Annotated in this window: 109 protein-coding genes, 2 tRNA genes and 1 riboswitch (1 of these 112 running past the window's edge); of the genes, 49 read left to right on the plus strand and 62 right to left on the minus strand. The window is 63.1% G+C overall.

All coding sequences use genetic code 11. The features are described from left to right. Positions 1–46: 46 nt before the first annotated feature. Positions 47–763, plus strand: coding sequence for a YdcF family protein (locus DEJ54_RS02365; RefSeq protein ID WP_113153148.1), 717 nt, complete (start codon positions 47–49; stop codon positions 761–763). Positions 764–964: 201 nt separating this feature from the next. Next, the gene (locus DEJ54_RS02370; RefSeq protein WP_113156031.1) at positions 965–1,756 is read left to right on the plus strand and encodes a 1-acyl-sn-glycerol-3-phosphate acyltransferase; all 792 of its coding nucleotides are present in this window, start codon (positions 965–967) and stop codon (positions 1,754–1,756) included. A gap of 28 nt (positions 1,757–1,784) precedes the next feature. Here DEJ54_RS02370 and DEJ54_RS02375 read toward each other — a convergent pair whose 3' ends face one another. After that, positions 1,785–2,321: a gamma-glutamylcyclotransferase gene (locus tag DEJ54_RS02375; protein ID WP_113153149.1), complete on the minus strand. Its 537-nt coding sequence runs from the start codon at positions 2,319–2,321 to the stop codon at positions 1,785–1,787. A 75-nt stretch (positions 2,322–2,396) separates the two neighbouring features. Between DEJ54_RS02375 and DEJ54_RS02380 the strand changes: the two genes are divergently transcribed. Beyond that, entirely contained in the window at positions 2,397–3,392 is a 996-nt protein-coding gene (locus DEJ54_RS02380; RefSeq protein WP_113153150.1) for a DUF2125 domain-containing protein, read from the plus strand. Positions 3,393–3,395: 3 nt separating this feature from the next. Here the strand turns inward: DEJ54_RS02380 and DEJ54_RS02385 are convergent, their stop codons facing one another. Together DEJ54_RS02385 and hisC are read right to left on the minus strand one after the other, a co-directional pair. Then, positions 3,396–4,331 carry a prephenate/arogenate dehydrogenase family protein gene (locus tag DEJ54_RS02385; RefSeq protein ID WP_113153151.1) on the minus strand — a complete coding sequence of 312 codons (936 nt, stop codon included), beginning with the start codon at positions 4,329–4,331 and terminating at the stop codon, positions 3,396–3,398. 3 nt (positions 4,332–4,334) lie between these two features. Beyond that, positions 4,335–5,435, minus strand: a complete 1,101-nt coding sequence (gene hisC, locus DEJ54_RS02390) for a histidinol-phosphate transaminase (RefSeq protein ID WP_113153152.1) — start codon at positions 5,433–5,435, stop codon at positions 4,335–4,337. A gap of 117 nt (positions 5,436–5,552) precedes the next feature. Beyond that, a riboswitch (SAM riboswitch) is annotated at positions 5,553–5,630 on the plus strand. A gap of 76 nt (positions 5,631–5,706) precedes the next feature. Between hisC and metA the strand changes: the two genes are divergently transcribed. Beyond that, complete coding sequence (gene metA / locus DEJ54_RS02395) at positions 5,707–6,642, plus strand: homoserine O-succinyltransferase (protein WP_113153153.1); 936 nt, start codon at positions 5,707–5,709, stop codon at positions 6,640–6,642. A gap of 5 nt (positions 6,643–6,647) precedes the next feature. On the opposite strand, the gene DEJ54_RS02400 is transcribed toward metA, so the two are convergent. Together DEJ54_RS02400 and DEJ54_RS02405 are read right to left on the minus strand one after the other, a co-directional pair. Further along, entirely contained in the window at positions 6,648–7,715 is a 1,068-nt protein-coding gene (locus DEJ54_RS02400; protein WP_113153154.1) for a nitronate monooxygenase family protein, read from the minus strand. A gap of 5 nt (positions 7,716–7,720) precedes the next feature. Beyond that, entirely contained in the window at positions 7,721–8,494 is a 774-nt protein-coding gene (locus DEJ54_RS02405) for a class I SAM-dependent methyltransferase (RefSeq protein ID WP_113153155.1), read from the minus strand. Between the two features lie 104 nt (positions 8,495–8,598). Between DEJ54_RS02405 and gloB the strand changes: the two genes are divergently transcribed. Next, positions 8,599–9,366 (plus strand): hydroxyacylglutathione hydrolase, encoded by a 768-nt coding sequence (gene gloB / locus DEJ54_RS02410; protein WP_113153156.1) that lies wholly within the window; start codon positions 8,599–8,601, stop codon positions 9,364–9,366. Positions 9,367–9,401: 35 nt separating this feature from the next. On the opposite strand, the gene DEJ54_RS02415 is transcribed toward gloB, so the two are convergent. Together DEJ54_RS02415 and DEJ54_RS02420 are read right to left on the minus strand one after the other, a co-directional pair. Continuing rightward, on the minus strand, positions 9,402–10,292 hold the full coding sequence (locus tag DEJ54_RS02415) for a DMT family transporter (RefSeq protein WP_113153157.1): 891 nt from the start codon (positions 10,290–10,292) through the stop codon (positions 9,402–9,404). A 27-nt stretch (positions 10,293–10,319) separates the two neighbouring features. Continuing rightward, positions 10,320–11,084, minus strand: coding sequence for a DUF3108 domain-containing protein (locus DEJ54_RS02420; protein WP_113153158.1), 765 nt, complete (start codon positions 11,082–11,084; stop codon positions 10,320–10,322). Between the two features lie 257 nt (positions 11,085–11,341). Here DEJ54_RS02420 and rpmB point away from each other — a divergent pair, with 257 nt between their 5' ends. Both rpmB and DEJ54_RS02430 read left to right on the plus strand, forming a co-directional pair. Further along, positions 11,342–11,641, plus strand: coding sequence for a 50S ribosomal protein L28 (gene rpmB, locus DEJ54_RS02425; protein WP_113153159.1), 300 nt, complete (start codon positions 11,342–11,344; stop codon positions 11,639–11,641). Positions 11,642–11,787: 146 nt separating this feature from the next. Beyond that, positions 11,788–12,420 (plus strand): queuosine precursor transporter, encoded by a 633-nt coding sequence (locus DEJ54_RS02430; RefSeq protein ID WP_113153160.1) that lies wholly within the window; start codon positions 11,788–11,790, stop codon positions 12,418–12,420. A 105-nt stretch (positions 12,421–12,525) separates the two neighbouring features. On the opposite strand, the gene DEJ54_RS02435 is transcribed toward DEJ54_RS02430, so the two are convergent. From DEJ54_RS02435 to DEJ54_RS02460, 6 genes are read right to left on the minus strand one after another with little or no spacing between them, the layout of a single operon-like run. Continuing rightward, on the minus strand, positions 12,526–12,990 hold the full coding sequence (locus DEJ54_RS02435) for a MarR family winged helix-turn-helix transcriptional regulator (RefSeq protein WP_371685956.1): 465 nt from the start codon (positions 12,988–12,990) through the stop codon (positions 12,526–12,528). Next, positions 12,987–13,571 (minus strand): amino acid synthesis family protein, encoded by a 585-nt coding sequence (locus tag DEJ54_RS02440; protein ID WP_113153161.1) that lies wholly within the window; start codon positions 13,569–13,571, stop codon positions 12,987–12,989. The genes DEJ54_RS02435 and DEJ54_RS02440 overlap by 4 nt, the downstream gene beginning before the upstream one ends. Further along, positions 13,564–14,481, minus strand: coding sequence for a UPF0280 family protein (locus tag DEJ54_RS02445; RefSeq protein ID WP_113153162.1), 918 nt, complete (start codon positions 14,479–14,481; stop codon positions 13,564–13,566). Before DEJ54_RS02445 ends, DEJ54_RS02440 begins: the two co-directional genes overlap by 8 nt. After that, the gene (locus DEJ54_RS02450; RefSeq protein ID WP_113153163.1) at positions 14,478–16,004 is read right to left on the minus strand and encodes a 6-hydroxynicotinate reductase; all 1,527 of its coding nucleotides are present in this window, start codon (positions 16,002–16,004) and stop codon (positions 14,478–14,480) included. The genes DEJ54_RS02445 and DEJ54_RS02450 overlap by 4 nt, the downstream gene beginning before the upstream one ends. Next, positions 16,001–18,748, minus strand: a complete 2,748-nt coding sequence (locus tag DEJ54_RS02455) for a molybdopterin-dependent oxidoreductase (protein ID WP_113153164.1) — start codon at positions 18,746–18,748, stop codon at positions 16,001–16,003. The genes DEJ54_RS02450 and DEJ54_RS02455 overlap by 4 nt, the downstream gene beginning before the upstream one ends. After that, positions 18,745–19,611, minus strand: a complete 867-nt coding sequence (locus DEJ54_RS02460; protein WP_113153165.1) for a xanthine dehydrogenase family protein subunit M — start codon at positions 19,609–19,611, stop codon at positions 18,745–18,747. The genes DEJ54_RS02455 and DEJ54_RS02460 overlap by 4 nt, the downstream gene beginning before the upstream one ends. A 166-nt stretch (positions 19,612–19,777) precedes the next feature. On the opposite strand from DEJ54_RS02460, the gene pncA reads away from it, so the two are divergent. Then, the gene (gene pncA / locus DEJ54_RS02465) at positions 19,778–20,377 is read left to right on the plus strand and encodes a bifunctional nicotinamidase/pyrazinamidase (RefSeq protein WP_113153166.1); all 600 of its coding nucleotides are present in this window, start codon (positions 19,778–19,780) and stop codon (positions 20,375–20,377) included. 178 nt (positions 20,378–20,555) lie between these two features. Here the strand turns inward: pncA and DEJ54_RS02470 are convergent, their stop codons facing one another. The 7 genes from DEJ54_RS02470 to DEJ54_RS02500 form a co-directional block, all read right to left on the minus strand. Further along, positions 20,556–21,263, minus strand: coding sequence for an ABC transporter ATP-binding protein (locus DEJ54_RS02470; RefSeq protein WP_113153167.1), 708 nt, complete (start codon positions 21,261–21,263; stop codon positions 20,556–20,558). Between the two features lies 1 nt (position 21,264). Beyond that, positions 21,265–22,005 carry an ABC transporter ATP-binding protein gene (locus DEJ54_RS02475; protein ID WP_113153168.1) on the minus strand — a complete coding sequence of 247 codons (741 nt, stop codon included), beginning with the start codon at positions 22,003–22,005 and terminating at the stop codon, positions 21,265–21,267. Next, on the minus strand, positions 21,993–22,958 hold the full coding sequence (locus DEJ54_RS02480; protein ID WP_113153169.1) for a branched-chain amino acid ABC transporter permease: 966 nt from the start codon (positions 22,956–22,958) through the stop codon (positions 21,993–21,995). Before DEJ54_RS02480 ends, DEJ54_RS02475 begins: the two co-directional genes overlap by 13 nt. After that, a complete protein-coding gene (locus DEJ54_RS02485) occupies positions 22,955–23,836 on the minus strand; it encodes a branched-chain amino acid ABC transporter permease (RefSeq protein ID WP_113153170.1) in 882 nt (293 codons plus the stop codon). The genes DEJ54_RS02480 and DEJ54_RS02485 overlap by 4 nt, the downstream gene beginning before the upstream one ends. 140 nt (positions 23,837–23,976) lie before the next feature. Further along, positions 23,977–25,281 carry an ABC transporter substrate-binding protein gene (locus tag DEJ54_RS02490; protein ID WP_113153171.1) on the minus strand — a complete coding sequence of 435 codons (1,305 nt, stop codon included), beginning with the start codon at positions 25,279–25,281 and terminating at the stop codon, positions 23,977–23,979. Between the two features lie 286 nt (positions 25,282–25,567). Further along, positions 25,568–26,980, minus strand: coding sequence for a hypothetical protein (locus DEJ54_RS02495; protein ID WP_113153172.1), 1,413 nt, complete (start codon positions 26,978–26,980; stop codon positions 25,568–25,570). Continuing rightward, positions 26,977–27,747, minus strand: coding sequence for a GntR family transcriptional regulator (locus DEJ54_RS02500; protein WP_113153173.1), 771 nt, complete (start codon positions 27,745–27,747; stop codon positions 26,977–26,979). The genes DEJ54_RS02495 and DEJ54_RS02500 overlap by 4 nt, the downstream gene beginning before the upstream one ends. A 259-nt stretch (positions 27,748–28,006) precedes the next feature. Here DEJ54_RS02500 and DEJ54_RS02505 point away from each other — a divergent pair, with 259 nt between their 5' ends. From DEJ54_RS02505 to DEJ54_RS02515, 3 genes are all read left to right on the plus strand, one after another. Further along, a complete protein-coding gene (locus tag DEJ54_RS02505; protein ID WP_113153174.1) occupies positions 28,007–28,993 on the plus strand; it encodes an ABC transporter substrate-binding protein in 987 nt (328 codons plus the stop codon). Positions 28,994–29,064: 71 nt separating this feature from the next. Then, positions 29,065–29,844, plus strand: a complete 780-nt coding sequence (locus DEJ54_RS02510) for an ABC transporter ATP-binding protein (protein ID WP_113153175.1) — start codon at positions 29,065–29,067, stop codon at positions 29,842–29,844. Between the two features lie 8 nt (positions 29,845–29,852). Next, complete coding sequence (locus DEJ54_RS02515) at positions 29,853–30,782, plus strand: ABC transporter permease (RefSeq protein ID WP_113156033.1); 930 nt, start codon at positions 29,853–29,855, stop codon at positions 30,780–30,782. A gap of 53 nt (positions 30,783–30,835) precedes the next feature. Here the strand turns inward: DEJ54_RS02515 and DEJ54_RS02520 are convergent, their stop codons facing one another. From DEJ54_RS02520 to DEJ54_RS02535, 4 genes are all read right to left on the minus strand, one after another. Beyond that, complete coding sequence (locus DEJ54_RS02520; RefSeq protein ID WP_162742205.1) at positions 30,836–31,048, minus strand: Trm112 family protein; 213 nt, start codon at positions 31,046–31,048, stop codon at positions 30,836–30,838. Positions 31,049–31,070: 22 nt separating this feature from the next. Next, positions 31,071–31,742 carry an LON peptidase substrate-binding domain-containing protein gene (locus DEJ54_RS02525; protein ID WP_113153176.1) on the minus strand — a complete coding sequence of 224 codons (672 nt, stop codon included), beginning with the start codon at positions 31,740–31,742 and terminating at the stop codon, positions 31,071–31,073. 66 nt (positions 31,743–31,808) lie between these two features. Then, the gene (gene trxA / locus DEJ54_RS02530; protein ID WP_113153177.1) at positions 31,809–32,861 is read right to left on the minus strand and encodes a thioredoxin; all 1,053 of its coding nucleotides are present in this window, start codon (positions 32,859–32,861) and stop codon (positions 31,809–31,811) included. A 91-nt stretch (positions 32,862–32,952) separates the two neighbouring features. Next, positions 32,953–33,450, minus strand: coding sequence for a prolyl-tRNA synthetase associated domain-containing protein (locus DEJ54_RS02535; protein WP_113153178.1), 498 nt, complete (start codon positions 33,448–33,450; stop codon positions 32,953–32,955). 215 nt (positions 33,451–33,665) lie between these two features. Between DEJ54_RS02535 and DEJ54_RS02540 the strand changes: the two genes are divergently transcribed. Together DEJ54_RS02540 and cls are read left to right on the plus strand one after the other, a co-directional pair. Next, positions 33,666–33,740 (plus strand) — tRNA-Gly (locus DEJ54_RS02540). A 220-nt stretch (positions 33,741–33,960) separates the two neighbouring features. Beyond that, the gene (gene cls / locus DEJ54_RS02545; RefSeq protein WP_113153179.1) at positions 33,961–35,379 is read left to right on the plus strand and encodes a cardiolipin synthase; all 1,419 of its coding nucleotides are present in this window, start codon (positions 33,961–33,963) and stop codon (positions 35,377–35,379) included. Between the two features lie 107 nt (positions 35,380–35,486). Here the strand turns inward: cls and DEJ54_RS02550 are convergent, their stop codons facing one another. From DEJ54_RS02550 to DEJ54_RS02580, 7 genes are all read right to left on the minus strand, one after another. Then, positions 35,487–36,695, minus strand: coding sequence for a phosphopentomutase (locus DEJ54_RS02550; protein WP_113153180.1), 1,209 nt, complete (start codon positions 36,693–36,695; stop codon positions 35,487–35,489). Positions 36,696–36,698: 3 nt separating this feature from the next. Continuing rightward, on the minus strand, positions 36,699–37,442 hold the full coding sequence (locus DEJ54_RS02555; protein ID WP_113153181.1) for an ABC transporter permease: 744 nt from the start codon (positions 37,440–37,442) through the stop codon (positions 36,699–36,701). 3 nt (positions 37,443–37,445) lie between these two features. Continuing rightward, positions 37,446–38,435, minus strand: coding sequence for an ABC transporter substrate-binding protein (locus DEJ54_RS02560; protein WP_113153182.1), 990 nt, complete (start codon positions 38,433–38,435; stop codon positions 37,446–37,448). A 9-nt stretch (positions 38,436–38,444) separates the two neighbouring features. Next, complete coding sequence (locus tag DEJ54_RS02565; RefSeq protein ID WP_113153183.1) at positions 38,445–39,233, minus strand: nucleoside phosphorylase; 789 nt, start codon at positions 39,231–39,233, stop codon at positions 38,445–38,447. Next, positions 39,223–39,987 carry an ABC transporter permease gene (locus tag DEJ54_RS02570; protein WP_224873445.1) on the minus strand — a complete coding sequence of 255 codons (765 nt, stop codon included), beginning with the start codon at positions 39,985–39,987 and terminating at the stop codon, positions 39,223–39,225. Before DEJ54_RS02570 ends, DEJ54_RS02565 begins: the two co-directional genes overlap by 11 nt. After that, positions 39,987–40,730: an ABC transporter ATP-binding protein gene (locus DEJ54_RS02575; RefSeq protein ID WP_113153184.1), complete on the minus strand. Its 744-nt coding sequence runs from the start codon at positions 40,728–40,730 to the stop codon at positions 39,987–39,989. Before DEJ54_RS02575 ends, DEJ54_RS02570 begins: the two co-directional genes overlap by 1 nt. A gap of 551 nt (positions 40,731–41,281) precedes the next feature. Next, the gene (locus DEJ54_RS02580) at positions 41,282–42,052 is read right to left on the minus strand and encodes an IclR family transcriptional regulator (RefSeq protein ID WP_113153185.1); all 771 of its coding nucleotides are present in this window, start codon (positions 42,050–42,052) and stop codon (positions 41,282–41,284) included. Between the two features lie 142 nt (positions 42,053–42,194). On the opposite strand from DEJ54_RS02580, the gene DEJ54_RS02585 reads away from it, so the two are divergent. From DEJ54_RS02585 to DEJ54_RS02620, 8 genes are all read left to right on the plus strand, one after another. Then, positions 42,195–43,757, plus strand: coding sequence for an ABC transporter substrate-binding protein (locus DEJ54_RS02585; protein WP_113153186.1), 1,563 nt, complete (start codon positions 42,195–42,197; stop codon positions 43,755–43,757). 67 nt (positions 43,758–43,824) lie between these two features. Then, entirely contained in the window at positions 43,825–44,766 is a 942-nt protein-coding gene (locus DEJ54_RS02590) for an ABC transporter permease (RefSeq protein ID WP_113153187.1), read from the plus strand. A gap of 115 nt (positions 44,767–44,881) precedes the next feature. Further along, positions 44,882–45,742 (plus strand): ABC transporter permease, encoded by an 861-nt coding sequence (locus tag DEJ54_RS02595; protein ID WP_113156036.1) that lies wholly within the window; start codon positions 44,882–44,884, stop codon positions 45,740–45,742. Positions 45,743–45,745: 3 nt separating this feature from the next. Next, positions 45,746–46,861 carry an amidohydrolase/deacetylase family metallohydrolase gene (locus tag DEJ54_RS02600; RefSeq protein ID WP_113153188.1) on the plus strand — a complete coding sequence of 372 codons (1,116 nt, stop codon included), beginning with the start codon at positions 45,746–45,748 and terminating at the stop codon, positions 46,859–46,861. Beyond that, complete coding sequence (locus DEJ54_RS02605; protein ID WP_113153189.1) at positions 46,858–47,856, plus strand: ABC transporter ATP-binding protein; 999 nt, start codon at positions 46,858–46,860, stop codon at positions 47,854–47,856. Before DEJ54_RS02600 ends, DEJ54_RS02605 begins: the two co-directional genes overlap by 4 nt. Then, positions 47,849–48,814: an ABC transporter ATP-binding protein gene (locus tag DEJ54_RS02610; protein ID WP_113153190.1), complete on the plus strand. Its 966-nt coding sequence runs from the start codon at positions 47,849–47,851 to the stop codon at positions 48,812–48,814. Before DEJ54_RS02605 ends, DEJ54_RS02610 begins: the two co-directional genes overlap by 8 nt. Then, complete coding sequence (locus tag DEJ54_RS02615) at positions 48,801–49,286, plus strand: RidA family protein (protein ID WP_113153191.1); 486 nt, start codon at positions 48,801–48,803, stop codon at positions 49,284–49,286. Before DEJ54_RS02610 ends, DEJ54_RS02615 begins: the two co-directional genes overlap by 14 nt. A gap of 13 nt (positions 49,287–49,299) precedes the next feature. Beyond that, positions 49,300–50,511, plus strand: coding sequence for an aminotransferase class V-fold PLP-dependent enzyme (locus DEJ54_RS02620; RefSeq protein ID WP_113153192.1), 1,212 nt, complete (start codon positions 49,300–49,302; stop codon positions 50,509–50,511). Positions 50,512–50,581: 70 nt separating this feature from the next. On the opposite strand, the gene DEJ54_RS02625 is transcribed toward DEJ54_RS02620, so the two are convergent. Further along, complete coding sequence (locus tag DEJ54_RS02625) at positions 50,582–51,997, minus strand: amidohydrolase (RefSeq protein WP_245447777.1); 1,416 nt, start codon at positions 51,995–51,997, stop codon at positions 50,582–50,584. Between the two features lie 352 nt (positions 51,998–52,349). Between DEJ54_RS02625 and DEJ54_RS02630 the strand changes: the two genes are divergently transcribed. The 5 genes from DEJ54_RS02630 (at position 52,350) to DEJ54_RS02650 (ending at position 56,510) form a co-directional block, all read left to right on the plus strand. Beyond that, entirely contained in the window at positions 52,350–53,345 is a 996-nt protein-coding gene (locus DEJ54_RS02630) for an AraC family transcriptional regulator (RefSeq protein WP_113153194.1), read from the plus strand. Positions 53,346–53,455: 110 nt separating this feature from the next. Further along, a complete protein-coding gene (locus DEJ54_RS02635; protein ID WP_113153195.1) occupies positions 53,456–54,118 on the plus strand; it encodes an outer membrane protein in 663 nt (220 codons plus the stop codon). 66 nt (positions 54,119–54,184) lie between these two features. After that, positions 54,185–54,988: an SDR family NAD(P)-dependent oxidoreductase gene (locus DEJ54_RS02640; protein WP_113153196.1), complete on the plus strand. Its 804-nt coding sequence runs from the start codon at positions 54,185–54,187 to the stop codon at positions 54,986–54,988. A gap of 18 nt (positions 54,989–55,006) precedes the next feature. After that, positions 55,007–55,306, plus strand: a complete 300-nt coding sequence (locus tag DEJ54_RS02645) for a hypothetical protein (RefSeq protein ID WP_113153197.1) — start codon at positions 55,007–55,009, stop codon at positions 55,304–55,306. A gap of 1 nt (position 55,307) precedes the next feature. After that, positions 55,308–56,510, plus strand: a complete 1,203-nt coding sequence (locus DEJ54_RS02650; protein ID WP_113153198.1) for a beta-ketoacyl synthase — start codon at positions 55,308–55,310, stop codon at positions 56,508–56,510. Positions 56,511–56,586: 76 nt separating this feature from the next. Here the strand turns inward: DEJ54_RS02650 and DEJ54_RS02655 are convergent, their stop codons facing one another. After that, positions 56,587–56,982 carry a VOC family protein gene (locus DEJ54_RS02655; RefSeq protein WP_113153199.1) on the minus strand — a complete coding sequence of 132 codons (396 nt, stop codon included), beginning with the start codon at positions 56,980–56,982 and terminating at the stop codon, positions 56,587–56,589. A 198-nt stretch (positions 56,983–57,180) separates the two neighbouring features. Between DEJ54_RS02655 and DEJ54_RS02660 the strand changes: the two genes are divergently transcribed. From DEJ54_RS02660 to DEJ54_RS02680, 5 genes are all read left to right on the plus strand, one after another. Next, complete coding sequence (locus DEJ54_RS02660) at positions 57,181–58,191, plus strand: TAXI family TRAP transporter solute-binding subunit (RefSeq protein WP_113153200.1); 1,011 nt, start codon at positions 57,181–57,183, stop codon at positions 58,189–58,191. Positions 58,192–58,307: 116 nt separating this feature from the next. Further along, positions 58,308–60,389, plus strand: a complete 2,082-nt coding sequence (locus DEJ54_RS02665; protein ID WP_113153201.1) for a TRAP transporter permease — start codon at positions 58,308–58,310, stop codon at positions 60,387–60,389. A 112-nt stretch (positions 60,390–60,501) separates the two neighbouring features. After that, positions 60,502–61,470 carry a helix-turn-helix domain-containing protein gene (locus DEJ54_RS02670; RefSeq protein ID WP_113153202.1) on the plus strand — a complete coding sequence of 323 codons (969 nt, stop codon included), beginning with the start codon at positions 60,502–60,504 and terminating at the stop codon, positions 61,468–61,470. A gap of 80 nt (positions 61,471–61,550) precedes the next feature. Next, positions 61,551–62,984, plus strand: coding sequence for an aldehyde dehydrogenase family protein (locus DEJ54_RS02675; protein WP_245447674.1), 1,434 nt, complete (start codon positions 61,551–61,553; stop codon positions 62,982–62,984). A gap of 27 nt (positions 62,985–63,011) precedes the next feature. Continuing rightward, positions 63,012–64,997 (plus strand): tyramine oxidase, encoded by a 1,986-nt coding sequence (locus tag DEJ54_RS02680; protein ID WP_113153203.1) that lies wholly within the window; start codon positions 63,012–63,014, stop codon positions 64,995–64,997. 133 nt (positions 64,998–65,130) lie between these two features. Here the strand turns inward: DEJ54_RS02680 and DEJ54_RS02685 are convergent, their stop codons facing one another. The 4 genes from DEJ54_RS02685 to DEJ54_RS02700 form a co-directional block, all read right to left on the minus strand. Continuing rightward, positions 65,131–65,613: a heme-binding protein gene (locus DEJ54_RS02685; RefSeq protein WP_090328370.1), complete on the minus strand. Its 483-nt coding sequence runs from the start codon at positions 65,611–65,613 to the stop codon at positions 65,131–65,133. 87 nt (positions 65,614–65,700) lie between these two features. Then, entirely contained in the window at positions 65,701–66,312 is a 612-nt protein-coding gene (locus DEJ54_RS02690; protein WP_113153204.1) for a response regulator transcription factor, read from the minus strand. After that, positions 66,309–67,808, minus strand: coding sequence for a sensor histidine kinase (locus DEJ54_RS02695; protein WP_204360848.1), 1,500 nt, complete (start codon positions 67,806–67,808; stop codon positions 66,309–66,311). Before DEJ54_RS02695 ends, DEJ54_RS02690 begins: the two co-directional genes overlap by 4 nt. A gap of 142 nt (positions 67,809–67,950) precedes the next feature. Then, positions 67,951–68,862: a LysR family transcriptional regulator gene (locus DEJ54_RS02700; RefSeq protein WP_113153205.1), complete on the minus strand. Its 912-nt coding sequence runs from the start codon at positions 68,860–68,862 to the stop codon at positions 67,951–67,953. Between the two features lie 326 nt (positions 68,863–69,188). Between DEJ54_RS02700 and DEJ54_RS02705 the strand changes: the two genes are divergently transcribed. From DEJ54_RS02705 to DEJ54_RS02715, 3 genes are all read left to right on the plus strand, one after another. Further along, a complete protein-coding gene (locus tag DEJ54_RS02705; protein WP_113153206.1) occupies positions 69,189–70,187 on the plus strand; it encodes a TRAP transporter substrate-binding protein in 999 nt (332 codons plus the stop codon). Positions 70,188–70,353: 166 nt separating this feature from the next. Continuing rightward, positions 70,354–70,899, plus strand: coding sequence for a TRAP transporter small permease (locus DEJ54_RS02710; RefSeq protein WP_113153207.1), 546 nt, complete (start codon positions 70,354–70,356; stop codon positions 70,897–70,899). 6 nt (positions 70,900–70,905) lie between these two features. After that, the gene (locus DEJ54_RS02715) at positions 70,906–72,189 is read left to right on the plus strand and encodes a TRAP transporter large permease (RefSeq protein WP_113153208.1); all 1,284 of its coding nucleotides are present in this window, start codon (positions 70,906–70,908) and stop codon (positions 72,187–72,189) included. Between the two features lie 68 nt (positions 72,190–72,257). Here DEJ54_RS02715 and DEJ54_RS02720 read toward each other — a convergent pair whose 3' ends face one another. Beyond that, entirely contained in the window at positions 72,258–73,136 is an 879-nt protein-coding gene (locus DEJ54_RS02720; RefSeq protein WP_245447676.1) for an SMP-30/gluconolactonase/LRE family protein, read from the minus strand. 217 nt (positions 73,137–73,353) lie between these two features. Here DEJ54_RS02720 and DEJ54_RS02725 point away from each other — a divergent pair, with 217 nt between their 5' ends. Further along, on the plus strand, positions 73,354–74,127 hold the full coding sequence (locus DEJ54_RS02725) for a MarR family transcriptional regulator (protein ID WP_371685957.1): 774 nt from the start codon (positions 73,354–73,356) through the stop codon (positions 74,125–74,127). A gap of 55 nt (positions 74,128–74,182) precedes the next feature. Here DEJ54_RS02725 and DEJ54_RS02730 read toward each other — a convergent pair whose 3' ends face one another. Further along, the gene (locus DEJ54_RS02730) at positions 74,183–75,001 is read right to left on the minus strand and encodes an IclR family transcriptional regulator (RefSeq protein WP_113153211.1); all 819 of its coding nucleotides are present in this window, start codon (positions 74,999–75,001) and stop codon (positions 74,183–74,185) included. 300 nt (positions 75,002–75,301) lie between these two features. Here DEJ54_RS02730 and DEJ54_RS02735 point away from each other — a divergent pair, with 300 nt between their 5' ends. After that, positions 75,302–76,006 (plus strand): MOSC domain-containing protein, encoded by a 705-nt coding sequence (locus DEJ54_RS02735; RefSeq protein ID WP_113153212.1) that lies wholly within the window; start codon positions 75,302–75,304, stop codon positions 76,004–76,006. Between the two features lie 105 nt (positions 76,007–76,111). On the opposite strand, the gene DEJ54_RS02740 is transcribed toward DEJ54_RS02735, so the two are convergent. Then, positions 76,112–76,187, minus strand: a tRNA-Thr gene (locus DEJ54_RS02740). Between the two features lie 790 nt (positions 76,188–76,977). Here DEJ54_RS02740 and DEJ54_RS02750 point away from each other — a divergent pair. Together DEJ54_RS02750 and DEJ54_RS02755 are read left to right on the plus strand one after the other, a co-directional pair. After that, entirely contained in the window at positions 76,978–77,466 is a 489-nt protein-coding gene (locus DEJ54_RS02750; RefSeq protein WP_113153214.1) for a (2Fe-2S)-binding protein, read from the plus strand. Positions 77,467–77,481: 15 nt separating this feature from the next. Then, the gene (locus DEJ54_RS02755) at positions 77,482–78,282 is read left to right on the plus strand and encodes a xanthine dehydrogenase family protein subunit M (RefSeq protein WP_113153215.1); all 801 of its coding nucleotides are present in this window, start codon (positions 77,482–77,484) and stop codon (positions 78,280–78,282) included. An 85-nt stretch (positions 78,283–78,367) separates the two neighbouring features. Here DEJ54_RS02755 and DEJ54_RS02760 read toward each other — a convergent pair whose 3' ends face one another. The 10 genes from DEJ54_RS02760 to hutI all read right to left on the minus strand — a co-directional run bounded on the left by DEJ54_RS02760 (position 78,368) and on the right by hutI (position 91,337). Then, positions 78,368–80,020 carry an alpha/beta-hydrolase family protein gene (locus DEJ54_RS02760; protein WP_113153216.1) on the minus strand — a complete coding sequence of 551 codons (1,653 nt, stop codon included), beginning with the start codon at positions 80,018–80,020 and terminating at the stop codon, positions 78,368–78,370. Between the two features lie 113 nt (positions 80,021–80,133). Next, entirely contained in the window at positions 80,134–81,129 is a 996-nt protein-coding gene (dgcN, locus tag DEJ54_RS02765; protein ID WP_113153217.1) for an N-acetyltransferase DgcN, read from the minus strand. 143 nt (positions 81,130–81,272) lie between these two features. Then, complete coding sequence (cqsA, locus tag DEJ54_RS02770) at positions 81,273–82,451, minus strand: alpha-hydroxyketone-type quorum-sensing autoinducer synthase (RefSeq protein WP_113153218.1); 1,179 nt, start codon at positions 82,449–82,451, stop codon at positions 81,273–81,275. Positions 82,452–82,709: 258 nt separating this feature from the next. After that, positions 82,710–84,260 (minus strand): TRAP transporter large permease subunit, encoded by a 1,551-nt coding sequence (locus DEJ54_RS02775; protein WP_113153219.1) that lies wholly within the window; start codon positions 84,258–84,260, stop codon positions 82,710–82,712. Then, positions 84,257–84,766 carry a TRAP transporter small permease subunit gene (locus DEJ54_RS02780; protein WP_113153220.1) on the minus strand — a complete coding sequence of 170 codons (510 nt, stop codon included), beginning with the start codon at positions 84,764–84,766 and terminating at the stop codon, positions 84,257–84,259. Before DEJ54_RS02780 ends, DEJ54_RS02775 begins: the two co-directional genes overlap by 4 nt. 55 nt (positions 84,767–84,821) lie before the next feature. Continuing rightward, positions 84,822–85,913: a TRAP transporter substrate-binding protein gene (locus DEJ54_RS02785; RefSeq protein WP_113153221.1), complete on the minus strand. Its 1,092-nt coding sequence runs from the start codon at positions 85,911–85,913 to the stop codon at positions 84,822–84,824. A 27-nt stretch (positions 85,914–85,940) separates the two neighbouring features. After that, complete coding sequence (hutU, locus tag DEJ54_RS02790; protein WP_113153222.1) at positions 85,941–87,614, minus strand: urocanate hydratase; 1,674 nt, start codon at positions 87,612–87,614, stop codon at positions 85,941–85,943. A gap of 3 nt (positions 87,615–87,617) precedes the next feature. After that, complete coding sequence (gene hutG / locus DEJ54_RS02795) at positions 87,618–88,421, minus strand: N-formylglutamate deformylase (RefSeq protein ID WP_113153223.1); 804 nt, start codon at positions 88,419–88,421, stop codon at positions 87,618–87,620. Between the two features lie 169 nt (positions 88,422–88,590). After that, the gene (gene hutH, locus DEJ54_RS02800) at positions 88,591–90,132 is read right to left on the minus strand and encodes a histidine ammonia-lyase (RefSeq protein WP_113153224.1); all 1,542 of its coding nucleotides are present in this window, start codon (positions 90,130–90,132) and stop codon (positions 88,591–88,593) included. Next, positions 90,129–91,337 (minus strand): imidazolonepropionase, encoded by a 1,209-nt coding sequence (gene hutI, locus DEJ54_RS02805; RefSeq protein ID WP_113153225.1) that lies wholly within the window; start codon positions 91,335–91,337, stop codon positions 90,129–90,131. Before hutI ends, hutH begins: the two co-directional genes overlap by 4 nt. A 123-nt stretch (positions 91,338–91,460) precedes the next feature. Between hutI and DEJ54_RS02810 the strand changes: the two genes are divergently transcribed. From DEJ54_RS02810 to rpe, 3 genes are all read left to right on the plus strand, one after another. Beyond that, positions 91,461–92,846 (plus strand): formimidoylglutamate deiminase, encoded by a 1,386-nt coding sequence (locus DEJ54_RS02810; protein WP_113153226.1) that lies wholly within the window; start codon positions 91,461–91,463, stop codon positions 92,844–92,846. Then, on the plus strand, positions 92,843–93,541 hold the full coding sequence (locus tag DEJ54_RS02815) for a GntR family transcriptional regulator (RefSeq protein ID WP_113153227.1): 699 nt from the start codon (positions 92,843–92,845) through the stop codon (positions 93,539–93,541). Before DEJ54_RS02810 ends, DEJ54_RS02815 begins: the two co-directional genes overlap by 4 nt. A gap of 76 nt (positions 93,542–93,617) precedes the next feature. After that, the gene (rpe, locus tag DEJ54_RS02820) at positions 93,618–94,289 is read left to right on the plus strand and encodes a ribulose-phosphate 3-epimerase (protein ID WP_113153228.1); all 672 of its coding nucleotides are present in this window, start codon (positions 93,618–93,620) and stop codon (positions 94,287–94,289) included. A gap of 186 nt (positions 94,290–94,475) precedes the next feature. On the opposite strand, the gene pal is transcribed toward rpe, so the two are convergent. The 9 genes from pal to ruvC all read right to left on the minus strand — a co-directional run bounded on the left by pal (position 94,476) and on the right by ruvC (position 101,785). Continuing rightward, complete coding sequence (gene pal / locus DEJ54_RS02825) at positions 94,476–94,979, minus strand: peptidoglycan-associated lipoprotein Pal (RefSeq protein ID WP_113153229.1); 504 nt, start codon at positions 94,977–94,979, stop codon at positions 94,476–94,478. Positions 94,980–95,161: 182 nt separating this feature from the next. Then, the gene (tolB, locus tag DEJ54_RS02830) at positions 95,162–96,475 is read right to left on the minus strand and encodes a Tol-Pal system beta propeller repeat protein TolB (RefSeq protein WP_113153230.1); all 1,314 of its coding nucleotides are present in this window, start codon (positions 96,473–96,475) and stop codon (positions 95,162–95,164) included. A 64-nt stretch (positions 96,476–96,539) separates the two neighbouring features. After that, positions 96,540–97,601, minus strand: a complete 1,062-nt coding sequence (locus DEJ54_RS02835) for a hypothetical protein (RefSeq protein ID WP_113153231.1) — start codon at positions 97,599–97,601, stop codon at positions 96,540–96,542. A 4-nt stretch (positions 97,602–97,605) separates the two neighbouring features. Beyond that, positions 97,606–98,061, minus strand: coding sequence for a protein TolR (gene tolR, locus DEJ54_RS02840; protein WP_113153232.1), 456 nt, complete (start codon positions 98,059–98,061; stop codon positions 97,606–97,608). Between the two features lie 9 nt (positions 98,062–98,070). Further along, entirely contained in the window at positions 98,071–98,784 is a 714-nt protein-coding gene (gene tolQ, locus DEJ54_RS02845) for a protein TolQ (RefSeq protein ID WP_113153233.1), read from the minus strand. A gap of 307 nt (positions 98,785–99,091) precedes the next feature. Then, positions 99,092–99,562: a tol-pal system-associated acyl-CoA thioesterase gene (gene ybgC, locus DEJ54_RS02850; protein ID WP_113153234.1), complete on the minus strand. Its 471-nt coding sequence runs from the start codon at positions 99,560–99,562 to the stop codon at positions 99,092–99,094. Then, positions 99,559–100,605, minus strand: a complete 1,047-nt coding sequence (ruvB, locus tag DEJ54_RS02855) for a Holliday junction branch migration DNA helicase RuvB (protein ID WP_113153235.1) — start codon at positions 100,603–100,605, stop codon at positions 99,559–99,561. The genes ybgC and ruvB overlap by 4 nt, the downstream gene beginning before the upstream one ends. A gap of 47 nt (positions 100,606–100,652) precedes the next feature. Further along, positions 100,653–101,273 carry a Holliday junction branch migration protein RuvA gene (gene ruvA, locus DEJ54_RS02860; RefSeq protein ID WP_113153236.1) on the minus strand — a complete coding sequence of 207 codons (621 nt, stop codon included), beginning with the start codon at positions 101,271–101,273 and terminating at the stop codon, positions 100,653–100,655. Then, on the minus strand, positions 101,270–101,785 hold the full coding sequence (gene ruvC / locus DEJ54_RS02865; protein WP_113153237.1) for a crossover junction endodeoxyribonuclease RuvC: 516 nt from the start codon (positions 101,783–101,785) through the stop codon (positions 101,270–101,272). Before ruvC ends, ruvA begins: the two co-directional genes overlap by 4 nt. 71 nt (positions 101,786–101,856) lie before the next feature. On the opposite strand from ruvC, the gene DEJ54_RS02870 reads away from it, so the two are divergent. Next, positions 101,857–102,675 (plus strand): sulfite exporter TauE/SafE family protein, encoded by an 819-nt coding sequence (locus DEJ54_RS02870; RefSeq protein WP_113153238.1) that lies wholly within the window; start codon positions 101,857–101,859, stop codon positions 102,673–102,675. Here DEJ54_RS02870 and DEJ54_RS02875 read toward each other — a convergent pair. From DEJ54_RS02875 to DEJ54_RS02885, 3 genes are all read right to left on the minus strand, one after another. Then, positions 102,641–103,174, minus strand: coding sequence for a DUF1465 family protein (locus DEJ54_RS02875; RefSeq protein ID WP_113153239.1), 534 nt, complete (start codon positions 103,172–103,174; stop codon positions 102,641–102,643). The genes DEJ54_RS02870 and DEJ54_RS02875 overlap by 35 nt on opposite strands. A 347-nt stretch (positions 103,175–103,521) precedes the next feature. Continuing rightward, the gene (locus tag DEJ54_RS02880) at positions 103,522–105,171 is read right to left on the minus strand and encodes an acyl-CoA synthetase (protein ID WP_113153240.1); all 1,650 of its coding nucleotides are present in this window, start codon (positions 105,169–105,171) and stop codon (positions 103,522–103,524) included. A gap of 43 nt (positions 105,172–105,214) precedes the next feature. Then, entirely contained in the window at positions 105,215–105,988 is a 774-nt protein-coding gene (locus tag DEJ54_RS02885) for a sulfite exporter TauE/SafE family protein (protein ID WP_113153241.1), read from the minus strand. Positions 105,989–106,181: 193 nt separating this feature from the next. Between DEJ54_RS02885 and DEJ54_RS02890 the strand changes: the two genes are divergently transcribed. The 7 genes from DEJ54_RS02890 to DEJ54_RS02920 all read left to right on the plus strand — a co-directional run. After that, a complete protein-coding gene (locus DEJ54_RS02890; RefSeq protein WP_113153242.1) occupies positions 106,182–106,829 on the plus strand; it encodes a thiamine phosphate synthase in 648 nt (215 codons plus the stop codon). Positions 106,830–106,831: 2 nt separating this feature from the next. Then, positions 106,832–107,884, plus strand: a complete 1,053-nt coding sequence (locus DEJ54_RS02895; protein ID WP_204360849.1) for a tetratricopeptide repeat protein — start codon at positions 106,832–106,834, stop codon at positions 107,882–107,884. Between the two features lie 269 nt (positions 107,885–108,153). Further along, entirely contained in the window at positions 108,154–108,717 is a 564-nt protein-coding gene (efp, locus tag DEJ54_RS02900) for an elongation factor P (RefSeq protein ID WP_113153243.1), read from the plus strand. 45 nt (positions 108,718–108,762) lie between these two features. Continuing rightward, on the plus strand, positions 108,763–109,566 hold the full coding sequence (locus tag DEJ54_RS02905; protein WP_113153244.1) for an inositol monophosphatase family protein: 804 nt from the start codon (positions 108,763–108,765) through the stop codon (positions 109,564–109,566). 204 nt (positions 109,567–109,770) lie between these two features. Further along, positions 109,771–110,781 carry a MotA/TolQ/ExbB proton channel family protein gene (locus DEJ54_RS02910; protein ID WP_113153245.1) on the plus strand — a complete coding sequence of 337 codons (1,011 nt, stop codon included), beginning with the start codon at positions 109,771–109,773 and terminating at the stop codon, positions 110,779–110,781. 1 nt (position 110,782) lies between these two features. Then, positions 110,783–111,814 carry a peptidoglycan -binding protein gene (locus DEJ54_RS02915; protein ID WP_113153246.1) on the plus strand — a complete coding sequence of 344 codons (1,032 nt, stop codon included), beginning with the start codon at positions 110,783–110,785 and terminating at the stop codon, positions 111,812–111,814. 102 nt (positions 111,815–111,916) lie between these two features. Next, positions 111,917–113,320, plus strand: partial view of a carboxypeptidase M32 gene (locus DEJ54_RS02920; RefSeq protein WP_113153247.1) — the 5' portion only. It continues 81 nt past the right edge of the window; the window shows 1,404 of its 1,485 coding nt (coding positions 1–1,404); its start codon is at positions 111,917–111,919; its stop codon lies beyond the right edge, outside the window.

The raw sequence follows: 113,320 nt of genomic DNA on the forward strand, positions 1-113,320 counted from the left end.
GCGTGTCGACTATCCATCGCCGCAATTTGCAGTTAACGATCACCGCATGACACAGGAGCCCCAGCATGGCCTGAAAGGCCAGGGTCACGTACCACGCCGCAGCCGGCGATCCGGCGCGCGTCGCGTGTTCAGGGTGCTTTTGCTGGTGTGCACCATCGGTGTGTTCGTTTTCATCGCAGGCTTCGGTTTATTTGCCGACCATATCGGCCATCTCTCCGTCCCCCGCGACATTGACGATGCAGACGGCATCGTCGTCCTCACCGGCGGCCAGTCGCGCATCGACGCCGCTGTCGAACTCCTGAAAAACGGCAAGGGAAAACGCCTTCTCATCAGCGGCGTCAACCCGATCGCCCGGGCAGACGATCTGCGGATCGCCACCGGCAGCGAGACAGAACTCTTCGAATGCTGCGTCGACATCGACCATGCCGCGCTCGACACGATCGGCAATGCCGAGGAAAGCGCCAAATGGGTGCAGGCCAACGCCTATGACAGCATCATCCTGGTGACCAACAACTACCACATGCCGCGCAGCCTTCTGGAAATGCGCCGCCTTTTGCCCGATGCGCAGGTGCATCCCTATCCTGTGGTCAACACGCCGCTCGACAATGGCGCATGGCTGGCAAAGCCGAACGCGCTGCGCGTGCTCGCCACGGAATACACGAAATATGTCGGTGCACTGGTGCGCGAGGTCGTCCCCCTTCCCCGCATGACATTCCTGAAAAAGACGGCAGAAACCGCAAAGGCCGATCTGCAGGGAAATTGAAATCCGGCCGCATTCCCCGCACCACACTCTGGCCACAGGCGCTTTGCCTCGCTCCCCGGTTGCTGTAAGAGCCTCACAAGAACCTAGAGCGTTTCCGCTTTTCGCTGAATCGTGAAAACGCTCTAATTCATTGTTTTCGTGCAATTCCGGACGGAAAACCGGTTCCCACTTTTCCTGGAATTGCTCAAACGGGCCATATTCATGCTCCTCATCCGATCAGCCGCCTTCAATGCCGTCTTCTACCTGAACCTCATCGTGCAGATGCTGTTCTGGACGCCCATCTTCTTCCTGCTGCGACGCAAGAAGGCGTGGTTCGTGCCGAAGTTCTGGGCTTCCTCAAGCCTGTGGCTGCAACAGGCAATGACCGGCGGGCGCTCGGAGATTTCGGGGCTGGAGAACCTCCCGGACGGTCCCTGCATCATCGCGCCCAAGCATCAGTCTTTCTGGGACACGATTGCCTTTCTGCCGCACATCCCCGATGCGCTCTACATCCTGAAGCGCGAACTGATGTGGATCCCCTTCTTCGGCTGGTACGTGGCCAAGATGCGCATGATCCCGATCAATCGCGGCAGCCGCACCAAGGCCCTCAAGCAGGCGGTAAAACAGGCCCATGAGCTGATGAAGGAAAATCGCCAGCTCATCATCTATCCCGAAGGCACGCGCCGTCCGCCGGGCGCGGAACCGGCCTATAAATACGGCATTGTCGAGCTCTACGCACAGCTTGGCGTCCCGGTGGTGCCGGTTGCGCATGCGGCCGGCCTGTTCTGGCCCCGGCGCAAGTTCCTGCGCCATCCGGGCGTCATTCGCGCGCGCTTCCTGCCGCCCATCGAACCCGGCCTGTCGCGCGAGGAGTTCCAGAGGCGCCTTGTCGGCGAAACGGAAGCGGCCTGCGATGAAATGCTGGTGGAAGCCGCCACATCGGCCAATCCGCCGCCGCTGCCGGAGACAGCCCGCAAACGCCTTCAGGAGCTGGGCGTCACCGCCGCCTCCTGAAGCCAGACCTGCCCCCAGGGTCAGGCCCCTAGATAGCGCCCTTGCCCGCATTGCCGATGCGGGCAGCCACCGCTTCAAGCCAGTGATCGCGAATGCCCAGCGCCTGCAGGTGCTCGACCGTGTTGCGCACATAGTCGACATTGGGCCCGGATTGCCCGACGGACGCGCTCACCTGCTGCGCCGCGTGGTCGATGTCCATGCTGCCGGCATATTGCCCGTGGGCGCGGTCGACCACATAGGTCAAAGCCTCAACCGCCAAGCCATCGTCAAGCCGAACGCCCACCCGGCGCTCCAGATAGACATTGGTGACCAGCTCGCGCTCGCGCAGATAGTCCACCACTTCGCGCTGCAATTCTCCCGGCACGCGAAAAGCGAGCCCAAGGCATGAACCGCCACGGTCCAGCCCGAGCACCAGCCCCGGCCGGTCCGGCGTGCCGCGATGCACATGCGAATGGATGCACAGCGCCCGGCGATAGCCGTGCAGTCTGGCCTTGCGGGTCTCGGTGTGGGCGAAACCCGGCCGCCACATCAGCGATCCGTAGCCAAAGACCCAAAAATCGTCCATATCGCCTGCCCAATGCTTGAAAGGGTGTTGCTGTGTCGTCATCACTGGTGGCGAACGGGTTAACCGGAGGACTTCATGCCGTCAAGAAAACGCACCAAACGCAATACCAGCCGCCGCTTCCTGCTGTTCGCGCTGTTCATTGTGCTGGCCATTCTCGTTTACACCGGCGGCTGGTTCTATGCTGCCGACACGCTGGAGCGCCGCACCATCACGGCCATCGAGGACATCAATCTCGGCCAGCAGAACGTCAATTGCGAGGAACCGACGGCCCGGGGTTATCCCTTCCGCATCGGCCTGTTCTGCCGCAGCGTTTCCTTCGAAAACGCCGAGACCGGCGTCTCCGTGAATGCCGGCGCGTTCCGTTCCGCAGCGCAGGTCTATCAGCCCATGCGCACCGTGGGTGAACTGGATTCGCCCGCGAAAATTACCGCCCCCCATTTCCCGCCGGTTGAAGCGAATTGGGACAATATGCGCCTCAGCGCGCGTCTCACCACCCGCCTGCCGGAGCGCGTTTCGAGCGAGGCCACCAATGTGGTCCTGACGCTGGACGACGACACACGTCAGCCCATCGCGCGCGCAGACAGCATTCAGACCCACACGCGCCAGAACGGCGCGAATGTGGATTTCGCCTTCATCGCGCAGAAGCTCTCGCTCGACCCGGCTCTCACCAGCGGCGCGACCATTCCGGCGCTTGATGGTGAAGTGCTTTTGTCGCTGGATGATGGCGTGGCGCTGTTGGCCAATGCACGAAACGGGCTGCGTGGACGCTCCGGCAATGTGCAGAACCTGCGCCTCAGCGTGGCCGGCACCGAGGCCGGGCTCAGCCTTCAGGGGCCGATACGGATTGCGGAGAACGGCCTGATTGACGCCGAGCTGCGCGTCACGGTCAACGAGCCGCAGACCATTGCGCGTCTTGCCGGCGATCTTTTCCCCGCACAGCGCGATCAGATCGCAGGCATCACGTCGGGGCTTGCCAATCTCGGCAAGGCGCCGACCCTGCCGGTCAATATCCGCCAGGGCCGTGTCTTTGTCGGTTTCATTCCGCTCGGGCGCGTGCCGCCCGTCAGATAAGCCTTACGGCTTTTCGGGATGGGCCAGCGCGTGACGTCCGAAGTCCGGAACGTCGATGTCCTGGCCCGCCTCAATGATGGAGCGGCGGATGGCGCGGGTGCGCGTGAACATCTCGAACAGCTTGTCGCCATCGCCCCAGCGGATCGCCCGCTGAAGTGCGGAAAGGTCTTCGGAAAACCGCGCCAGCATCTCCAGAATGGCATCACTGTTGTGCAGGCACACATCACGCCACATGGTCGGGTCTGACGCTGCCAGACGCGTGAAATCGCGGAAACCTGAGGCCGAGTATTTGATGACCTCGGATTTCGTCACCGCTTCCAGATCGTCCGCCGTACCGACAATGTTGTAAGCGATGATGTGCGGCAGGTGTGAAACGATGGCCAGCACCATGTCGTGGTGTTCCGGGTCCATGCTGTCGACCATCGCGCCACAGCCTTCCCAGAAGGCTGACAGACGCGCCAGCGCATCCGCATCCGTGTCCGGCAGCGGCGTCAGAATGCACCAGCGCCCCTCAAACAGATCGGCAAAACCGGCGGCAGGACCGGAATCCTCTGTACCCGCGATGGGATGGCCGGGAATGAAATGCACAGTGTCCGGCAGATGCGGCTGCATCTGCGCGACAACAGATGCCTTGGTGGAGCCAACGTCGGTCACGATCGCGCCCGGTTTCAGCGCCGGCGCAATCGCCTGCGCCACCGCACCCGAAGCGCCAACGGGCACCGAAATGATCACCAGATCGGCATCGCGCACCGCCTCGGCGGCGTCCTGCTCGTAGACATCGCCCAGTTCCAGCTCGCGGGCCTTTTCCAGCGTCTGTTCACTGCGCGTCGAGATGGCGACGGTCGACGCCAGACCGGCATGCCTGATGGCGCGTGCAAGCGACGAGCCAATCAGGCCGATGCCGATCAGCGCGACCTTGTTAAAAAGAGGGTCAGGCACGATTCAGCCTTCCATGAATTCCTTGAGAGCGGCGACGACGCCGCGGTTGGCCTCTTCCGGGCCGACGGTCAGGCGCAGGGCGTTGGGGAAACCATAAGGCACCACACGCCGCAGCACATAGCCGCGCGAACCAAGGAAGGCATCGGCCTCCGCAGCCGTCTTGCCGCCATTCTCCGGGAAGTGGATCAGCAGGAAGTTGCAGACACTGGGCGTCACACGCAGACCAAGCTTGCCAAGCTCTTCAACCAGCCAGGCGCTCCAGGTCTCGTTGTGCTCAAGCGCGCGCTGCAGATGCGCCTTGTCGCGGATCGCCGCAGCACCGGCCTCAATGGCCAGCGCGTTGACGTTGAAGGGGCCGCGCACGCGGTTCACCGCGTCCACCACGTGAGCCGGCGCATACATCCAGCCGATGCGCAGCGCCGCCATGCCGTGGATCTTCGAGAAGGTGCGCGTCATGACGACATTCTCGCTCGACGACACCAGCTCGATACCGGCTTCATAGTCGTTGCGGCGCACATATTCCGCATAGGCGGCGTCCAGCACCAGAAGCACATCCTTCGGCAGGCCGGCCTGCAGGCGGCGCACCTCTTCAACCGGAATGTAGGTGCCGGTCGGATTGTTCGGGTTGGCCAGGAAAACGATGCGCGTCTTCGGCGTCACCGCCGCAAGGATCGCATCCACGTCGGTGCGCTCATTGTCTTCCTTCACCACCACCGGCTTGCCGCCGGCGGCCAGGATCTGGATGCGGTAAACGAGGAAGCCATGCTCGGTGAAGATGCCTTCATCGCCGGGCTTGATGTAGGTCTGGGCCAGCAGGCCGAGCAGTTCGTCAGAACCATTGGAGCAGAGAATGTTGGCCGGGTTCAGGCCATATGTCTCGGCAATCGCCTCGCGCAGCGCCGTCGCCGAACCGTCCGGATAGAGCTCCAGATGTCCCATGGTTTTGGAGATCGCCTCAACGGCCGCTGGCGAAGGGCCAAGCGGGGACTCGTTGGAGGAGAGCTTCCACACCTTCATGGCGCCGGGCGCGCTTTCGCGACCGGGTACATAAGCGGCGATATCCATGACACCGGGCTTCGGTTCGGGACGGTCGGACGTGCTCATTGAATGGTCCTGCTCTAGGGAAACGGTTGATGGGAACGCCTGTCTCAGGCGAAAATCCGTCAGATGCTTTAGACCATGACGGCGATTGACGCAAAGAAAACGCCACCTTAAATAATGATCTCCATTCGTGGTGATTTGGCCGGTCGGCTTGCAGCCACGTAAAACAACTCGCTAAAAGGCCGTGCGATGCAAGAATATTGCTGAGACCGGCCGCGATTTCGCTGCCGGTCTTTTTGTTTGGAGCCCGGTCCTTTTTGTTTGGAGCAAAACAATGCCGATCAAGATCCCCGACCAGCTTCCCGCCCGCGACGTGCTCGTGCGTGAAGGTGTGTCCGTGATGGACGAGGAAACAGCGCTGCGGCAGGACGTCCGCCCGCTGCAGATCGGACTGCTCAACCTCATGCCGAACAAGATCCGCACCGAAACGCAGTTCGCCCGCCTCATCGGCGCTTCGCCGCTTCAGGTGGAGCTGACGCTTGTGCGCATCGGCAACCACCGCGCCAAGAACACGTCGGAAGACCACCTCATCTCCTTCTACCAGACCTGGGAAGAGGTGCGTGACCGCAAGTTCGACGGCTTCATCATCACGGGTGCGCCCATCGAGCTTCTGTCGTTCGAAGACGTCACCTACTGGAAGGAACTGGAGAAGATTTTCGACTGGACGCTGACCAACGTCCACTCCTCCTTCTTCATCTGCTGGGGCGCAATGGCCGCCGCATGGCACTTTCACCGCATTCCCAAATACACGCTGGAGAAGAAGGCGTTCGGCGTCTTCCGCCATCGCAACAACGCACCCGCCTCGCCCTTCCTCGCCGGTTTCTCCGACGATTTCGCCATTCCGGTGTCCCGCTGGACCGAAGTGCGCTCCGCCGACATTAAGCCGGAAACGGGCCTGCAGGTGCTGATGGAATCGGATGTCACGGGGCCATGCCTGCTGACGGAGGAGACGGGCAACCGGCTCTACATGTTCAACCACATCGAATATGATTCCACTTCGCTGAAGGAGGAATATGATCGCGACGTGGCTTCGGGAACCGAGGTCGCCGTGCCGCACGGCTATTACCCCGATGATGATCCGAGCCGCCCGCCCCTGAACCGCTGGCGCTCGCACGCGCATCTTCTGTTCGGCAACTGGATCAACCAGGTCTACCAGTCGACGCCCTACGATCTGGCGGAGATCGGCGCAGGGCATCAGGCTACGAAATGAAATTGCTAGCCGCGTAGAAGCGCGGCAGCGTCGCGGGCGAGCTTCACCGTGCGTTCGCCCGCCGGCATGGGCGCGGCCAAAGCCGCCGCCTGCCCTGCCCATAAGGGCGAAAAATCGCTCACCCCGGCCTTTTCCGCCGCAGCGCGCAGCGGGCCAATGGCAGCCGTCGCCAGCGGAAACTCCGGCGCATCATCGCTCATCGGTCCCACTTCGCTGACGAAGCGGTTCAAAAGCCCGCGGGCTGGCCTGCCGGTGAAAACATTGGTCAGGACCGTGCGGTCGTCCCGCGCCAGCGCCAGCGCATCGCGATGGCCCGCGCCGGTCAGCGCCTCGGGCGATTGCAGATAGGCCGTCCCCACCTGAACGGCGGAAGCGCCAAGCATGAAACAGGCCGCCACGGCGCGCCCGTCGCAGATGCCACCGGCTGCAATGACCGGAACGGAAACCGCGTCCACCACCTGCGGCACCAGCGCCAGCGTGCCGGGCTGCGTCGCAATCTCCGGCTCCAGAAAGACGCCGCGATGACCGCCGGCTTCCGCGCCCTGCGCGATGATGGCGTCGCAGCCGTTTTCTTCCAGATAGCGCGCCTCGGCCACGGTGGTCGCCGAAGCGATGATCTTCGCCCCCGCTTCGCGCACGCGCGCCATCAGCGCCTCATCCGGCAGGCCGAAGTGAAAGCTCACCACTTCCGGGCGCGTCTCCTCGACGATGACGCAGCTTTCCTCGTTGAAAGGATTGCGCCCGCCACCGGGCGGGGCCGCATCGGGGTCAATGCCGAATTCGGAATAAAAAGGCCGCAGGCGCTCGCGCCATGCCGCCTCGCGCGCGGGATCGGGTTCAGGCGGCACATGGCAGAAGAAGTTCAGATTGACCGGCCCGTCCGTCCCCTTTCGGATCGCCTCCATCTCGGCGCGTATCTTCTCCGGCGTCAGCATGGCGCAGGGCAGCGAGCCCAAACCGCCGGCGCTGCTCACGGCAATCGCAAGTGCCGATCCGGCAGATCCCGCCATGGGCGCCAGAAGGATCGGCAGTTCGATGCCGAAGAGTTCCGTAACGGATGTGCTCATTGCCATGATGGTTATCCCTTTCCCCCGTTTCGGCTCCCAGTGCGACGAAGGCCGCCAACCCGTGTTGCGCCCTGCGGCGAAAGCACCGGCACGAAAACGCGCCGCGATGCCCGCGCCGCCACCGGCAATCCCTGATAAAGGCGCTTCTCCGCCTCGACCACCAGAACGCCCGAGAAAATCGGCCAGAAACGCCGCCCGGCCTGCTCCAGTAGCTGATGCAGCCGCAGCACGAAGCGCCGCTCCGATGGCGGGAAGTGCAGCGCGTCCCCCCAGGCCGTGGCCGTGAAATTCGCCTCGCGCAGCGCCTCGGCAAGCTGGGCGCGCGAATAGGGCCGCCCGGTGCCGAACGGCGTGTGCTCGAAACGCGCCCACATGCCACGCCGATTCGGCACGGCAATGATCAACCGTCCGCCCGGGGCCAGCACACGCCAGATTTCCAGAAGAGCCTGCTGCGGGTTCTCCACATGCTCCAGCGCATGCACCATCAGCACGCGATCAACCGAGGCATCGGGCAGCGGCAGTTCCTCCTCGAACACCAGAGCGGTGGCGGAGGGTTTGCCCGAGGGCCACGGCACCGCGCCCTGCATGGCCGGCATGAAGGCGAAGGTGCGCTCCGCATCCGCGCCGAAACGGTCGAGCCAGGGCAGCGTGTAGCCAAGCCCGACAAACCGCTCGCTGGTGCTTTTCGACCAGATGGCGGAAAGCGCCATGGCGATGGAGCGCTCGGCCAGATGACCGAGCAGGGAGGAATAGAAGGCGCGAAGCGCGACAATGTCCGAAATCATGGCAGGGACGGTACCCCCCTTCCACGACACCGGCAAGAATTGTCGCACCCGGCGTGACAAGCCGCCGCCCCCGCCCTATCGTCCAGCCGACAACGGAGAGATTCATGGCCCTGGAAATCGAACAATTCATCTGTCGCAGCGACAATTTCGGCATTCTGGCCCATGACAGCGAAACCGGCGAAACGGCGCTGATCGATGCGCCGGAAGAGCGCGCCATCCTGTCAGCCGTGGAACGCACCGGCTGGCGTCCGACGATGATCCTGACAACCCACCATCACCCCGACCATGTGGAAGCCAATCTCGCGCTCAAGGAGCGTTTCGGCCTGACCATCATCGGCCCGGCGGCAGAAGCCGGGCGCATTCCCGGCATCGACAGCACGGTGAAGGAAGGCGACACGGTACGCGTCGGCAAGCAGGCGGTTCGGGTGATCGAAACGCCAGGGCACACGGCGGGGCACGTAAGCTATTACTTCGCCGATTCCGGCGTCGTGTTCACCGCCGACACGCTGTTTGCGCTTGGCTGCGGGCGGCTGTTCGAGTGCAAGCCGCCGGTCATGCTCGCCTCACTCCAGAAGCTTGCCGCCCTGCCGCTTGAGACAACCGTCTATTGCGGCCACGAATATACGGAAACCAATGCGCGCTTCGCCCTGACGGTGGACCCCACCAACCCGGTGCTCAAGGAGCGTGCAAAGGAGATTGCGCGTCTGCGCAGCGAGGGCAGGCCCACCCTGCCGACCACCATCGGCGCGGAGATGGCCACCAATCCATTCCTGCGCGCGCATGATCCGGTGATCCGCCGCAATCTCGGCATGGAAGACGCGAGCGAAGAGGAAGTCTTCGCCGAAATCAGGAAACGCAAGGACATTTCCTGACCTCACACCGCTGGTCCTGACCTCACGCCACGGGATCAGGCCGGCTCACCGGCCTTCTTCCGCGATGGTCTCAGGATCATGTTCTTTGCCGCGAGCACCGCGCCGAAGGTGATCAGCAGACAGGCGGCGATGATGCTGGTGGAGGGTTCCGCCGCGCCGGCTCCAATCAGGATCAGCGTCGAAAGAAGCGGCGCGGCATAGCTCGCCGCGCCCAGAACCTGAATGTTGCCGCGCTTGACCCCGTAATCCCAGGCGTAGAACGCAGCACCCACCGGCATCAGCCCGAGACCGAGCACGTTCAGCCATTCGCTCGTGGAGCCCGGCCAGACGGTTTCTTCGAGCAACACATGGCAGAGTGCGGAAAGGATCGCCGTCGCCGCACAGAACCAGGTCACGACACTCGTCGGCACGGCCTGAAACCGGCGCGACAGGAGCGAATAACCGGACCAGAAAAACGCGCAGGCCCCCGCCGCCGCATAGCCCAGCGCATAGCGGCTCTCGAAGGTGAAGCCGCCGCCCTTGGTGATGATGAGCGCGGTGCCCGCAAGCCCCAGAAGCGCGCCGGCAATGTGATGCCAACCGAGCCGCTCGCCCGGCATGAGCGCGGAGCCCAGCACGATGAGCAACGGCCAGAGATAAGCGATCAGGCTCGCCTCCACCGCCGGCGCATTGCGCAGGGCGGTGAAATAGAAAAAATGGTAGCCGAACAGGCCGGCAATGCCGATCAGCCAGACCACGGGCGGAATGGGCGCGGCAGGCGCAGAGGACGGCACGGCCACCCGCATGACGAGACCGATCAGCGCGGCCACCGAAAAGGCCAGCGCCGACAGAAGAAATGGCGGGACAGCGCCCGACCCGGCTGTGAAAAGCGCCAGAAGCGCCCACATGGCAACAGCGGTAAATCCGATCAGCGTGGCGCGCGCCAAAATTCCCTCCCGGCGCAGATGCGCCCCTCAATCAACCGGACGGCCCCGAATATGAACCGTGCCGACCTTGGTTCCAATCCGCGCTTCGACAGGCGTGTGATGGCCACGCGCCCCAAGCGGTCTGAAAGCAACCAATAGACGAGCCTTGTCGCGCAGGAAAGCGATGGTCGAGCGGCCCTTGCGATAACCCGAGACCGGGATGAACTTCGCCCTGCAGGTGATCAGGTCCGTGCCGATCCACTCTCCCCTGGCTGCCGGCGAGAAAACGATGTCTGCGCGCATTTCGCCATCGAACACCTTGAAGCGGCGGTTGCAGACGTCGGCTGCACTTGCCGCCGGCGACAGCAGGGCCGACAGCGGATCAAGCGCCCCGGCGAGATCCTTCTTCGACACGGCCACCCAGTCCTTGCCGCGTTTCTTGGGCTTCGGCGTTATCACCGTCTCCGTGATCTGCCCCTTGGAAAAACGGATCGTGGTCGTCTCACGCTTTTTGCCGCTCAGATAGGCAAGCTCATAGGAAGATGGCGTCACGGCATCACCGGAGAGCCGGCCTTTCGAAATCACCGTGCCATCCGTCTTGTCGAACAGGCGCGCAATGCCGGCGCTGGCGAACCGCCCCGAAACCTCGAAGCGGCTTTCATCCAGACGGCTCGTGAAATCGGCCTTTCCAATGGGGATGCCATAGAGAAACGCATCATAGCGAAGGCGATGCGTCTCGGTCTCCGCCAGAGCGGTTCCTGAAGCGGCGCAAAAGCCAATCGCAACAACAAGACAATATCCAGCAGGCCGCATCACGAGCGGTCTCCTCCAGCCAGGCCGGCGAACCGGCAGCGTCCCTCCCCCTTGCGTGAAGAGGAATATTAAGGCATTTCTTTGGAAAAGGGCCATGGAGATTGTCCGAACAGGGGCGCTGGGTGCTTGACCCGCTCGCCAAATATCTCTATGGAACGGCAACTTTTTCCATAAGGCCGCCAATGATCAACCGCGCGCCGCCAATTTAAGGTGCGGCAGTGGGGTATGGGCGGGCCAAGACGATGAAGGTTTGAAAAATGTCCCGCGCCTGCGAACTGACCGGCAAAGCCGTAATGACCGGCAACAATGTTAGCCACGCGAACAACAGGACGCGTCGTCGCTTTCTGCCCAACCTGTGCCACGTGACCCTGCAGTCCGAGGCTCTTGGCCAGAACGTGCGTCTGCGCGTTTCCGCCAGCGCCCTGCGCACGGTGGAGCACCGTGGTGGCCTCGACGCGTTCCTCGTGAAGGCGAAAGCGAATGAGCTTTCCCAGCGTGCACGTCTGCTGAAGAAGCAGGTCGAGAAGAAGATGTCCGAACAGGTTGCAGCTGCTTAAGGCTTCTGCGCCCCGGCACAGCCGGGGCACTGTTTGACAGGATGATCGGCTCGCCATGGGGCGTGCATTTCCGGGTTGAGGCTTCAAGCCTTTTCAGGATTTGTACCGCTGGCGAGCTTTCTGGTTCCATCACCCAGGATAAAAAAATGAATCGGCTTTATGCGATCTGGCCTTTCATGGCCTCCATGGCGATCATCGTGACCGCCTCGAACTTTCTCGTTCAGTTTCCGTTTCGCCATTTTGGCCTGGGTGAGCTTCTCACCTGGGGCGCTTTCACCTATCCGGTAGCGTTTCTCATCAACGATCTGACGAATCGCCGCTTTGGCCCCGGCGCCGCCCGGCGGGTGGTGCTTTCAGGCTTCGTGCTGGCAGTTATTCTCTCGATCTGGCTCGCCAGCCCGCGTATCGCCATTGCCTCGGGCGCAGCGTTCCTCTTTGCACAGCTTCTCGACGTCGCCGTGTTCGACCGGCTTCGCGGCAGCGCATGGTGGCGCGCACCGCTCATCTCGACGCTGATCGGCTCCATGCTCGACACGGTGCTGTTTTTCTCGCTGGCCTTTGCCGCACGGTTTGCCTTTCTCGACACGGCATTCGGCCTGGAAGACGCTTCTCTGGCCTTCCCGGTCTCGCTGTTCGGCACAGGCATTGAAGCGCCCCTGTGGCTTTCGCTGGCGCTGGGCGATTTCGCGGTAAAACTGCTGATCGGCTTCGCCATGCTCGCGCCTTATGGCGCACTGCTCACATTCCTGCGCGCAAAACCCGCCTATAACCGGGGTTAGAGCATCGGCCCGAAAATCGGAATCGATTTCCGGAAAGCACGATGCGTGTTTTCAAGAGGTTAGAGCGTCCTTTGTGCGTCCATTCGGACGCACGGCGCTCTGGCCTCAGCCTTCGGCAAGCTTTGCCAGAAGGCGCAGAAAAGTGGCGGTCTCGCGCGGGGTCAGCGGAGCCAGCGTCTCCTCGCTCACCTCCAGCGCATCGGGCAGGAGTGACTCGATGGTCTCCCTGCCCTTGTCGCTCAGGCTGACGACCAGACGACGCCGGTCACTGCCATGCGGCTCAAGCGCAACGAGATCGCGGGCCTTCAACCGGTCGATAACACCCTTGATGGTCGCGGCGTCCATCGCCACAAGCTGGCCAAGCTGATTCTGGGAGGTTGCGCCAACCTCGTGAAGCTTTGCCAGCGCAGCAAACTGCGGCGGCGTCAGATCGCTGATGCGCGCCGCAAAAATCGCCAGATGGCGCTGGTTGGCCTTGCGCAGGATGAAGCCAACCTGCTCGCCGAGCTCATAGACATCAGCCGTGTTGTTATCGGCCTGCATCCCGAGCCCGTCGCGCTCCACTGTCATCTGAGACCGTCCTCGCCTTTCACTTCGTCGGCCCTCAGGCCGCCCATGCGCGCATGGATACGCGGTCCACAGGCCATGGCAAGCACAAACAGGATTTCGTCGGGGCGCGGACCATCCGGCATCCCCACTTCCATCGCGTCGAAATGGCTGCGCACATAGGCCGCGTTGATGTGGCCGAGCGGAATATCGATGCGCGCGCCAAACCCGCCCACCTTCTTGGATGAGGGCACGATGGCCTTCGAATCGCCCAGCCGCTCACGCATGGCGTAACCACCCGGCACATGCCACAGCGCCCCGTGTTCCAACTCACCGGCCGTGCCGACAATGGCGCCCTTGCCGAAACCGTCGATCACCGCAATGTCACCGCCAAGCGCAGCGATGAGACGGTCGGACATCTCCAGCCCGAGCGGCTTCAAATCCTCCATCGCGCTCTCGACCTCTTCCACATAGCCGCCAGCGAAGGGATTCTTCACCAGCGCCAGAGCGGCAGCGCGGCGACGCGGCTTCATCGGGGTCGGGCCGCCCTCATGGAGAATTTCTTCGGTCACAAGCGCGATCTTGCGCAGGGTGAATTCAGGCATGATGGGCAATCCTGTTGTTGGAAAGGTTTCTGGGTCCGGTTGCGCCTTTGGCGGCGCGATCACGCATGCTGACAAGCGGGGCAGCGCCGCATTCGCGCACCGCACCGCACAGGAAAAGGGCCGCACTCTCGATGAGACCACGGTCGCGCATCGCCTCGGCCACCGCAAGACCGCGTTCAAGCGCCTGCGCAACCTCGGACCGCGAGAGCGCGCCAACAGCCTGCGTCACCAGACGGTCGCGCAGATCACTGTTGGGATCGATTTCACAGGCCGGAACGCGGGATATTGCCGGGTGCCCCGGCAGATCAACCGCATTGGCGATCAGCGTCGCCGCCACATCGGCAGAAGCAGCGGAACGCGCCAGCACCGTCACCGCATCTGCAATACCGAGCGAATGACTGCGCCCGCGCCACCCGCTCGTCGCCATGCCCCGCACGGGATCGCCTGAGCGGATTGTCACGCGGTCGGCGAAGCCGTTTCCAGTTCCGGCAATGGCCGCTTCGAGGCTTTCGCCTTCCCTGAGATAAAACGCGCTGTCGCCGCCATTGTTCACATAGGCGCGCGCCAGCGTCCGCCCCTCAACGAGAGCTGCAAGAACCTCATCGGCAACGCTCCCGGCCACCGCCGCCATGGGCGTGACGAAGGCAGGCGCATGGCGCTCTGTCGCCGCCTCCATGCGGCGCGCGGTGGTGGATGCAAAACTGCGCGGTTCTTCTCCGACAGGGCTGCGCAGAGCCGGCAGTTCCGCCACCAGTTCTTCAAGGATCGTATCGAACCGCACAACGGCCTGCCGATAGGCCGCACGGCATTCATCTTCCGCGCCGAACGCCTCGACAATCAGATCAATCGGGCCGTGGTTCAGGTGCAGACGACGCCCATCGGCCAACCAGTTGGCGGTCGGGCCGCTCATCGCTTCGGCTCCCGGCGCAACTGGTGTAGCGGCGGCCAGGGGTTCGATGCGGCAGCGCCCCGCGCCTCACGTTGATTGAAATACTCGCCGCCCTTTTCCAGCACGTCTTCCACGCTGCGGATCTCATCCGCATAGCCGCCGAGGCGAATGTAATCCTCCCGCCGGAGCGTGAACTCGATGGGCGCGACCAGCGCCGGGGTCGGCACATAGCCAAAAGCGTTTTCGGGCGTGCGCATCACATCCACCATGATGGTGATGCCACCGCCCGGCCACACATAGACCGGCGCGCCGCCAACCGTGACATAGGTTTTGAGCCCCTGAACCGAGCGCGTGAGATTGACCGGATTCTCCGTCACACCAGCGCGAAGACTGCCTCCCGCACCGCCCATGAACAGAACGGTGCAAAGCGCCGGCTCGCAGTTCTCCTCGATCAGCTCCACGGATTTGCGCAGGCGTTCGGGGAACGGCTTCTTGACGGGCTTCAGCGCCTCGTCGAGCTCGTAATAGGAAAACTGCTCGCCCGTGGTGGACACCATGAGCAGCGAAAGTCCGGGCCGTGCGCCCTTCTTCTCATTGAAGGGGCCAAGAATTTCCAGCGGATCGTCAATGGTCGTGCCGCCCCAGCCCAGCCCCGGCTCGGACACCTTGAAATAGCGCCCCGGTGTGGAGCGGCGGCCAATGATCTTGATGCCGGTGTCTTCCCAGCCGATCACCTTGCCCGCCTGATGCTCGGACACGACGCCGGTGATGTGGTCATCGACGACAACCACCTCGTCCACCAGCCCCTTCCATTGCGAGGCGAACATGCCAATGGTCGCCGACCCGCAGCCGACCCGCATGCGCTCCTCGCGCGTGCCGTCGATGACCGGCGGCTTTCCCGCCTGCACGACAATGCCTGCACCGCCGTCGATGGTCAGCTCCACCGGCTTCTTGTTGCACAGGTCCATCAGCGCCTGGCAGGTGACACGGCCTTCCGCCTTGGAGCCGCCCGTCAGGTGCTGCACCCCGCCGAGCGAGAGCATCTGGCTGCCATATTCAGCCGTGGTCACATGGCCGACCGCCTCGCCATCCGCGCGCACCGTCGCGGCTTCAGGGCCGAGATGCCGGTCGGTGTCGATCTTCACCTTCACGCCGCAATAGGAGAAAATCCCCTCCGTCACGACCGTGACGAGATCGACACCTTCCACCTCCTGCGACACGATGAAGGGGGCGGGCTTGTAGTCGGGATAAGTGGTGCCCGCGCCGACCGCGCTCACGAAGCGGCGCTTGGTGTTGACCAGTTCGCCATCCCACGGCGCTTCCCCCTCGAAGGGAACCACCGGGTCGCCTTCCTCGGCCGCGTGTTCGAGAATGGTCACCGGGTCGCAGCGCGTGATGCGCCCGTCGAAATTGCCATAGCGATCACAGGCGCCCGTGCGCCCTTCGGCGATGTAGCACATGACGGGGCATGCATCGCAGCGCAGCTTGTCGCCTGCCGGCTTTTTGGGCGGCGTCGCCTCGAAACGTTCGGTCAGCTCGTTCATTGTCCTGCCTCCCGCGCCCGGATCGCCGCCAGAATGCGGCTTGGCGTGGCCGGCACTTTCGTCACCTCCACACCCACCGCATGACGGATCGCATTGAGGATCGCCGGCGCGGTGGGGATCAGCACATGCTCGCCCAGCCCCTTCGCCCCGAACGGCCCTTCCGGGTCCGGCACTTCCACGAGAATGGTTTCGATGGGCGGCACGTCGCCAATGGTCGGGATCAGATAATCGTGCAGGTTTTCCGTGCGGCCCGGAACATATTCCTCCATCAGCGCCAGGCCGATGCCCTGCGCAATGCCGCCCTCGATCTGGCCTTCCACCAGAAGCGGGTTGATGGCGCGGCCCACATCGTGAGCGGCGACGATCCGCAGAAGCCGCACCGTACCGAGCGTGGTGTCGACCTCCAGCTCCACAAGCTGCGCGCCATAGCCATAAACGGCATAGGGAACGCCCTGCCCCTTCTCGTCCAGCGCCGTTGTGGGCGGATCGTAGGTTTCCTCCGCGCAGAACACATAGCCATCCGAACCCGCTTCAATCTCAGCGAGTTCAACACGCCGCCGCACCGCCCCCTCGCGAATGACAAGCGCCCCGTCTTCAAGGCCGATCACTGCCGCATCCGACACATTTGCGAAGCGCAAAATTTTCTCCCGCAGGGCACGGCCCGCCTTCTCCGCAGCCTTGCCCGTCACATAGGTCTGGCGCGAAGCAGACGTCTTCCCCGCATCCGGCGTGACGCCCGTATCCCCGCCCACGAGTTGGAACGCCGAAAGCGGCAAACCGCTGGCATCCGCGCAGATCTGCGTCACCACCGTGTTGGAGCCCTGTCCGATATCCACCGCGCCCTGATGCAGCATCACCGCACCGGACGCCGTGACCCCTACGCGGATCGTCGAGGGGTTCGGCAGCGCCGTGTTCCCGCAGCCATACCAGCAGGACGCAACGCCGATGCCGCGCCGCAGCCTCCCGTCGCCCGCATTGGCGCTATCGGCTTCCGCCTGCGCGCGCGCCCAGTGCGGTTTCAGCGCCTCGAGACAGTCGCGAATGCCAACGCCTGAAAGCGCCTGACCGCAAGTGGTGCGATCACCATCGACAAGCGCATTGTCGATACGGAACGCTAGCCGGTCGCGGCCAAGCTTCTCCGCCAGCCGGTCATAAAGCGTTTCCTGCATTATGGTCGCCTGCGGCACGCCAAAACCGCGAAACGCGCCCGACACCGGACCATTGGTGTGGATCGCCCGGCCCGTGGCGCGATAATTCGGCGTGCGATAGGGACCGGAGGCGTGAACCGGCACGCGGTTCGCCACGGTCGGCCCCCAGCTTGCATAGGCACCGGTGTTGAAATCCCCCTCGAACACCATGCCGGTAATCCGCCCCGCCGCATCCGCACCGATTGAGGCGCGCATGGCCGCCGGGTGCCGCTTGGTGGTGGAGCGCATGGAATCGCCACGTGTGTAGACCATCGCCGCCGGCCGGCCCGTTTTGAGCGTCACCAGCCCCACCAGCGGCTGTAGCGAGATGTCGAGCTTGGAGCCAAAACCGCCCCCTGCCGCCAGCGGCACGATGCGCACCTTTTCAGGCGGCAGGCCCAGAACCCTGGCGGTGTCGTCGCGGTCCATGTAAGGCGCCTGCGTGCAGGCCTTGATGACCAGCGTGTCGCCCTCCATCGCCGCAAACCCCGCCTCGGGCTCGATATAGGCATGCTCCACATAAGATGTCTCGATCTCGCCGGAGACAGAAACGAAAGCACCCGCCAGAGCCGCCTCGGGATCACCACTCTCCACAAAGCCCTGTGTGAGCTGATTGCCCGTGCGCCCCTCATGCAGATCGGGAAAGTCCGGACGCCGCGCCTCATCCGGCGTAAGCGCATGGGGCAGCGCCTTCCAGCTGACCGGAAACGCATCCATGTCCAGCGCCTCGATGGCCGCGCGTTCGCCGGCGATCAGCGCCACAGCCTCACCACGAAACCGCGCCCGCCCCCCGGCCAGCGCCGGCTGGTCGGCGAAAGGCGGAATGACGCCAAACCGGTTTTCGCCCGGAATGTCGGCTGCCGTGAAGACCGCGACAATGCCGGGATGCGCCGCGATGAACGCCTCCGTGTCGCCGATCTCGAAATCCGCATGCCAGTGCGGCGAGCGCACCACCGCCACCGAAAGCGCATCGGCCGGACGTTCATCCGCGCCGAACACCTCGGCGCCACTCACCTTGCGTTCGCCATCGAGCCTGATGGGCGACGCCCCGACGGCGCGGCCCTGCTCCACCATGGCCGCATCCGAAGCAACCGAACGGTTGGCGTTCATCACCGCATCGATGATCTTGCGATAGCCGGTGCAGCGGCACAAAACGCCGCCAAGCGCATCCTGAACCTCGGTTTCAGATGGCGCAGGGTTCTTTTCCAGAAGTGCTGCCGCGCTCACGAGAACGCCCGGCGTGCAGATGCCGCACTGGGCCGCACCATGGCGCAGGAAGGATTCCTGAAGCGCCGACAGGCTGCCATTGGAAAGCCCCTCCACCGTGCGCACGCGGCTGCCCGACAGCCCCGCCGCCGGCACGAGGCAGGCGCAGACCACCGCGCCATCCACCTCAACCGAACAGGCCCCGCAATCGCCCGCATCGCAGCCAACCTTGGTGCCGGTCAGCCCCAGCCCGTCACGCAGCACGGAAGAAAGCCGCTGGAGTGGAGAAACCTCCGCCACCACGGGCTCGCCATTCACCTCGAACGAAACGGAAAGTCGCTCTGCGCTCATGCCATGGCCCCTCTTTCCGCTGCAACGCCAAGCGCCCGCTCAAGTGCCTGCTCCAGCGCCCGCGCCGTGATTTCGCGCGCCGCTTCCAGCCGATAGGCGGCCGTGCCGCGCACATCGTCGATGGGCGACAGTTCGGACAGGTCGCACGACGCCACCGCAGAGCGGATATCGGCAACCCGCGCGCCTTTCAGCTGCGCCTCCAGGCCTGAGAGCCGCTGCGCCACCGCCGAGCAAGAACCGACACTGACCGCCGCTTCCGCGATCCGCCCGCCATCAATCACCACCCGCGCAGCGGCCATGGCGATGGAAATCACCAGATAGCGCCGCGCGCCCAGTTTCACGAAGCCCGAGTTCCCGCACGCCGAGGCCCTTGGCACACGGATCGCCGTAAGCAGTTCATTGGGCGCACGCGCCGTCTTGCGATTGCCGAGAATGAAGGCCGCAAGCGGCAGATACCGAACACCCTCCGCAGACCGCAGCTCCACCTCTGCATCGAGCGCCAGAAGCGGCGGCACACCATCGGCCGCCGGCGATGCGTTACACAGATTGCCGGCCACCGTGCCGGCATTCTGGATCTGCACCGAGCCGACTTCACGGGCGGCAAGCTTGAGCATGTCGAAGGCGGGCGGCAGCGGCGCATCGATCACCGCGCTCCAGCTCGTGCGCGCGCCGATGACGATGTGCGTCGCGGTTTCGTGAATGCCCTCAAGGGCCGACAAGCCGTTGATGTCGAGCACATCGCTCTTCAGCGGGCCTGCGCCGAGGGTGGGATAGAAATCCGTGCCACCGGCAAGAATCGTCCAGCGCCTTGAGCATAAGAGCCCCAGCGCTTCCTCCAGTTCGGTCGGTCTGGCATAGTCCATGCTGCGCCTGCCTGCCAATCGCGATGTCGTTCCCAAGCCCTTTTTGCTGCTCTGACGGCGGGGCTTAAATTCATTTGTATACGAATGATACGCTCCTCTGCACGCTTGTCAAAGGGGAACATTCGGTCCACCTTCCCGGCGATTTCATGCGAGAAGGAGACAGGGCATGGCCGACGAGGCGTTGATCGTGATCGATGTGCAGAACGATTTCTGCCCCGGCGGAGCACTCGCCGTGGCCGGAGGCGACGAGGTTGTACCGGTCATAAACGGGCTGATCGAGCGCTTCGACCACGTGGTTCTGACGCAGGACTGGCACCCGGCGGGCCATTCCAGCTTCGCCTCCTCGCATCCGGGCAAAGCCCCGTTTGAGATGGTCGAAATGCCCTATGGCACCCAGACGCTGTGGCCCGACCACTGCGTTCAGGGCACCGGGGGCGCAGCCTTCCATGACGGGCTTTCATGGGACAGGGCCGAACTTGTCATTCGCAAGGGCTTCCGCAAGTCGATCGACAGCTATTCGGCCTTTTTCGAGAATGATCACGAAACGCCGACCGGCCTGTCGGGCTATCTGCGCGAACGCGGCATCACCCGGGTAACGCTCGCCGGTCTGGCGACGGATTTCTGCGTCGCCTATTCAGCCATCGACGCCCGCCGTCAGGGTTTTGATGCCACCGTCATCCTCGAAGGCTGCCGCGCCATCGACCTTGGCGGCTCGCTGGCGGCGATGACCGAGAAGATGAAAGAGGCCGGCGTTACGCTGGTGTGAGACAGGGGGGCGGGTTAGGAGCCAAGTCAGGATGCCAAGCGCCCTCGCCCTTCGACAGGCTCAGGATGAGGGCTGTTGGAGCGCTGCGCCTGTCATCCACCCACATTGCGACAGCGCTAAAGTAGCCCTCATCCTGAGCTTGTCGAAGGGCGAGGGCACCCGGGACCAACGTCCCGCGTCACCCCACCCCCACATAACGGTGCACTATGTCCGGGTCTTCCCGCAGGCGCTCCACATCCACCGTCTCGCGGTTGCGGCCGTTCTCGATGAAGGCAACGCGATCTGCCACGGGCAGAACGGCATCAACCCGCTGCTCGACAAGGATGGTGGAAACGCCGCGCTCGCGCAGCCCCGCCACGGTCTCGCGAATGCGCGCGATCATCGAGGGCATGAGCCCCTCCGTCGGCTCATCCAGAAGCAGCACCTGCGGCTCAAGGCAGAGTGCGCGCGCCATGGCCAGCATTTGCTGCTCGCCGCCCGAAAGCGTTCCGGAGCGCTGCTTCAGCCGCTCGCGCAAAACCGGGAAGAGATCGAGCACGCTGTCACGCGTGGCAGCACCCTTGCCGCGTGTCATCAGCCCGATCTCGATGTTTTCGCCCACGGTCAGTTCCGAAAACAGCCGACGCCCCTGCGGCACATAGGCAACGCCGGCTTTCGGAACCTCGTGCGGCGCGAGGCTGTTCAACTCCACATCGCCAAGCAGAATGCGGCCCGCCGTTGCCGGCACCAGACCCATGATCGTCTTCAGCGCCGTAGTCTTGCCTGCGCCATTGCGGCCAAGCAGGCAAAGCACCTCGCCGGAGCGTAACTCCAGATCGAAACCGCGCAGCACCTGCACATGGCCATAGGCGCTGTCGACATTTTCCATTTTCAGGGCAGCCGTCATCTCAACCTCCGAGATAGGCTTGCTGGACGGCCTGGTTGGCGCGGATCTCGGCAGGCGCGCCCTGCGCAAGAATGCGCCCCTGCTCCATCACCGTGATGCGTTCGGCAAGCGCCATGACCACATCCATGTTGTGTTCAATCAGAAGCACCGTCGCCTCCTTGCCGATCTGGCGCACCAGCGCGATGAAATTCTCGATCTCGCTGTCGGAGAGACCCTGCGTGGGTTCATCGAGGATCAGGAGACGCGGCCGCAGCGCCAGCCCCATCGCCACTTCAAGCAGCCGCTGATGCCCGTAAGACAGATTGCCGGCCACCTTTTGCGCGTGCTCCGCAAGGCCCACCTTCTCCAGCGCGTCCATGCCGTGTTCGGTGAGCGCGCGCGCTGAAAGCCCCCGCGCGTGGTCATCGATCAACTGCCGCTGAACCGCCAGCGCCACATTGTCGAAGGCCGTCAGATTGGCGAACACGCTGGTGATCTGGAACGTGTAGGCGATGCCGGCGCGCACCCGCTTGTGGGCCGGCATCTGCGAAATGTCCTGCCCGTCGAAAACCACGCGTCCTTCCGTCGGCGCGACACGCCCGCAGATGAGGCTCACAAAGGTCGTCTTGCCGGCACCGTTCGGGCCGATAATGGCGTGGGTCTCTCCCTCGGGCAGCGCGAAGTCGACACCATCGACCGCGCGCAGGCCGCCGAAGGCGCGCGCAAGGCCCATGGTTTCAAGAAGCGGGCTCACGGCAGCCATGGCAACCACCTTTCACGCACCGTACCGGTGATGCCTTTGGGGAAGAACAGAATGACGCCGATCAGCACCAGACCGACCACCAGCAGATGCGCGGTGGTGTAGCTCGACGCGGTGTCGATGACATAGAACATGAACAGGGTGCCGATGAGCGGGCCGAGTGTCGTCGCGGCACCGCCGACCAGCACCCAGAGCAGCGGCAGAATGGAATACTGGATCGCCGCAAAACCAGACCCGACATAGCCGAACAGCACCGCATAGGCAGCGCCCGAGGCGGCGCAGAAAATGCCCGAAAGCACCATCGACATGAGCTTGTTGGCGAACACGTCATAACCCAGCATGCGCATGCGCTCCTCGTTCTCGCGAATGGCGATCAGCGAGCGGCCATAGGGCGCGCGCACCAGAAACAGGATCGCTCCCAGAACCAGCGTGAAAAGCGAAAGCGCCACGAGATAGCGGGTGGAGGGATCGGAGAGATCGAGCGCCCCGCCGGGAAATTCCAGAACGCGCGAGGCCTGCGGCAGAACGAGCCCTTCCTCGCCGCGCGTATAGGTCGTGAAGTAAAGGGTCATCAGATAGAAGACCTGCGCGAACATCAGCGTGACGATCATGAACGCGACGCCGGTTGTGCGCAGCGCCAGAAAGCCGACGACCAGCGCCAGCGCCGCACCGGCGGCAAGCCCCGTCCCGAAGGCCGGCCAGACGCTCCATTCCAGATGGTAGATCGTCAGCCCCGCCCCGTAGAGCCCGGCGGCGAAGAACATGGCGTGGCCGAGGCTGAGCAGTCCCGTGTAGCCAAAGGCCAGATTGTAGCCCATGGCGAAAACGGCCAGCACCAGAACGCGTGCAAACACGCCGCGATGATATTCCGGCAGCAGAAAGTTGAGCGCCAGAAGCAGGAGGACCACGCCGACATGAAGGGCAATGGTCTTTGCAGAAGGGGTCAGTCTGGTCATCGCGCGGCCTCTCCGAAAAGGCCCTGCGGGCGAAACACCAGGATCATCGCGACCGCCAGCGTCGCCAGCATCTTGGCGAGCGTCGGTGAGAAGAACATCGAGATGATGCCATCCGACAGGCCGATCAGCACCGCCGCCAGAACCGTGCCACGCAGCGAACCCAGACCGCCGATGATCACGACGATGAACGACAGAAGCAGCGGATCGTGGCCCATCAGGTAATGCGCCTGCTGGATGGGCACGATCAGCACGGCCGCCACGGCGGCAAGCCCTGCCCCCAGCGCAAACACGCCGGCATAGACGCGCCCGACCGGAATGCCGAAGGCCTGCGCCGTCTCACGGTCGAACTGGGTGGCGCGCATGACGAGGCCGATCTTCGTGCGCGTCAGCACGAACCATGTCGCCAGCATCATCAGGATGGAGAAGCCGATCACCGCAAGTTTGTAGGCGGAATAGCCAAACCAGGGCAGCTGCATGCGGTAATTGAACGGCGCTTCGACCGGCCGCGCCTCCGGCCCGTAAAAGGTCAGGGCGAGCTGCTGGATGATGTACATCAGGCCGATCGTGGCGACGATGGTCGCCTCCGGCTCATATTTGAGCCGGCTCAAAACCAGCCGCTCGGCAACAAAGGCGATGGCAGCCACCACAAGCGGGCTCAGCACCAGCGCCACGAGAAAGCCGATCGCCGGATGACCGCCGAACAGCGACGCGAACCACCAGGCGAGCACCGCGCCCAGCATGTAGAACTCGCCATGGGCGACGTTCACCACCCGCATGACGCCAAAGACCAGTGACAGGCCAAGCGCCATCAGCGCCAGCACAGCCGCCGTCACCAGCCCTTCAAGCGTGGCGAGAAGAAAATACGGACCGAAGGCCATTCACAAACGCACTTTCATGAAAGGAGCCGAAGACACGCCGCCGAACCGTCCCATGGGAAAAGCCGCAACGCTGACGTCCCCTCTCCCCGCATGCGGGGAGAGGGTAAGGGTGAGGGGCAAACACCGCCCGCCTTGATGTCTTAGAACGACATCGCCGTGTAGTCGGCCTCGGGCTCGTAAGCGCCATCCTCGATGGAGGTGCGGTGCACCACTTCGAGCTTGCCGTCCTTGACCTGGCTGATGCTCTGCTCGCCGAAGACCTGGTGGATCTTGCCGTTGAACAGCTTCTTGCCCTGCGGATGGTCCGGGCCGGCGTCCATCCCGGTCATCGCCTCGGTGGCCTCGATCATGGCGGCGCGGTCATCCGGCCCCTTGTAGTCGCAGGCTTCCATCGCGGCCTTGATGACGTTGAGCGTCTCCCAGCAGCCGAACATGTGAGCGGCGGTGGAGATGTCCTTGCCGTCGTTCACGCTCGCGCCATTGTCGTCGATGCCCACGGTCTCGCGATAGGCGGTGACATAGTCAGGCTGATCCGGCTGCGCGTAGCGCGGCATGCCTTCCCAGAAATGGCTGCCTTCAAGGAATTCCAGACCCGGGCTTGCGATATCGACGGCCTCGAGCGAATCGATGAAGCCGAAGAGCTGCGGCCCGCCGGAGCCGAAGAACTCGCCCATTTCCTTCACGAAGGTAAGCACGGCCGGGCCGACCATGACGTGATAGATCACGTCCGTGTCGCGCGGGATCTGCGGGAAATAGCGCGTGAACGAGGTCTCCGTCGGCGGGATCGGCACCTTGGCCACCACCTGCCCGCCCTGCGCCTCAATGGCCGGGGTGAAGAAGTCGCGGTGGTCATGTCCGAACGCATAGTCCGGATAGACCAGCGTGACCTTCTTGCCGAGATTGTCGGCGATCCACGGCGCCATGGAGCGGGCCTGCGATTTCACATCGGTGATGCCCGGCTGCACGCAGTAGCGGTTCAGCTTGCCGGATGCGACGTGATAGCCCTCGCTGACCACGTAATAGGGAATTTTCAGCTCGCCCGCCGCCGGAGCCGAACCGACGACCACGTGGCTGAACAGCGTTCCGTAAACCAGATCGACCTTGTGCTGGTTGGCGAATTTCTCGACCACCTCGGCGCCGCGCTTCGGGTCCGTGCCGTCATCCTCGATCACGATTTCGAGCGGCCGCCCGTTGATGCCGCCGGCATCGTTGATGCGCTTGGCCGCCGCCGCCGTGACGCGATCATACCAACGGCCATAGGCCGCGCCGATGCCCGTGCGGTGGCACTGGAAACCGATCTTGATGGGCTCGGAAGACTGCGCCTGCCCGTAACGCACGAAGCCGGGCGCGGCGATGAGACCGGCCGCAGCGCCGAGGCCCTTGAGCGCCGACCTGCGGCTGAGACCGCTGTTTAAATTAACCAGAGACTTGCGATTTTCACTCATGCCGGTTCCCCATTGTTGTGATCGTTTGACCGAGCATTTCCAACGGTTGGAAGCATTTTCCAGCGTTGGAAAAATCACTTGTGTACAAACTAAATCACCAATCCAATCCCTTGGCAACAGGACATGCCCCAAGGGAAACGCGCCTGTCTTTTAAAACATTTTAAGACGCAGCGGAATTGCAGACGGGGGACAAAGTGACGAAGAAACAAAGAGTTACCAAGAAGACCCGCCCGGCGGAAACAGCCGTAACGCAAATGCCGGGATCAAGAAATTTTAATCCGCTTTCTCAGCCCACGGTGGGTGCGGAGAGCAGCCAGAGGCCAAAAACGGTGTAACCGACCATCAGCGCGGCAAGCGGAATCTGGCTGATGGTCGCCACCCGCGCCAAGCCGAAATGCCGATAGGCGATCAGATGCGACAGGACAACGGCCAGCACATGCCCGCCGATAATCGCCACCGCCTGCGCGTTCCAGATCAGCCACGCAGACCGCGCGCCGAGCGTCGCGCCGGCCTGCACATGCATCCCCGCCGTGCCGAACAGGTTCCAGCCCTGCATCAACGGGTCGGAGAGCGCGGCAAGCGCATACTGGCTGTTGATGGTGAACCCCACCAGATAATGCGAGAAATGATAGGCGAGCGCGATGGGAATGATCGACCAGGCCAGAAGACCGCCCGTCTTCACGACATCCGCCTCCCCCACAAACCGGCAACCCAGCCAGACCGCGCCCATGAAGGCGGAAAACAGAAGCACGAACATCAGGGCGAGCCCCAGCGAGTTCGCCCCGACAACCGCCGAACGGCCGGGGAATTCCAGCGGGTTGATGCCGATGAGATCGAGCCAGAAGAATGTGTGCGTGAGCCCGTCGAAGGACACCGAACTTAAGGCCAGAAGCAGAAAGGCGATGCCGGAAAGCGGCAGCGCCGCTGCCTCTCCAAGCTTGTAGCCCGGCAGGCCGATCACCAGCCGCCGCCCCCTGTCGCCAGCCTCCAGCGCAAAGAAGGAAAGGCGCGAGAGCATGGTGAAAAACAGCGACAGAAACTCCACCCGGCCGCTCCAGCGCTCATGCCCGAACAGGACCATGCCCGCAAAGGTGAAGCCCCAGTAGAGCGAGACGGCAATCGCAAGCCTTTCAGGGTCGGAAGGCGCAAGATAGACAAGCTCGAACCAGGCAAAGCCGAACAGCGTCACGAAGGCCGGCCACATCCCCAGCCAGGCGGGCAGACGCCAGAACCCGTCTTTCGGAACACCCACACGCACCAGCATGCGCCAGGGCCCATACCAGGGGTTGATCCAGTCCCAGAGATTGCCAAGAACGCCCTGCACAATGGTCACGCCGACCCACAGAAGCGTCCAGATCACCAGCGGCAGCGGATTGGAAAGCGGATCGCGGCTGCCGTAAAACCCGGCAAACACAAGACCTGCAAGCGCAAGGAATGAGAGCGTGCTTAAAAGCGCACGCCCATCCAGCGGCATCGGAAACAGCGCAACCCTTCTTGCCGAAAGTCGCTCGAAACCATGCACCGGCAGAAAGACCAGAACCAGAAAGCTCAGCGCAACGGAGAGCATGCCGCCGAACAGATAATAGTCGGTCGGCAGAAGCAGAACATGGCCGCGCTCGGAGGCATGCGCCAGCGCTTCACCGGCGGCGGCGCACAACGCGGCCCCGGTCAGAAACGCACGCGATACAGGCGTTTTCATGCCTGTTTTCCGTGGTCTCCAGCCGTTGCTCCATCAAGATCGGCAAGCGTGAACACGTCGACGGTCAGCCCCACATGCTCTTTCATCAGCGCCAGCACCCCCTCGAGATTTCTGTCCAGGGCAAGCTCCATGAGTTGCGTGTGCTGGTCAAGGGACATGGCCGCATCGAGCGCGGCAATGGCCGCCTCATGGCCATCCTCCGCACCCGCCGCCGCGCGCAGCGTCGGCGTGACCGTCAGAAAGATGTGATGCCGGCAGAGCTGCCCCCAGATCTGGGTGTAGAAGTGCTTTAGCCAGGTGGCGTCCGCCGCAGAAAGCAGCGCTTCGTGAAAGGCCTGATGCCGCTCCACCCATTCATGCAAGGCGTCGTCGGAAAGCCCCTCGGCCGGTATCTGGCAGCGAGAAAGACGATAATGCGCCGTGACGACAGCAGCCTCCCAGTCGGCGTCGCCCTTGCGAATGGATTCCTCCAAAAGCGTGGTTTCCACCGCAAGCCGCGCCTTGGAGAGGTCTTCAAGCTCCGCGCGCGAAACGGGCGCAACGGCAAATCCGCGATTGCTCTCCGCCGTGACGAGACGCTCGGCCTCCAGCCGTGAAAGCGCCTCGCGCAGCGGCGTCCAGCCAAAGCCATAGGCATCGCGCAGCGCCGCAATCCGCAGCGGCTGCCCCGGCATCAGGCGCGTCGCGAGAATGTCGCGGCGCAGATGGTGATAGGCTGCCTCCGTCTTCGTCAAAGGCGCGTCATCGTCCACGACCGTATGATGCAAAATGGCTCCTCCTCAGAACAAAAGTATATATAATTCAAGGAGTGTTCAACGATTATATATAGCGTTTGACAGGCATAGCGCCCGCGATATGATGCCCTACGCATTCGGATGGGGAGGAGACGCATCCAGCATGCAAAGCCCATCCGACAGAGGTTGATGCGGGCAAACCGGCGACCTCTGATTTGATGTTTGACATGAGATATGGCGTGGAGGCCATCCTCATGTTTCAGGCCCCTCGGGCCGCCACGGGAGGAATGACATGACTGTAAAATCACGCTTATGGCTGCGCGGCGTTGTTGCCGCCGGCGCTATGGCTCTGGGCCTTGGCGCGGCAAGCGCCGAGCCGATCCGCATCGGCATCGCCAATTTCGGTGAGCATCCGCAGCTCAACACGGCGATCCAGGGCTTCAAAGACGCCATGGCCGCAGGCGGCTACGAGGAAGGCAAGGACGTTGTCTACTCCGAGAGCCACACCAATTTCGATGCATCGCTCGTGCCGCAGATGATCGCCAAGCTGCAGGCCGAAGGTCCGGTGCTGATGTACACCGTGACGACGCCGGTCTCGCAGATCGCCAAGAAGGCGCTTGCCGGTTCCGGCATTCCGATCGTCTTTTCCGCCGTCACCGATCCGGTGGCCGCCAAGCTCGTCCCCTCCTGGGAGGCCGGCGATGAAGGCATGACCGGCGCGACCGACCTGCAGGATGTCGCCGCCGTCATGGAGTTTGCCAAGAAGCTCGTTCCGGACGCAAAGCGCATCGGCCAGCCCTATAATCCGGGCGAGGCCAACGACGTGGCGCTGCTTGAAAAGGTTCAGGAAGCCGCTCCCGCCGCCGGCTTCGAGGTCGTGGCCGTGGGCGTCGACAATGTGAACGACATTCAGCAGCGCGTCGCGTCGCTGGCCGGCAAGGCCGACGTGATCTACACGCCCGCCTCCAACCTGTTGCAGCCGGCCATCGCCGCCGTTTCGGCTGCCGCCCGACAGGCCGGCATCCCGATCATCAATTCCGATGATGGCGCCGTTTCCGATGGCGTGGTTCCGGCAAGCTTTGCCGTGAACTACCAGCAGGTCGGTCTCAACGCCGGCAAGATCGCGCTGCAGATCCTCGACGGCACGGACCCCAAGTCGATCCCGCCGATGAACCCGGCCTATGAAGATCACTCGCCGCGCATCTCGAAAAAGGCCATGGCGGCCTTCGGCCTCGAGATCCCCGAAGAGCTCGCCGACTGCAACTGCATCGTCGACTGACACGGCAAGAGACCAGACGCGGCGTCTCCCCCCTTTTCCGGGACGCCGCGTCAGCTTTAAGGGAGGTGCCGGTGCTTGAAGTTCGTGCCGCACGCAAAGTGTTCTACCGGGGACAACCCGACGAAAAGATCGCCCTCAACGGGCTCGACCTCACCCTGAAAACTGGCGAATTCGGCGTCGTTATCGGCTCCAACGGAGCGGGCAAGAGCAGCATGCTCAATGCCATTTCCGGGTCGCTCTCGCTTGATTCAGGCCAGATCCTCATCAATGGCGATGACATCACGGCCCTGCCCGTGCACAAGCGCGCAACCCGCATTGCCCGCGTGTTTCAGGACCCCATGCTCGGCACCGCCGCAAGCATGACGGTGGCGGAAAACATGCTGCTTGCAGAGCTGCGCAGCAAGAAGCGCACGCTGCGCCACGGGCTCAACGCCAAGCGCCTTGCCGATTACCGCGACAGGCTCGCCATTCTGGGCCTCGGCCTTGAAGAGCGCCTCGAAACACGCGTCGATCTTCTGTCCGGCGGCCAGCGCCAGTCGCTGTCGCTCATCATGGCGGTGGGCGGCTCGCCCGACCTCCTGCTGCTCGACGAGCACACAGCCGCTCTCGACCCGCGCACCGCTGACATCGTGATGGAAGCGACCGTGCGCGCGGTGGACGCGCTGAAGCTCACCACGCTTATGGTGACGCACAACATGCAGCACGCCGTCGATTACGGCCATCGCGTCATCATGCTCAATGCCGGCCGCGTGCATCTGGAAATCGGCGGAGAAGAAAAGGCCAATGTGACCGTGGCCGACCTGATCGGCCATTTCGCCATCAAGACCGACAGCATGTTGCTCGCGAGCTGACCCCGATGATCGATTTTCTGCAAACCACTCTGACGAGCTTCGTCGCACTCATCCCCGTAACGCTCGCGCAAAGCCTGATCCTTGGCTTCGTCGTCGCCGGCATCATGATCCCCTTCCGCATGCTGAGCTTTCCGGATCTCACCAGCGAGGGCGCATTTCCGCTGGGCGGCTGCGTCTGCGGCCTGGCGCTTGCGTCCGGCCTCGGGCCGCTCACGGCCATCGGACTGGCTCTGCTCACCGGCTTCATCGCCGGCTGCTGCACCGCCTTCATCCATCTGCGTTTCCGCATCCACACGCTTCTGGCCGGCATCCTGGTGATGACCATGCTCTACAGCGTGAACCTGCGCATCATGGGGCGCTCGAACCTCTCGGTGTTCGGCACGGAAACCATCTTCGACTGGGTGCCGTTCGTACAGCCGGGCTTCCCGCTCGCCAAGATCATCGCCGTCGGCCTCATCACGCTGGTGATCTTCCTGGCGCTCAACTTCTTCTTCACGACGGAGAAGGGCACGGCAGTGCGCGTCGTGGGCGCAAACCCGGTGATGGCGGAAGCACAGGGCATCAATGTCTGGGCGGCAACCATTGGCGGCATCGGCCTCGCCGGCGCGTTCTCGGCCTTTAGCGGCGCGCTGATGGTGCAGTCGCAGGGCTTCGCCGATGTGAATATGGGCCTCGGCATCCTCATCAACGGCCTTGCGGCGCTGATGATCGGCGAGGCAATCGTCGGCAAGGCGACCGTGTGGCGGCAGCTCCTCGCACCCTTCGCGGGCGCGATGGTCTACTACCAGCTCGTCTCGCTGTGTCTGGCGGCAGGCATGCCCCCACCCGACCTGAAGCTTGCAACCGGCGCATTCGTGCTGCTGATGCTGGCCCTGCCCACGCTGCGCGCCGCGCGCAGCCGGCAGGCGGCGACACCGCGCGAAAGCTTCCGCGAGTAGAAAACTCCGGGCGCGGCCCCAGAGCATTTTACCGCTCTAATACGGTGGATGTTCTAATCGAGGGGCCGCGCCTCGGAAGGCAGCATGATCGGAATGCCGTCACGCACGGGATAGGCGAGCTTGGCGCTCTTCGAGACCAGTTCGCCATTCTCCCGGTCCCAGCGCAGCGGACCCTTGGTCAGCGGACAGACCAGAAGCTCAAGCAGCTTGCCATCCATCGGCGCGACCGCAGAGACCGCCTGACCGTCCCGTTTCTCATCATTCATCGTCTTTTCCCTCGAGAACCCATCACTGAAGCCGGTGCGTGGCGTCGCCCTCACCCTGTGCCAGAACAATCTCCGTAATGGCGATCAGCGTGTCGGCCCGCGTCTTCAGATCAGGCGCTTCAAGAAGCGCCTGCTTTTCCGCCGGACCATAAGGCACCATCATCGACAGGGCGTTGACGAGGCTCGCATCCTCGGCCTGATGAACACTGTCCCAGTCGGCCTCGAGATCATTGGCCTCCAGATAGGCGCGAAACGCCCGCAACAGCGCCACACGGTCCACCTCCGGCTCTTCCGGATCGTCATGCAGATCGCTTTCGAAGGGCAGGATTCGGCACTGGCGGAACGGCGTCTTGACGCTCAGTTCCTCAAGCAGCCGGAACCGGCAGATGCCGATCAGGGTGATCAGATAGCGCCCGTCTCCCGTCTCGGAAACGGAACCCAGCCGCCCGACACACCCCACATCGCAGAGCGCCGGCTCGCCATCGGGCCGCGTCGCGCCATCAAGGCGCGGCTGCACCATGCCGATGAGCCGCCCGCCGGACAGCGCATGGTCCGTCATGGCCAGGTAGCGCGGCTCGAAAATGTTGAGCGGTAATCGTCCACCCGGCAGAAGCAGGGCCGCCGACAATGGAAAAACGGGGATCACACTGTCGATATCGCGGCCGCTGCGATACGAAAAATTACCTGCCTTCACACGACGTCTCCCGATGTTTACCCGATATCTGGAGCAGCCTCGCCAATAGGCAAATAATCGGGCAGCTTATGAGAACAGAAGCGACGACAGCTTGCGCCGCGCCGAAAGCGTTGCCGGATCGGTTGCACCCCAGGCCTCGAAGAATTTGAGAAGCTGGGCGCGCGCGCCGTCTTCCTGCCACTCGCGATCCGCCCGCACGATGGCCAGCAGGCTTTCCGCCGCCGCCGCCCGGTCGTCCTTCGCATTCTGCAGAAGCGCCAGGTCGAAGCGGGCCTGATGGTCGTTCGGGTCGGCGGCAAGCCGCTGCTCCAGAGCGGCTGCGTCGCCCAGATCGGCCACCTGCTCGGCAAGCGCCATCTTGGCCTGCACGGCGGCGATCGGCGCTGCATCTTTCTGCTTTTCAGGAACCTGCGCAAGCACCTGTGCCGCCTGCTCCGTCTGACCCGCTTCGAAAAGCAGATCGGCAAGACCGCCAATGGCGTCCACATTCTCCGGCTCACGCTGAAGGATTGCAGAGTAGATCTGCGCCGCCATCTGCTGGTCGCCATTGGCGACAGCCTCTTTGGCGGCCTCGAGCGCGCCGGCGATCTCGTCATTGCCCGCGCCGGCGGTGAGCTTGTCGATGAACGCTTTCACCTGGCTTTCAGGCAATGCGCCCATGAACCCGTCAACCGGCTGCCCGTCCTTGAAGGCAAAGACGGCGGGGATGGACTGCACGCCGAGCTGGCCGGCAACCGCCGGGTGCTCGTCGATGTTCATCTTCACCAGCTTGACCTTGCCGCCCGCCGCGCGCACCGCATTTTCGATGATCGGGGTGAGCTGCTTGCAGGGGCCGCACCAGGGTGCCCAGAAATCCACCAGAACCGGCTGATTGCGCGATTCCTGGATCACGTCAGCCGTGAAAGCGGCCGTCGTCGTGTCCTTGATCAGATCGGCGGCTGCGAGCTGGGGCTCATCCGACAGCGTGAAGGTCTGCGCTGCCGGCTCGGGAGCGGATGCGGGCGCTGCGCCGCCGCCAAAATCCACATTGGTGGTGTAGTCCCCACCGGCTGCGCCATAGCCGCCAGACTTTCCGTAAGGGCCACCGGACTTCCCGTAAGGATTGTCACCGTTGTTCATAAAAGCCTCTTCCCTGCTTGCGGTCCGGCTCGCTGTTTGTGCAGCGCCCGGCCAGCCGATAGAAATCGTTTCGTCGCTCCAAATGTGGCGATCACTCGGTCACTTTCAAGACGAGCGGCTCATGCGCGACCGCTTCCAGAAAGCGCATCAGGTCGTCACGCCGGATGGATGTGGTCGCCTCATTGGTGAGCGGGTGCGCGTTGATGAGATCATTTTCCATCAAATCCGCGTCGAGCACCACCTTTACGCTGTGCTCTTCATCATTGATCACGCCAAAAACCGTCACCGACCCCGGCTCCACGCCGAGAAATTCCATCAGCCTGTCAGGCTTGCCGAAGGAAACGCGGCTGGCAGCGCCGATCTTGTGATGAATCGTCTTCAGATCGACCTGCGCATCCTCGTCGACGGTCACAAGAAAGAAATTATCCTTCTTGTCTTTCAGAAAGAGGTTCTTCGTGTGCCCGCCCTCAATCTCCCCGCGCAGCGACTGGGAATCTGCAACGGTGAAAAGCGGCGGGTGCCGATGGGTTTTCGCGTCGATTCCCAGCGTTTCGAGATATTCGAGCAGGTTTTCGGGAGTTTTCGGCACGGTTTCACCCCTTTTTAACAACGGCGTCTTCAGAGCGAACTAGCCGCTGAAAGCCAGTAAATGCAAGCCCTTGAGCGACATTGAAGGTTCCTCCACCGCCGACTTTTTTGCGCCTGCGAAGGCGTTTTTAAAAAAACGCAACATCACTGTCGATTTCCTGTTGCATCTGCGAGCGGGATCAGACTATAAGCCCATCGTCGGAAGCGACGAAGCGAGCGGGCGTAGCTCAGGGGTAGAGCACAACCTTGCCAAGGTTGGGGTCGTGAGTTCGAATCTCATCGCCCGCTCCAGTTTCCGAAACTCAAAAAGCCGCGGTCATCCGCGGCTTTTGTGTTTTCCGGATCAGGAAAATCGCGTTCCCGAAAATTCCCCTGTGAAACCGGCACTGGCCAAGCGCCCGCACGGCAGACGGCCAGACGCCTTGCAGCCAGCGCGAATTCATGCAACCCGACGCTTGTCCGGCAGCCGGCTTATGCCATGCTGACCGTGATTTAGCTGAAGGTTTCGAGAATGCTGGCTGTCCTTGTCCATATCACCATCGTCACCACTGCGACGCTCCACATCCTGCTGCGCCGCAACAGACAGCCGGAATCGCGCATGGCGTGGCTCGTCGTGGTCATGACGCTTCCATATCTCGGAGCCCTCGCCTATCTGCTGCTCGGCCAGACCAGCGTTGGCCGCAAACGCATCAAGAGGCTGACCAGCGCCTTCAACGACCTGCCGCGCGCCCCGACGCAGAACGCAGAAGCCCGGACACCGCTTTCAGCATGGGACGAGGCCCTGTTCCGGGTCGGGCGCTCCATCTCCGGCTATGAGCCGGTCAGCGGCAACCATGCAAAGCTGATGAAGGATTCGGATGCCGCGATTGATTCGATGGTGGCGGATATCGACGCGGCCCGCGATCACGTGCACCTCGTCTTCTACATCTGGCTGGATGACGGCAATGGCAACAAGATCGCCGATGCGCTGATGCGCGCCGCCGCGCGTGGCGTCACCTGCCGCGCCATGGTCGACGACATCGGCTCACGCGCCCTGGTGAAGGCGCCGCTCTGGCGCAAGCTCTCGGAGGCCGGCGTGCAAACGCGCACCGCCCTGCCTGTCGGCAATCCCTTCCTGCGCATTCTCGATGGCCGCATCGATCTGCGCAATCACCGCAAGGTGCTCGTCATCGACAACGCCATCACCTATTGCGGCAGCCAGAACTGCGCCGATCCCGCATTTCTGCCCAAGGCGAAATTCGCGCCATGGTTCGATGCCGTCATGCGCTTCACCGGGCCTGTGGTGCGCCAGAACCAGCACCTCTTCGCCAGCGACTGGATGGGCAATGGCGGCGACGACATCACCGAGATTCTGAAAGAGCCCGTGGAAGCGCCGAAAGGCGGCTTCTTCGCGCAGGTGGTGGCGACCGGCCCGACCTTCCGCGCCTCCGCCATGCCCGAAATGTTCGAGAGCCTGATTTATTCGGCGGCGCGCAGCGTGTTCATCACCACCCCCTATTATGTGCCGACACAGGCGCTTCAGGCCGCCATCTGCGCCGCCGGCAATCGCGGTATCGACGTCACCATCATCTTCCCCGCGCGCAATGACGATTTCGCCGTCGGCGCGACCTGCCGCAGCCATTATGAAAGCCTGCTGGAAGCGGGCGTCAAAGTGCATGAGTTCCAGCCCGGCCTTCTGCACACCAAGTCGCTGACCGTGGATGGAGACGTGACGCTGATCGGCTCGGCCAATATGGACCGGCGCAGCTTCGACCTGAATTACGAAAACAACATCCTGCTGCACGACCCGCAGACCACCGCCGCAATGCGCGCGCGGCAGGAGGAGTATCTCGCCCAGAGCCGGCCAATCACGCTCGAAGAGGTGCGCGGCTGGAGCATGCTCCAGCGGCTCAAGCAGAACGCACTCGCGATTGTGGGGCCGATACTCTAGAGCAATTCCAGGAAAAGTGGGGACCGGTTTTCCGTCCGGAATTGCGTAAAAACAATACTCTAGACCCGCCTGCATGCGGACTGGAGGTACGGCCCCGGCGCGGCGCATCAGTCCCCGTTGTCCGGATCGATCTGCAGATGCTCGGCGACAATCGCCGCAGCCTGCGTGAACGGCAGCACGCCGGCGCTTCCCTGCCATGGCCTCGCATCGCCGGCGAGAAGCAGCGGAACCCGCTCGCGCGTGTGGTCCGTGCCCGTCCAGGTCGGGTCATTGCCGTGATCGGCGGTCAGCATGAGCAGATCGCCGGGGCGCAGTTTCGGCAGAAGCCCGGCGAGGCGGCGATCAAACCACTCCAGCGCCCGCGCATATCCCGCCACATCGCGGCGATGGCCGTAATGACTGTCGAACTCGACGAAATTGGCAAAGACAAGATCGCCATCGGCGGCATTTCCGACCGTATCCAGAAGCCGGTCGAACAGCGCGTCGTCGCTCGGCCCCTTCAGCACGCGGGAAATGCCCTTGCCGGCGAAAATATCACCGATTTTGCCCACGGCATGCACGGTGCGGCCAGCGGCCACCACACGGTCGCAGATCGTGTCGCCGGGAGGCGGAATCGCGAAATCGCGCCGGTTGGCGGTGCGGGTGAAGCCGTTCTCCGCGTCCCCGACGAAGGGCCGCGCAATGATGCGGCCCACATTCATCGGATGGAAAATTCCGGCTGCCGCCTCACACAGACGTAACAGACGTTCGAGGCCGAATGTCTCCTCATGCGCGGCGATCTGCACCACGCTGTCAGCCGAGGTGTAGACGATCGGCGCGCCGGTCTCCATGTGCTCCGCGCCAAAACGCTCCAGCACATCCGAGCCCGAACCATGCGCATTGAAAAGCGTGCGCTCCAGCCCGCCCGCGCGCCGCAGCCGCGCCATCTCCTCTTCCGGAAAGGCCGGAACTTCGTGCGGGAAATAGTGCCAGTCCCTGGTGAGCGGCAGGCCTGCCAGCTCCCAGTGTCCGGTCTGGGTGTCCTTGCCGGCACTTTCTTCCTGAAGGGCCGCCCAGGAAGCATGGGCATCGGGTGCGGAAAGCCCCGGCGCGGACTGGCCACAGGCCAGTTCGAGCGCGGCTCCAAGGCCAAGCGCGGAAAGATTGGGCAGATGAAGCGCGCCGGAGCGCCCCTCTTCCGCCCGGCCTGCGGCGCAGGCTTCAGCGATGTGCAGAACCGTGTTGGAACCGGCATCGCCGAACCGCTCGGCATCCGGTGCGCCGCCTATGCCCACCGAATCCAGAACGCACAGGAAGACACGACCGTTCACAGACATTCGTCACCCTTCCGCGAAGCGCGCCTCCATGCGACGCCGCAACGCTTCGAATATTTCATAAAAGCTCCAGCCCATGAGGGAGAGGAGCAGCACCATGCCGATCACTGTGGCCGTGTCGGCGTTCTCCTGTCCAGAGGAAAGGAGGTAGCCCACGCCCTCATTGGCGCCCATCAGCTCGCCGATCACGGCAGCCGTCATGGCAAGCGTGGTCGCCACTGTCGCGCCGGCAAAGAGCGTCGGCAGCGCCGAAGGCAGCTCGATATGGAGGAAGCGCTGCAGGGGCGAGAGCTTCAGCACGCGCGCCAGATCCAGATAGGATTTGTTGACGAAGCGCAGGCCTGAAAGCATGCCCGTCATCACCGGGAAGAAGGTGACGATGGCGATCAGCACCACTTTGGGAGCCGGCCCAAGACCGAGCCAGAGCAGAAGCAATGGCGCGATGGCGATCTTGGGCGCGGTCTGCAGAAGCAGAATGAGCGGCGTAGACATCCGCTCGGCAACGGGAAAGCGGGCAAACAGCAATGCGGCCGCGACACCGGCCAGAGCGCCGAGCAGGAAGCCCCAGAAGATCTCGATCAACGTCACATAGACATGCCCCAGAAGATTGGCGTTCTTGTAGAGAAACACCATCCGCTCCATGACGGCTGCCGGGCTTGGCAACAGATAATCGGGCACATTGAAGAGGAACACACCGCCGCCCCAGAGGGCGACGATGAGAACCAGACCCGCGATCCCGCGCTTCAGCATGGCTTATTCGCCGATCGAGGAAGGATCGACCACGAAGTCGGCAGCCTTCGGCGCTTCGTCGACGACTTCATACTTCGCCAGAATGTCGGCATTGGCCTGCCAGGCGTCGAGATCGGCAGCGCCGAGGCCCTTTTCCCTGGTCAGGTCGCTCTGCCAGACGGAGGCGACGAAGCTGTTCTTGAATGCCGTGGAGAGAAGCTCCTTCTGGTCGGCCCAGGTCGGCGTGTACTTCTCGAAGGAGATTTCGAGAGCATCGTCCACGTGACCGTCGATCACCCACTCATAGGATGCGGTGACGGCATTGGTGAAGCGCTTCACGAGATCCGGGTTTTCCTCGAGCAGGCGGCTGGAGGTGACAACGACATTGCCGAAGGACGGCAGGAAATCGTTGGACAGGATCATCGTGACATCAACGCCGGCGCCTTCCAGATTGTACTTGCGCAGCTCGGAGAACACGATGGCGTCGACCTGGTCGCTCTGCAGCGCCTGAACGATTGCACCCGTGGAAACAACTTCAAGCTTGATGTCGTCGAGCGAGAGGCCCGCATCCTGGAGGCCGACCTGAAGCTGCAGGTAGTTGGGCGAGCCGAGCGAGGTGACGGCGACCGTCTTGCCCTTCAGGTCCGCATAGGTTTCGATGCCGGTTTCAGCCTTTGCCAGCAATGCGCCAATGCCGCGCTGGTAGGTGGTGTGAACCACTTTCACCGGCAGGCCGTTGGCCGCAGCCGCCACAACGGCGTCGCCGTTCGGGAAGCCGAAATCCACATTGCCGGCGGCAATGTTGGTCAGGATGTCGGACGCGCCGGCATAGATGAACTCGACCTCGATGTCCTGATCGGCAAAGAAGCCGTTTTCAACACCGGCATAAAGCGGCGAATAGAAAGGCACTGCAGCGCCGTCGATCTGCATGACCACCTTGTCGGCAGCAAGTGCAGCAACACCCGAAGCAATAAGGGCAAGCGTGGCTACGCCGGTTTTCAGCATCACATTCATTGTTCTCTCCTATTGGGACGCATCATGCGCGAGAGCCCGGCCCGCAATGCGGAGCAGGTTTCGCTGCGTGTTTTCATAATCGACAAGCCAATTGTCGGTGGCGCGATTGCCGTGCACACCCAAGAGGCAGGCCGCCCTGAGGCCAAGAGCCCGGCCAACGGCCAGGATCACCTGCGATTCCATTTCCACTCCGATGGCCCCTTCGGCAAGGAAACGGTCCAGATATCCAGCGTCCGGGCTGTCGACCGCATCAAGCCTGAGCGGCCGGTCCTGCCCGAGGTAATAACTGTCGGTCGAGGCGATCATGCCCCGGTGCGCGCCAAGCCCCAGCGCCGCAGCACTTTCTTCCAGCGCAGACGCGAGTGCGGGATCGGCCTCCGGCGTGTAACCGTGTTCGGCATAGAGCGCTGCAACGCCGGTCAGGCCGGTCGCCGTGTGCGGCACGATGTAATCGCCCGTGGGAATTTCCGGCACCAGCGCGGAGCACCCGCCGATGCGGATGAGACGCTTTGCGCCCAGCATGGCGAGCTCAACCATGGCGATCTCGGTCGACGGACCGCCAATGCCGCTGGAACAGATGGTCAGACGCCGGCCTTCAAACGTTCCCGTTACAAGCGCAAACTCGCGCTTGCGGCCGAAATCCTGCACATCGGTGAGCATGTCGCGCAGCAGCGCAACACGGTCGGGATCACCCGGCACCAGAACGTCCCCGGCCACATCGCCCGGCCCACAGGGAAGATGCGGCGGGCGACCGCCGGAAAACGGCAGCCGCGCGGTGGGTTTTGAACTATCGGCCATCCTGCACCTTCCATGACAAGAGACGCCCCTCGATCACACCGAGAAGCCCGTGAAGGGCGATGCCCAGAAGCGAAGTCAGAAGCACCGCGCCGAACAGCAGCGGCGTCTTGTAGGTGGCGGAGGCGAAGGTCATCAGATAGCCGAGGCCGTCGCTGCCGGAGATCCACTCAGCAAGGATCGCGCCGACGAGCGCCTGCACCGCGCCGATCTTGAGACCGACGAAGATGCCCGGAAGCGCCGCCATCAGATCGATGCGCCAGAACAGGGAGAACGGGTTCAGCTTCAGAAGCTTCGCAAGGTCGTGCATGCGGCTGTCGATGCTGCGGAAGCCGGCAAGCGCGCCCATCAGAACCGGGAAGAAAACCAGCGAGACGATGAGCACGATCTTGGCCGTGAGGCCAAGGCCGAACCAGACGACGAACAGCGGCGCGAGCGCGATCTTCGGCGCGGTCTGGAAGACGACCAGAGGGCCATCCAGAAAGGTCGAAAGCCGGGGCATCTTGTAGAGCAGGTAGGCGACGGCGATGCCCGCCACGCTGCCAATGCCGAGCCCCAGAAGAATGTTGCGCACGGTGAACCAGAGATGCGGCCACAGTTCGCCGCTCAGAAGCGAATCCCAGAGCGTCGAAACCGTGCTTTGCGGCGACGGCAGGAGGTATTTGGGAATGCCCATCGGCCCGCTGGCGTACCACCAGGCCACGGTCAGCAGCGCCAGCGCCACACCATATTCGAAAACGGGACGAAAGCGGCTCATCATTCCGTTTCCCGCATGTCCTGGCGCAGTTCCGCGACCAGCTGATGATAAGCGGGATCAAGCTTGGTGGCCTCGCCGCGCGGATGCGGCAGATCCACCGTGTAGGTCTTCTTCAGTCGACCGGGACGCGGCGACATAACCATGACCTCGCTGCCGAGATAAGCCGCCTCTTCAACGCTGTGCGTGACCAGAAGAATGGTCTTGCCCGTGCGCTGCCAGATGCGCAGCAATTCGTCGTTCAGCGTTTCGCGGGTCAGAAGGTCCACGGCGGAGAACGGCTCGTCCATCAGAAGGATCGGCGGATCGTCTGACAGCGCCCGGGCAATGGCCGCACGCTGGCGCATGCCGCCGGAAAGCTGTTTGGGCAGCGCGTCCTCAAAGCCGGAGAGCCCCACCAGTTCGATCAGTTCACTGACGATCCGGTTGCCCTCGTCGCGGCGCACACCGGCGGTGTCGAGCGGAAAGCGGATGTTGTCGCGAACGGTCTTCCACGGCAGCAGAACGGCGTCCTGAAACACGAAACCGACCGGGCGTTTGGCCGAACCCGTATCGAGTTCGATCGTGCCGCCGGAAGCGTCTTCCAGCCCCGCGATCAGACGAAGGAAAGTGGACTTGCCACAGCCGGACGGCCCGACGATGGAGACAAATGCACCCTTTTCAATCCGGTGATCGAGAGGCGCCAGGGCGAGGATGCTTCCACCATCAAGATCGAAGCTCTTCGTCAGACCAGAGGTTGTTATCAATCTGAGACCTTTCAGAGGTAACTGAACCGATTAGACGCATAAAAATGCGACGTTTCAACGCATATTCTCAAAATTTAGACACCTTGTCCAGCGACGCCAGGAAGGCAGCGCCTGTCGTGAATGCGACGCGTATCATCACAGGATTTTCCAAAGCGTTTTGGGAGGTCATGACAAGCGAGAAAAATTCTCAAAAGAATTCAGCGCATTAAAAGTAGAACGCCACAACAGAAACAGACACACCAGAATATTCATCGAGCATTACATGACGCCGACTAATTTCTGCAACACGCATAGAAGAGCGACACGCACCAGAGACTGGAGGGGAAATTCTAATTATTGATACAAGTCGTTTTCTGCTCCGTCTCCCGGCGCTCCAATCCGGCCATCGAGAAAATTTCAGCCCATATCACAACAAGCCCGGGGATGCGCGAAAACGCGTGACCCGGCTAACAGTTCGACGGGTGATTAGCGGATAATTGCGCGGCTCGTCAGACGCTGCTGCGGCAATCAACAATCAATTTTGCTGCGAAACGATTATTCGACCGCTCAGCCTAGCTGGCGCGCCGCCCCAGGGCCGTCTCGATGTTGCGGGCCGACTGGCGTACGGCGTCTGACAGGCGCTGCGTTTCGGCGCGCGCCTTGGTCTCCGGCAGCACGATGGAGATCGTCGCCACACAGGCCCCGGTCTCATCACAGATCGGCGCGGCAATGCAGGCGACGGCATATTCTGACGCGCTCATCTGCACCGCGAGCCGCTCGCTAAATTCGCGCCCGGCCTGTTCGGCAAGCAGAACCGCATCGGTCTCGGCGCGTCCGGTGGTGGAGGGCCGCGCGATTTCACTGAAGATGCGCACGCGCTCGGCCTCGTCGAGATGGCCCAGCAGCAAACGGCCCGACGCCGTCCAGTTAAGCGGCACACGCGTGCCCACATCGGACGCGACATTGAAGTGATCCTCACCGCGCGACATGCCGATCACCGTCATCATGTCATCGTCGCGCGCGCAGATCTGAATGGTTTCGCCCAGCTCTTCCGCCAGCGCTTCCATCTCGCGCTTGGCTTCCTTGAACACATCCATGCGTGAACGATAGGTGAGGCCGTAGCGCATCAGCCGCGGGCCGAGCCAGACGGAATTCTCCCCGCTGCGCGACAGCATGGAGCGCTCCAGAAGTTCATCGACAATTTTGTAGATGGTCGAGGCCGGCGCACCGGTGGAGCGCGCCAGATCATAGGTGCTCATCGGCTGCTGGCGTTCGGTCAGAATGTCCAGAATCTGAAGCGTCCGGTCGATGGCTCCAACCCGCTTTCTCGCTTCACCGCTCATCTGACGCTCCCGCTGCCGTTTCCATTAAGCCGCCTTAGCACGCACCCGCACCCAACGGGCAGCGGGCGCACGCAGACTTGACGGATGTTTAGCACGCATATACCGTTATTGTAAAATATAATACATAATAATGGAGGAGAAAATGGCATTGAAGATCATTGGGAAGTTCACCGGAAAATCACGCCTTCTAAGCGCCCCTCTGGCCGCCCTTCTGGCCGGAAGCGCTCTCTCGCTTGCCGCAGGCCCGGCATTTGCCGAGGGCAAGACGCTGGACGTCGCGATCATCGGTGAGGCCGACACGTTCGACCCGATGATGTCGACCAAGGACGTGGTCTCCATCGTCACCCAGCATTTCGTCGAGACGCTCTACACGTTCGATGGCGGCTGGAACATTGCGCCGCTTCTGGCGACCGAGCTGCCGGAAATCAGCGATGACGGCCTCACCTACAAGATCGGCATCCGCGAAGGCGTCACCTTCCATGACGGCTCCAGCATGGATGCAAAGGACGTCGTGGCGTCTCTCGACCGCTGGCTGAAAGTGGCCACACGCGGCAAGGGCGTGGCCGACAAGGTGGCTTCGGTCGAAGCGACCGGCGATTACGAAGTCACCATCACGATGAAGGAGCCCTATTCGCCCCTCCTGTCGCTGCTGGCCTTCTCCAATTCCGCGGCCGCGGTCTATCCGGAAGAGATCATCGCCGACACGATTGAAACCGTGGTTGGCACCGGCCCCTACAAGATCGCCGAGCACATGCCGGACCAGCATCTCCAGCTCGTGCGCTTTGAAGATTACGCCTCGCGCGACGAAGCGCCGGACGGCGCTGCCGGCAAGCGCGAACAGCTGGCCGATGAAATCCGCTTCATTCCGGTTCCCGATCCGAACACCCGCGTCGAAGGGCTTCTGTCCGGCCAGTTCGACTTCGCCGACGGCCTGCCGGCTGAAAGCTACAAGCGCCTTGAAGAGAACGAAACGGCCGACCCGCTGCTTCTCAAGCCGTTCGGCTGGCCGATCTTCGCCGTCAACCACAAGGATGGCCTCCTGACGGACAAGAACATCCGTCTGGCTGTTCAGGCGGCGCTGCCCATCGATGACATGCTGTTTGCCGCCTTTGGCGACGACAATTTCTTCATCACCGACGGGCCGCTTTACCCGGAAGGCTGGGCCTGGCGCACGGAAGCAGGGGCCGAACTGTTCAACCAGAACGACCAGGCCAGGGCCGGTGAGCTGCTCAAGGAAGCCGGCTATGACGGCACCCCGCTGCGCATCCTCACCTCGCGCCAGTATGAGTTCCACTTCAAGATGGCCGAAGTGGCCAAGATGGCGCTGGAATCGGCAGGCTTCAAAGTCCAGATGGACGTGGTCGACTGGGCAACGCTCGGCCAGCGCCGCGACGATCCGGCCGTATGGGATATCTACATCACCCATTCGCCGTTCCTGCCCGAGCCGGCGCTCACCTCGCTCTATGACAAGTCGTCCCGCCTTGGCTGGTCGAACCCGGAGAAGGACAAGATCCTCGACGCGTTCACCAGCGAGACCGACATTGCAAAGCGCAAGGAGCTCTTCGCCGAACTGCAGAAGCAGGTCTTCGAGGATGTAGGCTTCATCAAGATCGGCGCATTCAACGCGCTTCAGGGCACCCGCAAGGGTCTTGAAGGTGTGCCGGCTTCTCCGTGGCCCTTCTTCTGGAACGCACAGGTCCAGTAACGGCCACTCTTCAGGGGCCGCTTCGCTCCCGGCGGCCCCTTTTTCGATCTGAGTTCGGAGAACGCGTATGACGCGCTATATCCTCAAGCGCATCCTGGGAATGTTCATCGTCATCTTTCTGGTGCTGACGATTGCCTTCCTGATCGTTCGTCTTGCGCCGGGTGATCCCGCCGCCCTGATGCTGGGGCCGGAGGCAACGCCTGAAGAAACAGCCGCGCTGCGCACCGAACTCGGCCTCGACCGCCCGATCGTGGTTCAATATTTCACCTTCGTCGTGAACGCGGCCCAGGGCGACCTCGGCACCTCGCTGTTCTTCCGCCAGCCGGTCACGCAGGTGCTGGCGGCGCGGGCCGAGCCCACCATCTTCCTCGCGCTTTTCTCTCTCGTATTCGCGCTGGTCATCGCAACACCCATCGGCATCTACGCGGCCTATCGGCGGGGCTCGTTTCTCGACCAGAGCGCCATCAGCACGGCCATGCTCGCCGCCTCCATTCCCAGTTTCTGGACCGGCCTCATGTTCCAGCGCTATCTGGCCACCGATCTCGGCCTCTTTCCCGCATCGGGCTATGGCGGGCCGGACGCCAGCTTCATCGAGCGGATGGGCTATCTGATCCTGCCCTCCATCGTGCTCGGCATCGTCAATTCCGCGCTCATCCTGCGCTTCACCCGCGCGTCCATGCTCGACATTCTGGGCGAGGACTATATCCGCACCGCCCGCTCCAAGGGCATGGGCGAACCGCGCGTCGTGCTGCGCCACGCGCTGAAGAATGCGGCCATTCCCATCATCACGGTCATCGGCCTCACCTTCGCGCTTCTGGTTTCCGGCGCGGTGGTCACCGAGCGCGTCTTCAACATTCCCGGCATGGGAAACCTGGTGGTCAGCGCGGTCCTGCGCCGCGACTACCCCGTCATTCAGGGCGCGCTCATCGTCGTCGCGTCGCTCTATGTGCTCATCAACCTTGTCACGGACCTGCTCTATCTGACCGTCGACAAGCGTGTTCGGTACTAGCGCATCGGCCCGGAAACCGGAAACGATTTCCGGAAAGAACGGTGCGTAGATTCAATAGGTTAGAGCGTCCTTTATGCGTCCGAATGGACGCATGGCGCTCTGGGGAGAAGGCATCATGGCCGCTGCATCCGCTGTCGCAGATCAACCAAAATTCTTCACCGCCCTCTTCTCAAGGCGCGCCGTTCTCATCGCACTCGTCATCTTCGTCGTGCTTGTTCTTCTGTGCGTCTTCGCCCCGCTCATCGCGCCCGCAGATCCGGCGAAAATGTCGGTGCGCGCACGCCTCACCGCGCCCGGCGCGGATTACCTTCTGGGCGCCGACGCATTCGGCCGCGATGTGTTCTCACGCCTTCTCTATGCGGGCCGCGTGTCGCTCTCCATCGGGCTTGGCGTTGCCGCTGTCTCTTCGGCCATCGGCATCGTGATCGGCCTGATGGCCGGCTTCTTCCGCCGGCTGGACGCTCCAATGTCGCGCCTCGTCGATGCGATGATGGCCTTCCCGGACATTCTTCTGGCCATCGCACTGGTCTCGATCCTCGGCGGTTCCATCGTCAATGTGGTGATCGCGCTCTCCATCGTCTACGCGCCGCGCATTGCGCGCATCGTGCGCGCCTCAACGCTGGTGATCCGCGAACTGCCCTATGTGGAGGCGGCGGTCTCGCTCGGCTCCTCTACCTTCTTCATCATGACCACCCATGTGCTGCGCAACATCCTGTCGCCCATCATCGTGCAGGCAACCTTCACCTTCGCCTACGCCATGCTGGCGGAGGCCGGGCTTTCCTTCCTCGGCGTCGGCATCGATCCGTCAACGCCGAGCTGGGGCACGATGATCAATGAGGGCCGGCAATATATCGATCAGGCGGCATTCCTGATCTTCTTCCCGGGCATCGCGATCTCCATCGCAGTGCTCTCCCTGCAATTGATCGGCGATGGACTGCGCGACGCGCTCGACCCCCGTTTGAGCAAGGATCTTTAAGACATGGCGCTCAGGCTTACCAATTTCCGTCCTGTCGGTCTCGACAACGCACCGGCTGAAATCTTCGTCGGCGATGACGGGCTCGTGGCCGGCACGCCGATCACCGGCGCGGAAACCATCGACTGCAAAGGCGCATATCTTTCGCCCGGCTGGTGCGATCTGCATGTGCATGTCTGGCACGGCGGCACGGATATTTCCGTGCGCGCTTCCGAGGCCGGCCGCAAGACCGGCGTTACCGCCATGGCAGATGCGGGCTCATCCGGCGAAGCCGCATTTCATGGCCTGCGCGAATATGTGATCGAGCAGCAGCAGGAGACGGTTCGCGCCTTTCTCAACATCGGCTCCATCGGGCTTGTCGCCTGCAACCGCGTGCCGGAGCTGATCGACCTGCGCTCCATCGATGTGGACCGCACGCTGGCCGTCGCCGAAGCGAACCGCGATGTCATCTGCGGCATCAAGGTGCGGGCAAGCGGCGTCATTTCCGGCGCATGGGGCATCACACCGGCAAAGATCGCCAAGCGGGTCGCGGAAATTCTCGATCTGCCGCTCATGGTTCATATCGGCGAACCCCCGCCGCTGATCGACGAAGTGTTCGACATTCTCACCCCCGGCGACATCGTCACCCACTGCTTCAACGGCAAGAAGGCCGGCTCGATCCGCGACACCAAGGCGCTGTTAGCGCAGGCGCAGCAACTGGCGGGGAGCGGCGTGCGCATGGATATCGGCCATGGCGTCGCCTCGTTCAGCTTCGACACCGCGCGCGAGGCCATCGCCAACGGGCTGAAACCCTGGTCGATCTCCACCGATCTGCATCTGCGCAATGTGAACGGGCCGGTCTATGACCTCGCCACCACCATGTCGAAACTGCTGGCCGTCGGCCTTTCCTTCGACGAGGTCATCGCCGGCGTGACCGAACGCCCCCGCTCCGTTCTGGGCCTTGGCGCATCGGGCGGCGCGACACCGGGTCAGAAAGCCGATTTCACGGTCTTCGATGTGGATGCCGCAAACATCGACGCCGTCGACAGTCTCGGCGGGCATCTGACACTCGAAAAACGGTTCGAGCCGCGCCTCACGGTCATCGGCGCATCGGCCATGCCGGCCGCAAGGAGGAGCGCATGAACGAACCCGTTCTCGACGTCCGCAATCTGCGGGTCGCCTTCCGCGCCCGCCGCTCTTCGGTGACGGCGCTGCGCGATGTCAGCTTCACGCTGCACCCGGGCCGCACGCTGGCGCTGGTGGGCGAAAGCGGCTCGGGGAAATCCGTCTCCTCGCTCGCCATTATGGGGCTTCTGCCGCCCAATGGCGCGGTGACGGGTGGCGCGATCCACTATCGTGCGGTGGACAGCAGCGTCTCGGACCTCACGAAAGCATCGAAAAGCGAGATGCGCGCACGACGCGGCGCGGAGATCGCCATGATCTTTCAGGAGCCCATGTCCTCGCTCAATCCGCTGTTCACCATCGGCGACCAGATCGGCGAAATGCTGCTCCTGCACACGGATCTCGACGCCAGGCAGCGCCGCCAGCGGGTTCTGGAAATGCTGGAGCTGGTGGAAATTCCCGCCGCCGCATCCCGCATCGACAATTATCCGCACGAGCTTTCCGGCGGCATGCGCCAGCGCGTGATGATCGCGCTGGCCATGGTCTGCAACCCCGCCCTGCTGATCGCCGACGAGCCGACCACGGCGCTCGACGTGACCATTCAGGCGCAGATCCTCGATCTGATGCGCCGCCTGCAAAAAGAACTCGGCATGTCGATCCTGTTCATCACCCACGACATGGGCGTGGTGGCGGAAATGGCCGACGATGTGGCGGTCATGTATGCCGGCGCCATCGTCGAGCAGGCGGGCGCTTCGGAACTGTTCGCCCGGCCGAGCCACCCTTACACGCGCGGTCTGCTGCACTCGATCCCGATGCCCGGCAGGCCGGAGGGCGAGCGTCTCGTGCCCATTCCCGGAACCGTTCCGCCATTACACGCCATGCCGGAAGGCTGCGCCTTCGCGCCGCGCTGCGGTCTGGCGGATGAAGCCTGTCGCAAGCCGGTTTCGCTCAGCGATTTTGCGCCCAACCACCGTGTTGCCTGTTTCCACGCCGGACGGGAGGTGACCCATGTCTGAACCGCTTCTGCAGATCCGCAATCTGTCCAAGCGTTTCGTCACGCCGCGCGGCACCATCCATGCCGTGAGCGATGCGAGCTTTGACATACCGCGCGGTTCCATCACCGGTCTGGTGGGCGAAAGCGGCTCCGGCAAGACCACGCTTGGCCGCACGCTGCTTCGCCTTGTCGAACCGACAGAAGGCCAGACCATCTTCGACGGGCAGGATCTCAACACGCTCAGCGCCTCTGAGCTGCGCGATGCGCGCCGGCGCATGCAGATCATCTATCAGGACCCGGTTTCCTCGCTCAATCCACGCCTGCGCGTTGCCGACATCATCACCGAGGGCCTGCGCGCCCATGGCATCGGCAACCGCGCTTCACGGCGCGACAAGGCTGCCGCACTTCTGGAAGAGGTCGGCCTTCAGGCCGATCACATGAACAAGTTTCCGCACGAATTCTCCGGTGGCCAGCGCCAGCGCATCGGCATTGCCCGCGCCCTTGCGCTGGAGCCGGAATTCATCGTCGCGGATGAAAGCGTTTCGGCGCTCGACGTCTCCATTCAGGCGCAGGTGCTGAACCTGCTGCTCGACCTGCGCGAGCGCCGCAACCTCACCATGCTCTTCATCGCGCACGATCTTTCGGTAGTGGAATATCTCTGCGACCAGATCATCGTCATGTATCTGGGACGGCTGGTGGAGAAAGGCCCCTCACGGCCGCTCTACAGCGATCCCCGCCACCCCTATACACGCGCGCTTCTTTCGGCGATCCCCGTGCCCGACCCGGCGCGCGATCACAGCCGCACCATCCTTCGCGGCGACATTCCAAGCCCGCTCGATCCGCCATCGGGCTGCGTCTTCCGCACACGGTGTCCGCATGCAGCCGACATCTGTGCCGAAGGCGTTCCCGCACCCGTCGAAACCGGCCCCGGCCACCACTCCTTTTGCAAGCGAACAGAAGAACTCTATGCCACAGCCTGATCTCAAAGAACCCGCTTCCGCACGGCTTGCGGCACTCGGCATCGAGCTGCCGCCCGCCGCTCCCTCGCCCATCGGCGCATTCTGCAACGTGCGCCAGACAGGCCGCCTCGCCTATGTTTCCGGCCAGGGCCCCGTTCTGCCGGACGGCACATTGCTGCGCGGCAAGGTGGGTGCAGACGTGGACGCAGACACCGCCCGCGAACACGCGCAGCTCGTGGCGCTCAACATTCTCGCCACGCTGCGCGATCATCTGGGCGGGCTTGAGCGCATCAGCGGCGTCGTCAAGCTTCTGGGGCTCGTCAACGCGACGCCGGATTTCGAGCGGCACCCGCATGTCATCGATGGCGCTTCCACCCTGTTCGCCGACATTTTTGGAGAAAACGGCATTCACGCCCGCTCCGCATTCGGCGTAGGCTCGCTGCCAAACAACATCACCGTGGAAATCGAAGCGGTCTTCGAGCTGTACGAGTAGGGGACTTTTGAAAATGGCAGGCGAGACAGACGGCATGTGGTCCTGGCACGACACTCACAATTGCTCCCGACTGATCAATGTATCGGGAACCATGACAAGCCTGGGCGGCTCGATCACCAGCCCCGCCGTGCAGGGAGAGACGGCGGCCATCATGGGCGAATTCGTCAACATGCATGAGTTGCAGGCGCATGCCAGCCGCGCCATCTGCGACCTGACGGGCGCGGAGGCCGGCTGCGTGACGGCATCGGCGAGTGCGGGCATCTCGCTTGCAATTGCCGCCAGCATGACCGGCCTGAACCCGGGCCGCGTGGAGGCTCTGCCAAAAGATCCCGGCGAGAAGAACGAAGTCGTCGTCCAGCTCGGCCATCTGTGCGGCTATGGCGCACCCGTCTCGCAGGCCGTGGACCTGACCGGCGCAACCGTGCGGCCCGTCGGCCAGTCGACCCATGTGATGGACTACCAGCTTGAAAGCGCGCTTAATGAAAAGACGGCGGCAGCCCTCTACGTGGTGTCGCACCATGTGGTCCATTACGGGCAGATCCCGTTCGCCCGCTTTGCGGAAATCTGCCACCGCGCCAATGTTCCCGTCATCGTAGACGCCGCTTCGGAATACGACCTCACCGGGTTCATCGATCAGGGTGCGGATATCGTGATCTATTCCGGCCACAAATTCCTCGGCGGCCCCACATCCGGCCTCATTGCGGGCCGGCGCGATCTGGTGCGCGCCGCCTATCTTCAGAACATGGGCATCGGGCGCGGCATGAAGGTCGGCAAGGAAAGCATCGCCGGCGCCATCGCCGCTCTGAGGCAATGGCAGAAGCGCGATCACGAGGGCATCCGCCGGCAGGAGCGCGCCGCGCTGGAGCTCTGGCAGAAAACGCTCTCCGCATTCTCCGGCATCGACCCGGTGATCGTGCCGGACCCAACGGGCAACCCGCTGGAGCGTCTTCAGGTCAATGTCGATGCGCGAAAGCTTGGCGCGAGCGCAGCGACAGTCGCCCGCGCGCTGGGCGAGCAGGAACCGCGTCTCATCGTGCGCAATCACGAGGTGGAGCTTGGTTATTTCCAGCTCGATCCGTGCAATCTGAAGCCGGGACAGGCCGAAATCGCCGCAGAAATTCTGGCAAAGGTCTGCGCGGAGGCCGGAAAGCTGGAAGAACGGGCCGACGATTATCACGCGGCCCGCAATGGCGGCGTCGATCCCTATCTCAACTGGCTCTCCTGAGCCGGTCTTTCAGGTTGCCCGGCGCGTCGGCCCCACAAGAGGGGGTGGGGCCGACGCATTGGTCCGGCAATCAGTTGGACAGACGGTAATCCAGCGGCGGCTCGCGGTCGCCGATCAGGGCCGAATAGCTGAATTCTTCGCCACGCGCGTTTTCGAACTCGACCTTCGCGGCCTCGATCACGTCGGGAGACTGGAACAGTTCAGCCGCCGCCGTCGCCAGCGTTTCGGCGGCAAGGCGCGTGCCCTTGTGGCCGATGGACATGCCACCCGCCGCAACGGCCTGCCAGCTATGCGTGGCCGTTCCCGGCACCCAGGTCGCCGTTCCAAGGCCTACGGTCGGCGAAACCCAGCTCACATCGCCCACATCGGTGGAATAATAGCCCTGACCGCCGAAGGAATAGTCCTGCACATCCGCCACCGAGCTCAGGGCCGGCTTCTTGCGCAGCGTGGTCTGGAGCTTCGTGGCGAAGTCGGTTTCCTCCGCGTCCCACGCGATCGGAGCGGCAGCGCGCAGATTGCGATCCATCAGCTTGCCGAGCACGTCATTGGGGAGAACCGAGTAGACGCCGCCGACACGCTCGACGGAGAACTCCGTGCCCGTTCCAAGCGCTGCGCCTTCGGCAGCCTTCTGAATGCGCTCGAACACGTCGGCCACGACGGCCGGATCGGGATGGCGCACATAGAGATAGCTTTCCGCCGAATTCGGAACCACGTTCGGGGCCGCGCCGCCATTGGTGATCACATAGTGGATGCGGGTTTCCTGCGGCACGTGCTCGCGCATCATGTTGATCATGTGATGCATGGCCTCGACACCGTCGAGTGCGGAACGACCCCGCTCGGGATACATGGCCGCATGGGCGGACTCGCCCTCGAAACGGATCTTGGCGCTGACATTGGCGAGCGAACGGCCCTGCCCTGCGCGGTTGGTGCTGGAGGGATGCCAGTGCAGCGTCACGTCGACATCGTCAAACAGGCCGCCGCGCACCATATAGACCTTGCCCGAACCGCCTTCCTCAGCCGGTGTGCCGTAGAGCCGGACCTGGCCTTCGACACCGTTTTCCTTGAGCCATTTGGAAACGGCAATGGCGGCCGCAACCGAGCCCGCGCCGAACAGGTGATGGCCGCAGGCATGCCCGCTTTCAACGCCCTCGGCCGCTTCCTCGTGCGGCACCGCCGCCTGCGACATGCCCGGCAGTGCATCCATCTCCGCCAGAATGGCGATCACCGGACCGCTCTTCGACCCGCTGCGGGCGATGAAAGCCGTCGGAATGCCACCGACATTGCGCTCCACTTCGAAGCCGGCTTCTTCCAGCTCCGCGATCAGCAGACCGGAGGTCTCCTCCTCAAGATATCCCAGCTCGGGATTGGCCCACATCCGGGTCGCGATCTCGTTCATGCGCGGGCTGTAGTCCTGCACCAGCCCGGCCAGTTCCGCACGCTGTTCCTCCGTAAGCGGCGCAGCCAGAGCCTGCGGCGCACTCGCCATAGCCAAGGCCGCAGCCAACGCATACGTAACCGACAATCTCATTGCATCCTCGTAGTTTTATTAATTGGCAAAGCAAGCTAGCAGCGGATCGGAACCATAAGGAAGCACAATTTGTATTTTTCGACAGACGATCTTCAAAAACGGCGGCGTCTCTATTTTCAACAAGGGCCAGAATCCCTGAAAAACCATGTCTTCTTCAAACGTTTTCTGTAAACGCGTAAACAGAAAGACAGTTCAAAAAACCCCGGAAACCATGCGAAATCCGCGACCTTGACACCCGCCCCTCCTCCACCTTTCCTAGGGGAGACAAGGTAGTCGGCTTCAGGCAACACTACCGACAGGGGGAGCGCGCATGACAGGGGAGCAGGAAACCGGCGACCAACCACCCGGCAGCGCCTTTGCGAGCGTCTCCACCCTCGACCAGAGACCCGACCAGCGCTTCGAGTTCTGGCGCAGCCTGTTTCCCCTCATCGAACTCGATATTTCGGACAAGAGCCGCATTCGCCAGTTCAAGGCCAGGCTGATGCGTTATCAGGCGCCGGACGGATGCGTTTTCGGCTTCGGCGCGAATGACAACACCCATGCCCGTTTCGCCAGGCCGGAAAGCGATTTCGTGCTGCTCAACCTCACGCTTTCGGGCCGCGCCGAGCTTGAACTCTCCGGCGACCGCCGACATGTGGTCGATGCCGCGTCGGGACTTCTCGCGCTGGACGGCACAAGACCCTTTCGGACGAAGAGCTACGGACACGCAACGCTCTGGATGACGCTGCCGCGCGACATGGTTGCCGCCATTGCCGGAGAAGAAACGGGCGTCCTGAAAGACGGCCTCGCCTTTCTTCCGCAAAACGGCCTGTCGCGCATTCTTGAAGCCCATTTGCAGATGATCGCCCGCGAGGGTGACGGCATGGACAGGCGCTCTGCCGAACTGGCGCTGAAAGTCGCCACCGATCTTGCGCTCGGCGCCCTCTCCCGGACACGCGACGCACTGGACGCGGAACCGGACAGGCCCCATGACAGCGCGATCTTCACCGCTGCGCTGCGCCACATCCGCGCCAGAACCAGCCAGCTCGACCTCACCGCAGCCGCAATCGCCGACGCGATTGGTTGCTCACGGGCCCGCCTTTACCGCGTCTTCGCGGCCAATGGGCGGGCCGTTGGCGACGCCATCAGAAACGCCCGCATCGAGCTTGCATCGACACAGCTCGTCAATCGCCCCGACACGCCGGTAAAGCAGATCGCCCATGGCTGCGGCTATGCCGACGCCGCCGCCTTCGCCCGCGCGTTTCGCGCCACCACTGGCCTCACCCCCTCGGATTTCCGGGAGCGCCATCAGGAAACCGACAGATAAGCCGGTTCATTTGTGTCGTTTGAGACCCTGCGCACAGCCGTGAGACACCCTGCATGGCCCTTTTTTGATAAGGCTCCGGAAAATGTTCAAGGGGGTTCCCGGGGGGTTACATGAAACGACTGACCATCGCGACTGCGCTTTTTCTCGCCGCCGGCGCAACCAGTGCCCACGCCGCCGACACCTTTCCCTCGGCGGGTGAAGCGCCAGCCGAGAAGTGGCAGGGTTTCTATGCCGGCGCATGGCTGGGCTATCACTGGGGCAATATCGAGAACACGTATTGCAACGGCATTTGCGGCGACGATCTGGACCTGAGCGGTGCGGTTGGCGGTGTGGAAGTCGGCTATAATTTTGCCGTCGACCAGAACTGGGTGCTCGGCGTCTTCGCCAATGTCCCGCTTCTCAAGCCGCAGGAAGACGCAGACGTGCCGATCTTCGGCACCTATGACGTCGATCCGCGCTGGGCCGCCTATACCGGCGTGAAGATCGGCCGCGCCTATGGCCAGTGGATGCCCTATGGCCTGGTCGGCCTCGGCGTCGCGCGGGTCAAGGTCACAGACCCCGTGGGCACGTCTTCCAGCGCAACGCATCTCAGCGGCGTTGTGGGCGCGGGCGTCGAATACATGTTTGCCGACAACTGGTCGCTCGACGGTCGTTTCGTCTACAGCTTCTCCAATGAGAAGGATTACGATTTCTGCACCGGCGGGTTTTCCTGCCCCTCGGGCTACAAAGAAAACGCGCCCAACGTCACGATTGGCCTGAACTATCAGTTCTGAACAGGCTTCGACGCGCGCAATGCCCACACAGGAACCACACGCATACCCAAGCCGGCCCGCAGCACAATGAAGCCGGACAAGAAGACGAGCTTCGCCGACCTCGACGGCAAATTTGCCGTCGTCACCGGCGGCACGCGCGGCATCGGAGCCATTGTGGTCGAACGCATGCTTGAGGCGGGGGCCAGCGTGCTGTTCACCGGCACCGATGCCGACCGCGGCCGGCAGGCGCAGGAGCGCATGGGCGGAACCTTTCTGCGCGCCGACGCCGCTTCCCCGGACCATGCCGACCACATCGCCAAAGCGGTGCGCGAGCGCTTCGAGAGGCTGGACATCCTCGTCAACAATGCAGGCAGCCTGGGCAGCCCGCAGGGCGTCGAAGACACCACGCCCGAGGCGCTTGATCAGACACTCGCCGTCCATCTGCGCGCGCCATGGCTCACCATGTCCGCGCTTGCGTCGCTGATGCGCCCGGCCGGCGGCAGCATCGTCAACATGGCCTCCATCGCCGGGCACCGTGTCGGCGCATCATCCGTCGCCTATTCGGTCAGCAAGGCCGCGCTCCAGCACCTCACGCGCTGCGCAGCGGCGGAATTCGGCAAGGATGGCATCCGCGTGAACTCGATCTCGCCGGGCTTCGTGTCGACGGACATTCACGCCGCCGCCATTCCCGGAAGCGAGGCGCGCGGCGCGCGCTTCGTGCAGGGGCTCGGCAAGGTGTTCGTCTCCCGTCAGGCGCTGCCGCATCTCGGCCAGCCCGGCGACATCGCAGAGATCGTGCTTTTCCTGGCTTCCGATGCATCCGCCTTCATCACGGGCTCCGACATCGTGGCCGATGGCGGCGTGATCTGGGGCAGAGACAGTCTTGGCTGAGACGACCCGCGAGGCACCATGAGCAAACCACCGCACACAGGCACCGCCATCAGGGCCGAACTGACACGGATCATCGCCCGCGAGGGCGAGATCGCGCCGGAGCGCCTCATTCCCGAAGCCACACTCGACACGATCGGCATCGCCTCGCACGATCTCGTTCTCGTGCTGATGAGCATCGAGGAAACCTTCGACCTCTATGTCGCCGTCGACAGCGATTTCGCCGATGTCGAAACGCTCGACCAGCTGCTTGGCCTCCTCACCAGCCGGATCATGGAGCATCAGGCGCAGGCGGAGCCCGCCGCAAGCGAAGCCTGCTGACATGACAAGGCAGGTTGCCATCACCGGCATGGGCGCCGTCACGGCGGCGGGCATTGGTGCGGACACGCTGTGGAACGCGGCAGCGGCCGGGCGCTCCGCCGTTCGCACCGTCGATCTGCCGGGGCGGGAAAAGGCGCGCGTCAACATCGCTGCGGCGCTGGATGAGGCGACGGACGCGCGCATCGCGGAACACACCAACACGACCACGGACCGCTTTGCAGCCATGGCGCTTCTGGCGGCACGGGAAGCGTTCGGTCAGGCGAACCTGCCGGGCGAAGCCTTCGGCCAGCGCTGCGGCATTGTGCTGGGCACTGGTGCTGGCGGCGCTGTCAGCACGGATCGCAACGCCCGCGCATTCTATGTGAAGGATGTGGACGCCGAGCCGATGAGCGTGCCCAAGGTCATGCCCAATGCCGCCGCCTCGCTTCTTTCGATGAAATACGGCATGACCGGCCCCGCACTGACCATCTCCACCGCCTGCGCCTCGTCGACCCAGGCCATCGGCCTCGGCTTCGAGCTAGTCCGTTCCGGTGCGCTGGACCGGGTCATCGTCGGTGGATCGGAGGCCATGCTCACGCCCGCCGTTTTCCGCGCTTGGGAAATGCTGCACGTTCTCACACCCGTCGCTTCCCGCCCCTTTTCCCGTCGCCGCGACGGCATGGTGCTGGGCGAAGGCGCAGCCATTCTCGTGCTTGAGGCTGAAGAAAGCGCGCGGGCGCGCGGCGCTGAAACTCTCGCCCTGCTCGCCGGATATGGAACCACCAGCGATGCGCGCGACATGCTGCGCCCCGATGCCGATGGCGCGGCCCGCGCGATGCAGCTGGCGCTGCAATCGGCCAACCTTGCGCCCGACGCCATCGGTTATGTGAACGCCCATGGAACGGGCACGGTCTACAATGATCTTGCGGAAGCCGAGGCGCTGCGCACCGTGTTTGGCGCACGCCTTCCCGACCTGCCGGTCTCATCCACCAAACCCGTTCACGGGCACTGCATCGGTGCGGCTGGCGCAATCGAGCTGATCGTCACCGTCGCTGCCCTGCGCGAACAGATCGCGCCGCCCACGATCAACTGGCTCGGGGCCGACCCGAAAATTCCGCTCGATCCCGTGCCCAATGAACGCCGGCCGGCGGCGATGGACGCTGCGCTCTGCAACTCCTTCGCCTTCGGTGGCATCAATGCAAGCCTCGTCGTGCGACGGGCCTGAAACGTTCCATTTCCCTGATCTCGAGAAACTCCGGACGCAAAACCGGTTGCCGGTTCTGCCGGAACTTCTTTGGCAGTTAATGGAAGCGGCCGTGCTTCTGCAGCACTTCGATCTTGTAGCCGTCCGGGTCCTGCACGAAGAAGAAGCGCGCCAGAAGCGTGCCCTCGCGCTCGAAGGCGACAATGTCGCGCGGCGCAAGACCGGCCGCCCTGAAACGGGCGTGCTCGGCATCGAGATCATCGACGACAACCGCCAGATGCCCATAACCATTGCCCAGATCATAGGGCTCGGTCTGGTCCTTGTTGATGGTGAGCTCGACCTCGAAGCCGATCTCCGCATTGCTCAGATAGACCAGCGTGAAGCTGTCGAAATCGAGACGGTCCGCAATCTCGAGGCCGAACGCTTCCTTGTAGAAAGCGACCGATTTTGCCTCGTCCAGAACGCGGATCATGGTGTGAATGCACTTGGCCAAGATGCCTCCAATAGCGTTTCAAGCGGCGCTGGCTAATCTGCCGGGCGCCTGATTTTCCGTTGTCGAGGCACCCGAATAACAGAGTTGAGGCATAAATGTGATGGTATCTTGCCACCATCTCACTTGAAAGATTGATGCTGACCGGCAGGAATGCTAGCTCACGTTACGTTACTTGTTTTTATCTCTTGGGAGGTTTCCGTGAACAGACGGCGTTTTGCGATTATTGGAGCAGTCTTGTGCGGCATCGCCGCGAGCGGTGTGGCGCTTGCCCAGCAGCCGCAGTTTTTCCGCATCGGCACCGGCGGCACGGCCGGCACCTACTATCCGATCGGCGGCCTCATCGCCAACGCCATCTCCAATCCGCCCGGCTCGCGCCCCTGTGAGGAAGGCGGCTCGTGCGGTGTTCCCGGCCTGATCGCCACCGCCCTTTCGGCCAATGGTTCGGTTGCCAATGTGAACGCCATTGCCGGCGGTTCGCTGGAATCCGGTTTCTCGCAGTCGGATGTCGCCACCTGGGCGCACAGCGGCACGGGCATCTGGGAAGAGCGTGATCCGGTCGAAAAACTGCGCGCCATCGCCAATCTCTATCCCGAGACGATCCACCTGGTCGCCAGCGCGTCCAGCGGCATCGACAGCGTCGATGACCTGGCCGGCAAGCGCGTCTCCCTCGACGAGCCGGGCTCCGGCACGCTGGTTGACGCCCGCATCATTCTCGATGCCTACGGCCTTACCGAGAAGGACGTTGAAGCCCATTACCTGAAGCCCGACCAGGCTGCCGAGCGCATGCGCGACGGCGCAATGGACGCCTTCTTCTTCGTTGGCGGTTTCCCGGCCGGCGCCATTGCCGAGCTCGCCAGCCAGCACGACATCACGCTCGTCTCCATCTCCGGCGAAGAAGCAGCCAAGGTGACGGGCGAGCATGGCTTCTTTGCCGCCAACACGGTTCCCGCCGGCACCTATGAGGGCGTGGGTGAAGACGTCACCACGCTTTCCGTCGGCGCACAGTGGATCACCAGCGCAGACCAGCCCGAAGAGATGGTCTACGAGATCACCAAGGCGCTGTGGAACGACAACAGCCGCAAGCTTCTGGATGCCGGCCACCTGAAGGGCCGCCAGATCACGCTCGACACCGCGCTTGACGGCGTCGGCATCCCGCTGCATCCGGGCGCCGAGAAGTTCTACCGCGAAGCGGGTGTGCTGGGCGACTAAGCCCTGCCGGCAAGCATCGCCAACGCAAACGGACTCGGCCTGTCACCACGGGCCGGGTCCGTCTTTTCAGGCGTCGACGCGCGCACCAAACGTGATTTCCAGAGAGGCTTTGCAGGATGGCCCATCCATCTGAATCCGAACGCGCGGAAGCGCTGACCGAAGAGCAGATGAAGGCGCTCGAAGAGCGCTATGATCCGGAAGTCCGTTTCAGACCCCTGCCCGAACTGCTCGGCTGGATCGCCGGCGGCGCGCTGTTCGTCCTCTCCTGCTATCACTATTACACGGCCGGTTTCGGCATTCCGCAGGCGACCACGCATCGCGGCGTGCATCTGGCCTTCACGCTGGCGCTGATCTTCGTTTTCTTCGCCGCCTGGAACCAGCCGCGCGAGCCGCGTAAGGGCCTGCTTTTCCCGCTCGGCATGCCGGTCATCGACTGGGTTCTCGCCATTGCGGGCGCGGTGGCGGCGCTCTATGTGCCGTGGATCTTCAACGATCTCGCCTTCCGTGTCGGCGATCCCCTGCCCATCGACGTGTTCATGGGCACGGTGCTTATCGTCGTGTTGCTTGAGGCCACGCGCCGCGCCATGGGCTGGCCGCTGCCCGTCATCGCCCTGCTCTTCATCGCCTATGCCTATTTCGGTCAGTCCATGCCAGGCATTCTGGCGCATCCGGGCGCGAGCTGGAGCAACATCGTCAACCATCTCTACCTGACGAGCCAGGGCATTTACGGAACCGCGCTGGGTGTCATCTCCACCTATGTGTTCCACTTCGTGCTGTTTGGCGTTCTTGCGACGCGCATCGGCCTCGGCCAGCTCTTCATCGACCTCGCCTCGGCCCTTGCCGGACGCTATTCCGGCGGCCCGGCCAAGGTGTCTGTGCTTTCTTCCGCCATGCTCGGCTCGATCTCCGGCTCGTCCATCGCCAACACGGTGACCACCGGCTCGCTGACGATCCCGGCGATGATCCGCATCGGCTATCCGCGCCATTTCGCAGCCGCCGTGGAAGCGGCAAGCTCCACCGGCGGTCAGATCACCCCGCCGGTCATGGGCGCCGTCGCCTTCCTGATGATCGAATATCTGGGCGTTCCGCTCACCACCATTCTGACCGCTGCCCTCGTGCCCGCCTTCATGCACTTCTTCGGCGTTCTGGTGCAGGTGCATCTGGAAGCCCGCCGTCGCGGCCTGCGCGGCCTCACCAGGGATGAGCTGCCCGTCGCCTGGACCGTCTTCAAGGCAGGCTGGCTCACCACGCTGCCGCTCTTCGTGCTGGTGGCCATTCTCCTGTCGGGCAAGACGCCCTATCTCGCCGCCTTCTGGGGCATCACGGCCTGTCTTCTGGTGCTCGTCATCCAGAATTTCATCCGCCACGACATCAAGACCGCGATCCGCGAAAGCGTGCGCGAAACGTGGGACGGGTTCGTTGTCGGCGCGAAATACTCGCTCTCCGTCACGGCGGCGGCAGCCCTTGTCGGCGTCATCATCGGCGTGGTCACGCTCACCGGCGTCGGCTTCAAGATCGCCTATATGGTCACATCCGTTGCCGCCGGCTGGGCGCAGAGCGTGGCCGACAGTCTCGCCTTCCTGCCGTTCGAGCTCTTCAGCGTGAGCACCCTCACCCTGCTCTTCACCCTGATCATGACCGCAATTGTCTGCGTTCTGATGGGCTGCGGCATCCCCACCACGGCGAACTATCTGATCATGATCGCCGTCGCGGCCCCCATTCTGAGCCTGCTCGGCGTCGAGCCCATCGTGGCGCATTTCTTCGTGTTCTATTTCGGCGTTCTGGCAGACATCACGCCGCCGGTGGCGCTGGCGGCCTATGCGGCGGCCGGCATCGCCGGGGCCAACGCCTTCAAGGCCGGCAACACCGCCTTCCGGCTAGGCATGGGCAAGGCGCTGGTGCCGTTCGTCTTCGTCTTCTCGCCCTCCATGCTGCTCGTCACCGACAGCTTCACCTGGAACGAGTTCTTCCTGGCGACCATCGGTGCGATGCTCGGCATCTGGATGCTGTCGGCGGCGTTCTCAAGCTGGCTGTTTGCGCCGCTGCGCGTCTATGAGCGGCTGTTGCTCGCGCTCTCCGCCATCCTGTTCGTCGCGCCCGATCTCTACGCCACGCTGGCCGGCGCCATCATCGCCGCGCCGGTTTTCGTCCGCCAGTTCTCGGTGCGCAAGGCAGACACCGTCACGGCGGAAAACTGAGGACGGCAGGGGCGGTGCAGACCCCATCTTGCCGAGCCGCTGAAAGCTGACTACGCTTCCCCCGCCGCTTCCTGCCCGCAATGCGATGGCAGGCGACGGCGGGAGGAGAAACATGCCGTCTGACGAGACGAACAGCCTGGCGCCGCTGGACGCCTTCCAGGCTGGCGTACGCAATGTTTGCGGGCAGTTCCTGGTTTCGCCGCCGGACGGCGCACGGGACATGCGCGGCATCATCACACTGAAACAGCGTCAGGCGCTGGCAGTTGCCGTGGTGCGCAACAGTGCGGCCCGGATCAACCGCGACTGGCGCTGCATCAGGCAGGATTCCGCCGAGCACCTGTTTCTGGTTCTGCAGAAGGCGGGCCATTCGGTGATGCGCCAGGGCGATGCCGATGTACGGCTTGCGCCCGGCGACTTCATCATGATCGATTCCGCCTATCCCTCACGCTTCCTCTATGGCGACAGCGGCAGCCTGCAATATTCCGTGCATCTCAACCGCGCCGAATTCGCCCATCGCTTCGGCACCTGCGCGCTGGGCGGCTGTCCGATCCCCGGCTCCACCGATATCGGCATGGCGCTGCGCGCCACCATCGACCGCATCGTCGATGGCGAGGGAGCTGCCGCGCAGCAGCACTTCATCGGCGAGGCCTTCTTCAACCTTATGGGGGCCTATCTCTGCGGCATGGAGGCAGGCGACCTGCCCTCCTCTGAGACGAGCAACGAACTGCTCATGGCCAAGGCGCGCGCCTATATCCGGCAGCGTTTCCGCGATCCCGAGTGCACGCCGGCAGACGTCGCAGCCGCCATGGGCGTCAGCCTGCGCGCCCTGCAGCGCCGGTTTCAGGCGGACGGCTCCTCCCTGTCGGAATGTCTCATCGGCGCGCGGCTCGATTATGTGTGCCAGCGGCTGATGGCGCAGGAGGCGGCGGGAACCTCGGACCGCATCTCGACGATCGCTTTCGACGCCGGCTTCAACGACCTGTCCTATTTCAACCGCCAGTTCCGCGCCCGCTACCGGGTGCCGCCCGGCGAATACCGCCTTCATGCGGCGACGCCATCGGCCAAAAGCGTGACGCAATAGTCCAAGACCGGTGGCCGGCCCGCTTCCACTATGCCCGATTGATGCCGCCTGAAAGGCGGCGCTATCGGAGGAGGAAGACGATGGCAGACACCGCGACAGCCACAGGCGCAGATGCGTTCCAGAACATCATCAATGGCCGCCCCGCGCCAACCGCGGGGAGCCAGCCCGTGCTTGATCCGGCAACCGGAACACCGGTCGGCCAGATGCCGCTTGGCACGGTTGAAGATCTCGACGCGGCGGTGGACGCCGCCCGCGCAGCCTTTCCCGCATGGGCGGCCACCAGCGATGCGGACCGTCAGGCAGCATGCCTGAAGATCGCAGACCGACTCGAACAGGCGATCCCGGAGCTTGCGCCCCTTCTGACGGCTGAGCAGGGCAAGCCCATTGGCGGTTTCGGCTCGCAGTGGGAAATCGGGGCTGCCGCCGCATGGACCCGGCACACGGCAGGCCTCGAACTGCCGGTCTCCGTCCTGCAGGACAACAATGAGGGCCGCGTGGAGGTGCACCGCAAGCCCATCGGCGTGGTTGGCTCCATCACACCGTGGAACTTCCCCGTGCTGATCGCCGCCTGGCACATCATTCCCGCCGTGCGCGCCGGCAATTGCGTGGTCATCAAGCCCTCGCCCAACACACCGCTCGCCACGATCCGCTTCGTCGAGATCATCAATCAGGTGCTGCCGGCCGGCGTGGTCAACATCGTGTGTGGCGCAGATGAAATCGGCGCGGCCATGTCCGCCCATCCCGGCATCGACAAGATGGTGTTCACCGGCTCCACCGGCACAGGCCGCAAAATCATGGCCTCGGCCGCCGAAACGGTGAAGCGCCTGACGCTTGAACTCGGCGGCAATGATGCAGCCATCGTGCTGCCCGATGTCGATCCGCAGGCGGTTGCCGAAGGCCTCTTCTGGGGCGCGTTCCTTAACAACGGCCAGACCTGCGCCTGTATCAAGCGGCTCTATGTGCATGACAGCATTTATGCCGCCGTCTGCGATGCGCTCTCGGCGCTGGCCGCCGCCATTCCCATGGGCGACGGACGGCAGGATGGCGTCGCGCTCGGCCCGGTGCAGAACGCCATGCAGTTCGAGCGCGTGAAAGAGCTGGTCGAGGAGGCAAGGGCTTCCGGCGCGCGCATTCTCACTGGCGGCGCGCCCTCCGGCGGGCCGGGCTATTTCTATCCCGCCACCATCGTCGCCGATGCCGAACACGGCATGCGCCTTGTCGATGAAGAGCAGTTCGGCCCGGTCCTGCCGGTCATCCGCTACACGGATGTGGAGGCCGTGATTGCGCGGGCCAACGACAATCCGAACGGGCTTGGCGGCTCCGTCTGGTCGCAGGACACCGAACGCGCCAAGGCGCTGGCGCTGCAACTCGAATGCGGCACCGCGTGGATCAACAAGCACGGCATGATCCAGCCCAACGCCCCCTTTGGCGGCATCAAGCAATCCGGCGTCGGCGTGCAGTTCGCCGAGGCAGGGCTGATGGAGAACACCGTCGGCCAGACCCTGATCATGTAACGGCACGGTTCAAGAGGAGGAGACACGATGAAGAGACACTTATCCGCCACCTGCGCGGCCATGGCGCTCACCGCCTTATGCGGCGGCGCTCTGGCTCACCCGCTGGACGGCCTGTCGAAAGAGGAGATCGCCGAGGTCGTCACCATCATGAAATCCGATGACCGGATTTCCGGCGAAGCCCGCTTTCCGCTGATCGAGCTGAAAGAACCGGAAAAGGCCGAAGTGCTTCCCTGGAAAGAAGGCGATGAAGGCCCCCGCGCCGCCACCGTCCATGTCATCTCGGGCGACGAGACCTACAAGGCCGAGGTCAATCTCGTTTCCGGAGAAATCAGTGATTTCGGCGCCATTGGCGGCCAGCACATGGTGCTTCTGGAAGAATTCATCGGGGCCATGGATCTGGCCCTTTCCGACGAAAACTTCGTCGCCGCCCTCGCAAAGCGCGATCTGGAGCCCGGCGACGTGTTCTGCCTGCCGCTCACGGCCGGCTCGTTCGACATGGAGGCGGAAGCCGGTCAGCGCCTGATGAAGGTGCCCTGCTACGTCAATCCGACCGGCTCCAACTTCTATGCCAAGCCCATCGAAGGGCTCTATGCCGTGGTCGATCTCGCCGGCAAATCCGTGGTCGAGGTGATCGACAATGGCGTCGTGCCGGTGCCGCAGGATGCCTGGGGTTACATGGAAGATGAGGTCGAGGCGCGCACGGGCGCGCTGCGCCCCGAAAGCAATCCCGCCACGCTTCGCCAGGAAGGCGATCCCAATTTCACCATCGACGGCAGCATGGTGAACTGGGACATCTGGCGCTTCCGCTGGCGCGTCGACAAGCGCCCCGGCGTGGTTCTGTCCAACATCGAGGTCAATGACCGCGACGACTGGCGCTCTGTGCTCTATCAGGCCCATCTGTCGGAAGTCTTCGTGCCCTATATGGACCCGGACGAAGGCTGGTACTGGCGCACCTATATGGACAGCGGCGAATATGGTTTCGGCATCTTCCTGAGCCCGCTGCGCGCGGGCGTGGACTGCCCCGCCTATGCGCGCTTCCTGCCCGCCACCGTGCATGACGATCTGGGCAACCCGATCGAAATCCCGGATGCGTTATGCATCTTCGAACGCAATATCGGCGACCCCGCCTGGCGGCATTACGAGATCTTCGCCCAGAGCGAGGAACAGTCCGTGCCGGCGGAAGGCCGCCCGGCAAGCGAGCTGGTGGTGCGTTCCGCCTCACAGGTGGGCAATTACGACTATCTCATCGACTATGTGTTCGAGCAGAACGGGCGCATCCGCGTGATGGTCGGCGCAACCGGCCTTGATGCGGTGAAGGGCGTTGCCTCTACCTCCATGGAGGACGCAACCGCCGAACAGGAAACCCGCTACGGCACGCTGATCGTGCCCAATCTGGTCGCGCCCAATCACGACCACTTCTTCAACTTCCGGCTCGATTTCGACATTGACGGTCAGGACAATGTCTTCATGCGCACCGGCCTCGTGAAGGGCGACATGCCCGATGGCGTGCCGCGCCGCTCCATGTGGGTGACCGAGGCGACAATGCCGAAGACCGAAATGGAAGCGCGCTATCGCGTGAACCCGGCAACGCCGGCCATGTATCACATCATGAACATGGGCCGGAAAATCGGCGTCGGCCATGCGCCGGGCTACATGATCCTGCCGCAGAACAGCGTCGCCTACAGCCCGCTGGATACGGAGAACGATCCGCCCGCAAAGCGCAACGCCTATATCGACTACACGTTCTGGAACACGCCCTACGCGGCAAACGAACGCTATGCCGGCGGCGAATACGCCTTCCAGAGCGACGGGTCGGACACGCTGGCCGAGTGGGTGAAGCAGGACCGCAGCATAGACAACACCGACATCGTTACCTGGTACACGATGGGGTTCCATCACGTACCACAGATGGAGGACTGGCCGGTCATGTCGACCATGTGGAAGGGCATCACGCTGAAGCCCTACAACTTCTTCCCGCACAATCCGGCGCTCACCGTGCGACTGCCCGAATAGGCCAGAGCATCGGACCGAAAAGTGGTGTCCGGTTTTCGGATCATTCCGATGCTCCATCAATAAATCAGATCGCAGAAACGAAGAGAGGCGCGACCGAAAGGCCGCGCCTCCTTTGTTCAACCCGTAGGGGTGATTATTCGGCGCCGATTGCGTCGAGACCGGCGCGGGCGCAGGTGGCGTCAATGTCGCCCGAAGGCGCGCCGCCGACACCGATGCCCGCCACCAGAGCGCCACCGATGCGCACCGGCAGACCACCGGCCTGGATCACCAGACGGGAATCCATGTCGCGCAGGCCGTCATTCTGCGGGTTCTCACCGATGAAGTTGGCCAGACCAGCCGTGTCGCGGCCAAGGCTTGCGGAGGTGAAGGCCTTGCCGACGCTGCTGCCGGTCGTGTGCGGGCCGGAATTGTCGGCTTTCACGAGAACCTTGGTTGCGCCGCTGCGCTCCACCACGGCAACGCTCACCGCGTAACCTTCAGCCGCACAGGCGTCGAGTGCAGCCTGAGCAGCCTTCTGCGCCATGTCGAGCGGCAGGTAGGGAGCGGTGGGCAGGTCCTGAGCCGAAACGGCGGTCGCGGCCAGAAGCGAGGCGGAAAGAACAATCGAACGGATCATCGGGAACTCCTTGGGTTTGGATGATCCGTTTCTAGCAATCTGCCCCGCTCCACCGCATCGGTAGCGCTGGCGGGGGGCTCCGTAGTTCTACGGATGCCTGTTCGCCTGCAGCCAGAGCCGCGTCATTTCCGCCGCCGATGTCGTGCCGAGCTTTGCGCCGATGGAAGCGCGATGGCTTTCCACCGTGCGTGGCGAAACGGCCATGGAAGCGGCAATCTCCTTGGTGGTGAAGCCGCCGGCAATGCGCTCCAGAACCTCGCTTTCACGGCCCGTCAGGCTCGCCAGAAGATCCGCCGTTTCGGCGTGTTCGGCCGCTTCCCGCTCAGAGCGGTCCAGCATGTCCTGCGCCTTCTGGATGGCGTCGATCAGATCCTGCTCATCGACGGGCTTGCTCAGAAAATCCACCGCGCCATTGCGGAAAGCCCGGCGGCAGGCCTCGATATCACCATGGCCGCTGATCACCACGGTCGGCCAGTCTATGCCCTGCGCGATCAGGCGCTCCTGAAGCTTCAGGCCCGAGATCACGGGCATGCGAATGTCGAAGATGAGGCAGCCGGGCGGCAGCTTGCCGAGCGCGGCCAGAAAACTTTCGGGGTCGGGAAACGATTTCACGTCGACGTCGACCGTGCTCAAAAGCAGCACCAGAGCGCGACGCACGGCTTCGTCGTCATCCACCAGATAGACCGGCCTGCCACTCATGCCGAAACCCTCCCGTCATCGTGCTTGATCTCGTGCCGTTGGCTCGCCAGAGGGAGGCGCACCTGAAAGCGGGCGCCTCCTTGCGAGGGCAATAGCTCGATCTCGCCATTCATGCGCTCGACGATGCGTTGCGAGAGCGAGAGGCCAAGCCCGGTGCCCTGCTCCTTGCCGGTCACGAAAGGCTCGAACACCTGCCCCGCCAGCGCTTCATCCACGCCCGGCCCATTGTCATACACGTCCAGAATGGCGAGCCCCGCCTCGCGGCAGCTTGTGACGCTCACCTGCCCGTCCTGCGTTTCTTCCAGCGCCTCAAAGGCGTTGCGCACGAGATTGAAAATCACCTGTTCGAGCTCCGTCCGGTCGGCGCGCACGGCCAGCGCCTCATCGGCAAGGTCCAGCTTCAGCTTCACCGAACGCTTGCGCGCCTCGGGCGCAAGGAGCGCCTCAACGCCGCCGATGGCCGCATTCAGGTCGGTCATGCCGGTCTCACCGCGCGGCGGACGGATCCACTGGCGCAGATGCGAGAGAATGTCCGCGCCGCGCCGTGCCTGCGCGACAAGTTCGTCCAGCACGGACGCCACGGCCTGCGTATCGCCCTTGCCAAGCAGGCGGCGGCCCGCCTGCGCCTGGGTCAGAATGGCGGTGAGCGGCTGGGTCAGCTCATGGGCGATGCCGCTTGCCATCTCGCCCAGCGAATTGACCCGCGACGCATGGGCCAGCCGCGTCTCGCGCGCGCTGAGCTTCGCTGCACGTTCCGCCTGCATGCGCCCGGCCCATTGCTGCCACAGCGCCAGACCGGCCAGGAACAGCACCGTCATCACGATCAGCGCCGGAACGATTTTCGACATGGGGAACAGCGCCGCCATGTGCTGGGTGACTGCCGTGCGCAGCACAAGCGGCTGCGAGGCGCTGCCCAGCGTTCTCTCGAAAGCGGGTGGCCCGACGATTTCATCGCCAATCAGAAGCGCGCCATCGGGAAAGACGAGCGACTGGCTTGCCGAAGCGGTCTGCCAAAAGTCGCGATCACTATCCAGAAGTCCCTGCGCGTCGATCTCAAGACCCAGACCATAGATCGCCGCATCGCTGTTCGGGCTGCGCTTGACCAGAAGATAGTGCCCCGGCACACCGCCGGGCATTGGACCCAGAACCAGCGACCCATCGGTTGCCTGAACCGCTGCGCGGATCGCCGCATCGACCGCCGGATCGGCTGAGGCGCGGGTCGTCACGCCTTTGCCGTCCTCATCCACGGGCACGAGATCGACAGCCTCAATGCGTGGATAGAACCGGCGGAGCGCATTGGCCACGTCGAGAAAGAGATCGAACCCGCTTTCACCGCCGGCAAGCGCCACCGCCGAGAGCGCCGTCATATGCGCGTCGTGCTGGCCGGCCCGCTGCGAGGCAAGGCGATGCAGCGCCGCACTCTCATCATCGAGTTCCGAGAGCAGCCGCCAGCGCTCATTGGCGGCAATCGCGGCAATGGTTGCGAGCGCCAGCACGAACCACGCGGCGACAAACCAGACCGGCCGGCCGAAGCCCCGAAAGCCCCCAGGGCCCCCAGGGCCCCCAGGGCCCATGCGATTGTCGGAAGAATTCTGTTTCATGCGCGCGATCTTGAGGAAGGGCGGGGCTTTTGCAAGCTCATTGTGCCGGAAACATCTCGGCCACGATTTCCGCCAGATGCTGCAGCGCCGCGCCGGCCCCGGCCTCACGCCACGCAAAACCGATTTCGATTTCCGGCTGCACGCCGGCAAGCCGGAAATAGGCAACACCCGGTCGCACCATCCGCCGCATCGTGCTCGGCACGAAGGCGACGCCAAGCCCGCCGGAGACCAGATTGATGATGGTCTGCATCTGCATGGCCTGCTGCCCCGGAAGCGGCGCAGCCCCCCGCTCCGCATAATAGCGGGTCACGAGATCGTGCAGCACCGGCGCGCCATGCCGGGGAAAGAGAATGACCGGAAGGTCGCGCAGGGCTGCAAAGTCCAGCTTGCCGCCACGGGGCCGCACACGGCCGGAGATCACCCATTCCTCCGGCACGGCAACCACCAGCCTGTCCTTCTCCACCGGGCGGTAGCGCAGCGGCGAATGCAGCGCGCCGCGCGGCGGGGTGATGACGATGCCGGCATCCAGCGTTCCGTCGAGCAGTTCGGCGATCTGCACATCGCTCGTCGCCTCGCTCAGAACCAGTTCCACCTCGGGAAACCGCGCCTTGAAGCGGCTGACCAGCTCCGGCAGGAAACTGTAGCTGACGAAACTGATGAAGGAGAGCCGCACCGTGCCGATTTCGCCGCGCGACAGACGCTGCGCCACCTGCGGCAAATCGCCGGCCTCCTGCAGCACACGCCGCGCATGCGGCAGCCACTCGCGCGCCACGGGCGTCAGCGCCACGCTGCGTCTCGTGCGCTCGAACAGCGGCAGGCCGAGCTCCGCCTCCAGCGCCTGAATGCTCTGGCTGAGAGGTGGCTGGGTCATACCGAGCCGTTCTGCGGCACGACCGAAATGCAGTTCCTCGGCAACGCTGACAAAGTGCCGTATCTGGCGGATGTCCATGCGCTTCTCATCTGCAAAGCAACTTAATTTAATACGATATATATATTTCTCATATCACACAAACACCCATAGCCTCTGCCCGGATGGTGGCGCATCGCCTGAAACGGCGCTTGAGGACGGGTCCCGGAATAGCGCCGCCGGCGCTCGGTCCGGCCGTGCTGCGGCGCGGATAATCGCAAGGGGGACCTGGCCAGTTCCGCAAATCCCGCCGCCCCGGCGAACAGTGTCAGATTGAATAATTGGGGACCGAATGGGTTTGACACGCCCGATCCTTTGGGCGAATGGGAGAAAACAATCGCAATGAAATTCCATAAAGGGAGAGAGTGATGAAACTTTTCGCAAGAAATCTTGCGTCTGCGGCAGCGTTCGCTGCGGCACTGGGCATTTTGGCTGGCGCGCAGTCCGCGCAGGCTCAGCAGGAAATCAAGCTCGGCTACGCGCTTGCGCCGAACTCGCATTACGGCGTCGCCGCCGACAAATGGCAGGAAGAAGTCGAAGCCAAGACCGATGGCCGCTATACCTTCCGTCACTTCCCCTCCTCCGGCCTCGGCGGTGAGCGCGAAGTGATCGAAGGCCTGCAGATCGGCACGATCGAAGCCACCATCGTCTCCTCCGGCACGCTCAGCAACTTCGTGCCCGAGACCGGCGTGTTCGACATCCCCTTCCTGTTCCGTGATCTCAACCACGCACGCGACGTGCTCGACGGCGAGATCGGCCAGAACATCCTGGCCAAGTTCGATGATGTCGGCCTGGTTGCGCTTGCATGGGGCGAGCAGGGCTTCCGCCACATCACCAACAACCGCAACACGATCGGCAAGCCCGAAGACGTCGCCGGCCTGAAGCTGCGCACGATGGAAAACCCGATCCACATCACCGCCTTCGAGACGCTCGGCGCTGCGCCGACCCCGATGGCATGGCCGGAAGTCATCAGCTCCCTGCAGCAGGGCACGATCGACGGCCAGGAGAACCCGCTCTCCGTCATCACGTCGACCAACCTCTCCGAGGTCCAGAAGTATCTGACGCTCTCCGGTCACGTCTATTCGCCGGCCATGCTGCTCGTCTCCAAGCAGCTCTGGGAAGGCATGTCTGACGAAGACAAGCAGGCGTTCCAGACCGGTGCGACCGAAGCCGCAAAGGCGATGCGCGCCTTTGTCGACAATGTCGAGACCTCCGGCGTCGCACAGCTCAAGGAAGAAGGCATGGATGTCGGCGAACTCACCGCCGAGCAGAAGGCCGCTTTCCAGCAGGCCGTCCAGCCTGCCTACGAGCAGTACTACGAACAGTATGACAAGGCGCTGATCGACCAGATCATCGCGACGAAATAAGCGCTTCGCGCCATCACGTCCGGACGGCGGCCCCGTGGTCGCCGTCCGAATTCTGTTTCAGAATGTAATTTTTCGGGCCAGACGGTTCCCACCGCTCGTGGGGATGGGCTAAACAAAGCCCGTTCAACGGGCTGCGGCGCAACCGGCCGCCAGGCGGGGAAGATCGGTGAAAACGTTCGAGCGATATTTTGTTGCCCTCAACAAGTGGGCGCTGGTGCTGCTTCTCGGCGCCATGGCGGTCATCGTCTTCGCCAATGTTTCGCTGCGCTACCTGACGAATTTCTCGATCACATGGTCCGAGGAAGTCGCCCGCTACCTGATGATCTGGATGACCTTCATCGGCGCCGGCCTTGCCCTGCGCACCGGTGGCCATGTGGCAATCAGCAATTTTCAGGAAATGCTCGGCAAAAATGGCCAGCGCGCAGTGCGCATCCTCATCCTGCTTCTGCTTCTGGCCTTCTTCTCGCTCATGATCTGGATGGGCCTGAACTACATGGAGCGCGCCCGTTTTCAGCTCACGCCGGCAACCCGCGTTTCCTTCCGTTACATCTACGCCGCGATGCCGATCGGCTTCAGCCTGCTCATCGTGCATCTGCTTCTGGTGGCGCGCTCCTTCGTGATGGAAAACCGGTTTGTCGACATCGAGACCGACACCCCATCCGCCGCGCTCGCCGAGAGCGGTGACACCCATATCGCAGCCAACCGGGACTAGACGGCCGTGGCGCTGATCCTCTTTGCATCCTTCTTCCTTCTTCTCATCATCGGCATGCCGGTGGCCTTCGCGCTGGCACTTGCCGTCTGGGCCGCGATCAGCCTCGGCAGCACCTATCCGCAGATCGTCATCGTCAAGGAGATGTTCTCGGGGCTGGACAGTTTCCCGCTCATGGCGGTGCCGTTCTTCATTCTGGCGGCAGAGCTGATGTCGAGCGGCGCGATGACGCAGATCCTGCTGCGCTTCGCCTCGCAGTTTGTCGGCCATCTCCGTGGCGGGCTGGGCTACGCCAATGTGGTGTCGTCCACCATGTTCGCCGGCATTTCCGGCTCCGCGCTCGCCGATGCCGCCGGCCCCGGCGCAATGATGATCCGCATGATGGAGAAGGACGGGTACGACAAGTCCTATGCCAGCGCCCTCACGGCGTCGGCCTCGGTGGTCGGCCCCATCATCCCGCCATCGATCATCATGATCCTCTACGCCATGCAGGACGAGCGGGTTTCCGTGATCGCCCTGTTCATGGCGGGCCTCATTCCCGGCGTCGTGATCTCGCTCGCGATGGCCGCGACCAACTGGTATGTCTGCCGCAAGCGTGGCTTCAAGAGCAGCGCCCCGCGCCCCTCCGCGCGCGAGATGCTGCGCACCAGCTTTCAGGCACTGCCCGCAATCTTCCTGATCGTGCTGATCATCGGCGGCATTCGCAGCGGCATGTTCACCCCCACCGAAGCCTCGGTTGTGGCAGTGTTCTACGCCCTTCTGTGCGGCATGTTCGTCTACCGCTCGCTGCGGATACGCGACCTGCCGGACATCATCTATCGCTCCGCGCTCGTCACCGTCGCCATTCTGCTCATCCTGGCAGCGGCCCGCGCTTTCGCCTGGATCATCATCATTGAGGGCATCCCGCAGAGCATCGCGGCCACCATCGTGGCATGGGACCTCAGCCCCATCGTGTTCCTGCTGGCGGTCAACGTTCTGCTCCTGGCTTTCGGCCTGTTCATGGACCCGCTTCCAGGCGTCATGATCCTCGTGCCGATCCTCAGCCCCATCGCCTATTCGCTGGGCATCGACCCCATCCACTTCGCCATCGTGGTGATCGTCAACCTGACCCTGGGGCTTCTGACGCCCCCGGTCGGGGCGTTGCTGTTCGTCGTGTCGTCAGCGGTGAAGATCCGGGTCAGCGACATGATCCGCGAGATGCCGCCCTTCCTGATCGTGCATCTGATCGTGTTGCTGTCGCTCACCTTCATCCCGGCGCTCTCGACCTGGCTGCCGAGCCTCAGCGGCTACTAAAGCAATTCCAGGAAAAGCGGGAATTCTCTAACTTCAGCCCCCGCTGGCGTCAGCCGGTCAGACCAGCGTCAGCCGATCAGAACGTCGGGTTCAAACTTGCCCGTCGGCACACCAAGATCGACAAGAAACACGCCCCCGGCCGCATCAGCGCCGGGGCTTTCAGGATCGATGTTCACTAAGGCCGATGTCACGAGAAGGCGCTCCGCCTCAGGCCCGACAAAGGCCGGGCAGGTGGTCAGTGCGGCCGGCAGCGCGATCTTGCGAAGAAATGCGCCATCTGGCGCGTAGACCTGCACCCCGTGCCCGCCCCAGCACGCCACCCAGAGATTGCCCTGCGCATCCACCACCGCGCCATCGGGCATGCTGTCCTCGAACGGTGCGCCGAATGGCATTGGCGCGCCAATGGGCAGACCGGTCCCGGCGTCGAGCGCGACCTGCATGATCTGGCGGGTCGGCGTATCCGTGAAATAACCCAGGCGGCCATCCGGCGAAAAGCAGATCGCGTTGCTGACCGTGATGCCTGAAAAGAGGCGGCGCAGCGCGCCCTTGCGATACCAGTAGATCGAGCCTGCACCCTCTTTCTCGTCCTTGCCCATCGTGCCGATCCAGAAGGCCCCCGACGGATGCACGCGGGCATCGTTCGAGCGGGTCTGCGGCTGATCTGCCTCCAGCGGCATGTGCAGGCTGAGACTGCCATCGGCGATGCTGCGCAGGTAAAGACCGCTCTCCGTCACCAGCAATTGCCGCTCGCTGTCGATCCGCGCAAGCGCGCTGGAGAGTTCGGGCAAGCCATGCTGGCGCGTTACGCCGCCTGTAAAGCAATGCTCAAACAACACCCTGCCGGGTATGTCGAACCACCAGACCGTATCCGTGTGCCGGTCATAAGTCGGCCCCTCGCCCAGCGTGCAGCGGAAACCTTCAAGCCGCTCCCAAACCGTTCCGGTCAAATGCCCCTCCTTTGCCCATCTGCCCCTCAGCGCAGACATAGCGCTGCCTCTACATCGCCTTCAAGCGGAATGCACCGGAAGGAGTCCTGACCCAGCCTTGATCACATTTTGGAGAGAATGCCGCCTGGCACACCGTCAGAAGCCCTCAACATATTGATATACCGGCGATCTTTCACTTAAAAAGGCGTGGGGGCCCTACATCAAGGCGAAGCATACGGTGAAAGCACGGATAGAAGACGGGAATAGCAGCACGGTCGCATTGCAGAATGGTTTGGAATTGGTTCGTCGTCTGTCCGACGAAGGCCCGATGACCAGTGAGGAATTGGCACAGAGCCTTTCCCTGAGAAGCGACACGACCGCCAAACTTCTGAAAACGCTGGAAATGCACGGTTTTGTCGAACCCGCGCGGTTCGCCAAACGCTTCCAGCCAGGCAGAATGGCTGGAACCCTTTCAGAGAAATTTCTTGGCGATACGCCCGTCACCGACATCGCCCGCCCCGTTCTTCAGGCGCTTGCCGACCAGCATGACGGAATCGGAACGCTCGTGGTGGCGGACCGGGACGAAGCCCTTCTTCTGGTCACCTGCAGCGGCCCGACCCGCCAGAATGCCCATGAATGCCATGTGGGCTCGACATACTCCCTGCCATTCACGGCGGGCGGACACGCCCTGCTCTTCACCATGCACAATGCAGCAGACGAACCGATTGCAGAGCGCGGCTACAACGAGGTCGAAACCAGGGCGCTTGAAGAGAGCTTTGCGTTCTTCTGCGCGTCCGGGTGCTTCCGGACGCCGCTTCCCGAATGCGATCTGCTGTTGCTCGGCGCGCCGCTCCATCTCAGCAATGCCGTTCTGGCGCTGGAACTCGCAATTCCAGATGGATCGGGTGCCAGCCGGGACACGACAGCGGCGGTCAAGGATCTTCTGTCAGCCGTCGAGCTGATCCAGCGCAAATGCTCCACGCTTGGCGTGCGCTATCTGGAAGATTCCTGAAACGGCATCCGTTTCTGCGTCAGGCGGTCACGCCTGACGTCAGCAGGGCCTCGCCTCAGACGGCGTGCTGGTGAAACTGGGTGTTCTGGGCGCGGGTCGATAACGCCGCAGACAGATGCACGAGTTCCTGCCCCAGCTCCCTGAGACGCGATGGTGGCGTATGGGCGCGCGGCGCACCGCAGGCGATAGACATCGCGTTCAGCTGGCCCGAAGGTCGCAGTGGCACCGCCACGCCATGCACATCTTCATGCCAGTTGCCCAGCGACAGCGCAAAGCCCTGCTCCTCTATCTCCGAGAGCCCCTGCTCGACATGCTGCGCCAGGTGCGACCAGTCCCCACCGTGATGCCGCTCTAAAGCAGCCATCAGGTGTCTAAGCTGTGTTTCTTCAAGACAGGAAATCAGCGCGTGGCCGATGGGCGAGGCGGCAAGCGGAATGCGCGAGCCGGCCTCCAGGCGTAACGTCACCAGCGTGGCGCTGCTGTGGCACACTTCCAGATGCAGCGCGTCGGTGCCATCGATCACGGCAAGAGCGGTGTGAACCCGGAAATTGTCGGCTATCTCCTGCAGATAGGGGCGCGTCAGCTCGACGATCTGCGCTTCGCTGCGCGCACCATATCCAAGCCGCACAACCCCTGGAGCCAGGCGAAAGCGACGACGGCTGGCGCTGTAGTGCAAAAGCCCCATCAATGCGAGCGATTTGGTCAATCGCGCAACGGTAGCAGCCGGCAGATGCGTGCGCTCGACAATGTCGGAATTGCTCATCCAGACGGGCGCTTCGGCAAAAACGGAGAGAAGGCGCAGTCCCCGGGACAGCGCGGTTGAAACAGGCGGCGTCTTGCGCCCTTGCCGCTTGAGTATACCCGCGCCTGCCATTCTCCCCCCTTGGTGTGATGTTGAACCCTTCGGAAAAAGGGAACCAAAACTAGCAACACTGAGGCTCCACAGGCAACGATAAACGTGCGTTTATCGCAAACATTCTACGGCAAACTGCAATTTCAAAACCGGGTTTAGTTCTGAAACACTGCGTCAACACGCTAGGGTCAGGACCCTAGTTCACATGAAACCCTAAACTGGCTCACAACGCCGGCCTCTTCCGCCTCTATGTACTGACCGGGCCTGAAGCACATCTTTTCGATCCGATGCTCCAGAACGCCAAACTCAGGAGGCAACCACGTGCCCCACGCGACAAACACCCCACTGAAAGCCCTCCTGATCGGCGAAATCGCGCCGCTTGGAGAGAAGCAGGCGCCAAGCGGGATCGACAAGAAGCCCGTCGAAAGGGCTCTTTTCCTCAGCCACACCGGCTTCATCGGCGACAATCAGGCAGACACCAAACATCATGGCGGCCCCGAAAAGGCCGTTCACCACTATCCCCGCGATCACTATGACGCCTGGCGGGAAGAGATCGGTGACAACACCCTTCTCGACAGCCCCGGCGCGTTTGGCGAAAATCTCTCAACCCTTGGCCTCAATGAAGAGACCGTGGCGCTGGGCGATGTGTTTCGCCTCGGCAACGCCATTCTTGAAGTATCCCAGGGGCGGCAGCCATGCTGGAAGCTGAACAGCCGTTTCGGCGTCAGGGACATGGCGCTCAGGGTACAGAAAAGCGGCCGCACCGGCTGGTATTACCGGGTCTTGCAGGAAGGCCGGGTAGCGCCGGGCGACGCGCTTGAACGGATCGAACGCCCCCTGCCCGAATGGCCGCTGAAACGGCTCTGGCAGACACTCTACGTCAAGACGCTCGACCGCAGCGAGCTGGAAGAGATGGCGGCGCTGGAGAAGCTGCCCGATGGCTGGCGGCGCTATGCGCAGCGACGCCTTGAATCCGGCAAGGTCGAGAGCTGGAACCGCCGCCTGCAGGGCGATAAAGCCGACTGAGGAACAGGGCCGACTGAAGAACACGAACACGCGCGCTCCGACAGCACGCGGGGGCGCACTCAAGCCCGGGTGGTCATCTTCCAGAGTGGAGAGAGGGAGAGAGAGTGGTGCCGCTTGTCAGACTCGAACTGACGACCTCCGCATTACGAATGCGATGCTCTACCAACTGAGCTAAAGCGGCCCTTTCGCCATGGTCGGACCCCCGCCATGACCAGCTTGCTTCGCCATCCGCTCTGTACGATTGCGGCGCGAAGCACTTTCCCAGTGCACATACCCGCCTCTGCGAGCTTTCGCAACCCAATTGTCGAGCCAGAACGCCGTTTGGAGAGGGACATTTCTGTCCGCAATCGCCAAGGCAGCAAGCGGCGTCCTGATAGCGGCAATCTCCCAGGAGATCAAGCGGAAATGGCACCGCCAGAGCAACCTAAAACAAGCCAATTAGATTCGATAATTAACAAACAATAATTAAGCAAATCATTTTAAATATAAATACAAATTACTTGATAAACAAATAGATATGATTTTTAAGTTGCGCATTGGAGGAATATACTATGAAAAATTTTGCACCAATTATAATTGCCGCAGCGGTGTTTCTGCCCGTGAATGCCCACGCCGACGCAAATGCGTATCAGTGCAGGACCAACAATTACCTCACGCATGTGAGAACCGACACACCATGGCGCGCCCATGTGGTGACCTACATCCACCTGACCGACAGGAAAAAGGTCCCGTCAGGCGGCGCAACCATCAACAAGATCAGGTGCAGACTACACCCGACGAGGACGGTGACCGAAAGCGGCAAACCCCCTACACAAATCCGTGGAAACGGCGGGGAGCACAGCCAGTAGAAAGCACCCGTGGCAGCGGCGTCCGGCCCCTTCTTTCACACGGCAGGCATGGACACCGCTGCTGCATTCGCTAAGTTGGCGATCATCACAATAGCCACCGAAAATTCCAGTAGGCAGGTACCCATGACGAATGTGACAATGACGGTGAACGGACAGAAGGTCTCGGGCAGCGTCGAAGGTCGAACCCTGCTCGTTCAGTTCCTGCGCGATACGCTGGGGCTGACCGGCACCCATGTGGGCTGCGACACCTCGCAATGCGGCGCCTGCACGATCCATCTGGACGGAAAATCAGTCAAGGCATGCTCCCTTCTCGCCGTGCAGGCCGAAGGCGCGGAGATCACCACCATCGAAGGACTTGCCGAAGGCGATGTGCTGCATCCGGTGCAGGCCGCGTTCAAGGAGCATCACGGCCTTCAGTGCGGCTTCTGCACGCCCGGCATGATCATGGCCGCCACGGACATGATTCGCCGCCACCCGGAAGGGCTCGACGAGGAAACCGTGCGCGAAGAGCTTGAAGGCAATATCTGCCGCTGCACCGGCTACCACAACATCGTCAAGGCCATCATGGCCGCTTCCGAAGCGGTCAAGACCGGTTCCACGAAAGCCGCCTGAGCGAGGAGAGCGACCATGTATGACGTCAATTATCACCGCGCCGGCTCCCTCGAAGAAGCCCTCAAGCTGTTCAAGGCGGCGGAAGACGGCAAGTGCATCGCCGGCGGCCAGACCCTCATCCCGGCCATGAAGACGCGGCTCGCCGCTCCGTCCGACCTCGTGGACCTGCGCCATATCGCCGACCTGAAGGCGATTTCCGTTGCCGGCAAGACCGTCACCATCGGTGCGGGCGTCACCCATGCCGAGGTCGCCGCCAGCGCCGACATCGCAGCCGCCTGCCCGGCGCTCTGCCATCTGGCCGGTCTCATCGGCGATCCGCAGGTGCGCAATATGGGCACGATTGGCGGCTCGCTCGCCAACAATGATCCGGCGGCGGACTACCCCGCCGCCATGCTGGCGCTTGCCGCCACCATCATCACCAGCACCCGCGAAATCGCTGCCGAAGACTTCTTCACCGGCCTGTTTGAGACGGCGCTGGAAGAAGACGAGATCATCACCGCCGTGCGCTTCGACGCGCCGGAAAAGGCCGGCTACGCCAAGTTCCCGAACCCCGCTTCGCGCTATGCGATGGCCGGTGTCTTCGTTGCCGTGGATGGCGGCGCAGTCCGTCTGGCCGTAACGGGGGCCGGCGATGACGGCGTTTTCCGCAGCGCCGAACTCGAAGCCGCACTCGCCGCCGAGTTCAGCGCATCGGCGCTCGAGGCCGTGTCCGTCCCTGCGGATGATCTCATGACCGACATCCACGCATCGGCCGAATACCGCGCCGGCCTGGTCGTTGCCATGGCCAAGCGCGCCGTTGCAATGGCCACGAGCTGATCCTCCAGCGCACGCGATAAAGCGCGGGCCTGTCCGCAGGCCCGCAGCTGGAGCGCTCCCGCTTTTCCTGGAAGTGCTCTAACGCCTACTTCTTCAGCTTTTCCTTGAGACGCTCGATCTCCGCCGGCGACCAGCCTTCCGGCTGGGTCACGGCCACCCACGCATCGATATAATGCTGCGGAGCATAGAGATGCCCGTATCCGATGGGCGCCGTGGTCGCCATCGCCATGTCCAGCGCAAGTTGCAGGAAGGTGACGATCGGATACCAGCGCAGGTCCGGCGAAACGTCAGGCCCGCGCTCCCCCACCAGCCATGCCGGTCGCCGATACCAGGCCAGCGGATCGAAGAAGACGACCGGGTCGCTCGCATATTGCAGATAGACGATCCGCAGCGGACCCCACTTTGCGCCAGGAATGTCGAGCGAATTCTTCTGCGCCGTGAAGCGCACCACGGATCCATCCCCCAGACGCGGCAGCCAGGCCGGCGTGCCGGGGTTGCGGTCGCGGGTGAAGTTGCTCCACAGGCGGCTGTTGAAGGGCGGCCCGGCCCAAAGCGCACCCTGGAAGGGATCCGCCAGAATGTTGTAGATCTCGGTCGACTGCTCCGAGCTCAGTGCGCCAAGGCTCAGACCGTAGAGATAAAGCTCCGGCCGGTCGTCTTTCGGCAGTGTGGTCCAGTGCCCATAGACCTTGCGGAACAGCGCATGCGCAGCTTCCGCCCCGTAGCTCGGCTCGATCAGCAGCGAAAGCCAGCTCGTGAGGTAAGAATATTGCTGCGCGACCATCACCGTGTCGCCGCCATGCAAATATTCCAGTGTCACGCTCGCTTCCGGGTCGATCCAGCCAGTGCCGGTGGGCGCCACCACCGCCATGACCTTGCGCTCGAACGCACCGATGCGCTTCAGCTCTTCCAGCGCCAGCTCGGCGCGCTCATCTGCAGTCTCCGCCGAACGCAGCCCCACGTAAACGCGCATCGGTTCCAGCGCATCACGGCCGGTAAACGCGGCAATCGCTTCCCTGCTGTCACCGCCGACGACGAACTGACGTCCCGTACGCCCCAGCGAATCCCATGGGATCAACGATCCCGGCCCGCCCGTGCGCAGCCCGCTTTCAGGCTGCTCGATACCGTCCTCAAACAGCGCATCGAGCTCCGCATAGGCGGAATCGGCAACCCGCAGCGCATAGCGCAGCAGCACGCGGTCGACCAGCGACGCCAGCACGAGACCGACAATGACAATGCCGATCACATTGGCCACGCGGCGCGGCACATAAGGCTTCAGCCGGCCTGAAATGAAGGTGAAAGCACGCCCGATGCCGCGCCCCATCACGACAAACAGAAGGAACAGAACCAGCGCGATGCCGCCCACCTTGAAGGGATGCGCGGTATCAACCGGCTCAAGCTGCATCAGCGCACGAATGGAATTCTGCCATTCGGCCGCTTTCCAGAGGAAGAAGATGGCGACAGCCACGCACAGCGCGGCCATGGCGAATTTGCCATAAATGCGCGGACGGCGCGGCGGCTCCGGCAGTTCCAGATAGCGCCACAGCCAGACGCAGAAAACGCCCAGCCCATAGCCAACCGCTGCCGAAACGCCAGACAGAACACCCTGCAGCAGAAAGTCCCGCGGCAGCAGGGTGGGCGTAAGCGATGCTGCGAAAAGCAGTGTTCCAAGGCAAAGCCCCAGAACGGAGAATGAATGCCAGACGCGCACGTCGCCCTGCTCCAAGGTATCGGTCATGTCTGCCCCACTGTCTCACCAATCCCGTGCATGGCATCGGGATGGCCACAGTGAAGCGTCATGGCAGGCAAGGCAACAGCCCTGTCTGCCACGTCGTTAAAGATCGGTCAGGATCAGTCCAGCGCGTCGACCAGACGGCCAGCACCCTGGCGGAACGGATCGATGGTCGGCAGCCCCATGCGGCTCTCGATTTCCTCGAGGCAGGCTTTCGCCTCCGCATCGTTGAGGGCAGCGGTGTTGACCGAGATGCCCACCACCTTGACGTCCGGATTGACCACGCGCGCGGTTTCCAGAGACAGGTCGCGCAGCGCCTCGAGCGTGGGCAGCTGATAGTGCGGCAGGCCGCGCATGTGGGTGCGGGTCGGCTCGTGGCACAGCACCAGCGCGTCCGGCTGACCGCCATGGATCAGCGCCATCGTCACGCCGGAGAAGGAGGGATGGAACAGGCTGCCCTGCCCTTCGATCAGATCCCAGTGATCGGCGTCATTGTCAGGCGTGATGTGCTCCACGGAACCGGCCATGAAATCGGCAACGACCGCGTCGAGCGGCACCCCGGAACCGGTGATCAGAATACCGGTCTGGCCGGTTGCGCGGAACGAGGCCTTCATCTCGCGCTTGTGCATCTCGCGCTCCATGGCGAGCGCGGTGTACATCTTGCCGACAGAGCAGTCGGTGCCCACGGCCAGGCAGCGCTTGCCCGCGCGCCTCTTGCCATCGGCAATCGGGTATTCTTCCTGCGGCACACGCACGTCATAAAGATGCGTGCCGGCCTTTTCGGCCGCCGCCACAAGGGCGGGCTGCGCCGTCAGGCGATTGTGCAGACCGGAGGCGATATCCATGCCCGCTTCGGCAGCTTCCACCAGCGTCGCGACCCAGCTCTGCGAGATCACACCGCCCCGGTTGGCAGCGCCCACAACCAGCGTCTGCGCACCGGCTTCCCGGGCTTCCGCAATGGTCATGTCCTTGAGACCCAGATCAGCCCTGCATCCCTCAAGGCGCAACTGCCCCACGCAAAACTCGGGTCGCCAGTCCTTGATGCCTTGCGCGACCTTTGCGGTCAGCGCGTCCGGCGCATCTCCAAGAAACAGCAGATAGGGCGTTTTCAGCATCGGTGGGTCGCTCCCTTATAATTGGTTTATCGGCTCATCAATGATGAAAGCCCCGCTTGTCAAGCTGTGGTTCGGCAACCAGAGCCCTCTGGATCAACCGCCGCCACAACGATTGAGCCAGAGCGCGCCGCACCTGAAAGCGCCTATGCCATCACTTCTTTCAGCAACTTCAACGCGTCTGCACAGCGTGTCGTCAGCGTGTCGAGTTCCTCATCCGTCAGTCCCGAATGAACCGATAATCGCACCAGGCAGTGGTTGCGCGGCGTCGCCGGCGGGCAGAAAACCGCGCCGAACACACCCGATCCCTGCAGTGCATCACGCATTTTCAGCGTGTCCGGCTCATTGCCGCTCTCAATCGCGATGATCTGCTCCGTGCCGCCGCCCACATCGAAGCCAAGCTCGTCCAGCCGCCAGCGCACGATGTCCGACACCTCGCGCAGGCGCTCGCGTCGATCATCAGCCCTGCGGATCAGCGCCAGCGCTTCCAGGAACCAGACATACTCATGCTCCAGCAGTCCGGAGCTGAAGATCGCGGGGTTGGACTCCATGCGAAAATACTCCTTGAAGCGGCGTGAGCAGACAATCAGTCCGGCGCGGCCGGCAAACGTCTTGGCCAGAGAGGCCGTGCGAAAGTCGATCCGGTCTGCCAGTCCCAGCGCCACGGCAAGCCCCGCACCACCGGGACCGTGCGTGCCAAGCGAATGGGATTCATCGACAACGAGAACACAGCCCGTGCGCGTTGCGACATCCACGATTGCGGCCAGCGGGCAGAGGCTTCCGTCCGTACTGTAAACCGTGTCGACCACCAGCACACCAGGCCCATACCGCCGGATCAGGCGCTCGGCATGGTCCGGGCTGTTGTGGCGAAAGGGAATGCCCCGCGCGCCCGCTGCTTTCACCCCTTCCCAAAGGGACGCATGCGCGTTCATGTCCAGATAGACCGGAACCGAAGGGCTGGCGATGGACTGAAGCAGCCCCACATTTGCGGTGAAGCCCGACTGGCAGATGATCGCCTCTTCGCCCTGCATGTAATCGGCGAACGCCGCCTCCAGCTGCTGCATCGGGCTGCCCTTCATGGTGAAGACGCTCGACATCAGCAGATCGGTCTTGCTGTTCAGAAGGGCCTCGGCCTGCGCTTCTCTCAGCGCCGGCTCGTTCTGGATGCAAAGATAGTCATTGCTCATGAGCTGGCGGTCGCCACTGCCCGGCTCACGCCCCCTCAGGAGATGGCCCCCGCTCCATAATCGTTCCACGCGCTGGATATGGAACGCGTCTTCGCGTTCACGCAGCTGTTCTTTGGGACACGCAGCGAGCTCGGCCATAAGCAAATTCTCCAAAACAGTTTCGCGAGCCCCGGTCGCGCCATGAAATCGCAACGCCGTGCAGCACCCCCCATTCTGAAAGGCTTATAAGCAACAATATTAGGGCTTCACCTACAAAAACAGTATCAGCATATGTATATGACGAAGGGATTTCAATTCTGAATAAAATAGAATTGTAACCGACACTTTACATAAATTCTCTACTTATACGCGCAGCATTAATACAATCATTGAGATAAATAAAAGGAGATATTCGCGTCAAAATATCTGCGCCGGAAGCCATGTGGAAATCGACGGCAGAAGCCAGATAACGCCCATTCCCACGAGCTGCAGAATGATGAAGGGAATGACGCCGCGATAGATCTGTCCCGTCGTGATTTCCTTTGGCGCAGCCGCGCGCAGATAGAACAGCGAGAACCCGAAGGGCGGCGTCAGGAATGACGTCTGCAGGTTGATCGCGATCAGGATCGCGAGCCAGAGCGGGTCATGTCCCATCAGGATCAGAATGGGCGCGACCAGTGGCAGGACGATCACCGAGATTTCCACGAAATCGAGGAAAAAGCCGAGAACGAAGATCATCGCCATCACGAAGATGAGCGCCCCCTGCGGACCGCCGGGCATGGAGTGCAGGATGTCCTCAACCCGCGCATCACCACCCAGCCCACGGAACACGAGCGAGAACACGCTGGCCGTGAGAATGGTGGCGAAGATCATTGCCGTCACCGTCATCGTGTTGGTGACAATCGGCGTGAGAATGCCGCGCTGTCGCGCCTTGCCGATGGAAATGACGATGGCGAGGATGCCGAGCGCCAGAAGCCCGGTTGTCAGCCCCGCGATGACCCATTCGAAAAGGCCCGCATCGCTGCGCTGCAGACGCACCGGAAAGATACCGGCCAGCACCGCGACCGCACCCAGCGCCGCCGCGCCCAGAACGATCAGACGGCCATTTCCTTCGCTGCGCACACCGGCGAGTAGCAATGCGCCAATGGCGCCCACGCTTGCCGCCTCGCTTGGCGTTGCAATGCCGCCAAGGATGGAGCCCAGAACGGCAACGATGAGCAGAACCGGCGGCAGAACGGCGCGCTGCACCTCTTGCCTGCTCGGCCGGTCGCCGGCCGCAACCAGCGCCGGAGCGCTGTCCGGCTTCAGGGCTGCCCGCGTCATCAGATAGGCGATGTAGACCGCCACAAGCGTCAGGCCCGGCAGAAGCGCTGCGGCGAAAACCTGGCCGACGGAGATCGTCTCGATGGTGAATTTGCCCTGCTCATACTGCGCCTGTTGATAGGCGGTCGACATCACGTCGGACAGGATGATGAGCAGCGTCGAGGGCGGAATGATCTGGCCCAGCGTACCGGAGGTGCAAACCACGCCGGAAGCAAGCTTCGGATCATAGCCGTTGCGCACCATGGTCGGCAGCGCGATCAGGCCCATCGCCACCACGGTTGCGCCCACAATGCCGGTCGAGGCCGCCAGAAGCGCGCCGACCAGCACGACGGAAACGCCGAGACCGCCGCGTATGCCGCCGAAGAGACGGCCCATCGTCTCCAGAAGCTCTTCCGCGATGCGGCTCTTTTCCAGCACCACGCCCATGAAAACGAACAGCGGAATGGCGATCAGAACCTCATTGGTGAGGGTTCCGAAAACCCGCTGCCCGAGCGCGCCCAGAAGCCCGACATCGAACTGACCGGTCATCCAGCCAAGAAAGGCGAACAGCGCCGCCGTGCCCGCCAGCATGAAGGAAACGGGATAGCCGATCAGAATGGCGACGATCAGCGCCGCAAACATGAGGATGTCGAGCGGTAAGGTCATGCGGCGGGGGCTTCTTCACGAAGACGCGCGAGATCGCGCAGGATGCAGGCAAGGCCCTGGATGATGAGCAGCGCACAGAAGGCGGGGATCAGTGACTTGAGCAGGAAGGAGGCGGGAATGCCGCCCACCGAGATGGCTCCTTCCATGATCGACCAGGAATTGCGCACGGAAGGCCAGGAGAACCAGGCGATCATGAACATGGACGGCATCAGGAAGCACAGCGCACCGAAAATATCGATGCGCGCCCTGCCACGCGGGCCGAACAGCCCGTAGAAAATGTCCACGCGCACATGCCCGTCGACCAGAAGCGTGTAGCCTCCGGCCAGCATGAACAGCGCTGCGTGCAGGTAGAGAACGGTCTCGTTCATGAAGATGAAGCTGACGCCATAGACATAGCGCAGCACCACCGTGCCGAATTGCACCAGCACCATGGCCAGCGCCAGCCAGCGCACAACAGCGCCCACTGCCCGGTTGATCCGGTCAAGTTTGTCCGCAAGCTCAAGCATGCCGAGCGTTCCCCGAAAGAAACGGGCCGAGCGCGAGCCCGGCCCGGTCGTGTTGTCAGCCGCCGTATTTGTAGTCCATCGCACGGGCGTTCATCTGCCCGTTGTCTGCGTAGACCATGTATTCGGCGATGCCTTCGCGGTATCCGAGGAAGCTCTCGACAATGCGCTTGACCAGCTCGTCATCGTCTTCGCGCAGTTCCGCGATCACTTCGCCTGCGGCATTGCCCATGGCGACGATCACGTCATCCGGCAGCTTCTTCACCTGCACGTCCTGCTCTGCCACGAGCTGCTTCAGCGCTGCGGCATGCTTGGTCGTGTATTCGGTCCAGACCGGATTGTAGAGCGATTCACAGGCATAGGCGACGGCCTGCTGCAGATCTTCCGGCAGCGCATCATAGGCCGCCTTGTTCACCGCGCACTCCTCGGCCGAAGACGGCTCGCCGACACCCGGCCAATAGTAGTTCTTGGCTACCTGATAGAAGCCAAGCGCCGAATCCGTCCACGGACCGATGAACTCACCGGCGTCGATCGTGCCGGACTGCAGGCCCTGGAACATGTCGCCGCCGCCCATGGCCTGAACGGCCATGCCGAGCTTGGCGCACATTTCGGACGCAAGACCCGTGGTGCGGAAGCGCAGACCCTTCAGATCGTCGACCGAGTTGATCTCGTTGCGGAACCAACCCTGCCACTGCGGACCGGAATTGCCGCAAAGGAACGGCTTCAGCCCGAAACGGCCATACATTTCGTCGTAAAGCGCCTGTCCGCCGCCATGCACGAGCCAGCCCAGCTGCTCGTCAGCGCGCAGACCGAAAGGCTGCGAACCGAACAGGAGAATGCCGCGCGACTTGGAGCCCCAGTAGGAGGGAACCGCGTGGTAGAGTTCAGCCGTGCCTTCCGACACCGCGTCGAACACGCCATTGCCCGGCACAAGCTCGCCGGCAGCGTAAAGCTTCACTTCCAGCCGACCACCGGACAGAGCCGTGATTCGGTCGGCCAGCATCTGCGCCGCCACGCCCGGTCCGGGCAGGTTCTTCGGCCAGGCCGTGACCATTTTCCAGGTGATCTTGTCCTGTGCGATGGCCGGAGCCGCTAAGCCCGTCGCCACACCGGCAACACCTGCCGCTTTTAGAAATTGACGCCTTTTCATGGAAAACCCCTCTGAATTGTTCGGTTATTAATTTCCAAGAATCGCCGGCAGCCGCAAGCCCTTTTCCTGCGCCCAGTCGCGCGCAATGTCGTAGCCCGCATCGGCGTGACGCATCACGCCTGTCGCCGGATCGTTCCACAGCACCCGCTCAAGGCGGCGCGCCGCATCTTCCGTGCCATCGGCACAGATCACCATGCCCGAATGCTGCGAGAAGCCCATGCCCACGCCGCCGCCATGATGCAGCGAAACCCAGGTCGCGCCGGAGGCGCAGTTCAGGAGTGCGTTGAGCAGCGGCCAGTCGGAAACGGCATCGGAACCGTCCTTCATGGCCTCGGTTTCACGGTTGGGAGACGCCACCGAGCCCGAATCCAGATGATCGCGCCCGATCACCACCGGAGCCTTCAGCTCGCCCTTCGCAACCATTTCGTTGAAGGCGAGGCCAAGGCGGTGCCGGTCACCCAGACCCACCCAGCAGATGCGCGCCGGCAGCCCCTGGAACGCGATGCGGTCGCGCGCCATGTCGAGCCAGCGATGCAGATGCTCATTGTCGGGCAGAAGCTCCTTCACCTTCTCGTCGGTGCGGTAGATGTCTTCCGGATCGCCGGAAAGTGCGGCCCAGCGGAACGGGCCGACGCCGCGGCAGAACAGCGGGCGGATATAGGCCGGCACGAAACCGGGGAAGGCGAAAGCGTTCTCAAAGCCCTCTTCGAGCGCCACCTGGCGGATGTTGTTGCCATAGTCGAGCGTGGGAATGCCCTGGTTCCAGAAGTCGACCATCGCCTCCACATGCTCGCGCATCGAAGCACGGGCCGCTTTCTCCACGGCCTTCGGATCGCTCTCGCGCTTCTCGCGCCACTCGGCCACGGTCCAGCCCTTGGGCAGATAGCCGTTCACCGGATCATGCGCGGAGGTCTGATCCGTCACCATGTCCGGCTTCACGCCGCGCCGCACCAGCTCGGGCACGATCTCCGCCGCATTGCCCACAAGGCCGACGGACTTCGCCTCGCCCGCCTTCGTCCAGCGGTCGATCATCTCCAGCGCCTCGTCCAGGGTGGTCGCCTTCTCGTCCACATAGCGGGTGCGCTGGCGGAAATCGATGCGCGTCTCATCGCACTCGATGGCGAGACAGCACGCGCCGGCCATGACGGCCGCCAGCGGCTGCGCGCCGCCCATGCCGCCAAGCCCTGCGGTCAGGATCCACTTGCCCGTAAGGTCGCCGCCATAATGCTGCCGGCCTGCCTCCACAAAGGTTTCGTACGTGCCCTGCACGATGCCCTGCGAGCCGATATAGATCCACGAGCCAGCCGTCATCTGGCCGTACATCATCAGGCCCTTCTTATCGAGCTCGTTGAAATGGTCCCAGTTGGCCCAGTGCGGCACCAGGTTGGAATTGGCGATCAGAACGCGCGGCGCATCCTTGTGGGTGCGGAACACGCCCACCGGCTTGCCCGACTGGACGAGCAGCGTCTCGTCTTCCTCAAGCGTCTTCAGCGTCGCGGCAATGCGGTCGAAATCGTCCCAGGTGCGGGCCGCCCGGCCAATGCCGCCATAAACGACCAGCTCGTTCGGGTTTTCGGCAACGTCGGGATCGAGATTGTTCATCAGCATCCTGAGCGGCGCTTCCGTCATCCAGCCCCTGGCGTTCAGCTCCGTCCCGCGCGGCGCCCTCACCTCGCGAATGTTGTGACGCGGATTGCTCATGGTTCAGTTCCCCTTCAAGGATGGCGCGATCTTGGAAAGACGCGTCAGAATGGCTTTGAGATGCGGTCGCAGGCGCGCCGCTTTTTCTTCGTCATAGTCAAACGGCACGGCCTCGCCCTGAAGATGCGTCGCCTGCGCCAGTTCCATCTGGATGCCATGCACGCCGGTCTCGGGCCGGCCGTAATGCCTGGTCGTCCATCCGCCGACAAAACGGCCGTTGAGCACGCTGGAAAACCCATCCGCACCGGCACAGACATCAACCGTCGCCTGCTCGATTTCCCGCGCACAGGTCTCGCCGTGATTGGTGCCGATATTGAAATCGGGAAGCTGCCCTTCGAACAGGAACGGGCAATGCGAGCGGATGGAATGGCAGTCATAGAGAATCGCCACGCCATGCAGCGCCTTCACCCGCGCGATCTCGGCCTCCAGCGCGGCATGATAGGGCGCGTGAAAGGCATCAAGCCGCTCGGCTACATCCTGAGCCGTCGGCTCCTCTCCCTCGCGCCAGATCGGGCGGTTGTCGAAATCCGTCAGCGGCACGAGACCGGTCGTGTTCTGCCCCGGATAAAGGCTTTCGCCGGAAGGGTCGCGATTGGCGTCGATCAGATAGCGGTGAAAGGTCGCCCGCACGGTGGTCACACCATCGAGCAGACCGTCATAGAGCCGATGCACGTGCCAGTCCGCATCGGTCAGAAGCCGGCCCTGTTCATTGAGCCGGGCCTTGACCGCCTCCGGCACAAAAGTGCCCGTGTGTGGCAGCCCCAGAATGACGGGCGAAGAGCCCTGATGCACTTCGACGGGGTTCATGCGCAAATCTCCAGTGTTGGCGTTCGCCCCTCACCCTTACCCTCTCCCCGCAAGCGGGGAGAGGGGGGCGTCAACGTCGCGGCCATCGTCCTTCTCCCCGCGAGCGGGGAGAAGGTGCCGGCAGGCGGATGAGGGGCAGTCGCCACATCCAAAACAGACACGCTCCCGATCAAGGCTCACTCCTCAATTCAGGCAGAATGTTCCCGGGAATGCTGGCGTTCAGATCGCCGGAGCGCACGAGCGCGATGGCGTTTTCCAGATCGGGGGCCAGATAACGGTCTTCCTCCAGATCCGGCACCGCGCTGCGGATCGCCGCATGGGCCTGCGCAAGCTCTGCACTCGTTTTCAGCGGCGCGCGGAAATCGACGCCCTGCGCCGCCGTCACGGCTTCAATGCCGATAATACCGAACAGGTTCTCCGTCATCGGAATGAGCCGCCGCGCGCCATGGCAGGCCATCGACACATGGTCTTCCTGATTGGCGGAGGTGGGCGTCGAATCCACGGAGGCCGGATGCGACATCTGCTTGTTTTCCGACATCAGCGCAGCCGAGGTCACTTCGGCAATCATCAGGCCGGAATTCAGGCCCGGCTTCTTCGCCAGAAACGCCGGCAGGCCAAACGACAGCGCCGGATCGACCAGAAGCGCAATGCGCCGCTGCGCAATTGCGCCGATCTCACAGATGGCGAGCGCAATCTGGTCGGCGGCAAGCGCCACCGGCTCGGCGTGGAAATTGCCGCCCGAAACAACCGTCCCGTCGGAGAGAACCAGCGGATTGTCTGTCACTGCATTGGCTTCGATGGTCAGCGTGCGCGCCGCCTGGCGCAGAAGATCGAGACACGCGCCATCCACCTGCGGCTGGCAGCGGATGCAATAAGGGTCCTGCACCCGCTCATCGCCTTCCAGATGGCTCTCGCGGATCTGCGAGCCTTCAAGCAGCGCCCACAGTGCTGCCGCCGTGTCGATCTGGCCCTGATGGCCGCGAAGCGTGTGAATTTCGGGGTGGAATGGCGCAGAAGAACCCATTGCCGCATCGGTCGACAGCGCCCCGGTGATGAGCGCGGACCGCGCCGCGCGATGCGCCCGGAACAGCCCGGTCAGCGCCAGCGCGGTGGAAACCTGCGTGCCGTTGATCAGCGCCAGCCCTTCCTTGGCCTTCAGCACGACCGCCGTAAGCCCGGCCCTGCGCAGCGCCTCACCGCCGGAAAGCCGCTCACCGTCGAAGAAGGCCTCGCCCTCGCCCATCATGGCAGCCGCCATATGCGCGAGCGGCGCGAGGTCGCCGGATGCGCCGACCGAGCCCTTTTCCGGGATCACCGGCACGACACCGCGCGCCAGCATTTCCTCGATCAGCTTGACCACCTCCATGCGCACGCCGGATGCGCCACGGCCCAGCGAGAGCAGTTTCAGCGACATGATCAGCCGCACAATGGCTTCGTCAAGCGGCGCGCCAACGCCGCAGCAATGCGAGAGGATGAGGTTGCGCTGCAGCGTCTCCACATCCTGCGGCGGGATGCTCACACTGGCGAGCTTTCCAAAGCCGGTGTTGACGCCATAGATCGCTTCATTGCCGCGTGCGATCTGGTCGATGCGCGCAGCCGCCGCCTCAATGCCGGGATAGCAGGCCGGATCAACGCGCACGGCAACGCCATCACGCCAGATACGCTCCAGATCCTGGATCGTGACCGCACCGGGGGTCAGAACAAGCGTCATGCAAAATCTCCTGCGATGCGGCGATGGAGCGGGTTGAAGCCGATGCGATAGGCAAGTTCCGCCGGGTGCTCTACGTCCCAGATGGCGATTTCGGCGCGCTTGCCGGCCTCGATGGTGCCGATTTCCTCGGCCAGCCCGAGCGCCCGCGCGCCTTCGCGCGTGGCTCCCGCCAGCGCCTCTTCGGGCGTCATGCGGAACAGCGTGCAGGCCATGTTCACGGTCAGAAGGAGCGAGGCAAGCGGCGATGAACCCGGATTGCAGTCGGTCGCGACCGCAATCCGCACGCCATGTTTGCGCAGCGCCGCAAGCGGCGGATACTGCGTCTCGCGCAGCGTGTAGAATGCGCCCGGAAGAAGAACGGCCACCGTTCCTGAAGCGGCCATCGCCGCAACGCCTTCCTCGTCCAGATATTCGAGATGATCCGCCGAAAGCGCGCCATAGGAGGCGGCCATCTTCGCGCCCCCCAGATTGGAAAGCTGCTCTGCATGCAGCTTTACCGGCAGGCCGAGTTCGCGCGCCCGGTCGAACACGCGCGCCATCTGCGCCGGCGAAAAGGCAATGCCCTCGCAGAACCCGTCAACCGCATCGACCAGACCTTCGGCATGGGCAGCGTCCATGCCCGGCAGCACCACCGCGTCGATATAGGCGTCTTCACGCCCGCGATATTCGGCCGGAACCGCGTGGGCGGCGAGATAGCTCGTCTTGATCCGCACGGGCCGCAGCTCTGCCAGACGGCGCGCGGCGCGCAGCATCTTGAGCTCGTCCTCGACGGTCAGCCCATAGCCGGATTTGACCTCCACCGTCGCCACGCCTTCGGCAAGAAGCGCATCGAGCCGCTTCAGCGCGTCTTCGACCAGCGCATCTTCGTCCAGGCCACGCGTTGCAGAAACAGTGGAAACGATGCCGCCGCCGGCCCGCGCCACTTCTTCATAGCTCGCGCCTTCAAGCCGCATCTCGAATTCCCTGGCGCGATTGCCGCCAAACACCAGATGCGTGTGGCAATCGACAAGCGCCGGCGTGGCGAGGCGACCGCCGAAATCGGTCCGCTCCCACCCGGAAAAACGCTCCGGCAGGTTGCTCATTGCACCTGCCCAGACAATCATATCGCCCTCGATGGCGATGCCCGCATCCTCGACAAGCCCATAGGGCGCGCCGCCTTCGCACATGCTCGCCAAGCGGATACCGCTGATGACACTCTGCTTCATAACAGGAAGATTCCTCCCTACCCACTGCAGGCCTCCCCATACAGGGCATATTGCCTAAGACAGAATTTTTGTCTACGATTATTCTTATATGTATAGACATAATTAAGCCGGGAACGACGCCTCATGCAAGCGATTTTTGCTCAGAATGCACTCACGCCAGAGGGTTGGCAAAAGGACGTGCTTGTGGAGCTCACCAGTGCGGGGCGCATCAAAAGCGTGACGGCCGGGGCACGGCCCACGGATGACAAGTCGGGGGATGCTAAGACAATACGTGTTCCCGTTCTCCTGCCCGCCATGTCCAACCTGCACAGCCACACGTTTCAGCGCGCCATGGCCGGGCTGGCCGAGCGGCGGGGTCCGGCCGGGCGCGACAGTTTCTGGACATGGCGCGAAATCATGTACCGCTTTCTCGACCTGCTTTCGCCGGAAGACATCGAGGCGGTCGCCGCCTTCGCCTTCATGGAAATGCAGGAGGCGGGTTTTGCCGCCGTCGCGGAGTTCCACTACGTCCACCATCAGCCCGGCGGCGTTGCCTATGACGATGTGGGCGAGCTTTCCGCGCGTATCGCAGGCGCTGCGGACCAGACGGGCATCGGCCTCACCCTCCTTCCCGTTCTTTACCGCCATGGCGGCGTGGACCAGCGACCGCTGCAGGGCGGCCAGCAGCGTTTCGGCAACGATCTGGACCGGTTCCAGAAGCTGCTTTCACGCGCTGAAGCATGCATTGGAAATCTCGCCGCCGACGCCCGGCTTGGCGTCGCGCCGCACTCGCTGCGCGCGGTGGGGCTGGATGATCTGCGTGAAGCGCAGACCATGCGTCCCGATGCGCCGCTGCACATGCACATCGCCGAGCAATTGCCGGAGATCGATGAAGTTCTGGCGGCCTATGGCCAGCGTCCGGTGGAATGGCTGCTCGACAATTGCGATGTGGATGCACGCTGGTGCCTGATCCACTGCACCCACATGACCGACGAAGAAACCGGCAATCTGGCCGACACCGGAGCGGTCGCCGGGCTTTGCCCCGTCACCGAGGCCAATCTGGGTGACGGAATCTTCAACGGGCTTCACTACCGTCAGGCAGGCGGTGCACTTGGCATCGGCTCCGATTCCAACATCCGCATCACCGTTGCCGAAGAGCTGCGCCAGTTCGAATACTCCCAGCGCCTGCGCGACACCGCCCGCGTGGTTCTGGCCGCGCACGGCCAGTCCTGCGGGCGCACGCTTTATGATGCAGCCCTTGCCGGCGGCGCTCAGGCCCTTGGCCGCGATTCCGGCGCGATCCAGCCGGGACACTGGGCCGATCTGGTGGCAATCGATCAGGACGATTTCGCAGGTGCAGCATTCGACGATGGTGTATTAGACGGCTGGCTTTTTACCGGCGACAATGGCGCCGTATCCGAAGTGTGGTCGGCAGGACGCCACTGTGTCCGTCAGGGCCGCCACATCGAACGTGAAACGATCGCCGCACGCTACACGCGCACGATCAGAAAACTGATGGAGTTGCTGTGACCAGCGAACGCGCCTCATTCCGCACCATCCGCGACGAGCTCTCCCGACGCATCGCAGAACGGGTCTGGCTGCCGGGAGCCCTGATCCCCGGCGAAGAAGCCCTGGCGGAGGAGTTCGGGGCGGCGCGCGCGACGGTCAACCGCGCGCTTCAGGAGCTTGCCCGCGCCGGCATTCTCGAACGCAAGCGCCGCGCCGGCACCCGCGTCGCCCTTCATCCGGTACGCGAGGCGCGCTTCGTCATCCCCCGCATCCGGCAGGAGATCGAAGCGCGTGGTTCGGAATATCAGTACCGCTTACTGAGCGCTGACATTACCGATGCACCGGAGGTCATCTGTGCCCGGCTCAGCCTCCTGTCCAGATCCAACATGATGCATGTGCGATGCCTGCACCTGGCCGACCGCGTCCCCTACCAGTACGAAGATCGCTGGATCAATCTGAACACGGTTCCCGACGCCCGCAATGCTGATTTCGCGACCATGGGCCCGAATGAATGGCTCGTCGGCCACGCTCCCTTCTCCAATGCGGAGTTCACCTTCATGGCGGCAGCCGCCAGCGCCGACGAGGCATCCCTGCTGCAGATCCGGGAAGGTGATCCGGTCTTCATCGGCGAACGCATCACATGGATGGCGGGCGAGCCGATCACGCTGGCTCATCTGGTGCATCCCGCATCGCACCGCATGGTGACACATCTGTGAGGCGTCCCGCCCGCGCCTCGACAAGGCGCGGAGAAGACGTTAGGGCAAGCCAGTCTCATCGTTACGGAAAACCGTCATGACCGCGCGCAACACGCTCATCGCCCCCTCCATCCTCGCTTCCGACTTCTCGCGCCTCGGCGACGAGGTCGAAACCGTCGCCAACGCAGGCGCTGACTGGATCCACCTCGACGTGATGGACGGCCATTTCGTGCCCAACATCACTTTTGGCCCGCCCATCATCAAGGCAATCCGCGACCGCACCGACAAGGTGTTCGACTGCCACCTGATGATCACACCGGCAGATCCCTTCCTCGCCGCCTTTGCGGATGCGGGCTGCGACATCATCACGGTTCACGCGGAAGCCGGTCCGCACCTGCACCGCTCGCTGCAGACCATTCGCAATCTCGGCAAGAAGGCAGGCGTCTCGCTCAATCCGTCGACGCCCGAAAACGTCATCGAATACGTGCTCGACCAGGTCGACCTCGTGCTTCTGATGACGGTCAATCCGGGCTTTGGCGGACAGGCTTTCATTCCGTCCGTGGTCGAGAAAGTGCGCCGCGTAAAGGCAATGATCGGCGACCGTCCGATCGACATCGAGATCGATGGCGGCGTGTCGCCCGACACGGCCGGTGAGCTGGTTGCCGCCGGCGCCAATGTGCTCGTCGCCGGTTCCGCCGTCTTCAAGGGCGACGGCGAAGAAGCCTATGCGAAGAACATCGAGGCCATCCGCAAGGCCGCGCAGGGCTGACACGCCCGCGCCCTTCAAATTTAGCCAACAAAAAAGCCGCGCGGACATTGACCAGCGCGGCTTTTTCTTTTCTCAGATGCAGAATGCTTCAGAGCGGCTCACCGTTTCATCAAAACGGTGAGCCGCTCTATCTGGTTTTTCCGCATTTATGCGGACGTCAGGTGATGCCACCTGACTGCAAAATGCTTAGCTGCTGCCGCCGTTCAGAACGGTGACCGCGCGGCGGTTCTGCGACCAGCAGGAGATGTCGTCACAGGTCGCGACCGGACGCTCCTTGCCGTAGGAAATCGTGCGAATGCGGTTTGCCGCAACGCCACGGGCAACCAGGAAGTCACGGGCCGAAGCCGCACGGCGTGCGCCAAGCGCGAGGTTGTACTCGCGGGTGCCGCGTTCGTCGGCATGGCCTTCCACGGTGATGGTGTAATTCTGGTACTTGTTCAGCCACTGCGCCTGGCGGGAAAGAACCTGCTGCGCATCGGCGCGGATCGACGACGAGTCGAGGTCGAAGAAAATCCGGTCGCCCACGCTGACGGTGAATTCCTGCTGCGATCCGGGAGGACCGCCCGCACCGCCCAGCCCGATATCGGCTGCACTGTTGGGAACCTGCTTGTTGGCGCAACCGGCCAGAGCAAGAGCCGCTACCAGGGCGATGCTAACCGGGTGTTTGGCGATCGCTGCAATCGACAGCATTGCCACCTCTCCTTCAAATTAGAGAAATTTTGTTCAATGATCAGTAACCACGTTGCCGTTAAGGACCCCTCAAGAAACGCGGTTAACGAAGACTTACCGGTACCAACCAGAACCGTTATTTCGCGCAAACTAGCTTAAAATACGGCGGAAACGCGGCGAATCCGGCAGGAACCGGCCCGCCGCTACTCGAGTAGCGGCGACCATGCAGGATCCGAACCGTAATTCGCGGTCGGGATCTTCTGCTCGTTGCGGCCCGTCAGATCGATGGAATAGAGCTGCGGTCCGGCAGAGCCCGCCGGCTGACGGAAGAACATCACAACGCGGCCATTGGGCGACCAGGTCGGGCCTTCCTGCAGGAAGCCGGAGGACAGGATGCGCTCGCCCGAGCCATCGGTGCGCATCACGCCAATCTGGAACTCGCCGCGCGTCTGCTTGGTGAAGGCGATCAGATCGCCGCGCGGCGACCAGACCGGCGTCGAATAGCTGCCGTCACCGAACGAAATGCGCTTGGGATCGCCGCCGCTCGCGCTCATCACATAGATCTGCGCGCGACCGCCACGGTCGGAGGTGAACACGATCTGCGAACCATCCGGCGAATAGGACGGCGAGGTGTCGATCGCATTGGCCGTCGTCAGGCGCGTTGTGTTGCGGCTGCGCAGGTCCATCGCGAAAATGTTCGAGTTGCCGTCATCGCGCAGAAGGCTCATCACGATCTGCTGGCCATTGGGCGAAAAGCGCGGCGCGAACGTCATGCCGGGGAAATTGCCCACCAGCTCGCGCTGTCCGGTCTCCAGCTGCAGGAGATAAACCTGGGGCTGACCGCCCTCATAGGACATGTAGGTGATTTCCTGACGCGTCGGCGAGAAGCGCGGCGTCAGAACAATGGCGCGGCCATCGGTCAGGAAACGCTGGTTGGCGCCGTCCTGATCCATGATCGCAAGCCGCTTCACGCGGTTGTTGCGCGGGCCGGACTCGTCCACATACACGATGCGCGTGTCGAAATAGCCGCTCTCACCCGTCAGGCGCTGATAGATGGCGTCGGCGATGATGTGCGCCACGCGCCGCCACTTGTCCTTGCTGGTGAAGAACTGCTCGCCGATGAGCTGCTGGCCCGCATAGGTATCCCACAGACGGAACTCGGCCTTCAGCCGTCCGTCCGCCGTCTCGGAAACCTTGCCCGTCACCAGCGCCTGCGCGTTGATCACGGTCCAGTCCTGAAAACGCGGGGCCGCATCCGGGTTGGAGATCTTCTCGATGAAGGCCCCCTTCTCGATTGGCGCGAACAGGCCGGACCGCCTCAGATCGGCCTCAACGACGCTGGCAATTTCCGCGCCGGTGCCATCGGCGGAGATGAACTCCGTGATGGCGATCGGCAGCGGCTCGACCACGCCCTTGTTGATGTCGATCTCGACCACTGCCCTTGCCGGCAGCACTGCAACGCCAAGCCCGGCGACAAGCGTCGCGATCAGGAAGGTCGCTCTCAAGATTATCTGCATTTGCTCCTGCCTCTCCCCATTTGGTTAGGCTCAAGCCCCCATCGCCATATGGATGGTGCCCGGGTTAAAACATGTCGCTTGGATCGAAGTGGACGATGACTTCAGACCAGGTGTCGTACTTCGCCGCCGGCAGATTGTAGGGCGCGCACTGGAGGACGGCGCGGCGTGCGGATTCTGCCGCTGCCCGCTCGACCATGGACCCGCTGCCGCCGGAAATGATGCGCGGACTTCCCTCGATATTGCCGCTCGCATCCAGGTTCATCTGGATGGAGACCTTCAGATTGTCGGCCTCGAGCGCGCCGGCCGGCACGTTCCAGCACCGCTGGATCTGACCGCGCAGCGCATCCATCTCGCTCTGCGAAAGCTTCTCGCCGGGCGTGTTGCGGCTGCCACCAAGCGACGCCTGTTCCTGCGAGCGCTTCGCGCCGCCGCCAGAGGCCTTGTCCTTGTTCAGAAGCGCCGCCACCTCGTCGAACAGCTCGTCGGATTTCTCCGACTTCTGCTTGGCCGCGGTCTTCTGCGCCGGCTTTTCGGCATCCTTGCGGTCGGGCGCCTTGGCCGTGCTCGCCTTTGGCGGCTGAGGCCGCGACTGTGGCACCGGCGCGCTGTTGGGCAGGGAAACGCTCTCTGCCTCGGGCGCTTCGGCCACCACCGTCTCTTCAGGCGCGGGGTCCGGCTGCACATCCTGCTTGGGCTGCGGCTCGGGGCGCACCTCCGTCGCCGGCACCGGGGTCGGCTCCGCCTCGGCCTGTTTGGGCTCGGGCTCCGGCTTCGGTTCGGGTTTGGGCGTCGGCTTCGGCGCAGGCGGCGGCTCCGCCGTCTTCTGCACTTCGCGCTTGCTCGGCTCCGGCGTCGGCGGCGTTTTCAGGTCGACATCATTGTCGCCCGTGTTCTGCGCGTTCTCGACCGGATCAGGACGCTTGGTTGGCGTGGGCGCAGGCTTTTCGGAAAGCTCGGCTTTCTTGTCGCCCTCCTGCACCTGCGTCATCGATTCGATGGGAATGATGTCGACGGGCAGGGATTCGACATCCGCCACCTCATAGGCGCGCGGCGCCGACAGCGAAACCAGGCCAAAGCCCAGTAGCGCCGCGTGCATGCCCGCCGATATGACGATACCCGCCTTCATTCGGTCAGTTGCCTTCTTCCTGCAGCGTGACCAGGCCCAGATTGCGATAGCCGGCAGCCGAGATACGCGCCATCACGCGCATCACCGTGCCGTAATCAGCCGCGCGGTCACCGCGCACATAAATACGTTCGTCATAGCCCGAACGCGCAATCGCCTGCAGCTTCGCGACCACCTCTTCGATGGGCACTTCGGTCTCCTGCAGATAGATCTGGCCATCGCTGTTGACGGAAACCGTGATCGGCTGCGTTTCGGAGTTGAGCGCCTTGGCCTGCGTTTCCGGCAGGTCGATGGGCACACCGACGGTCAGCAGCGGGGCGGCCACCATGAAGATGATGAGCAGCACCAGCATCACGTCCACGAAGGGCGTCACGTTGATTTCGGAGATCAGGCCCGAGCGCGAACCCCGGCGACCGCGCCGCCGTCCGTTTCTTCCGCCCGCCGAGCCGACTGACATACCCATTGCGTTCTCCTAAGCCGCCTTGGCGGCGACCTTCTCGTCGATCTGCCGCGAGAGGATGGTCGAAAACTCGTCCGCGAAGCCTTCCATGCGTCCGGCGAGCTTGCCCGCATCCGATGACAGCTTGTTGTAGGCAATAACAGCGGGAATGGCGGCCAGAAGGCCGATGGCCGTGGCCAGAAGCGCCTCGGCGATGCCCGGCGCGACAACGGCCAGATTGGTCGACTTGGAACCGGCAATGGCCTGGAACGAGGTCATGATGCCGACCACCGTGCCAAACAGGCCGATGAACGGCGCAGCCGAACCGATGGAGGCGAGGAAGCCCAGCCGGCTCTCCAGACGCTCCATCTCGCGCGTCAGCGCCAGATCCATGGCCTTGTCGATGCGGTTCTGAAGGCCGATCGGCGAACGCGCGCCCTTCTCGAAGCTCTTCTTCCACTCGCGCATCGCAGCCACGAAGATCGACCCCATACCGGTCGTCTTGCGCTCCGAGAGCGCGCGGTAAAGTTCTTCAAGAGACTGGCCGGACCAGAACGTCTTCTCGAAACGATTGAGAGCAGAGCGCATGCGGGCATAGGCAATCGATTTGTCGATAATGATGGCCCAGGTCCACACGGATGCCGCCAGAAGGCCGATCATGACCAGCTTGACGACCCAACCGGCCTGCCAGAACAAAGCCCAGATCGACAACTCCCCACCTGGTGCGGCGAGCGTAACACTTTCCATGGATCAAAATCCTCTTAAGATCAGGGCGGCGTACATCTCGGCTTCGGTCTCGCCCCTGCTTGCGTGCCGTTGCCTTCGTCCGATCCGAGGCGTCCCCGCAAGATGCTTCAAGGCCCCTTTATCCGGTAAAATTTGGTGAAAGGAAGGCGCACGGATTCGCTACGGATTTCATGATTTTCTTCATGAACCGTTATGGTTAATTAAGCGTTAGGAAACGGAGCGCCAACCAGGCTGCGGCAAAGAGAATCGCTTACAGGGCAAGACAATGCGCCTTCGGCATGCCCCTCATCGCAGCGAAACCCGCGAATTAGCCGCCTTTCGGCTTGAAGGCCTCGATCCATTCTTTCGGGAACCGGCGCGGCTTGCCGGATGCGCCGATGATCGCCGCCTCCACCTTCGCCTCCACCAGCACATCGTCACCGCGCAGGAGACGCTGCGCCATATAGATGCGCGCGCCCGAAATCGCCTCGGTGCGCGTTTCCACCGTCACGATGTCGTCCACGCGGGCCGGCTGGCGAAAGTCGATTTCCATGCGCCGCACGACCCAGGCCAGCACCTCGCCATGCTTGCCGTCGGCAAGCTCGGTATGGTGGACACCCGCAAGACGCAGGAAATCCGACCGGCCGCGCTCCAGAAACTCCAGATAGCGGGCGTGATAGACCACACCGGTAAAATCGGTATCGGCAAAATAGACCCGCGCCACGAGACGGTGACCGAATTCGGTCAGTTCGCCCGAAAGCCCGACCGTCAGGTTTTCGCCCGCGCCGCCGCCGCTCATTCCTTGTCTCCCTGCTGGAACAGGCTGATCTGCGCCTCGGCCAGCGCCTTGGGCGGCTGGAGCCCCATGTGACGCCATGCCTTCGCGGCCAGAACGCGCCCGCGCGGCGTACGCTGGATGAAGCCCTGCTGGATCAGATAGGGCTCGATAATGTCTTCAATCGCGTCGCGCGGCTCCGAGAGCGCCGCCGCAATGGTCTCGATGCCCACCGGGCCGCCGCCGAAATTTTCCACGATCATGCTGAGGTAACGCCGGTCGAGCAGGTCGAGGCCAAGCGCATCCACTTCAAGCCGCGACAGCGCCTCGTCGGCAACCTTGCGCGTCACCTCGCTCGCACCCGCCACGGTGGCGAAATCGCGCACCCGGCGCAGCAGGCGTCCGGCAATACGCGGCGTGCCGCGCGCGCGACGGGCGATTTCCTCAGCGCCATCGGTGGCCAGCGGCATGCCCAGAATGCGCGAGCCGCGCGTGACGATGGATTGCAGTTCTTCGGTCGTATAGAAATCGAGCCGCACCGGAATACCGAAACGGTCGCGCAGCGGCGTGGTCAGAAGGCCAAGCCGCGTCGTCGCGGCCACCAGCGTGAACTTCGCCAGATCGATCTTCACCGAACGCGCCGCCGGCCCCTCGCCGATGATCAGGTCGAGCTGAAAATCTTCCATCGCCGGATAGAGGATTTCCTCCACCGCCGGGCTCAGCCGGTGAATTTCGTCGATGAAAAGCACGTCGCGCTCTTCAAGATTGGTGAGAAGGGCCGCCAGATCGCCGGCCTTGGCGATCACCGGACCGGAGGTGGAGCGGAAATTCACGCCCAGCTCCCGCGCCATGATCTGCGCCAGCGTGGTCTTGCCGAGGCCGGGCGGGCCAACGAACAGCACGTGATCCAGCGCCTCGCCGCGTCCGCGCGCCGCCTCGATGAAGACCTTCAGATTGGCGCGCGCCGCCTTCTGGCCGACGAAATCGTCCAGCGATTGCGGCCGCATGGTCGCGTCCAGATCCTCACCGCGCTTGTCGGCCGAAATGAGCCGTTCGGCATCCGTCATCCGCAGAAATCCACTTCACTACACAGCTTGGCGCGCATGCCTGTTGCCTAGCGCGCCAGTTCCTTCAGGCCAAGCCTGATCAGCGTTCCGGCCTCGGCGCTCTCGCCGGCTTCCTTCAGCGCCGCCGCAACCGCATTGGCTGCGACATCGCGCGAATAACCGAGATTGGCAAGCGCGGAAACCGCATCGGCCACCGCCGATGGCGCTGCGCCCTCGCCCAGTTCCTGCTTGAGACCGATCGTGTCGCTGGCCTCGCCGGCATAGGCGGGGGCCTTGCTCTTGAGTTCCGAGACAATGCGCTCGGCCACCTTTTTGCCCACGCCCGGCGCGCGCGCCACCGTGGCGGCATCCTTCAGCGCAATGGCGTTGGCGAGTTCCGAAGCCGAAAGCGTGGAAAGCACCGAAAGCGCCACCTTTGCGCCCACGCCCTGCACATTGTTCTGCAAAAGGCGGAACCACTCGCGCTCCAGCGCGGAGCGGAAGCCGTAGAGACGGATCATGTCCTCACGCACATAAGTCTCGATGAACAGCGTCACCGCCGTCCCCTCGCCCTCAAGCGCGGCCAGCGTACGCGCCGGGCAGTAGGCCACATAGCCAACCCCGCCCACATCGACGATGCAGTGATCTTCGGCGATCTCGTCGATGATGCCCTTCAGTTTGCCAATCATTTCAGTGCTTCCATTGCCAGTCGGGAGGTAACGGACTGCCGGTGATGCGCGTGGCAGATGGCGATGGCAATCGCATCCGCCGCATCATGCGTGTCGAAATGCGCCTTCGGCATCAGCACCTTCACCATCAGATGAATCTGCTTCTTGTCGCCGTGACCGACGCCGATCACGGCCTTCTTGACCGCATTGGGCGCGTATTCGGCAACGCGCAGGCCGGCCCTTGCCGGCACCAGCATGGCGATGCCACGCGCCTGACCCAGCTTCAGCGTGGCCGATGCGTCCTTGTTGACGAAAGTGGCCTCCACGGCGGCCTCCTCCGGCCGGTGCTGGTGCAAAACCGCCTCCAGCCCCTCATGCAACTGGCACAGGCGCGAGGCGAGATCGGCCTTGGCATCGGAAGAGACCGAGCCTGCATCAACGAAGCGAAGGGAGTTGCCCTGCGTCTCGATGACGGCCCAGCCGGTGCGGCGAAGCCCCGGATCGATGCCCATAATGCGAATCGGTGTGTTCATGGCTCTACCATAGCGGTGGGCAGGCCCATTGCCACGCGTTAGCATACGGCCGCATTCATATCCGGGTACCGATGCCCGGAAGCGGAATCCTGCGAGGCGAAATCCTGCCCGAACTCGATCTCAGTCTTGCCCTTCTCACCCTCACCGTTCTGGTGGCGGGGGTGGTGCGCGGCCTGTCCGGGTTCGGCACGGGGCTCATCGTCGCGCCGATTGCCGGCGCGCTCTACGATCCCGTGACTGCGGTGGTTCTGCTGGTCATCATCGATTCGCTGCCCACGCTTCCGGTCGCCCTGCCGGTGGTGAAGCTCGCCCGCTGGCGCGAGGTGCTGCCGGTTCTCGCCGGGCTGGCGCTTTTCGTGCCGCTTGGCGTCTACATTCTCAAGAATGGCGATGAAACCGCGCTGCGCTGGATCATCTGCACCGTCATTCTGGGCTGTGCGCTGGTGCTGCGCAGCGGCTGGCGCTACCACGGGCCGCGCGGCTTTCCCGTATCCTTCGGCATTGGCGGCATTTCAGGCACGCTGTCGGGCATCGCCGCCATTCCCGGCCCGCCGGTCATCATCTACTGGATGGCGTCGGCGCTGCCGGTCTCCGTGGTGCGCGCCAATCTCATGACGCTGTTTCTGATTTCGGAAATCTTTTCCGCCGGCAATCTGTGGGCGGCCGGCCTGTTCGATGAGCCCCGCGTGATGCTCGGCCTGATTATGGTCCCGCCCTATGTGGTGAGCCTGCTCATCGGCGGAAAGCTGTACGGGATCGCCAGCGACACGACCTATCGGCGGCTCGCCTTCACGCTCATCATCGCGTCTGCGCTGATCGCGCTGCCACTCACGCAGACGCTGTTTCAGTGGGGAATCAGCGGTGCCCGAACGCTGTTTTCAGCAGGGTGATCTGCTCGAAAACCGGGTTGTGGCTGTAGAGATCGGCATCATTCGCTGCAGCCGGCGCACCGCCATAGATCTCTTCGTCCATACGCCGCACGATGTCCTGCAGGCGCACCGAGCGCATGACCAGATCCTGGAAATTCTCCGGCAGATCGGACCAGCCGTCGGCCTGCTCCTGCGGCGAATGCGTGTCGAGACGCACTTTGGACTTCTCGGCAGCCACCTGCTCGCGCGTCATCTCGCCGGAATTGGCGGCACGCTGCAGAAGAAGCCACGAGGCAAGCTGCATCAGACGTGTGGTCAGCCGCATGGATTCGGCCGCATAAAGCGCAGCGCCGGCCCGCGTCAGGCCCTTGGCCTCGATGCGTCCTTCGCCATCCAGATACTCCGCGGCCTCTTCAACCAGGCTCATGCCCTGATTGTAGAGAGGCTTGAAAGAATCCGAGAACACGCGATGCTCGGCCAGCTTGATCGTAGTCGCGCGACCGTTCCCGCCTTCAATCATTGTGCTTACGCCCCACCATTATACGAAACTGCGGCCACCGCCGGCTGATGCGTTCAATCACAAGTGAGCCTGACTCTCAATGCCAAGAACTCAATGCAAGGATGAGCCTGTGCACAGCTGTTGGCAAGTTCTTACTTAATGAAAGGTTAATGCTCATTTTGTCGAAAAAAAGAGCCGCAAACGCGGCTCTCAGGAGTTTAAACAGGGAGGCGTCAAACAGAATGGCTCCAGCCACTCGGTAAGAATCCAGATCACTGGATGTACACAGTAAACGCATGTAAAGCTTAATGCTTGGTTAACGCCGCCACCGATAATTGCATCGAATGCCAGCGTTCGCTCTCTTTTCCCTACAGCGCCCGGGCCTGATCCCGCAGCCGGAACTTTTGAATCTTCCCTGTCGAAGTCTTTGGTATTTCAGAGAAAATGATGGTTCTCGGGCACTTGAAATGCGCGAGCAGAGAGCGGCAGTGCGCGATGATCTCTTCGGCTTCCGCACTTCTGCCCGGCTTCAGTTCGACGAAGGCCACCGGCGTCTCGCCCCACTTCGCATCCGCCTTCGCGACCACGCCGCAGGCCGCAATGGCGGGGTGTTTGTAGAGCGCATCCTCCACCTCGATGGAGGAGATGTTCTCGCCGCCTGAAATGATGATGTCCTTGGAACGGTCCTTCAGCTGGATGTAGCCGTCGGGGTGCATCACCCCCAGATCGCCCGAATGGAACCAGCCGCCGGCGAAAGCCTCTTCCGTCGCCGCCCTGTTCTTCAGATAGCCCTTCATGACGATGTTGCCACGGAACATGACCTCGCCAATGGTCTCGCCGTCGCGCGGGGTTTCCTCCATCGTCTCCGGGTCCATCACGGTCAGCCCCTCGAGCGCCGCATAGCGCACGCCCTGACGCGCCTTGCGCGCGGCCTGCCCGGCGCCGTCGAGCGCGTCCCACTCGCCCTTCCATTCATTGACCACGGCCGGTCCGTAGGTTTCCGTCAGGCCATAGAGATGGGTCACCGCAAAACCTGCCTCGGCCATGGCGGAAAGCACGGTTTCGGGCGGCGGAGCCGCTGCCGTGTTGAACGTCACCGTGTGCGAGAAGTCGCGTTTTTCCTCATCCGGCGCATTGAGCAGCGCCGACATCACGATCGGCGCGCCGCACAGATGCGTCACCCCGTGATCGGCAATCGCGTCATACATGGGCTTTGCGCGCACCCAGCGCAGGCAGACATGCGTTCCCGCCGTCAGCGCCAGCGTCCACGGAAAGCACCAGCCATTGCAGTGGAACATCGGCAGCGTCCACAGATAGACCGATCCGCGCGTCAGCCCCGCATGCACCGTGTTGGCATAGGTCATCAGCGCCGCACCGCGATGATGATAGACCACGCCCTTGGGATTGCCCGTGGTGCCGGACGTGTAGTTCAGCGCGATGGCGTCCCATTCGTCGTCGGGCATGGACCAGGCAAACCCGGCATCGCCCGAAGCCAGAAATTCCTCGTAATCGGCGCTGCCGATGCGCTCGCCCTTCGGATAGGGCGCATCGTCCGCATAGTCGGGATCGTCATAATCGATGACCAGCGGCTTGACGCTCGCCAGCGCCAGCGCCTCCTTCATCACGCCGGAGAACTCCCGGTCGACGATGACCACCCGGCTCTCCGCATGGTCGAGCTGGAAGGCGATGATCGCGGCATCGAGGCGGGTGTTGAGCGAATGCAGCACCGCCTTCGTCATCGGCACGGCGTGGTGCGCCTCCAGCATGGGCGGCGTGTTGGACAGCATCACCGTCACCGTATCGCCCTTGCCGATCCCGTGGCCGGCAAGCGCCGATGCGAGTTTCAGCGAGCGCTCCCAGAAGGTCGCATAGGTAATGCGCTGGCTGCCATGGATGATCGCGACTTCATCGGGAAACACCTTCGCCGCGCGCTCCAGAAGCACAAGCGGCGTCAGCGGCTGGTGGTTGGCGGGGTTCTTGTCCAGATCCCGTTCGAAAGCATTGCCGGTCACAAACATCCTCCCGCTGTTTTCATCTTTTAAGCACAGGCTCCCGAACCCGTCACCACCCCATAAGGTCAAAGACCCCGTCATGGATGAGCTTGAGTGAAACGATCAGGACCATGAAATACATGAACGGATAAAAGACCGTCGGCTTCATGCGCTTGATCACCCAAACGCCGGCCAGCGTGGCGAGCGGCGCAAGCGGTATCAGGATCAGCGACGCCGTCAGGTTGGAACGGTCGAACTGCCCGAGCGCGAAATAGGGTACGAGCTTCACCGCGTTGACGATGGCGAAAAAGACCACGCTCGTTCCCGTGTAAAGGCGCGGATCCTGCCCAAGCGGCAGCGCATAGACCTGATAGGGCGGCCCGCCCGCATGCGCGACAAAGCTCGTGAAGCCCGCAACCGCGCCCCAGAAAGTGCCGCGCGGGCGGCTTTGGCTGGCGATCCGCACATTCCCTGCGATCTTCTCGAACGTCCAGCGCAGGAAGAAGGCCAGCGTCACCAGACCGACGATCAGGCGCACATGCCCTTCCGTCACGATGGCGGCGGTCGCCCAGCCGATGGCGATGCCCACAAGCGCGCCGGGCAGCATGATGGAAAGCGTCCTGCGGTCCATGTAACCACGCCAGGCCCAGAGCGAGACGATGTCCATGACGATCAGGATCGGCAGCAGGATCGCCGCCGCCTGCACCGGCGACACGACCAGAGAAAGCATCGGCACGCCGAGCAGCGCCATCGCGCCGCCGAAGCCACCCTTCGACAGGCCGACCAGCAGAACGGCCGGAATCGCTGCAAGATAAAAAGCTGGATCGGAAAGCAAAGGTGTCATGAAATTCGTCTGGATCGCCCGACGGCCGGGCGTCGCCAGTCATAATCCTTATGAGCGCACTTGGCGAGCGTCCGGCAGGAAGGACCAATTTTCCTTGTCCATCCCCCCGTGCTTCGTCTATGCCCCATTCAAACCAAAATGACGGGTCAGAAACGAACCGGGTCGGTTCCGTCGAGACGCCAGGAGTTCCTACATGACCAATCGCTGCCGCCTCGTATTGATTGCACCGCCGCCGGAACTGGCTGCCAATGACGAAGCACATCTGGAAGCAGCCCTCGCCGCCGGCGATGTCGCTTCCCTCATCATTCCCGATTACGGGCAGGACGAGGTCAGCTTCCAGGCCCGTGCCGAGCGCCTCACCCCCATCGCGCAGGCGCACGGCGTCGCCGTGATGATCGCCGGCGCGCCGCGCATCGCCGCGCGGGTGAAGGCAGACGGCATCCATTTCGACGGCCCGCTCGAGGAGCTGGCCGAAATCATCGAGAAATACCAGGACCGCATGATGATCGGCGCAGGCGGCGTGAAAACCCGCGACGACGCGCTTCAGCGCGGCGAAATGCAGCCCGATTATCTGTTCTTCGGCCGTTTCGGATACGACAACAAGCCGGAACCGCACCCGCGCAACCTCACGCTGGGCGGATGGTGGTCGGAAATGGTCCAGATCCCCTGCATCGTGATGGGCGGCAACGTGGTCGCCTCGGCAGAACCCGTGGCGCAGAGCGGCTGCGACTTCATTGCGCTCGGTGCAGCCGTCTTCTCTGACGAGATCGACGCCGTCGCCGCCGTGAAGGAAGCCAACGTCATTCTCGAGAAGACCTTCCAGAACGCTCAAGGAGCCTGACCATGCGCGCGCGCCTCCAGCCGGTAGCATTGCTTGCCGCCCTGTTCTGCGGGCTTGCCGCGACAGCGCAGGCAGCCGGCGACGCCGGCCCGGAAAAGGCCGCAGAAACGACACCCGCCGCAACCGGGACTGAAAAGCAGGCGCCCCGGGCCGACCGGCTGCAACCGGTCGGCGACAGGCCGCTTTCCGCCCCCACGGTGGATCAGGTGGACCCGGACCGCTTCGGCAAGCTGCCGGACGCCGCCTATGGCGCCTTTCAGCGCGGCTACTATCTGACCGCGCACAATCTGGCCCTGCCCCGCGCAGAGGCGGGCGACCCGGCTGCGCAGACCCTCATCGCAGAGATCTATGCCCGTGGCCTTGGCATGGCGCGCGACGCGAAGAAGGCCGCCGAATGGTATTCAAAGGCCGCGCAGCAGGGCGTGCCCGAGGCGCAGTTCCAGTATGCGCTGATGCTGCTTGATGGCGGCTTCGTCGAGAAGAACACCGACCGCGCCTTCGAACTCATGCAGGTGGCGGCCGACAATGGCAACCGGCTCGCCCAGTTCAACCTCGCGCAGATGATCCTCGACCGGCAGTCGAGCTTCGAAAGTCGCGAACGCGCTGTCTCCTATTACGAGAAGGCCGCCAATGCCGGGCTGGCCGACGCGCAGTATGCGATGTCCCAGGTCTATGCCAACGGGTTTGGCGGGCGCGAGGCCGATGACAAGGTCGCCCGTTCATGGCTTGAGCGTGCAGCCAGGCAGAATTACGACACCGCACAGCTCGATCTGGGCACGTGGATGGTCGAAGGCCGTGGCGGGGAGCGCAATGCGGAAACCGGGTTCGCCTGGCTCAAGCGCGCAGCCGAAGGCGGCAACATCGCCGCGCAGAACCGCCTCGCCAAGCTCTATCGCGCCGGCGTCGGCACCGACCCGGACACGATTGAAGGCGCTGCATGGTATATCTCCGCGCGCCGCGCCGGGTTGATCGATCCGGAGATGGAAGACTTTCTGGCCGGCCTCACGCCGGAAGAAATGAAGGAAGCCATCCAGCGCGCAAATCGGCTCCGCTAGCATTTTTCGGACGCCCCCAAAGGCCGCATGACTTGCCTTGGACCGCTTTTTATGGTCTTGGAAGCGCCGAATTGCGCGCCAGTGGAATGAACTCGCCATTCGAAATCCGCAATGCGGTCTTGAGATCGGATGTCGAATTCACTCCACTGGAAACATAAACTTGCTGGCGGTTTTGCTGTTTCCAACCTTTGCTCTCGCGGCCGATACAGCCGGGATGCAAATGCAGGACGTGAACCGCTGGCGCGCTCAAGACCCGCAGGACGATCCATATGAAAATCAACGGCAATGAAATTCGCCCCGGCAACGTCATCGAACACAATGGCGGCCTCTGGGTTGCGGTGAAGACCAACGCTGTGAAGCCCGGCAAGGGCGGCGCATACAACCAGGTCGAACTGAAGAACCTGATCGACGGCACGAAGCTCAACGAGCGCTTCCGCGCCGCCGAAACCGTCGAGCGCGTTCGCCTCGAGCAGAAGGACTTCAGCTTCCTCTACGAGCAGGAAGACGCTCTGGTGTTCATGGACTCCGAGACCTATGAGCAGCTCGAGCTGCAGAAGGACTTCGTCGGCGACCGCGCCGCATTCCTTCAGGACGGCATGACCGTCACGGTCGAGCTCTACGAAGAAAAGCCGATCGGCATCTCCCTGCCGGATCAGGTCACGCTGACGATTGCCGAGGCCGACCCGGTGGTGAAGGGCCAGACGGCTGCTTCTTCCTACAAGCCGGCGGTTCTGGAGAACGGCGTGCGCGTGATGGTGCCGCCCTTCATCGAGGCTGGCGAGCGGATCGTCGTCGACACCAACGAACTCACCTATCTGCGCCGCGGCGAATAAACCCGGCGCTTCCGCGAAACACACACTTACGAAAGCTTACATCCCATGGCCCGTTCGGCGATTATCAACGTCATGGTTCAGGCTGCCATGAAGGCAGGCCGCTCCCTCGCTCGCGATTTCGGCGAGGTCCAGAACCTGCAGGTTTCGCTCAAGGGCCCTGGCGACTATGTGAGCCAGGCCGACCGCAAGGCGGAAGACATCATCCACGCCGAGCTGTCGCGCGCCCGTCCGGGCTACTCCTTCCTGATGGAAGAGAGCGGCACGGTGGAGGGTGACGACCCGCAGCACCGCTGGATCGTCGATCCGCTCGACGGCACCACGAACTTCCTGCACGGCATTCCGATCTTCTCGATCTCGATTGCCCTGGAACGTCAGGGCCAGATCGTCGCCGGCGTCATCTACAACCCGGCCATGGACGAGCTCTACACCGCCGAGCGCGGTGGCGGCGCGTTCCTCAACGACCGTCGTCTGCGTGTCGCGGCGCGCACCAAGCTGTCCGACGCCGTTGTCGGCACCGGCATTCCGCATCTGGGTCGCGGCCACCACGGCACGGCCCTGCTCGACCTGCGCAATGTCATGGGCGAGACGGCGGGCATCCGCCGGCTTGGCTCTGCGGCGCTCGACCTCGCCTATGTTGCAGCGGGCCGGATGGACGGTTTCTGGGAAGATTCGCTTTCGCCCTGGGACATCGCCGCCGGCATCATCCTCGTGCGCGAAGCCGGTGGCTTCGTCAGCGACAAGACGGGCCGCGACAAGATGTTCGACACCGGCCAGATCGTCGCCGGCAACGAAGCCATTCACCGCGCACTGGTCAAGACACTCGGCAAGCCAGCCGCAAAAAAAGCCTGATTCAACCCCGTCCCGCACGGTGTTTCAGAACCAGCAAAGCCCGGGATCGAAAGGTCCCGGGCTTTGTCGTTGCGACATCAAAAAGCTGATGCGCTCATAACCGGATACTGTCTGCGGCTTTCAATTTCGTCATATTTACGATTAGAATCCTGCGCCATACAGGAATCAATACTGGTTCTGCGGCGCAGTGGACACGAGGAGCAGATGGCCTTGCTGAAATCGCGTGGGGACGACGAACCATCCTACGGGCTCGAATACGACCCGCATACCTTGTCGAGCCCCCAAGTCTTCCTCTTTTCCATGCTGGTGTTTCTGGCGATTGCCGGCTTCGTTGCGGCAATCCTTTACCGGCAGATCGCCTCCGCCTTTCAGACCAATCCGGGGCTGAACGGGCTTATTCTCGGCGTTCTGCTGATCGGCATCCTGCTCGCTTTCATGCAGGTCATCCGTCTGTTCCGAGAGGTTCGGTGGGTCAATTCCTTCCGCGCCGGCACGGATGCAGCCGATCCGGTCCTTCTCGCACCGATGAAGGCGCTTTTGAGCCGAGCCTCTTCGATGGCGCTGTCGACCAGCTCCATGCGCTCGATCCTCGATTCCATCGCCACCCGCCTCGACGAGAGCCGCGACATTTCGCGCTACCTGATCGGCCTTCTGGTCTTTCTCGGCCTGCTCGGCACGTTCTGGGGCCTGTTGCAGACCATCGGGTCCATCGGTGACACCATCCAGTCGCTCGACCCCGCATCGGGCAACGCCAACGACATTCTCGACGCGTTGAAATCCGGCCTGTCAGCCCCGCTGGAAGGCATGGGCACGGCGTTCTCCTCCTCGCTGTTCGGTCTTTCAGGGTCGCTGATCCTGGGCTTCCTCGACCTTCAGGCGGGCCGCGCGCAGAACCGTTTCTATACCGAGCTGGAAAACTGGCTTTCGTCCGTCACCGACCTTGGCTCCGACATCGCAGACAGCCGCAGCGGCGCGTCCAGCGAAATGCAGCAGCTGGCCGACAAGCTGCGCGCGGTTCAGGAGGATGGAACCTCCAATCCACGCCTTGCGGCCTCCATGGCCAATCTGGCCGAGGGCATTTCCGGTCTCGTGAAGAACATGCGCAGCGAACAGCAGATGATGCGCGACTGGGTGGAATCCCAGGCGGAAGAGCAGCGCGCCATGCGCGCCACACTTGAAAAGCTGGCGACGACGCTGAAGAAGCGGGACAGCTGACATGGCGCTTGCCCGTGGACGCCGCAACGACCGCCACGTCGACTACTGGCCGGGTTTCGTGGACGCCATGGCGACGCTTCTGCTCGCCATCATGTTCCTGCTCTCGGTTTTCGTGCTGGCGCAGTATTTTCTGAGCCAGGAGATCACCGGCAAGGACGCCGTGCTCGACCGGCTCAATGCGCAGATCAACGAGCTGACGCAGCTTCTGGCGCTCGAACAGGCCAACAGCCAGGACGCCGAGGACACCATCGCCAGCCTGCGCGCCTCGCTGGAAGACATACGCGCCGACCGTTCCCGGCTGGAAACGCTGCTGGCCAGTGGCAGCGGCCAGAGCGAGCAGGCGGAAGCCCGCATTGGCGAGCTTTCGGGCGCGCTCGACGAGGAGCGTCTGGTCAGCCAGCGGGCGCTTTCGCAGGTGGAGCTGCTCAACCAGCAGATTTCGGCGCTGCGCAAGCAGATCGGCGCGCTGGAAGCCGCGCTTGAGGTTTCCGAAGCGCGCGACCGGGAGTCCCGCACCAAGATCGCCGATCTTGGCCGCCGCCTGAACGTGGCGCTGGCGCAGCGCGTGCAGGAACTGAACCGCTATCGCTCGGATTTCTTCGGCCGGTTGCGCGAAATCCTCTCCGACCGCGAAAACATCCGCATTGTCGGCGACCGTTTCGTCTTCCAGTCCGAGGTTCTGTTCCCGTCGGGTGCGACGGAGATCAATCCGAACGGGCAGGACGAGATGCGCAAGCTGGCCGACGCCATTCTCGAGCTGCAAAAAGAGATCCCGCCGGAGATCAACTGGGTTCTGCGCGTCGATGGCCATACGGATGACGTGCCGCTTTCGGGCACCGGTCGCTTCCGCGACAACTGGGAGCTTTCCACGGCCCGCGCCACGGCGGTCGTCAAGTTTCTGATCGAGAACGGCGTCCCCGCCAACCGGCTCGTTGCAGCCGGTTTCGGCGAGTATCAGCCGCTCGACACGGAAGACACGCGGGAAGCGCGTGCCCGCAATCGCCGCATCGAGCTGAAGCTCACCGAGCGCTGACGACACGGCTTGCGAAGCCGCCCGGCTTCGTGTCCCCTCCTTCAAACAATCGACGCCTGCATCTGCGGGCGTCGTTCCTCCCAATGCCCGACGAGGTGTTCCATGTCCTTTCAGAAACTCGATGAACTCGGCCACAGGATCGAAGCGCTCAATCACGCGCTGGCGATCCTCGGTGCGGATGAGGCGACGCATATGGCGCCCGGTGGCGGCGAAGCCCGCGCCGAGGCCATGTCTGCCCTTGCCGGCATGGCCCACCGTCAGGCCGCAGCACCCGAGATTGCCGACTGGATCGACGCCGCCGAACAGGAAGACCTGAACGGAGAGCAAAAAGCGGCAATTTCCGAATTTCGCCGAAATTACGTCAACCTGACCTGCCTCCCGGCCGATTTCGTGGAGCGCCAGACGCGCACGCGCATGCGCTGCGAACAGCTGTGGCGCGAGGCCCGCGGCAAGGGCGACTGGGCGGGTTTTCTGCCGGCGCTGGAAGGGGTTATCGAGCTGGCGCGGGAGGAGGCGCAGATGCGCGCCGAGGCGCTTGGCCTTGCGCCCTATGACGCGCTGATGGAGCAATTCGACCCCGGAAACAGAACGGCGGAAATCGCCCCCGTTTTCGAGGATTTGAAGTCGTTTCTGGTGGATTTCGTGCCAAATGCGCTGGAAATCCAGAAAACGAAACGCGCGCAAAATCCCCTGCGCCCGCTCTCCGGACACTACGCCGTCGAGAAGCAGCGCGAGCTTGGTCTCGCCATGATGGCGGCGGTCGGTTTCGACCTGACGCGCGGCAGCCTGTCGGTCTCGCATCACCCGTTCTGCGGCGGCGTTCCGACCGATGTGCGGATCACCACGCGCTACCGTTCAGACGAGTTTCTCTCTTCGCTGATGGGCATTCTGCACGAGACCGGCCACGCGCTCTATGAGCAGAACCTGCTGCAGGCCTGGGCGCACTGGCCGCTCGGCAAGGCGCGCGGCATGGCGATGCATGAAAGCCAGAGCCTGTTCGTGGAAAAGCAGATCGGCCGCAACCCCGCCTTCTGGGAATGGGCGCTGCCGGTGGTGGCGAAGCATCTGGGCGAAGACTGGTCGATGGACGAGATCCTGCCCCATGTGCACCATGTGGAGCGCGGGCTGATCCGCGTCGACGCCGACGAAGTGACCTACCCGCTGCACGTGATCCTGCGTTTCGAGCTGGAGCAGGACCTGATCGCCGGCAAGCTGGAAGCCGCCGACCTGCCGGAAGCCTGGGACGCGAAGATGAAGGCCTATCTGGGCCTGTCGACCATCGATACGCCGCAGGACGGCCCCATGCAGGACGTGCACTGGCCATCCGCCGCCTTCGGCTATTTCCCCTCCTACACGCTCGGCGCGATGATCGCGGCGCAGCAATGGTCGGCCATCGAGAAGGATATCCCGGACGTGAACGCGCAGTTCGCAAGGGGCCAGTTCGATGCGGTGAACGACTGGCGGCGTGAACGGATCTGGTCGCAGGGCTCGCGCTGGTCGACGCCG

Source organism: Nitratireductor sp. OM-1 (assembly GCF_003296175.1).
In the GTDB taxonomy this organism is placed as follows: domain Bacteria; phylum Pseudomonadota; class Alphaproteobacteria; order Rhizobiales; family Rhizobiaceae; genus Nitratireductor; species Nitratireductor aquimarinus.

Coding starts and splice junctions, on each gene's coding strand:
- DEJ54_RS02365 (WP_113153148.1), top strand. CDS start 47: ATGACACAGGAGCCCCAGCATGGCCTGAAAGGCCAGGGTCACGTACCA.
- DEJ54_RS02370 (WP_113156031.1), top strand. CDS start 965: ATGCTCCTCATCCGATCAGCCGCCTTCAATGCCGTCTTCTACCTGAAC.
- DEJ54_RS02375 (WP_113153149.1), bottom strand. CDS start 2,321: ATGGACGATTTTTGGGTCTTTGGCTACGGATCGCTGATGTGGCGGCCG.
- DEJ54_RS02380 (WP_113153150.1), top strand. CDS start 2,397: ATGCCGTCAAGAAAACGCACCAAACGCAATACCAGCCGCCGCTTCCTG.
- hisC (WP_113153152.1), bottom strand. CDS start 5,435: ATGAGCACGTCCGACCGTCCCGAACCGAAGCCCGGTGTCATGGATATC.
- metA (WP_113153153.1), top strand. CDS start 5,707: ATGCCGATCAAGATCCCCGACCAGCTTCCCGCCCGCGACGTGCTCGTG.
- DEJ54_RS02400 (WP_113153154.1), bottom strand. CDS start 7,715: ATGGCAATGAGCACATCCGTTACGGAACTCTTCGGCATCGAACTGCCG.
- DEJ54_RS02405 (WP_113153155.1), bottom strand. CDS start 8,494: ATGATTTCGGACATTGTCGCGCTTCGCGCCTTCTATTCCTCCCTGCTC.
- gloB (WP_113153156.1), top strand. CDS start 8,599: ATGGCCCTGGAAATCGAACAATTCATCTGTCGCAGCGACAATTTCGGC.
- DEJ54_RS02420 (WP_113153158.1), bottom strand. CDS start 11,084: ATGCGGCCTGCTGGATATTGTCTTGTTGTTGCGATTGGCTTTTGCGCC.
- rpmB (WP_113153159.1), top strand. CDS start 11,342: ATGTCCCGCGCCTGCGAACTGACCGGCAAAGCCGTAATGACCGGCAAC.
- DEJ54_RS02430 (WP_113153160.1), top strand. CDS start 11,788: ATGAATCGGCTTTATGCGATCTGGCCTTTCATGGCCTCCATGGCGATC.
- DEJ54_RS02435 (WP_371685956.1), bottom strand. CDS start 12,990: ATGACAGTGGAGCGCGACGGGCTCGGGATGCAGGCCGATAACAACACG.
- DEJ54_RS02440 (WP_113153161.1), bottom strand. CDS start 13,571: ATGCCTGAATTCACCCTGCGCAAGATCGCGCTTGTGACCGAAGAAATT.
- DEJ54_RS02445 (WP_113153162.1), bottom strand. CDS start 14,481: ATGAGCGGCCCGACCGCCAACTGGTTGGCCGATGGGCGTCGTCTGCAC.
- DEJ54_RS02450 (WP_113153163.1), bottom strand. CDS start 16,004: ATGAACGAGCTGACCGAACGTTTCGAGGCGACGCCGCCCAAAAAGCCG.
- DEJ54_RS02455 (WP_113153164.1), bottom strand. CDS start 18,748: ATGAGCGCAGAGCGACTTTCCGTTTCGTTCGAGGTGAATGGCGAGCCC.
- DEJ54_RS02460 (WP_113153165.1), bottom strand. CDS start 19,611: ATGGACTATGCCAGACCGACCGAACTGGAGGAAGCGCTGGGGCTCTTA.
- pncA (WP_113153166.1), top strand. CDS start 19,778: ATGGCCGACGAGGCGTTGATCGTGATCGATGTGCAGAACGATTTCTGC.
- DEJ54_RS02470 (WP_113153167.1), bottom strand. CDS start 21,263: ATGACGGCTGCCCTGAAAATGGAAAATGTCGACAGCGCCTATGGCCAT.
- DEJ54_RS02475 (WP_113153168.1), bottom strand. CDS start 22,005: ATGGCTGCCGTGAGCCCGCTTCTTGAAACCATGGGCCTTGCGCGCGCC.
- DEJ54_RS02480 (WP_113153169.1), bottom strand. CDS start 22,958: ATGACCAGACTGACCCCTTCTGCAAAGACCATTGCCCTTCATGTCGGC.
- DEJ54_RS02485 (WP_113153170.1), bottom strand. CDS start 23,836: ATGGCCTTCGGTCCGTATTTTCTTCTCGCCACGCTTGAAGGGCTGGTG.
- DEJ54_RS02490 (WP_113153171.1), bottom strand. CDS start 25,281: ATGAGTGAAAATCGCAAGTCTCTGGTTAATTTAAACAGCGGTCTCAGC.
- DEJ54_RS02495 (WP_113153172.1), bottom strand. CDS start 26,980: ATGAAAACGCCTGTATCGCGTGCGTTTCTGACCGGGGCCGCGTTGTGC.
- DEJ54_RS02505 (WP_113153174.1), top strand. CDS start 28,007: ATGACTGTAAAATCACGCTTATGGCTGCGCGGCGTTGTTGCCGCCGGC.
- DEJ54_RS02520 (WP_162742205.1), bottom strand. CDS start 31,048: ATGAATGATGAGAAACGGGACGGTCAGGCGGTCTCTGCGGTCGCGCCG.
- trxA (WP_113153177.1), bottom strand. CDS start 32,861: ATGAACAACGGTGACAATCCTTACGGGAAGTCCGGTGGCCCTTACGGA.
- cls (WP_113153179.1), top strand. CDS start 33,961: ATGCTGGCTGTCCTTGTCCATATCACCATCGTCACCACTGCGACGCTC.
- DEJ54_RS02550 (WP_113153180.1), bottom strand. CDS start 36,695: ATGTCTGTGAACGGTCGTGTCTTCCTGTGCGTTCTGGATTCGGTGGGC.
- DEJ54_RS02555 (WP_113153181.1), bottom strand. CDS start 37,442: ATGCTGAAGCGCGGGATCGCGGGTCTGGTTCTCATCGTCGCCCTCTGG.
- DEJ54_RS02560 (WP_113153182.1), bottom strand. CDS start 38,435: ATGAATGTGATGCTGAAAACCGGCGTAGCCACGCTTGCCCTTATTGCT.
- DEJ54_RS02565 (WP_113153183.1), bottom strand. CDS start 39,233: ATGGCCGATAGTTCAAAACCCACCGCGCGGCTGCCGTTTTCCGGCGGT.
- DEJ54_RS02570 (WP_224873445.1), bottom strand. CDS start 39,987: ATGAGCCGCTTTCGTCCCGTTTTCGAATATGGTGTGGCGCTGGCGCTG.
- DEJ54_RS02580 (WP_113153185.1), bottom strand. CDS start 42,052: ATGAGCGGTGAAGCGAGAAAGCGGGTTGGAGCCATCGACCGGACGCTT.
- DEJ54_RS02585 (WP_113153186.1), top strand. CDS start 42,195: ATGGCATTGAAGATCATTGGGAAGTTCACCGGAAAATCACGCCTTCTA.
- DEJ54_RS02590 (WP_113153187.1), top strand. CDS start 43,825: ATGACGCGCTATATCCTCAAGCGCATCCTGGGAATGTTCATCGTCATC.
- DEJ54_RS02595 (WP_113156036.1), top strand. CDS start 44,882: ATGGCCGCTGCATCCGCTGTCGCAGATCAACCAAAATTCTTCACCGCC.
- DEJ54_RS02600 (WP_113153188.1), top strand. CDS start 45,746: ATGGCGCTCAGGCTTACCAATTTCCGTCCTGTCGGTCTCGACAACGCA.
- DEJ54_RS02605 (WP_113153189.1), top strand. CDS start 46,858: ATGAACGAACCCGTTCTCGACGTCCGCAATCTGCGGGTCGCCTTCCGC.
- DEJ54_RS02610 (WP_113153190.1), top strand. CDS start 47,849: ATGTCTGAACCGCTTCTGCAGATCCGCAATCTGTCCAAGCGTTTCGTC.
- DEJ54_RS02615 (WP_113153191.1), top strand. CDS start 48,801: ATGCCACAGCCTGATCTCAAAGAACCCGCTTCCGCACGGCTTGCGGCA.
- DEJ54_RS02620 (WP_113153192.1), top strand. CDS start 49,300: ATGGCAGGCGAGACAGACGGCATGTGGTCCTGGCACGACACTCACAAT.
- DEJ54_RS02625 (WP_245447777.1), bottom strand. CDS start 51,997: ATGGCGAGTGCGCCGCAGGCTCTGGCTGCGCCGCTTACGGAGGAACAG.
- DEJ54_RS02630 (WP_113153194.1), top strand. CDS start 52,350: ATGACAGGGGAGCAGGAAACCGGCGACCAACCACCCGGCAGCGCCTTT.
- DEJ54_RS02635 (WP_113153195.1), top strand. CDS start 53,456: ATGAAACGACTGACCATCGCGACTGCGCTTTTTCTCGCCGCCGGCGCA.
- DEJ54_RS02640 (WP_113153196.1), top strand. CDS start 54,185: ATGAAGCCGGACAAGAAGACGAGCTTCGCCGACCTCGACGGCAAATTT.
- DEJ54_RS02645 (WP_113153197.1), top strand. CDS start 55,007: ATGAGCAAACCACCGCACACAGGCACCGCCATCAGGGCCGAACTGACA.
- DEJ54_RS02650 (WP_113153198.1), top strand. CDS start 55,308: ATGACAAGGCAGGTTGCCATCACCGGCATGGGCGCCGTCACGGCGGCG.
- DEJ54_RS02665 (WP_113153201.1), top strand. CDS start 58,308: ATGGCCCATCCATCTGAATCCGAACGCGCGGAAGCGCTGACCGAAGAG.
- DEJ54_RS02670 (WP_113153202.1), top strand. CDS start 60,502: ATGCCGTCTGACGAGACGAACAGCCTGGCGCCGCTGGACGCCTTCCAG.
- DEJ54_RS02675 (WP_245447674.1), top strand. CDS start 61,551: ATGGCAGACACCGCGACAGCCACAGGCGCAGATGCGTTCCAGAACATC.
- DEJ54_RS02680 (WP_113153203.1), top strand. CDS start 63,012: ATGAAGAGACACTTATCCGCCACCTGCGCGGCCATGGCGCTCACCGCC.
- DEJ54_RS02685 (WP_090328370.1), bottom strand. CDS start 65,613: ATGATCCGTTCGATTGTTCTTTCCGCCTCGCTTCTGGCCGCGACCGCC.
- DEJ54_RS02690 (WP_113153204.1), bottom strand. CDS start 66,312: ATGAGTGGCAGGCCGGTCTATCTGGTGGATGACGACGAAGCCGTGCGT.
- DEJ54_RS02700 (WP_113153205.1), bottom strand. CDS start 68,862: ATGGACATCCGCCAGATACGGCACTTTGTCAGCGTTGCCGAGGAACTG.
- DEJ54_RS02705 (WP_113153206.1), top strand. CDS start 69,189: ATGAAACTTTTCGCAAGAAATCTTGCGTCTGCGGCAGCGTTCGCTGCG.
- DEJ54_RS02730 (WP_113153211.1), bottom strand. CDS start 75,001: ATGGCAGGCGCGGGTATACTCAAGCGGCAAGGGCGCAAGACGCCGCCT.
- DEJ54_RS02750 (WP_113153214.1), top strand. CDS start 76,978: ATGACGAATGTGACAATGACGGTGAACGGACAGAAGGTCTCGGGCAGC.
- DEJ54_RS02755 (WP_113153215.1), top strand. CDS start 77,482: ATGTATGACGTCAATTATCACCGCGCCGGCTCCCTCGAAGAAGCCCTC.
- DEJ54_RS02760 (WP_113153216.1), bottom strand. CDS start 80,020: ATGACCGATACCTTGGAGCAGGGCGACGTGCGCGTCTGGCATTCATTC.
- dgcN (WP_113153217.1), bottom strand. CDS start 81,129: ATGCTGAAAACGCCCTATCTGCTGTTTCTTGGAGATGCGCCGGACGCG.
- cqsA (WP_113153218.1), bottom strand. CDS start 82,451: ATGGCCGAGCTCGCTGCGTGTCCCAAAGAACAGCTGCGTGAACGCGAA.
- DEJ54_RS02775 (WP_113153219.1), bottom strand. CDS start 84,260: ATGACCTTACCGCTCGACATCCTCATGTTTGCGGCGCTGATCGTCGCC.
- DEJ54_RS02780 (WP_113153220.1), bottom strand. CDS start 84,766: ATGCTTGAGCTTGCGGACAAACTTGACCGGATCAACCGGGCAGTGGGC.
- DEJ54_RS02785 (WP_113153221.1), bottom strand. CDS start 85,913: ATGAAAAGGCGTCAATTTCTAAAAGCGGCAGGTGTTGCCGGTGTGGCG.
- hutU (WP_113153222.1), bottom strand. CDS start 87,614: ATGAGCAATCCGCGTCACAACATTCGCGAGGTGAGGGCGCCGCGCGGG.
- hutG (WP_113153223.1), bottom strand. CDS start 88,421: ATGAACCCCGTCGAAGTGCATCAGGGCTCTTCGCCCGTCATTCTGGGG.
- hutH (WP_113153224.1), bottom strand. CDS start 90,132: ATGACGCTTGTTCTGACCCCCGGTGCGGTCACGATCCAGGATCTGGAG.
- hutI (WP_113153225.1), bottom strand. CDS start 91,337: ATGAAGCAGAGTGTCATCAGCGGTATCCGCTTGGCGAGCATGTGCGAA.
- DEJ54_RS02810 (WP_113153226.1), top strand. CDS start 91,461: ATGCAAGCGATTTTTGCTCAGAATGCACTCACGCCAGAGGGTTGGCAA.
- rpe (WP_113153228.1), top strand. CDS start 93,618: ATGACCGCGCGCAACACGCTCATCGCCCCCTCCATCCTCGCTTCCGAC.
- pal (WP_113153229.1), bottom strand. CDS start 94,979: ATGCTGTCGATTGCAGCGATCGCCAAACACCCGGTTAGCATCGCCCTG.
- tolB (WP_113153230.1), bottom strand. CDS start 96,475: ATGCAGATAATCTTGAGAGCGACCTTCCTGATCGCGACGCTTGTCGCC.
- DEJ54_RS02835 (WP_113153231.1), bottom strand. CDS start 97,601: ATGAAGGCGGGTATCGTCATATCGGCGGGCATGCACGCGGCGCTACTG.
- tolR (WP_113153232.1), bottom strand. CDS start 98,061: ATGGGTATGTCAGTCGGCTCGGCGGGCGGAAGAAACGGACGGCGGCGC.
- tolQ (WP_113153233.1), bottom strand. CDS start 98,784: ATGGAAAGTGTTACGCTCGCCGCACCAGGTGGGGAGTTGTCGATCTGG.
- ybgC (WP_113153234.1), bottom strand. CDS start 99,562: ATGAGCGGCGGCGGCGCGGGCGAAAACCTGACGGTCGGGCTTTCGGGC.
- ruvB (WP_113153235.1), bottom strand. CDS start 100,605: ATGACGGATGCCGAACGGCTCATTTCGGCCGACAAGCGCGGTGAGGAT.
- ruvA (WP_113153236.1), bottom strand. CDS start 101,273: ATGATTGGCAAACTGAAGGGCATCATCGACGAGATCGCCGAAGATCAC.
- ruvC (WP_113153237.1), bottom strand. CDS start 101,785: ATGAACACACCGATTCGCATTATGGGCATCGATCCGGGGCTTCGCCGC.
- DEJ54_RS02870 (WP_113153238.1), top strand. CDS start 101,857: ATGCCCGGAAGCGGAATCCTGCGAGGCGAAATCCTGCCCGAACTCGAT.
- DEJ54_RS02875 (WP_113153239.1), bottom strand. CDS start 103,174: ATGATTGAAGGCGGGAACGGTCGCGCGACTACGATCAAGCTGGCCGAG.
- DEJ54_RS02880 (WP_113153240.1), bottom strand. CDS start 105,171: ATGTTTGTGACCGGCAATGCTTTCGAACGGGATCTGGACAAGAACCCC.
- DEJ54_RS02885 (WP_113153241.1), bottom strand. CDS start 105,988: ATGACACCTTTGCTTTCCGATCCAGCTTTTTATCTTGCAGCGATTCCG.
- DEJ54_RS02890 (WP_113153242.1), top strand. CDS start 106,182: ATGACCAATCGCTGCCGCCTCGTATTGATTGCACCGCCGCCGGAACTG.
- DEJ54_RS02895 (WP_204360849.1), top strand. CDS start 106,832: ATGCGCGCGCGCCTCCAGCCGGTAGCATTGCTTGCCGCCCTGTTCTGC.
- efp (WP_113153243.1), top strand. CDS start 108,154: ATGAAAATCAACGGCAATGAAATTCGCCCCGGCAACGTCATCGAACAC.
- DEJ54_RS02905 (WP_113153244.1), top strand. CDS start 108,763: ATGGCCCGTTCGGCGATTATCAACGTCATGGTTCAGGCTGCCATGAAG.
- DEJ54_RS02910 (WP_113153245.1), top strand. CDS start 109,771: ATGGCCTTGCTGAAATCGCGTGGGGACGACGAACCATCCTACGGGCTC.
- DEJ54_RS02915 (WP_113153246.1), top strand. CDS start 110,783: ATGGCGCTTGCCCGTGGACGCCGCAACGACCGCCACGTCGACTACTGG.